This is a genomic window from Terriglobia bacterium, from assembly GCA_020072565.1.
Taxonomy (GTDB): Bacteria; Acidobacteriota; UBA6911; order UBA6911; family UBA6911; genus JAFNAG01.
The window spans coordinates 57672-173014 of sequence record JAIQGI010000018.1 but is presented as its reverse complement, the minus strand read 5'-3'; the positions used below and the strand labels follow the sequence as shown (position 1 = coordinate 173014).

The 115343-nt window shown below is 58.6% G+C and carries 82 protein-coding genes and 2 pseudogenes (2 of these 84 cut by a window edge); 46 read left to right on the top strand and 38 right to left on the bottom strand.

The window, feature by feature from the left end:
• The 4 genes from LAP85_12805 to LAP85_12790 form a co-directional block, all read right to left on the bottom strand.
• On the bottom strand, window positions 1-702 hold the 5' portion of the coding sequence (locus LAP85_12805) for a glycosyltransferase family 4 protein (GenBank protein MBZ5497275.1). It extends 420 nt beyond the left edge of the window; only the first 702 of its 1122 coding nucleotides appear in the window; the start codon lies at window positions 700-702; its stop codon lies beyond the left edge, outside the window.
• A complete protein-coding gene (locus LAP85_12800; protein MBZ5497274.1) occupies window positions 699-2411 on the bottom strand; it encodes an O-antigen ligase family protein in 1713 nt (570 codons plus the stop codon). The genes LAP85_12805 and LAP85_12800 overlap by 4 nt, the downstream gene beginning before the upstream one ends.
• A gap of 31 nt (window positions 2412-2442) precedes the next feature.
• A complete protein-coding gene (locus tag LAP85_12795; protein MBZ5497273.1) occupies window positions 2443-3480 on the bottom strand; it encodes a glycosyltransferase family 9 protein in 1038 nt (345 codons plus the stop codon).
• Window positions 3481-3706: 226 nt separating this feature from the next.
• Window positions 3707-4183 (bottom strand): hypothetical protein, encoded by a 477-nt coding sequence (locus tag LAP85_12790; GenBank protein MBZ5497272.1) that lies wholly within the window; start codon window positions 4181-4183, stop codon window positions 3707-3709.
• 267 nt (window positions 4184-4450) lie between these two features.
• On the opposite strand from LAP85_12790, the gene LAP85_12785 reads away from it, so the two are divergent.
• The 8 genes from LAP85_12785 (at window position 4451) to LAP85_12750 (ending at window position 14040) form a co-directional block, all read left to right on the top strand.
• Window positions 4451-4822: a cupredoxin domain-containing protein gene (locus LAP85_12785; GenBank protein MBZ5497271.1), complete on the top strand. Its 372-nt coding sequence runs from the start codon at window positions 4451-4453 to the stop codon at window positions 4820-4822.
• A gap of 277 nt (window positions 4823-5099) precedes the next feature.
• Window positions 5100-6473, top strand: a complete 1374-nt coding sequence (locus LAP85_12780) for a hypothetical protein (GenBank protein MBZ5497270.1) — start codon at window positions 5100-5102, stop codon at window positions 6471-6473.
• Between the two features lie 128 nt (window positions 6474-6601).
• Window positions 6602-8722, top strand: a complete 2121-nt coding sequence (locus tag LAP85_12775; protein ID MBZ5497269.1) for a prolyl oligopeptidase family serine peptidase — start codon at window positions 6602-6604, stop codon at window positions 8720-8722.
• Between the two features lie 175 nt (window positions 8723-8897).
• Window positions 8898-9617, top strand: coding sequence for a signal peptidase I (gene lepB, locus LAP85_12770; GenBank protein ID MBZ5497268.1), 720 nt, complete (start codon window positions 8898-8900; stop codon window positions 9615-9617).
• 77 nt (window positions 9618-9694) lie between these two features.
• The gene (locus LAP85_12765) at window positions 9695-10273 is read left to right on the top strand and encodes a hypothetical protein (protein ID MBZ5497267.1); all 579 of its coding nucleotides are present in this window, start codon (window positions 9695-9697) and stop codon (window positions 10271-10273) included.
• Between the two features lie 60 nt (window positions 10274-10333).
• A complete protein-coding gene (locus LAP85_12760) occupies window positions 10334-11452 on the top strand; it encodes a tetratricopeptide repeat protein (protein MBZ5497266.1) in 1119 nt (372 codons plus the stop codon).
• 87 nt (window positions 11453-11539) lie between these two features.
• On the top strand, window positions 11540-12853 hold the full coding sequence (locus tag LAP85_12755) for a CCA tRNA nucleotidyltransferase (GenBank protein ID MBZ5497265.1): 1314 nt from the start codon (window positions 11540-11542) through the stop codon (window positions 12851-12853).
• Between the two features lie 2 nt (window positions 12854-12855).
• Window positions 12856-14040 carry a class I SAM-dependent rRNA methyltransferase gene (locus LAP85_12750; GenBank protein MBZ5497264.1) on the top strand — a complete coding sequence of 395 codons (1185 nt, stop codon included), beginning with the start codon at window positions 12856-12858 and terminating at the stop codon, window positions 14038-14040.
• Window positions 14041-14060: 20 nt separating this feature from the next.
• Here the strand turns inward: LAP85_12750 and LAP85_12745 are convergent, their stop codons facing one another.
• On the bottom strand, window positions 14061-14930 hold the full coding sequence (locus LAP85_12745) for a formylglycine-generating enzyme family protein (protein ID MBZ5497263.1): 870 nt from the start codon (window positions 14928-14930) through the stop codon (window positions 14061-14063).
• Between the two features lie 343 nt (window positions 14931-15273).
• Between LAP85_12745 and LAP85_12740 the strand changes: the two genes are divergently transcribed.
• Both LAP85_12740 and LAP85_12735 read left to right on the top strand, forming a co-directional pair.
• Entirely contained in the window at window positions 15274-17700 is a 2427-nt protein-coding gene (locus tag LAP85_12740) for an efflux RND transporter periplasmic adaptor subunit (GenBank protein ID MBZ5497262.1), read from the top strand.
• A gap of 1199 nt (window positions 17701-18899) precedes the next feature.
• The gene (locus LAP85_12735; GenBank protein ID MBZ5497261.1) at window positions 18900-21317 is read left to right on the top strand and encodes a diguanylate cyclase; all 2418 of its coding nucleotides are present in this window, start codon (window positions 18900-18902) and stop codon (window positions 21315-21317) included.
• Window positions 21318-21362: 45 nt separating this feature from the next.
• On the opposite strand, the gene LAP85_12730 is transcribed toward LAP85_12735, so the two are convergent.
• Entirely contained in the window at window positions 21363-26786 is a 5424-nt protein-coding gene (locus tag LAP85_12730) for a sigma 54-interacting transcriptional regulator (GenBank protein ID MBZ5497260.1), read from the bottom strand.
• A 372-nt stretch (window positions 26787-27158) separates the two neighbouring features.
• On the opposite strand from LAP85_12730, the gene LAP85_12725 reads away from it, so the two are divergent.
• Genes LAP85_12725 through LAP85_12715 form a run of 3 tightly spaced genes read left to right on the top strand, consistent with a single transcriptional unit; the run spans window position 27159 to window position 30947 of the window.
• Window positions 27159-28925 carry an ABC transporter substrate-binding protein gene (locus LAP85_12725; protein ID MBZ5497259.1) on the top strand — a complete coding sequence of 589 codons (1767 nt, stop codon included), beginning with the start codon at window positions 27159-27161 and terminating at the stop codon, window positions 28923-28925.
• Window positions 28926-28938: 13 nt separating this feature from the next.
• Window positions 28939-29922: an ABC transporter permease gene (locus tag LAP85_12720; GenBank protein MBZ5497258.1), complete on the top strand. Its 984-nt coding sequence runs from the start codon at window positions 28939-28941 to the stop codon at window positions 29920-29922.
• Window positions 29919-30947 (top strand): ABC transporter permease, encoded by a 1029-nt coding sequence (locus tag LAP85_12715; protein MBZ5497257.1) that lies wholly within the window; start codon window positions 29919-29921, stop codon window positions 30945-30947. Before LAP85_12720 ends, LAP85_12715 begins: the two co-directional genes overlap by 4 nt.
• Window positions 30948-31199: 252 nt before the next feature.
• Here LAP85_12715 and LAP85_12710 read toward each other — a convergent pair whose 3' ends face one another.
• Both LAP85_12710 and LAP85_12705 read right to left on the bottom strand, forming a co-directional pair.
• Window positions 31200-31499, bottom strand: coding sequence for an HU family DNA-binding protein (locus tag LAP85_12710; GenBank protein MBZ5497256.1), 300 nt, complete (start codon window positions 31497-31499; stop codon window positions 31200-31202).
• A 260-nt stretch (window positions 31500-31759) separates the two neighbouring features.
• Window positions 31760-32356, bottom strand: a complete 597-nt coding sequence (locus LAP85_12705; GenBank protein MBZ5497255.1) for a NifU family protein — start codon at window positions 32354-32356, stop codon at window positions 31760-31762.
• Between the two features lie 235 nt (window positions 32357-32591).
• On the opposite strand from LAP85_12705, the gene LAP85_12700 reads away from it, so the two are divergent.
• A complete protein-coding gene (locus tag LAP85_12700; GenBank protein MBZ5497254.1) occupies window positions 32592-34679 on the top strand; it encodes a family 20 glycosylhydrolase in 2088 nt (695 codons plus the stop codon).
• A 156-nt stretch (window positions 34680-34835) separates the two neighbouring features.
• Here LAP85_12700 and LAP85_12695 read toward each other — a convergent pair whose 3' ends face one another.
• Both LAP85_12695 and LAP85_12690 read right to left on the bottom strand, forming a co-directional pair.
• On the bottom strand, window positions 34836-35165 hold the full coding sequence (locus LAP85_12695) for a hypothetical protein (GenBank protein ID MBZ5497253.1): 330 nt from the start codon (window positions 35163-35165) through the stop codon (window positions 34836-34838).
• A 272-nt stretch (window positions 35166-35437) separates the two neighbouring features.
• The gene (locus tag LAP85_12690; protein ID MBZ5497252.1) at window positions 35438-37606 is read right to left on the bottom strand and encodes a M28 family peptidase; all 2169 of its coding nucleotides are present in this window, start codon (window positions 37604-37606) and stop codon (window positions 35438-35440) included.
• A 162-nt stretch (window positions 37607-37768) separates the two neighbouring features.
• Here LAP85_12690 and amrB point away from each other — a divergent pair, with 162 nt between their 5' ends.
• The 5 genes from amrB (at window position 37769) to LAP85_12665 (ending at window position 44097) form a co-directional block, all read left to right on the top strand.
• Window positions 37769-38986 (top strand): AmmeMemoRadiSam system protein B, encoded by a 1218-nt coding sequence (gene amrB, locus LAP85_12685; GenBank protein MBZ5497251.1) that lies wholly within the window; start codon window positions 37769-37771, stop codon window positions 38984-38986.
• A 29-nt stretch (window positions 38987-39015) separates the two neighbouring features.
• Entirely contained in the window at window positions 39016-40182 is a 1167-nt protein-coding gene (locus LAP85_12680) for an ArgE/DapE family deacylase (GenBank protein MBZ5497250.1), read from the top strand.
• A gap of 76 nt (window positions 40183-40258) precedes the next feature.
• The gene (gene gcvPA / locus LAP85_12675; GenBank protein ID MBZ5497249.1) at window positions 40259-41656 is read left to right on the top strand and encodes an aminomethyl-transferring glycine dehydrogenase subunit GcvPA; all 1398 of its coding nucleotides are present in this window, start codon (window positions 40259-40261) and stop codon (window positions 41654-41656) included.
• On the top strand, window positions 41653-43248 hold the full coding sequence (gene gcvPB, locus LAP85_12670) for an aminomethyl-transferring glycine dehydrogenase subunit GcvPB (GenBank protein MBZ5497248.1): 1596 nt from the start codon (window positions 41653-41655) through the stop codon (window positions 43246-43248). The genes gcvPA and gcvPB overlap by 4 nt, the downstream gene beginning before the upstream one ends.
• 84 nt (window positions 43249-43332) lie before the next feature.
• Window positions 43333-44097, top strand: coding sequence for an SDR family oxidoreductase (locus tag LAP85_12665; protein ID MBZ5497247.1), 765 nt, complete (start codon window positions 43333-43335; stop codon window positions 44095-44097).
• A gap of 63 nt (window positions 44098-44160) precedes the next feature.
• On the opposite strand, the gene LAP85_12660 is transcribed toward LAP85_12665, so the two are convergent.
• Window positions 44161-44775, bottom strand: a complete 615-nt coding sequence (locus tag LAP85_12660; GenBank protein ID MBZ5497246.1) for a cation transporter — start codon at window positions 44773-44775, stop codon at window positions 44161-44163.
• Window positions 44776-45050: 275 nt separating this feature from the next.
• On the opposite strand from LAP85_12660, the gene LAP85_12655 reads away from it, so the two are divergent.
• From LAP85_12655 to LAP85_12640, 4 genes are all read left to right on the top strand, one after another.
• On the top strand, window positions 45051-46112 hold the full coding sequence (locus tag LAP85_12655) for a DUF2891 domain-containing protein (protein MBZ5497245.1): 1062 nt from the start codon (window positions 45051-45053) through the stop codon (window positions 46110-46112).
• A gap of 111 nt (window positions 46113-46223) precedes the next feature.
• A complete protein-coding gene (locus tag LAP85_12650; protein MBZ5497244.1) occupies window positions 46224-47795 on the top strand; it encodes an Hsp70 family protein in 1572 nt (523 codons plus the stop codon).
• A gap of 227 nt (window positions 47796-48022) precedes the next feature.
• Window positions 48023-48523, top strand: coding sequence for a TlpA family protein disulfide reductase (locus LAP85_12645; protein ID MBZ5497243.1), 501 nt, complete (start codon window positions 48023-48025; stop codon window positions 48521-48523).
• A gap of 195 nt (window positions 48524-48718) precedes the next feature.
• Window positions 48719-50626, top strand: coding sequence for a VWA domain-containing protein (locus tag LAP85_12640; protein ID MBZ5497242.1), 1908 nt, complete (start codon window positions 48719-48721; stop codon window positions 50624-50626).
• Between the two features lie 59 nt (window positions 50627-50685).
• Here the strand turns inward: LAP85_12640 and nrfD are convergent, their stop codons facing one another.
• The 11 genes from nrfD to cobA all read right to left on the bottom strand — a co-directional run bounded on the left by nrfD (window position 50686) and on the right by cobA (window position 61832).
• Window positions 50686-51843 carry a polysulfide reductase NrfD gene (gene nrfD / locus LAP85_12635; GenBank protein MBZ5497241.1) on the bottom strand — a complete coding sequence of 386 codons (1158 nt, stop codon included), beginning with the start codon at window positions 51841-51843 and terminating at the stop codon, window positions 50686-50688.
• Window positions 51844-51858: 15 nt separating this feature from the next.
• Complete coding sequence (locus LAP85_12630; GenBank protein ID MBZ5497240.1) at window positions 51859-52632, bottom strand: 4Fe-4S dicluster domain-containing protein; 774 nt, start codon at window positions 52630-52632, stop codon at window positions 51859-51861.
• Window positions 52619-53062, bottom strand: coding sequence for a sulfate reduction electron transfer complex DsrMKJOP subunit DsrJ (gene dsrJ, locus LAP85_12625; protein MBZ5497239.1), 444 nt, complete (start codon window positions 53060-53062; stop codon window positions 52619-52621). The genes LAP85_12630 and dsrJ overlap by 14 nt, the downstream gene beginning before the upstream one ends.
• On the bottom strand, window positions 53055-54674 hold the full coding sequence (locus LAP85_12620) for a (Fe-S)-binding protein (GenBank protein ID MBZ5497238.1): 1620 nt from the start codon (window positions 54672-54674) through the stop codon (window positions 53055-53057). Before LAP85_12620 ends, dsrJ begins: the two co-directional genes overlap by 8 nt.
• Before the next feature lie 2 nt (window positions 54675-54676).
• Window positions 54677-55669: a sulfate reduction electron transfer complex DsrMKJOP subunit DsrM gene (dsrM, locus tag LAP85_12615; GenBank protein ID MBZ5497237.1), complete on the bottom strand. Its 993-nt coding sequence runs from the start codon at window positions 55667-55669 to the stop codon at window positions 54677-54679.
• Between the two features lie 53 nt (window positions 55670-55722).
• A complete protein-coding gene (locus tag LAP85_12610; GenBank protein ID MBZ5497236.1) occupies window positions 55723-56256 on the bottom strand; it encodes an RsbRD N-terminal domain-containing protein in 534 nt (177 codons plus the stop codon).
• A gap of 89 nt (window positions 56257-56345) precedes the next feature.
• A complete protein-coding gene (locus LAP85_12605) occupies window positions 56346-56663 on the bottom strand; it encodes a TusE/DsrC/DsvC family sulfur relay protein (protein ID MBZ5497235.1) in 318 nt (105 codons plus the stop codon).
• 117 nt (window positions 56664-56780) lie between these two features.
• A complete protein-coding gene (locus tag LAP85_12600) occupies window positions 56781-58442 on the bottom strand; it encodes an FAD-dependent oxidoreductase (protein MBZ5497234.1) in 1662 nt (553 codons plus the stop codon).
• 103 nt (window positions 58443-58545) lie between these two features.
• Window positions 58546-59628 (bottom strand): dissimilatory-type sulfite reductase subunit beta, encoded by a 1083-nt coding sequence (gene dsrB / locus LAP85_12595; protein ID MBZ5497233.1) that lies wholly within the window; start codon window positions 59626-59628, stop codon window positions 58546-58548.
• A 60-nt stretch (window positions 59629-59688) separates the two neighbouring features.
• On the bottom strand, window positions 59689-60882 hold the full coding sequence (gene dsrA, locus LAP85_12590; protein ID MBZ5497232.1) for a dissimilatory-type sulfite reductase subunit alpha: 1194 nt from the start codon (window positions 60880-60882) through the stop codon (window positions 59689-59691).
• A gap of 188 nt (window positions 60883-61070) precedes the next feature.
• Window positions 61071-61832, bottom strand: a complete 762-nt coding sequence (cobA, locus tag LAP85_12585; GenBank protein ID MBZ5497231.1) for a uroporphyrinogen-III C-methyltransferase — start codon at window positions 61830-61832, stop codon at window positions 61071-61073.
• 299 nt (window positions 61833-62131) lie between these two features.
• On the opposite strand from cobA, the gene LAP85_12580 reads away from it, so the two are divergent.
• The 3 genes from LAP85_12580 to LAP85_12570 all read left to right on the top strand — a co-directional run bounded on the left by LAP85_12580 (window position 62132) and on the right by LAP85_12570 (window position 66702).
• Window positions 62132-63805: a TonB family protein gene (locus tag LAP85_12580; GenBank protein MBZ5497230.1), complete on the top strand. Its 1674-nt coding sequence runs from the start codon at window positions 62132-62134 to the stop codon at window positions 63803-63805.
• A gap of 102 nt (window positions 63806-63907) precedes the next feature.
• The gene (locus LAP85_12575; GenBank protein MBZ5497229.1) at window positions 63908-64150 is read left to right on the top strand and encodes a hypothetical protein; all 243 of its coding nucleotides are present in this window, start codon (window positions 63908-63910) and stop codon (window positions 64148-64150) included.
• 173 nt (window positions 64151-64323) lie between these two features.
• The gene (locus LAP85_12570) at window positions 64324-66702 is read left to right on the top strand and encodes a tetratricopeptide repeat protein (GenBank protein MBZ5497228.1); all 2379 of its coding nucleotides are present in this window, start codon (window positions 64324-64326) and stop codon (window positions 66700-66702) included.
• A 31-nt stretch (window positions 66703-66733) separates the two neighbouring features.
• Here the strand turns inward: LAP85_12570 and LAP85_12565 are convergent, their stop codons facing one another.
• Together LAP85_12565 and LAP85_12560 are read right to left on the bottom strand one after the other, a co-directional pair.
• A complete protein-coding gene (locus LAP85_12565; GenBank protein ID MBZ5497227.1) occupies window positions 66734-67771 on the bottom strand; it encodes an ABC transporter permease in 1038 nt (345 codons plus the stop codon).
• Window positions 67749-68702, bottom strand: a complete 954-nt coding sequence (locus LAP85_12560; protein MBZ5497226.1) for an ABC transporter ATP-binding protein — start codon at window positions 68700-68702, stop codon at window positions 67749-67751. The genes LAP85_12565 and LAP85_12560 overlap by 23 nt, the downstream gene beginning before the upstream one ends.
• A gap of 368 nt (window positions 68703-69070) precedes the next feature.
• Here LAP85_12560 and LAP85_12555 point away from each other — a divergent pair, with 368 nt between their 5' ends.
• The 7 genes from LAP85_12555 to cydB all read left to right on the top strand — a co-directional run bounded on the left by LAP85_12555 (window position 69071) and on the right by cydB (window position 77425).
• Window positions 69071-69322, top strand: a complete 252-nt coding sequence (locus LAP85_12555; GenBank protein ID MBZ5497225.1) for a hypothetical protein — start codon at window positions 69071-69073, stop codon at window positions 69320-69322.
• A 38-nt stretch (window positions 69323-69360) separates the two neighbouring features.
• A complete protein-coding gene (locus LAP85_12550; GenBank protein ID MBZ5497224.1) occupies window positions 69361-70713 on the top strand; it encodes a cobyrinate a,c-diamide synthase in 1353 nt (450 codons plus the stop codon).
• Between the two features lie 171 nt (window positions 70714-70884).
• The gene (locus LAP85_12545) at window positions 70885-71820 is read left to right on the top strand and encodes a respiratory nitrate reductase subunit gamma (protein MBZ5497223.1); all 936 of its coding nucleotides are present in this window, start codon (window positions 70885-70887) and stop codon (window positions 71818-71820) included.
• Window positions 71817-73424 carry a (Fe-S)-binding protein gene (locus tag LAP85_12540; GenBank protein MBZ5497222.1) on the top strand — a complete coding sequence of 536 codons (1608 nt, stop codon included), beginning with the start codon at window positions 71817-71819 and terminating at the stop codon, window positions 73422-73424. Before LAP85_12545 ends, LAP85_12540 begins: the two co-directional genes overlap by 4 nt.
• Window positions 73425-73635: 211 nt before the next feature.
• Window positions 73636-74490: a hypothetical protein gene (locus tag LAP85_12535; protein ID MBZ5497221.1), complete on the top strand. Its 855-nt coding sequence runs from the start codon at window positions 73636-73638 to the stop codon at window positions 74488-74490.
• A 560-nt stretch (window positions 74491-75050) separates the two neighbouring features.
• Window positions 75051-76406 carry a cytochrome ubiquinol oxidase subunit I gene (locus LAP85_12530; protein ID MBZ5497220.1) on the top strand — a complete coding sequence of 452 codons (1356 nt, stop codon included), beginning with the start codon at window positions 75051-75053 and terminating at the stop codon, window positions 76404-76406.
• On the top strand, window positions 76403-77425 hold the full coding sequence (gene cydB / locus LAP85_12525; protein MBZ5497219.1) for a cytochrome d ubiquinol oxidase subunit II: 1023 nt from the start codon (window positions 76403-76405) through the stop codon (window positions 77423-77425). Before LAP85_12530 ends, cydB begins: the two co-directional genes overlap by 4 nt.
• An 11-nt stretch (window positions 77426-77436) precedes the next feature.
• On the opposite strand, the pseudogene LAP85_12520 reads toward cydB, so the two are convergent.
• Window positions 77437-78579 (bottom strand): annotated as a pseudogene (locus LAP85_12520) (putative sulfate/molybdate transporter).
• A gap of 221 nt (window positions 78580-78800) precedes the next feature.
• On the opposite strand from LAP85_12520, the gene LAP85_12515 reads away from it, so the two are divergent.
• From LAP85_12515 to LAP85_12495, 5 genes are all read left to right on the top strand, one after another.
• Window positions 78801-79013, top strand: a complete 213-nt coding sequence (locus LAP85_12515; GenBank protein ID MBZ5497218.1) for a TonB-dependent receptor — start codon at window positions 78801-78803, stop codon at window positions 79011-79013.
• A 377-nt stretch (window positions 79014-79390) separates the two neighbouring features.
• Window positions 79391-79771: a hypothetical protein gene (locus LAP85_12510; GenBank protein MBZ5497217.1), complete on the top strand. Its 381-nt coding sequence runs from the start codon at window positions 79391-79393 to the stop codon at window positions 79769-79771.
• The gene (locus tag LAP85_12505; protein MBZ5497216.1) at window positions 79710-82361 is read left to right on the top strand and encodes a prolyl oligopeptidase family serine peptidase; all 2652 of its coding nucleotides are present in this window, start codon (window positions 79710-79712) and stop codon (window positions 82359-82361) included. Before LAP85_12510 ends, LAP85_12505 begins: the two co-directional genes overlap by 62 nt.
• Before the next feature lie 302 nt (window positions 82362-82663).
• Window positions 82664-83968, top strand: a complete 1305-nt coding sequence (locus LAP85_12500; protein ID MBZ5497215.1) for a diguanylate cyclase — start codon at window positions 82664-82666, stop codon at window positions 83966-83968.
• Window positions 83969-84004: 36 nt separating this feature from the next.
• On the top strand, window positions 84005-84259 hold the full coding sequence (locus LAP85_12495) for a hypothetical protein (protein MBZ5497214.1): 255 nt from the start codon (window positions 84005-84007) through the stop codon (window positions 84257-84259).
• Here the strand turns inward: LAP85_12495 and LAP85_12490 are convergent.
• The 5 genes from LAP85_12490 to LAP85_12470 form a co-directional block, all read right to left on the bottom strand.
• A complete protein-coding gene (locus tag LAP85_12490; GenBank protein ID MBZ5497213.1) occupies window positions 84216-86438 on the bottom strand; it encodes a prolyl oligopeptidase family serine peptidase in 2223 nt (740 codons plus the stop codon). The two genes, LAP85_12495 and LAP85_12490, sit on opposite strands and share 44 nt — an antisense overlap.
• 419 nt (window positions 86439-86857) lie before the next feature.
• Window positions 86858-87670, bottom strand: a complete 813-nt coding sequence (locus LAP85_12485; GenBank protein ID MBZ5497212.1) for an ABC transporter permease subunit — start codon at window positions 87668-87670, stop codon at window positions 86858-86860.
• Complete coding sequence (locus tag LAP85_12480; protein ID MBZ5497211.1) at window positions 87667-87903, bottom strand: hypothetical protein; 237 nt, start codon at window positions 87901-87903, stop codon at window positions 87667-87669. Before LAP85_12480 ends, LAP85_12485 begins: the two co-directional genes overlap by 4 nt.
• 1 nt (window position 87904) lies before the next feature.
• Window positions 87905-88498 carry an ABC transporter ATP-binding protein gene (locus LAP85_12475; protein ID MBZ5497210.1) on the bottom strand — a complete coding sequence of 198 codons (594 nt, stop codon included), beginning with the start codon at window positions 88496-88498 and terminating at the stop codon, window positions 87905-87907.
• A gap of 49 nt (window positions 88499-88547) precedes the next feature.
• Window positions 88548-88943, bottom strand: coding sequence for an SRPBCC family protein (locus LAP85_12470; protein ID MBZ5497209.1), 396 nt, complete (start codon window positions 88941-88943; stop codon window positions 88548-88550).
• A 413-nt stretch (window positions 88944-89356) separates the two neighbouring features.
• On the opposite strand from LAP85_12470, the gene LAP85_12465 reads away from it, so the two are divergent.
• Complete coding sequence (locus LAP85_12465) at window positions 89357-91138, top strand: hypothetical protein (protein MBZ5497208.1); 1782 nt, start codon at window positions 89357-89359, stop codon at window positions 91136-91138.
• A 1948-nt stretch (window positions 91139-93086) separates the two neighbouring features.
• Here LAP85_12465 and LAP85_12460 read toward each other — a convergent pair.
• A complete protein-coding gene (locus LAP85_12460) occupies window positions 93087-93863 on the bottom strand; it encodes a zinc-dependent peptidase (GenBank protein MBZ5497207.1) in 777 nt (258 codons plus the stop codon).
• 222 nt (window positions 93864-94085) lie between these two features.
• Here LAP85_12460 and LAP85_12455 point away from each other — a divergent pair, with 222 nt between their 5' ends.
• Complete coding sequence (locus LAP85_12455; protein MBZ5497206.1) at window positions 94086-95603, top strand: tetratricopeptide repeat protein; 1518 nt, start codon at window positions 94086-94088, stop codon at window positions 95601-95603.
• An 11-nt stretch (window positions 95604-95614) separates the two neighbouring features.
• Window positions 95615-95722, top strand: a pseudogene (locus tag LAP85_12450) (carboxymuconolactone decarboxylase family protein).
• Between the two features lie 282 nt (window positions 95723-96004).
• On the opposite strand, the gene LAP85_12445 reads toward LAP85_12450, so the two are convergent.
• The 3 genes from LAP85_12445 to gatE form a co-directional block, all read right to left on the bottom strand.
• On the bottom strand, window positions 96005-96673 hold the full coding sequence (locus LAP85_12445) for an FAD-dependent oxidoreductase (protein ID MBZ5497205.1): 669 nt from the start codon (window positions 96671-96673) through the stop codon (window positions 96005-96007).
• 346 nt (window positions 96674-97019) lie between these two features.
• Complete coding sequence (gatD, locus tag LAP85_12440) at window positions 97020-98417, bottom strand: Glu-tRNA(Gln) amidotransferase subunit GatD (GenBank protein MBZ5497204.1); 1398 nt, start codon at window positions 98415-98417, stop codon at window positions 97020-97022.
• The gene (gene gatE / locus LAP85_12435) at window positions 98414-100378 is read right to left on the bottom strand and encodes a Glu-tRNA(Gln) amidotransferase subunit GatE (GenBank protein MBZ5497203.1); all 1965 of its coding nucleotides are present in this window, start codon (window positions 100376-100378) and stop codon (window positions 98414-98416) included. Before gatE ends, gatD begins: the two co-directional genes overlap by 4 nt.
• 146 nt (window positions 100379-100524) lie before the next feature.
• On the opposite strand from gatE, the gene LAP85_12430 reads away from it, so the two are divergent.
• Together LAP85_12430 and LAP85_12425 are read left to right on the top strand one after the other, a co-directional pair.
• The gene (locus tag LAP85_12430; GenBank protein MBZ5497202.1) at window positions 100525-101760 is read left to right on the top strand and encodes a PLP-dependent aminotransferase family protein; all 1236 of its coding nucleotides are present in this window, start codon (window positions 100525-100527) and stop codon (window positions 101758-101760) included.
• A 43-nt stretch (window positions 101761-101803) separates the two neighbouring features.
• Window positions 101804-103204 (top strand): aminotransferase class III-fold pyridoxal phosphate-dependent enzyme, encoded by a 1401-nt coding sequence (locus tag LAP85_12425; GenBank protein MBZ5497201.1) that lies wholly within the window; start codon window positions 101804-101806, stop codon window positions 103202-103204.
• Window positions 103205-103369: 165 nt separating this feature from the next.
• On the opposite strand, the gene LAP85_12420 is transcribed toward LAP85_12425, so the two are convergent.
• From LAP85_12420 to LAP85_12410, 3 genes are all read right to left on the bottom strand, one after another.
• On the bottom strand, window positions 103370-104905 hold the full coding sequence (locus LAP85_12420) for an insulinase family protein (protein ID MBZ5497200.1): 1536 nt from the start codon (window positions 104903-104905) through the stop codon (window positions 103370-103372).
• A complete protein-coding gene (locus tag LAP85_12415; GenBank protein MBZ5497199.1) occupies window positions 104902-106245 on the bottom strand; it encodes an insulinase family protein in 1344 nt (447 codons plus the stop codon). Before LAP85_12415 ends, LAP85_12420 begins: the two co-directional genes overlap by 4 nt.
• A 116-nt stretch (window positions 106246-106361) precedes the next feature.
• On the bottom strand, window positions 106362-109250 hold the full coding sequence (locus LAP85_12410; GenBank protein MBZ5497198.1) for a peptidase: 2889 nt from the start codon (window positions 109248-109250) through the stop codon (window positions 106362-106364).
• A gap of 392 nt (window positions 109251-109642) precedes the next feature.
• Here LAP85_12410 and LAP85_12405 point away from each other — a divergent pair, with 392 nt between their 5' ends.
• The 3 genes from LAP85_12405 to LAP85_12395 all read left to right on the top strand — a co-directional run bounded on the left by LAP85_12405 (window position 109643) and on the right by LAP85_12395 (window position 115114).
• Entirely contained in the window at window positions 109643-110329 is a 687-nt protein-coding gene (locus LAP85_12405) for a metal-dependent hydrolase (GenBank protein ID MBZ5497197.1), read from the top strand.
• 78 nt (window positions 110330-110407) lie between these two features.
• Window positions 110408-112738 (top strand): S9 family peptidase, encoded by a 2331-nt coding sequence (locus LAP85_12400; protein MBZ5497196.1) that lies wholly within the window; start codon window positions 110408-110410, stop codon window positions 112736-112738.
• Between the two features lie 321 nt (window positions 112739-113059).
• On the top strand, window positions 113060-115114 hold the full coding sequence (locus LAP85_12395) for a DUF4965 domain-containing protein (protein ID MBZ5497195.1): 2055 nt from the start codon (window positions 113060-113062) through the stop codon (window positions 115112-115114).
• A gap of 133 nt (window positions 115115-115247) precedes the next feature.
• On the opposite strand, the gene LAP85_12390 is transcribed toward LAP85_12395, so the two are convergent.
• Window positions 115248-115343, bottom strand: the final stretch of a protein-coding gene (locus LAP85_12390; GenBank protein ID MBZ5497194.1) for a DNA-3-methyladenine glycosylase I. It continues 495 nt past the right edge of the window; the window shows 96 of its 591 coding nt (coding positions 496-591); its start codon lies beyond the right edge, outside the window; the stop codon is at window positions 115248-115250.

Genomic DNA, 115343 nt, shown 5'->3' with positions numbered 1-115343 from the left:
TCCCGCCAGGATCAACTGCTCCTTTCTCCCGCGTCGCCGCAGTTTTGCCAAGGCCTTGATCAGCCCGGACAGGTTCTTGCGCGGCTCGACCGTGCTTACCGCAAGGAAGAATGGGGTGTCCAACCGGTACTTCCGCCGTGCCCGCTCCAATTCAGCGGCATCTTCGATCATGCGATACTCGTCAGCCGCGGCAGCATACACGACATGCACTTTTTGAGCTGGCACCTTCAGCACACGCAGGATGTCTCGCCGGGCACTGTGAGAGATCGTGATGATGGCGGATGCTTTCCTGGCCACATACGGGAGGATGGAACGTACCGACAAAAGGCTCTTTCGGGGTTGGAGTCGAGGAAAAAGGAAAAGGCACATGTCATACACTGTGACGACGAAAGGACAGGAGAGTGCCAGGGGCGCAACAGAGTTGGTAAAGTGGCACAATCGGGGATGAAGCCGCGCCACGATCCGCGGGAGAACGAGCTGGACCCACAACGACCTGTTCGGGAAGTGCCGCTGGGGTGGGATTACCACGCCTTGAGGAATGCGGCCCGCGGGCGGTCTGCTCGTCAAGAGGGCGTAGCGCCATCCGCCGCGCTGGACGAGGCCTCCCAGCAATTGCGCCGTATAGTGCCCCACACCTGACCTGTTGCGCAATTCCAGCGCTGTTGCCTCAAAACCGACCAATCCTCTCTCACCGGAGATCATCGCGGTCTTTCTCCGCCTTGCCCCAAACCCAATATGATGCCGACCAATATCCAGAACTGCCCGTATGTGGAGCTGAATGCGAGAAAGTAGTCCACCAGGCCGTGGAGGCAATAGGCAGCCAGCGCCGTCCCAATTCCAACAAGTAGTAATCTATCTTCGGGGAGTCTTGACCCGATCCAGGCCTTCCGAATCCAAACGACGAGAGAGAGTAACACGGCCACTAGAGCCAATGTCCCCAGCAGGCCGACGTTTGCGAGTGTCTCGAGATAGAGGTTGCCGGCATAAACGCGATCGTCAGAATGCTTCAGGCCCAGGACGGAGCCGTAAAGGCGGCGGAAGTTATCCGGTCCCACCCCAAGGAAAGGCCTTTGCAGCCACATTTGCAGGGCCGCACGCCACAAATCCATTCGCACCGGCGCTGAGGGCAAGGGCAATGCGAGCGGTGGAGGACGGTCCGGCAACACCCTGGCAATAGGTGAAGGAACGACCTGAACTCTCATCTGTGCTTTGCCCGGTCCGAAAACGCTGAACCAAGCTACGTCTTCCTGCAGCATATCCCATTGCAAGGTGTAGCTGCCCGGCCTCTCGGGAGCTTTGATCCAAGGCTCTACCTTCACCGTAGCGCCCGGCTCTACGTCCGAGGGCAACTCAGAGCGGGCACCTCCCCAGATCAAAATGTTTTCAGCCGCGGGATCCAGCCAGTGGTAACTAACAGCTACCGACTGTCTGCCCCGTGCTCGCCATTTCATTCGGCCGCTGTTTCGGATGGCCAGCGGCACCCTCACCGTGGTTCCCGCCACCAGCGCCAGGCGCTCCGGGAGATCCCGGTAGTCTGCACGATACCAGTCTGAGACGGCGAGAGTTGTCAGACGCAGTACGAGCAGTTCGTTACTCGCCGCGTGGACCATGAGCAGCAAAAACATGGAAACGAGAACGGCGACGGCAAGCGATGGCAAACGAACAGCTGATCTTCTGCAAATAATCAGCAGCGCTGCCAGGGTAAAGATGGCTATGAGGATGCCCGCACGACTGGCAGCGAGAAGGATGCCCTCGATCAGGACGAACGAACAGACCGCCCCAGTCCACCACCATCGTCGAGCAAACCTTCGAGAACCCCACCAAAGCGGGACTGCCAGCGCCAACGGCAGCGAGGCCTCCCAATACATTGAAGCGATATTGGCATACTGAAATGTGCCGCTGGCGCGGAGGAAGCTGCCGATGTGAGAGGATTCTGTCTTAAAATTTCGCAGGAAGACTGCAGCACCTGGCACCCATGTTTCGGCTTGCGCGGCGGCAGCCGACAAGCACGAACCAGCCAAAAGCGCGAGCCCCACGCGGGCTGCAGATCGAGGCGTGCGGACAAAGTCGGCGGCGGCGAGGCATAGGACACAACCTCCCAGGCCCCGGAGCGCGAATTTCAACGCCTCGGCCCTGTGCGATGGGGCCAGTAGAGCGGAGAGGATCAGGACTGCCGCCCAGACTCCCACGGCCGTGTGCGCGGCCGTCCAATGCGGGCGGTGGCCCGCCAGCCAGGCTGCGCCCCATAATCCCATAGTCAGGTAAAGGACGATCTCAACGCTGGTGATCCCGAGCGGCCCGACATGCATGATCGGCGTCTTTAGTTCGAAGGGGAGGATGGCCGCAGACATCAGCAGCAAGGCAAAGCCGGCAGTTCGCACGCGATCGAGTTCTTCGGTCAAGCGGATCATAATTGAGGCCTTCCCGGCGAACTCGAGAGCTTCATGAACCCCTCTCCGCCTCCCGCGCGAGTTGCAGAATCGTAGCAGCCGAGTGGCGGCTGAGGCAATGCACATCGCCGAACCTGCAGGTAGCCTCCATGCAAGCCCCGCAGGGCAGATCCTCAGAGGCGACGTAGCGACTCCACTTGCCCAATGGACGAGTCCAATCACTGCGTGTCGAGCCGAACAGCGCGACGGTGGGAATTCCGGATACCCATGCCATGTGCAGCAGTCCCGAATCCTCGCTGATCACCACCGAAGCATGCTGCAGGACACCCAGCGCTTCTGCAAGGGTCGTCCTGTTTATCAGACTGATGGCGCGGCGTGCCAGTTTGCCCGAAAGGTAGCTGACCCTATCATCAATTCTGCTAGTGCCCAGGAACAGGAATCGAACCGGTTCGATGTCGGACCAGAGGTTCGCAAGCTCTTCCCAGCACGGCAACGGCCAATTCCTCGTCACCCACAAGCCCGCCGGATTCAGTATCACCAGCTTCGTCTTCCCGTCCCATCCGCACTCCTGCAGAATCCGGAGAGCTCGTTCCATTGTCTCTGCCTTCAGGTCCAGCTCAAACACAGGTTCCAGATCAGAAAAACCGGTCTGATGAAAAGTGTCGATGACCCGTTCCAGGGCGTGTCGTGGCGAAAACCGGTCAAATTCTCCCCAGGCACGGGGACGGGCAATGCGACGGATGAATCGGCTGGCCCGATGCCTCTGCAGGTCTATGATGACATCGTAATGCTCGCCGCGCATTCTTGTGCCTTGTGTCAGTACCCGCCAGGCACGTATCCACCGTCTTCTGCTTTGGGCCAGAGAGTGGACGCGGTCAAAGAGCCGGATTGCCCGAGGAATCCCGAGGCAGGCATCGGAGGTCAGAAGGTCAATACGCGCGTCCGGGAACATCTGCCTCAGGGCAAAGCAGGCCGGCAGTGTGACGACTACGTCGCCAATTGCCTGCAGCCTGATCACAAGGATTTTCCCCGGCACGCTTGCGCTGATCCACGGGGAAAACGAGCGGGACTCTTCGATTTCACACTTCATTCCAGGACACGATTCCCAGCCGATAAGTGGGACAGTTCACAGCGTTGCCATCAGAGATTAGCAGCAGGAACCCGGCGCCGCAATCCTCGATATCTGCGTGACGGCTATGGGCAGGATTATCCCTGAGCGGTGCCGCGGCCATACGCCGTTCGCGCCGGCGCTTTTCACGGCAGGTTATCGAAAACCGCTCGTGTCAGCCGGTCTGGATTCGTTGCGCTGCGGGCCGTCAATGAAAGCCGGGGAAGGTATCCGCTCCCCATAGTTCCTTTCCGCCGAGGTGTCCGCCAAGTCCCCAGAGCAGCGCCAGAAGCACTGCCAAAAGCGCAATAACGTACTTGTTCGGATCCCGGCCGCGCAGCCGGGCAAGCGCCAGAATGGCGAGGATGACAGCAACCACGAAACCGGAGATGCCCAGCATTTGATGGAACCAGATGCGTGTGTTTGCCGGTATGTGGTCGACGATGAAACCATTTTGAATATACGGTTTCCCTTCCTCATTGAGTCTTCCCTTGGCCGCGGCAATCCCTGTGACCACGGTAGGGAGGACCGTCAAAAATGCAGTGATTGAAAGGGCAGCCCAAGCCCAGACGATTTCCCTTCTGAAAACAAACAACGCTACGAACGCGGCAATTGCTGCCAGGATGGCAGCAGCGATGGGCAGATGCGTCATTGCCGAGTGATTCTGCGCCAGAAAAAGCAGCATGCGACCCCCTTCCGACTGAGTGTCGAAGTCCTCTGTGGTAATTTCGGCAAAGCACCCTTCTCAACGATCCATGCCAGCTATCATGCCATCTTTCAATGGAAGGTGGAAGTCAACTCCACGCCATCAGCGACTCATGATCACGGACGTCCGGCCATCAGGTGGATTCCGACGAATTGACCCCACGGCGCGTGGTACAATTTCCTGCGATGAGCACTCCAGAAAGTGGTTCGGATGGCCTTTAGGATCAATTCGGAATCGGAGGATGTCGTGAGAAAAGTCTCCATCGTCAGCGCGTTTGCAGTTCTGGCTCTGATTGCACTAGCGTCAGCCATCCGCGCGCAGTCTTCCACTGCAGGTCAAATAACCAAAGAAGTCCAGATGACAGCCAAGAAGTACGAATTCTCGCCCAGCACAGTGGAAGTCAACGTGGGCACGCGGATCATCTTCAAAATAACCGCTCTGGATCGCGAACACGGCTTTGAGATCCAAAACGTCAAAAACAGCTGTGTTCAAATCAAAAAGGGAGAAACCGTCACCGTGGAGTATCTGGCGGAAAAAGCCGGAACAGTGGAATTCAAATGCTGCGTGTTTTGCGGTACCGGTCACCGCGGGATGAAGGGGAAAATCATAATTCATTGACGGGCTCACTCTCGGCTGTCTGGTCTTTTTCGTTCCTCGTTTCCAATGATGTTTGTTTAGAAGCTGACCCTCAGGCCCGAGCGACGCGCACGCGGAATCTCGATATCCGTGGGCCGGCCCCGGGAGAAAAACGGGTCTGACACTTTGATTAGACTTTTTGCATCGATGGGCGTTCTTATATCTTATGAGCATTGTGAACGGCATTCCAACGGGCCGGGCTGAAAAACCTCAGGATGTCCCAGGGAAGCACTGCAAGCCGGCGGTGAGACTTATTGTGGTGGCATTTGGTCTACTGGTCACCCTCCCGGTGAGAGCCCAGACGACGACTGCGCTGGTGATCCATAACCTGGCCCTGGATCACGAAAAGCACACGGTTGATTTCGAAGCCGTGAATCAATCGGACAAACCGGTCCGGTCGTGGCTGATGAGGGTCGCGATCAAGATGGAGATTCCTCCGGGCGAAACCTGGCCTGCCACCCTCGTGTTGACGTCGGAGGCCTGCACGCACGAAGCCGGAGCGCAACTGGCGCCGGGCCAGACCCGTTCCTGCTCGGCACACCTGGAGATCGGTGAACCGGACATCATTCTCCTCGAGGCCGACGCGAAAATCACGGCAGTGCTCTTCGAGGACGGAACCGCAGAGGGGGATCTCCATCTGCTCGATTTCATCATCAACGAAAGACGGATGCGCCTCGGCGCCCTGCAGTATTGGCAGGAGCGTTTTCAGGCGGCTCGCAAAGCCGCCAGTGCGATCGAACAAATAAGAGCCTTCGAGAAGATGCTTTTCAGCGCCGATCCTTTGATCCCTGACGAGCTCCTTTGCGACAGCACGGCGATGCGCGAGCGAAGGAATCTGCAATCCCTGGTTTCGAATCTGATCCAGGGGATCGAGAATCATGGATTCGATGCAACCGCAGCGAGTGCCAACCTTGCCGTAACGTTGCAGCAAAAGATCCAGGAAACACTCGCACAGAGCAGGTCTTTCCCTTCGGGAGAGCGGCCGTATGCTCCGCCCTTGGTCGTCGCACTCAAGCACCCGATTACCAACCTCACATCCGGCTTTCATCTCGTCAGGGCAGAGGAGGAAGGGGACAGCCTCGTGCGACTCGTCCTGCGGAATGGTTATGACAAGGAAATCGTGGAGTACGCCCTGACGCTGCGTCAACCAAACGACCTGATGTTGATTTCCAAGAGCTACCGTGAAGCGGTTGCCGGGCATGCAATCGCGCCCGGGACAGTAGCGGAGTTCAGGTATGATGCGCTCCTCGATACAGATCCCCCACTTGAAATCGCCTGCGTGATCTTCCGCGATGGCACCGCGGATGGCGATCCCGCCGCGATCCAGAAACTCAATGACACCTGGGCTGGCCGGCAGGCCGAGGCGGCGAGAGTTGTTCCATTGCTGCGGGCCATTGGGGTGCTGCCGGAGCCGGAAATGGCTGCGGCCACCGACAGGTTGATCGCCCACCTCGAGGCGCAAAATCCGGAGGAACCCGACGCCGATCGTTCAATTAGCCTTGTCATGGGCATGCAGAAAGAGCGTCAGATGCTCATCCGGGACCTGCAGCAACTCCGAAAGCAGAATCCGTCCCCGTACAAGGCGGAACTGATCGGCTTGACCGAGCGTTTGGCGCAGCGCTTGCGGAAGTAGCGCGAAATCTTCTCAGAATTCAGCGCCTCAAATTCCCGAATTATCCCCCCCCGGTTGCAAAGAATTTCCGGAGCGCCCTTACTTGTGATAGAAGATCTCTTCGCCCCGCATGGCGACAAGGAGGCTTCATGAACAAGAAAATGCTCAGCGTTCTTCTTTCAGCAGCCGCGGTCATGCTCCCATCCTGCAATAAGGCTGACAAGATCACCTACCCGGCTACCATGAAGGTGGCGCAGGTGGATGACTATTTCGGCACCAATGTGGCTGACCCCTACCGATGGCTGGAGGATGACAATTCGCCGGAGACCGCCAAATGGGTCGAAGCGCAAAACGCCGTGACTTTCGGGTATCTCAGCAAAATCCCTTTCCGCGATGCACTTCGCAAGCACCTGACCGAGATCTACAACTATCCGCGGTACACGTCGCCGTCGCGGGCGGGAGAATACTATTTCTTCAACAAAAACGACGGGCTGCAGAATCAATCCGTGATCTATGTCCAGAAGGGTCTGGACGGCGAGCCCGAGGTATTTATCGATCCCAACAAACTCTCGCCCGACGGCACCGTTCGCACAAGCCTCGTCAGCTTTTCAGGCAATAAGAAATATGTTGCCATCTCCCGGGGCGAGGCAGGTTCGGACTGGTCGGAGACCCGGGTCATGGAAATCGCCACCAAGAAGGAGCTTCCCGACCGTATTCAGTGGGTCAAGTTCGGGGGCGCGGCCTGGCTGGGCGATGGTTTTTTCTACAGTGGCTATGACAAGCCCGCCGCAGGCCGGGAGCTGACGGCCAAGAACGAGTTTCAGAAGATTTATTACCACAAGCTCGGCGACCCTCAGGAGAAAGACCGGCTCGTCTATGAGGACAAGCAGCATCCCCTGCGCTACTTCAGCTTGGATACGACCGAGGACGAGAAATATGCCTTCCTGACCATCTCCGAGGGTACGTCCGGCAACGAACTCTACTGGAAGGACTTGAGGAAGACGGGCGGATCGTTTCAGCCTCTGATCCGAGGATTTGACAACGACAGCAGCCCCATCGAGGCCGTGGGTGACAAATATCTCGTCTACACCAACATGGACGCTCCGAATTTCAAGGTCGTCTTGATTGATCCCAGGAAGCCAGCCAAAGAGAACTGGCAGACCGTGATTCCCGAAAAGCCCGAGGTCTTGAGTTGGGCCAACGCTGCGGGGGGCCAGCTCTTCTGCGGTTATCTCAAAGACGCCAATACCAGGATTTATCAGCACAGTTACCAAGGGAAGCTCGTCCGCGAGATCGAACTTCCGGCACTCGGCACCGCAAGCGCATTCGGCGGATGGAGGGACGATAAGACGCTCTTTTACAACTTCACATCGTTCACGTTCCCGCCGACGATCTACAGGTATGAAATTGCAGAAGGCAAGAGCGACGTTTTCCACAAGGCCGAGGTCAAGTTCACGCCTGGGGATTACGAGGTAAAGCAGGTTTTCTATCAGAGCAAGGACAAGACCAGAATCCCGATGTTCATTGTCTACAAAAAGGGCCTGGTCCTTGACGGCGAGAGTCCCTGTTACCTGACCGCGTATGGAGGATTCAATATCAGCGTGCAGCCCAGCTTCAACGCGGCGCTGATCCCGCTCCTCGAAAACGGGTGCGTATTCGCCGAGCCCAACCTTCGCGGCGGCGGGGAGTACGGTGAGACCTGGCACAAGGCGGGGATGTTGCAGAACAAACAGCGTGTTTTCGACGATTTCATCTCGGCGGCCGAGTACCTGATCGAGGCCGGGTATACCACGAAGGACAAGCTGGCCATCGCCGGCGGCTCCAATGGCGGGCTGCTCGTGGGCGCAGCCATGACCCAGCGGCCCGACCTGTTCAAAGTCGCCCTGCCCGCAGTCGGCGTCATGGACATGCTGCGCTTCCACAAATTCACTGTCGGCTGGGGGTGGGTCGTCGAGTACGGCTCGAGTGACAATGAGCGTGACTTCAGGTCCCTCCTCGCGTATTCACCGCTTCACAACATCAAGGACGGAGTCGCATATCCGGCCACGCTCGTGACCACCGCCGACCACGATGATCGGGTGGTTCCGGCCCATTCGTTTAAGTTCATTGCCACCCTCCAGGAGAAGCAAAAAGGGGAAAACCCGGTCCTGATCCGGATCGAAACTCGTTCCGGCCATGGTGCAAGCAACGTCACCAAGAGCATAGAGCGGACGGCTGACAGCTATGCTTTCTTCTTTTACAATGTCAGAGCAAAATTAAAGTACGAATGAGAAAGGTGATCCTCCGCCATAAATTGCACGGCGCGGCACAGCCGCATTCAAAAAATCTCAACGAGAATGCGCTGAGATCGCAGACGCACAAGCGCACAGACGGCCGCCTTGTCGCAAGAGCGTTGGTGTGCTAAACTACGTGTTCCTTTATATCTAGCTGGAGGCTGCAATCGGAGTGGAAGAGTCACAGGGGTCACAGGAAGTACCGGCGTCTGAAGCGCCGCGAGGTTCACAAGCTCAATTCACCAAATCGACGCTGAGGGAGTATTTCGAGTCCATCGTCATCACGGCGATCATTGCACTCTTTGCAACCACTTTTGTGGTGCAGGCATTCAAGATCCCGACGGGCTCGATGGAATCCAATCTTCTGATCGGCGACCACCTGCTGGTCAACAAGTTTGTTTACGGGCTGCATGACGGATGGCTCTGGAAGCTGCTGCCCTACAAGGATCTCAAGCGCGGTGATGTGATCGTTTTCAAGTATCCCAAGAGCCCCGATACGGCATACGTGAAACGGCTGATCGGGTTGCCGGGCGATCGTGTGGAAATGATCGGGCGCACCGTGTACATCAACGGCAAGCCGCTCGAGGAAAAATACACCCAGTACATTGATCCGGCGAGCGTTTACGGACAATATGGTCCCATTGAAGTCCCGCTGGACCAGTACTTTGCTATGGGCGACAACAGGGACAACAGCCAGGACAGCAGGATCTGGGGATTCGTGCCGCGGGATCACTTTATCGGCAAAGCCTTGGTCATCTACTGGTCCTATGAAACCCCGCGGGATGAGTACCTCCAAACCAGCCTCAGAGATCATGTAAGCCAGTTTACGGACGTTTTCCTGAACTTCTTCACTAAGACTCGATGGAGCAGGTCTTTTAAGGTCATTCGATGATCGGGTACTCCGTGAGGCAGGAGAGACCGCGAGGCCGATGCTCCGCTTACGGCTGGGCCGGGATGTTGTGCCTGATTTTGCCAACGATGATCCTGCTCGTGCGCAACCTGCCGGCAATGCGATCCGCTGATCCCGGGATCTCCAAAGCTGCAGCCGACAGCTGCAACGCCAAGATAAGCCGTTTGGAGGCCTTTGACGCCGCTCATGACCCTGTCAAGAAGCAGACGACCCGGTTATCCGAGACCGAGATGAATTCGTATCTCGCCTTTGTTCTCAGCCCGCACTACAACGCCTGCTTAAAAAGCATCCGGCTGAAGTTCGAGGAAGGGCACCTGCAAGGGGTGGCGGCCGTTGATTTTGACCGTCTGCAGCTCAATCCCACCCAGCTTCTGACCAGTCTGCTCCGGAAGATGCTGACCGGAGTGCACACGCTGACAGTAAGGGGAATACTGGTTTCCGGCACAGGCAAGGCGAACTTCCGGCTCGAAGAGGCGCGCTTCGACAGCATGACCCTGCCCAACCTTCTCGTAGCGGAGATCATCACCACGGTGGGCCGCAAGCAGAATCCGCCCTTCGACCCGATGCAGCCGTCCACGCTGCCGTACAGAATCCAGAAGGTCGACGTGCACGCGGGCTATATTGTGGTCTATCAGTAGAGGGTGCGGATTATGTTAGTATAGCTTTTCATTCATTGTTTCTACAGGATGCACATCACGATGGAACTCAAGGAATTCAAAACCAGGCTGGCAAATGCTGCCTCAAAAGAAGACCGGATTTCCCTGCTGGATTCCCATGCCGAAAACCTGTTCGAAAAGGGCCGCTACGGGGAAGCCGGCGAGTTTTACCAGCAGGCCCTGGATCTGGCAAAACAGCCGAATGTGCGCGCCTATTTCACCGGGCAGATCGGAATCTGCCAGTACAACGCAGGAAACGACAAAGAGGCGGTGCATCATCTGCTGAAATCCGCCCGCCTGTTTGATCCTCAAAAGCCCGAGTTCATGCCGGACATGTGCGGGTTCGTTCATTTCTACCTGGGATCGCTCTTTGAATACTACGGCAAGGTCACCAAATCCCTCGAGGCGCGGCAGATCTGCGAGAAGTATGTGGAGGCCCAGGAAAGGGATACGCAGTGGATGCTGTATGCCGGCATCAGCCGCAACTGCGAATTGCTGGGCCGGCACGACGAAGCCATCAAGTACTCTCAAAAAGCGATCCAGGTGTTGAGCGACAACGATCCGGGCTTGGCGTATCTCTACGAAAGCATGGGAAACAACTACATGGGCCTCAAGCAGTATCACGAGGCGATCAAGTATTTCTCCAAGGTCATGGAGCTGGATCCGGCTTTCGAGCGCAGCGATGACATCCATATTAAGGTCGCAAGCTGCTATCAGCAGCTCACTAACGATCATATGGCGCTGGAGACCTACGAGAAGATGCTCGAGCTCAAGCAACTGACCGGCAGGCGCGAAAACCTGATCTGGCTGTATATCAAGATCGCGCAATGCCAGTTCCGCCTCGAGCGCTATGAAAAATCCCTGCTGGTGACGCTGGAGGCGCTGCGGCGGCGGCCGAGAAACAAGCTCGAGAAGGCTGAGGTCCGCAGTTACCTTACCAACAATTATTACGAATTGGGGCGCTACAAGGAAGCCGCAACCGAGGGCGAGAAGACGCTGAAGATTGCCAAGAGGTTTCCGGGCGATAATCTGTTCTATTTCCGCATGGCCCTCAGTCAGTACAAGCTGGGCGACAAGAGAAGCTTCGCCAAGTACCGTTCCTTGTGCCGGAAGAGATTTGGCGGAGACAGTTGGATCGCATATCTGGACAAGCTAAACTAGCCCTTGAGCCGCCTTTTCAGCGGTGCGGCGACCGGGCCGCCCGAAGGGAACAGACTTCACGGCACCTAGGAATTCCCCGGAAAAACGATGCGAAGAGCCGCCCAGCGAATTGTGGAGAAGCTGCGCCTGCACGGCCATGAGGCATTTTTCGCCGGCGGGTGGGTAAGGGATTTTCTGTTGCGGAGAAAGCCGAAAGATATCGACATCGCCACCAGTGCCCTGCCCGAAAATGTGCTCCGCATCTTTCCGCGTGCCATGCCGATCGGCGCCCAGTTCGGAGTCGTTCAGGTGCGCCTGTATGGGCACGCTTACGATGTCGCCACCTTCCGGAGTGAGGGCCCGTACCTGGACGGCAGGCATCCATCCTCTGTGAGCTTCTCGGGGCCGCAGCAGGACGCCCTGCGCAGAGACTTCACCGTGAACGGACTGTTCTATGACCCGATTGCCGACCGAGTCATCGATTATGTCAGCGGGGCGGCCGACATTCGAAGGCGCATCCTCCGCACGATCGGCAAGCCGCAGGAGAGATTCCGCGAGGACAAGCTCCGCATGCTGAGAGCGGTGCGGTTTTCCTGCAGTCTGGACTTCAAGATCGCACCTGAAACCTTCCAAGCCATCCGCCAGCTTGCGCCGTCCATCCTGGAGGTAAGCTGGGAGCGAATCCGGGATGAGCTGCTCAAGATCCTGACCGGCCCGCTACCGGGCCGCGGGCTCGAGCTGTTGCACGAAACCAGGCTGCTGACCCAGATTCTGCCGGAAGTGGAAGCGATGCGCGGTATAACGCAGCCGACGGAATTCCATCCCGAGGGAGATGTGTTCGTTCACACCCGGAATGCGCTCGAACTGCTCCACAACCCGGCCCCCGCTCTCGCTCTTGCGGTATTGCTCCACGACGTCGGCAAGCCGCCGACCTTCGCGGTCAAGGAGCGCATCAGGTTTGACCGGCATGTGGAGGTCGGCGCCCGGATCGCGGAGGAGATTTGCCGGCGCCTGCGCATGTCCAATCAGGATATCGAGCTGGTCGTCGAATTGGTTGAGGATCACTTGCGCTTCATGAATATTCATAAGATGCGCCCGAGTACGCTGAAGAGATTTCTGCGCCGGCCTGACTTCGAGACCCATCTCGAACTGCATCGCGTCGACTGCCTGAGCAGCCACGGCAGCCTTGACAGTTACTTGTTTGCCAGGAAAAAGCACGAAGAGCTGAAACAGGAGCCAGCGCCGCCTCCTCGTCTCATTTCCGGCGACGATCTCATCGACATGGGTTATCTGCCGGGCCCGCTCTTTCGGCAGATCCTGGAGGGTGTCGAGGACCTGCAACTGGAAAACCCGCAGCTGACCCGCGAGCAGGCCCTGCAGCATGTGCGCCAGGCCTTCCCATTGGAGAAGCCCACAGGCTGATAATGACGGAAGCAGATTTGTTTGCAACTCACGGCGAAGTAGAGGTATCCGCTGAAGGCGCCCAGCGTCTGCGCCGGGGACACCTGTGGGTCTACAGGGGCCATGTCGCCGCCGCGCCCCTGTCGCCGGCGCCCATTGTCAGGGTACGGGACGCGGCGCACAACGTTCTTGGGTTTGCGTTCTACAGCCCGCACTCTCAAATCCGGTTGCGCCTTCTGTCACGGGACACTGAGCCGCCCACAGTGGCGTTGATCCGCGATCGCGTCCGCCAGTCGATCGAACGGCGCCACGGGCGCCTGCAGCCGGAAGCGGCATGCCGTCTGATATTCGGCGAGGCGGATTCCCTCCCGTCGGTAGTGGTCGACCGCTACGGGGACTACCTGGTGCTGCAGACCCTGTCCAGCACCGCAGAAGTCCTCAAGAGCCTGTTGGTGGACATCCTGCGCGACTCGCTGAATCCTGTCGGGGTGCTGGAACGGAATGACGTCAAGGCGCGCCGGCTCGAAGGGCTCGAGGAATGCCGCGGCGTCCTGTGGGGGGAGGTGCCGGAGCAGGTGCGGATCTCCGAAGGAGGGGTTCGTTTCTGGGTCGACCTCGCTCACGGCCAGAAGACGGGATTCTTCCTGGATCAGGGGGACAACCGGCTCGCGGCGCGCGGCTATGCATCGGGACGCGGTCTGGACTGCTTCACCAACACTGGAGCTTTTGCTCTCCACTTCGCCCGGCGCTGCGCATCCGTAGTCGGCGTGGATGCTTCGGCTGAGGCGCTGGCACAGGCGCGACGCAATGCCGAACTCAATGGGCTGCAAAACGTCGAGTTTCAGGAGGGCAACGTTTTCGACTACCTGCGGGAGCGGGAGAAGGCCGGCGACAGATTCAACACCATCTGCCTCGATCCTCCTGCGTTCGCCAAGAACCGAAGTGCTCTTCGCGCTGCCCGCGGGGGCTACAAGGAAATCAATCTTCGTGCCATGAAGCTGCTCGCACCGGAAGGGATTCTGGTAACCTCGAGCTGTTCTTACCACCTATCCGAGGCAGATTTCTCGGAATTGCTGCACCAGGCATCCCAGGATGCTCACCGTCGCGTTCAAGTGTTGGAGCGGCGCGCGCAAGGTACAGACCACCCCATCCTTCTCGGAATGCCTGAAACGCATTATCTGAAATGCTTCATCCTCAGAGTGCTCTGAGCCGCGCGACGTGAGCGAGGCTACTTGGCCGGCACAGCCTTGGCCGCCTCTTCCGGAGTGGCGGACTTGGCGCAGCGGCAACCAAAGTCAGCGAGGTAGTTCGGCAGATAGGCCGTTCGCGCCCAGAGACCTGACGACTTGGTACCGGTGTAGCGGGAGCCCAAACCCCGGAGAACCTTGTAGCCGGAATTGAACTCCAGCCCGCCGGCCTTCGGATTTCCTTTGTAGGGCTTGTACGAATCCGATGCCCATTCCTGGACGTTGCCGTACATGTCATGAACGCCAAATGGGCTGACATCGTCGAACTGACCTATGTCCACCGGGACGCGGTAGCCTGCGTCCGCGGTGTTAGCCTTGGTGGCGTCCCATTCGTTGCCCCATGGGTAGCGGTATCCATTGGGTCCACGTGCCGCTGCCTCCCATTCCTCTTCCGTCGGCAGCCGTTTGCCCTGTGCTTTGCAGTATTCGTTGGCATCCTTCCAGGTGATGTACGTGACTGGAACGTTGGGTTTTTCGAGAGAGAAAAACGTTCTCCAGGTCTTACCCTCTTCCTGGCCCTCGACTACGTAAGAAGTCTTGATGGAAAATTCCAGGTACTCCTTGCCCGTTGTTTCGTATTTGTCGATCCAGAATGCAGGCAGCTTCACCTTGTGTTCGGGATAGGCGTTTGTGAAATCTTTCTTTGCAGGGTCGCCGGGATCTTTTTCATTCGTCCCTATCGTGTATTCTCCTGCCGGAATCAGCACCATCTCGCCTGGAATAACTTTCGGTTTTTCTGGGACTGCTGCTGCCTGCTGAGCCTGAGGCTGGGCCTCTTGCTTCTGCCCGCATGCCCCCAGCGCAAGAACCACGAGTATGAGTGCTAGGACGTAAATAGTTTTTCTGATCATGACATCTCCTTGTGAGTTCTCTGCGTGTAGGTGTCAGAACGCGCGATTATATACGCGGTGCCGCAAGGCAGTCAATTCGAGAAAAACGTCATCCGCCGCGATTCAGAGACTGGGGTACGAATTCAACCCTCAAGAACGGGACACCGCGCAGCTGCATCCGGAAAATCTCAATGCAGAGTGCGCTCAGAGCTTAGAGATCAAAGTGCAAGGGGGTGTCTTGAAACCTGGGCCTTCACCGTCTAGGTCCCGGAATTCCCGGCGGTATTCCTCTCAGGGTTCCTGCAACTTTCAATACTGTTGCATTTGCAGCCTCCTGCCGATATCATGCCACTCCGAAGCCGTCATGATCGCCGTGGTCGCCTGTATTGATCCGCTGAGGTTTGATTTGGCCGACACCCGCGCAAAGCTGCGTTCCGATCTCGAGATCCGACCGGAGACCTCCGATCCGCACTCTCCTGTCGTAGTGAAGGATCCGCTTTCGAGACGCTTCTACCGTTTCACCTGGGTGCAAGCGACCGTGCTTGCCCGGCTCGACGGCCTGCATAATGCGGGAGCGGTGGCCGGAGCAGCATCCGAGCAGTGCCAGGTCAAAGTGGAAACGAGTCAGGTTGAGGACTTCATTGACAAGCTCCAGGATTTGCTGTTGCTGGACAATGCGTCCTCGTGGTCCCGCCTCGAAAAGCTGTCAAAACGCAGGCACCGCCTGCTCGACAGCGTACTGTCGATCAAGATCCACGCATCCAATCCAGACCGGTTGCTGACGCGCATGGAGGCCAGGCTGGGCCGCTTCTTCTTCGGTCCGGGGTTCCAGGTGCTGGGATGGGCGTCGATCGCCGCGGGCGCAATCCTTTCCCTCGTGAATTGGGACCAGCTTGTCTTCACCCTGCCGCAGATATTCACGCTCTACTCCATTCCGTTGATTCTGATGGTCGCATTCACCGTGATGACCATCCACGAGTTCGGGCACGCCCTGACGCTCAAGCATTTCGGCGGAAAGGTGGAAGAAATGGGCTTGCTGGTTCTCTACCTCATCCCCGGCTTCTACTGCAATGTAAGTGACGCCTGGTTGCTCAAGAAGAGAGAAAGAATGCTGGTGTCATGCGCAGGCGGATTTATCCAGCTGGTTCTCTGGTCGTGGGCCACGATCGCGTGGCGATTATTGTCGCCTGAGACACTCGGAAGCCGCATCTGCCTGATCACGATTGCCTTTTCCGGAATCCAGACCCTGTTTAATTTCAATCCTCTCTTGCGGTTGGACGGCTATTACCTGCTGAGCGACTATCTGGAAGTGCCCAATCTGAGGCAGAAGTCGTTCGGTTACCTGAAACGCAGGCTGAGCTACCTGTTGATCGGCACGGGGAGACGCAGCCCCTTTTTGACCGCGCGGGAGCGGCGCATTTTCGTTCTCTACGGAGTCTCCTCCTTTGCCTTTTCCGCGGGATTGCTTCTGATCTTACTCGGACGCCTGGGCGCCTGGATGGTGGGTCAATATCAGACATGGGGGATTCTCCTGTTTTCAGTGGTTTGTCTGATGGTGGTCCCGGTAACCAGCAGGGAAAATATCGCGGCCGCGGGCAAGCTGGCGGGCGGGGTGGGCACCAGGATTCGGAAGGCTCCCTACCTGCTGATCGGCGCAGCCATCGTCCTGGCTGCGGGCTTTTTCCCGTGGGAGCTCAAAGTCACAGGAGATTTCGTGATACTGCCAGGCAAGACCGTGGGCATAAACCCGGATGTTGAGGGAACGCTCAGGTCGATTTATGTCGATGAAGGGAGTCAAGTTAAAAAAGGAGACGTGCTCGCCGAGATCCAGAATCTGGTGTTGAGCAACGCATACGAGGAGACCCGGGGACAGCTTGCGTCAAGCAGGGCTTCTCTGAATCTCCTCAAAGCCGGCAAAAGTCCGGAGGAGATCGAACGCGCACAGCGGGCGGTTGAGACCCGAAGAACCGATCTCGAGAATGCCGGGCGGGTGGACGAGGAGCGCAGACTGCTGCTCGACACCGTGGCCAAGAAGGAAGCGGAGCTGCAAAATGCGCAAAGCATTTTTGAGCGCAGCCAGTCACTCTTCTTGGGAGGTCTGATTGCCAAAAACGAACTGGAGCGCAATCAGACTGCTTTTGCGGTGGCACAAAAAGAACTCGCCGAGGCGAAAGGCCAGCTCAAAGTCCTCGAAGAGCGCACAGATAGAGACAGGCTCCTCCGGACGAAGGCGCTTGCAGAAGCGAATAGTGAACTCAAGATCCTTCTGGCCGGCTCGCGAAAAGAGTCGATCCAGGCGGTCGAGGCTGATGTGGCCAGACTCGAGGAAAAACTGAGCATCCTGGAACAGCAGCTCGAACATCTGAAGATCCGAAGCTCCATCGACGGTGTGGTATCGACTCCGTATCTGAAGAACAAGCTCGGCGCATATATCGAAAAGGGGAATCTCTTCTGCCAGGTTGTGGATGTCAGGCTTGTGATCCTCGATATGCCGGTTCCTGAAAAGGAGATCGCCGATGTCGCCGTAGGTTACCCCATCGTGGTCAAGGTGAGCGCTTTTTCGAAACGACCGCTTAATGCTCAGGTGAAGAGCATCTCTCCAATCGCCGTCGAAGGTGCTCAAGAACGCAAGGTCGTGGTTCGGGGGGAGTTGCTGAATGCTGACGGCTCGTTGAAGGCAGGCATGACCGGCGTAGGCAAGATTCTCTGCGGCAAGCGCATGATCGGGGAACTCGTCACCCGCCGGGCCATCAGGTGGTTGCGGACCGAGTTTTGGGAATATCTGCCATGAGGCGTGACTGGAAGGGAAGATTTCCTCGCCGTGTCCAGAAATTCCGATTTCTCATGATCTTCGCAGATTTTTGTTGACATAATTATTCAATCTTCGTATAAATGATTACCTATAAAAGTTGTTGGGACGGAGTTGCGGCTGTTGGGTCGCTTCGTCCGATGTCTTCAGGTGTTGTTTTAGAAGTATCCATTGATCAGTAAGATTAGGCGTATCAATAGTTTGCGCCTTTGTTCGGCAGTCAGTTTCTCGAATGGCTCTCCCACCATGAGGTGGGTCAGGTCACTTGGTCGGGAACCGAACGGACCTGATCACCCCCCAGCGGAAGAGCTAAGCTGATTTGAGCGGAAGGTTTGGAGCGCCAGCATAGCCGCATGCTTTCAGGGTGGCTGGAGCGTGCGGCCAAGGGCGAGTATCGCAAGCAGGATGCTTGTACACGGCGCCCTTTTACGGTACAGGAGGATTCGCTGCTGCCGGCTGGGCTTCTTGGGGACTTGTACCGCCGCCAAATCGGTGCTTCTTTGGGCACAGCCCAGCCATCCCGTGATTTGCATAATCGGCATTAGTACGTCGTAACAAACGGCAGTTCGTTTCTACTTGGACCATTTGTCAGAAAGGAACCAATCATGAATAAGCCAGGCGCTATTCTTTGGCTGTAATCGCTCGACTCGCACACCTTGACTAACAGCACATTCTCTTAAGGAGATGCAGATGCAGACCGAAATCGAAATTCTCGAAACCCGTGAAACACCAAGTGTCTTGTGGATTTAGTGAGATCCCTAATTCGAGCATAACGGGAGAGACGCGAATGCAAACCGAAATCGAAATTCTTGAGACCCGTGAAACGCCGAGCGTTTTGTGGATCTAGTGAAGTCGACAATTCGAGCACGCTAGCACAAGAGGAGAATCGAAAATGCAAACCGAAATCGAAATTCTTGAGACCCGTGAAACGCCGAGCGTTCTGTGGATTTAGCTCAAGCGCTTCTTTAATCACAGAAAAGGAGAGACAAGAATAGCTACCGAGATTCTCAAGCCTTCGGCGTTTAAAGCTGAGAGTAATTTGTTTTGGAAAAGATCTTACCTCAAAGCAATGGTTTTTCTACTATTTTTTGACCTCATCCTGTCCGCGAGACTGAGAACTAATCCTCCGAGAACCGGCTGACGATAATGGACGTGAGAAACTGTGTTCGGAGTAGGCTGCCATGACATGGATGCAGCTTCCACTCAAAGTAAAAACCCTAATAATCCTGGTGACAGGAGCTGCATTCCCTATCTTCTCGTGGGCGATTTGGGATTTACTATATAACCCTCCACAGATAACTTGGATAATCCTTGTTCTCTTGGCAGTTGGCTCTGTGCCCTTCTTTCTTGCCTTGCCTTCTGTAAACACAATGATTGGAATTAGCGATGCGTACATTATGTCTGTCGCGATGCTATATGGGCCAACGCCATGCATAGTTGCTACCTTCTGTCACACTCTCATCGCTCTATTATGTCGACGTAGAGTTCTTCCTTACAAAATTGTTTTCAATACCTCCAGCATGATCTGTGGTGCTTGGTTATACAGCAGCCTATATCGTTTTCTAAATCCTGATCTTAGCAGTGACCTTGGATTAATGGTCCTGCCAGCTGCCGTACTGACAATTACATTTTTCTTATACAATTCTCTTATCACTTCCACAGTTATCGCTTGGACAACGGGGGATGGCATACTACGGTTTTGGTCCAAGAATTATCTTCCTCTCTACATTGACTTCTCTGTATCCGCAGTCTCGGCAGCCATTATAGTTGCTCTGAAGTCTGCGAATGATTATGTTCCTTTCGCTGCGGCTCCGCTCGTGGGTGTTGTATGGGGATGGAACAAGATTAACCAGGCAAAGGCTATGGAAGCAGAGAAGCATTTGAATGAGCAGGAAGGCCTGTATTTGAGAACTGTGGAGACGTTGGCGTTGGCAGTTGATGCAAAAGATCAAACAACCTATGGGCACATTCGCCGTGTCAGGGCCTATGCTTTGGGATTGGCCAAACTCAGCCATATAACTGACGCAAATGAACTCAAGGCAATCGAAACTGGATCCCTGCTTCACGACATCGGCAAGTTGGCCATTGAAGACTACATACTTAACAAACCCGGCAGGCTGAGTAAACAGGAGTTTGAGAAAATGAAATTGCATGCCACTGCCGGCGACGAAATCCTTCAACAAGTCCAATTCCCATTTCCCGTTGCCAGATTCGTCCGCTGCCACCATGAACGATGGGATGGGTCTGGGTATCCCGACGGATTAAGAGGTGAGGAAATTCCCATTGGGGCCAGGATTTTGTCAATTGCCGACGCTTTCGATGCAATCAGGTCCACGCGGCCGTACAAATCGGCGTTCGGCATCGACGATTCGGTTGAGCTGCTGCGGGCACAGGCGGGGAGCAGCTATGATCCCAGGCTCGTTGAGCTCTTTATCAGCCACATCAACGAACTGGAGGCTTCAGCAGACGAGGCAACACGAAACCTTTCAGAACTTTCGTTCCGAAAGTATTTCGAGAATGTAGACAGCGCCATCGCCCAAGCTGAGGCATTACCTGCAGATCAATCGCCGCCGACAACCGCATCGGAAGAACTCGTCCGCGTTTTCGAGTTCTGCGGGGGCATGGGGCGATCTCTTGGACTTGCCGACGCCTTGCCGATTCTGGCCCGCCGTCTGGAGCGGATTGTGCCTTATCACACCTGTGCTTTTTATTTGAATCAGGATGACGGTTCCCTCAAAGCGGCATATGCCTGTGGCGACCTCGCAGAGTCTTTGCAGGGCCTCAGTATAGGGCTCGGCAAAGGAATCAGCGGTTGGGTGGCTGCCTACAAACGGCCTATGCTCAACACCGGTGCCGCCCTGGAATTCCAGGGATTCGCAGGAGATTTCACCGCGTTGAAAGATGCCCTTGCCGTTCCGCTGGTTCAGGATGGAGAATGCCTCGGCACAATCTCTCTTTATGCCCGCGAACATACCTTCTATTCCCCGACTCACCTCTCTCTCCTCCAAACCGTCGCGGAGCAGGTCGCCCCGCTCGTGCGCGAAGCCGGCGCCATCGGCAAGTCTGGGGATGAAGGCCTCCTGGACCCCGTCACAGGAACCTATCGTGTCGCCTACCTTTCAGTTGCAGGCGCGCAGATGCTTGCACATGCTGCGAAGACGGAGACTCCGCTATCCCTTGTTACTCTTGAAATCAAGAACTTCGCGCACAGCGTCGCGCTCTATGGAGCAGGCACGGGTGATCTGATTCTACGCAAGGTGGCAGACGTCCTGCGGTCCGAGCTGCGCCAGACAGATATCCTGGTCCGCTTCGGACACGATGGATTCGTCGCACTGCTCCCGGGGGTGGGCAGCCCGCAGGCGCTTCGCTATGTCCACCGGCTGCAGCAGCTGATCAAGAGCACACCAGTGAATCTGGCACCCGGAAATACCTGGTTTGTTGCGTGCCAGACAGGTGTCGCATCCTATCCAAATGACGGGCCTACCTTGCTGGTTTTGCTCCAGGCCGCTCAGAAAGCGCTCACCGAACATGCAAAGCTTGCCAACCCTCAAGCGTCTGGGTCGGAAGGCAACGTGCTCGAATTTCCTCCTCGAATTTGAGGATCAGCAGCTTGCAGCGCGCTGCAAGGCCTCGCCACAATCAGCCTAACGGGGTGGCTTGCGATAAGGCCGGAAGTCCAGGTAGCAATCGTTCCGCTTTAGAAATTGGATCATGGTGGCATATTCGCGGGCAGGAATGCCGAGGAGCCGGAATGCATCCCGGTATCTGCCGCCGGTTTCGGCGAGGGCCAAATGAATCATTTGGCGGACCTGTGAGGACCCGATCTGGCGTTTGAGAAATGGAGTTTTCACCAAGTCGTCAAAGATCCCCAAGCCGTCACGGATCCGCTTGTAAACCTGCCATGCCGCGGGGGCAGGTTCCCATGGAGCTGCTCCTGCTTCACCGTCCCGGACTTCGGTGGGCAGATGGCCGACCCCGATAATGTCACCTGGGGTGGAGTAGTACGATCCCTCGACTATGTTTTTCAGTTCCCGCACATTACCGGGATAGGAGTAGTGCACGAGGAGCGCATGCGCCTCCCGGGAAAAAGTCTTGACCCTGCCACCTTCATTTTTGCCGACTTTGTCCAGAAACCACTCGAGCAAAAGCGGCACGTCCTCGGTGCGCTCGCGTAAAGGCGCCACTCTGATCTCCATGGCATTCAGGCGGAAATAGAGATCTTCTCTGAACCTCCCCTCGCGCATCTCCTGCCGCAGGTCTCTGTTTGTGGCTACGATAACCTGAACGTTGAATTTGCGGGCAGCGGTTTCTCCGATCCGTCTTACTTCGCGCTCCTGCAGCACGCGCAGAAGTTTCCTCTGCAGTCGTAAGGACAAGTTGGAGATCTCATCAAGGAAGATGACTCCACCTTCGGCGGCTTCGAACAGGCCGGGTCGGTTTTCGACGGCGCCGGTGAATGCCCCCTTGCGATAGCCAAAGAGTTCACCCTCGACGAGGGTATCGGACAGCGAACCGCAGTCAAGAGGGACAAATTTGCCACCGGCGCGGCGTCCGGTGCGATGAAGGGCCCGCGCGACGAGTTCCTTCCCGGTCCCGCTCTCACCCCAAGTCAAAACATCCAGAGGTGAAGCAGCTGCAAGTCCAATCCGTTCCCGGAGTTCTTGCACCGCAGGGCTCTTTCCAATCAATTCGGGGTACTCGCCCCTGGCCTGGCGGAGGTATTGTTCAAGTTCCTTCTTTTCCTGCATCAAGTGGCGATGAGCAAGGGCATTATCAATGGCGACAACAGTAATATTGCAGAATGCGGCAAACAAGTTGATGGTCGATTCGTTAAGCCTTTCCATAGCAAATCGGTGATCGGCGTAAAGAAGCCCAAGAGTACGTCCGCATGCCACCAAGGGAGCGCAAAAAAACGATCCCACAGCGGATTCGTCACGGATTTGGCATGTTAGACGAGGGTCCGAACGTGCATTTGCCGTCACAAATGGTTTACCCGACCGAATAACTTCCTGAATGACCTTCCGGCTCATTACATCCATTGTCTCCAGCGACGCAAAACCTAGATTTCTCTTCCGCGCCATTCGGATTTGACCAGTCTCCCTGTCTTTCAGGGCAATCAGAGCGCGTTCCATACACATAGCCGTGGCCAGCAATCCGAGCACTTCCTCCATTAGATCATCCAAATCTCGAATCGCGTTAATCGTGCTACTCATTCGGAATAGTATGCGAAGCTGTGCTTCTTCCAAGTCACCAATCGACGGAGTTATCTTTCCCCCGTCCGCAAGAGACTTGCGTATGTGGCATTCACACTCGTTCTTACTGCGCTCGCGTTCCTCCATCTTTTTAAAAGCATCTAACTTGTCAATTGGTACTCTTCCTTCAATTACTGAGAGTAACTCCAATGTCTTTTGGGCATGTCTGAGTGCACCATCAGGTTCATAGCCTAGCCTACAAATGCGCATCATCGCGTAGTGCGTACGCCGCGCGGTCTCGATCATGAACGGGTTGTCTGATAGTGCCAGAGCTTTTTCAAATTCCGCATAAGCAGTTTTCAATGAATCCTGATTGTTCAAGGGTTGTATTAGCCTAGGACCACCTTCGGCAGATGCTGACTTTTCCGCCCGTAAGAGTGAGATATTAGCCAAAAGATAGTGGGCTTGAGCTTGAAGGTGCAAGGCTGGCATTGCTCGTGCGAGTCGAAGTGAACCGCGAGCTCGCGCGAATGCCTCTTGCCAATCTTCGGCCATGAGAAACGCTTGGGCCAGCTGCAGCTTAGCGAGGGTCATTTGATAAGCCCACCGCTTTTGAGTTACCGTGATTTCCAGTTCTAGCAACAAATCCTTCGCCTGCTCAATGTGACCCTGCTGGCAATAGATTTTGGCTCTTAGGATTTCGCCCAAGCTGGCTTCATATATCGGGGTTTCAGAAGAGACCAATCGCTGCAAAGAATCCAAGTCTGAGAGCGCGTCCTCAAAACTACCAAGTTCCGTGTGTAGTGAAGCTGAGAAAAACAGTGCCTGGGCCCTTGCATATACTGGCAACGATGCAAGGTCTTGAGATGCTAGAAGCCTCTTCGTGTTACAGGCGAGCGACCATTCAGTTGTCGCAATTTGAGTCCCGAGCACACACAAAAGGCCAGCTGATAAGATGTGGCGGTTTTCGGTTTCCGATGCAGCCTTCAGTGCTTTAGTTGAATTCTCGGTCGCTGCGGCAAATTGGCCCGACCTACAGAAGCACTCGGTCAAATTGCACAGAGCTTGGGCAAGCAAAAAAGGAGATCGTGTTCGCTTCCCCGTCGATACCGCCCGTTGGAACTCGTGCAGGGCTTTCCCCAGCTTGCCCATACCTATCAAACTGTTACCCAGATGTGAATAAGCCATGGGAAGCAAGTGATCGGCACCCAGTGGCTCAAGAATCTCGATTGCCGTCTTGGCGGCTTTTGCTCCTTCAACAAAATCGCATGCGACGCTACATAATGCAGATATCAGAATGTGGAGATGTCCGGCGATAATAGTCTGCTGAGGTTTTGAGGGGAAGCGCGAAGCGCTCCTGATCATGGTCAGACCTTTTCTGGGCTGTGAATGTGCCAACCTGCAAAAAGCAAGTTGTGAAAGCAACGGAATTTCCGCTTCGCTTTTATTCAGATCCAGAATTGGGCGCCCTAGAAGTGTCATTCCATGCTTTGCTGATTGTTCGGACTTTTCCATATCTCCAAGATATTGGAATGACCGTGAAAGCTGAGTATAGAGACGAATCGCAAGCGCCCTCTTGCCCTTCCCTAAATCGTGCAACTGAGCCCCTAGAATTCTGATAGCTCGTTTTGGGTTGCCGAGGGCGCAGCAGCTGTCGGCAGCCTCGATCGAAACGTCGCACTGCTGTTCCATGGACAAGAGCTTCTTATGGTTCAGGAGATATTCGTAGAAGCGCAATGCCGACTCGTTCGCAAACTCGGCTTTGCATGCCCTGGCTGCCCTCAAGGCGTAGCTGATTGCTTTCTCCCCGCACCTCCCCTCCGTGAAATGCATTGCCAATTCCTGCAGGTTTTCCTGAGTACCGTGGTGCTCCTCGAGGATTTCTCCGATCCTCTGATGCATTCGGCGGCGTTTCCCTGCAGGCAGATCCTCCGTGATCACCTCGGAGATCAGCGCATGCCGGAATTCGAAGCATCCTCTTCCGCTCACTTCACCAATGATTTGTCTGGAGATGAGTTCCCTGAGCCTTGTCTCGAGCTCATCCGAGTCCAGCGAGCTCAGCGCCCGCAGTTGGTCCTTGGGAAGCGCCCGCCTGGCCAAGGCGAGCCATTCCGTCACGGCAAACGCACCGGGCGACAACTGGGCCAGCCGGCGCCTGAGCACTACGGCAACACTCGCCGGCACCTCCAGATCTTCAAAACCCTCGGAGGCAAGACGCCAATGGCCCGACTCACGCCACAGCAGCTCCCGGTCGACGAGGTGCTTGAGAATCTCCTCCACAAAAAACGGGTTTCCGCCGCTGGACTTGTGCACCCAGGTTCCGATCTCGCCGGCAAGCGAGGTTTCGCCTGTGATTCCGGCAATCAGATCCTCGATCGCCTGCAGGGGAAGAGCTTCCAGAGCCAGGGTTTCCGCCCTGAGTTGCCGGGCCGACAGTTCCATCAACCGTCTCAGGGGGCCCTGTTCCGCCTCCGCGGGCCGCAGGCTCACACACAAAAAGATGGGGTGCGCGAGAATATCCGAAGTCAAATAGTCCAGAACGGTGACCGTCGCCTCATCCGCCCAATGAAAATCATGCAACAAAAACAGCGTGGGGCGGTCGGCCAGGAGTCTCACCACCTCGCGCGTCAGCTGGTCCCGGAAAGGGCCCGCGGCCGACCCGGACGACAACTCAAAGCGCGGCGATTCCGCTGCCCGGGCTGCATCTTCAAATCGAAAGATCGCATGCTCACGCGTGGCATCTCCCTGCGCGGGTCGCAACTGCGCGGCGCGCGCCAAGATGCGCCGATAAGGACCATACGACCGGTCTTCGCAGGGAAGACAGGCAGCCTCAACCACTCTCCAGCCCTCGAGCAAAGCCCAGGTTCTGAGCTCTTCCAGGCATCGCGACTTGCCCGAGCCGCCCTCACCGGTCAAAAAAATGGTCCAGCCGCGGCCATCCTGCCGCACCCGGATCGCCCGCTCCTGCAAACATGCCATCTCCTTTTCCCGCCCGACAAATCGTCCCGGAGAGAAGTAGGCTTCCATCGACCCCGACACCGTCCCCGAATAATCCCGACCGCTCGCCGCGCTCAGCAGCCTGACCACATCTTCAGCCGAAGACGGCCGCTTATCCGGGTCCTTCTCCAGCAAGCCCAGCAGCACCTGGGCGAGACCGGCGCCGCCCCTCAGGCGTTCGATCGGGCGCGTGTCCACCTTCCCCTGCAGGTGTTTTTGGATCAGATAGCCTTCATCCTCATCATCAAACGGGAGGCGGCGCGCGAGCAGTTGATAGGCAAGGATACCGAGGGAATAAAGATCGGATCTGGGATTGCGCGCATGCCCGAGGAGAATCTCGGGGGCTGTATATGCGATCGTTGCCGGACTGCGCCTGCCCATTTTTGCCCGCCGGTTCAGTCCGAAATCCAATATCTTCGGCTCCGCCTCGCGGCCATCCACGTCGACGAGAATTACGTTGGATGGCTTCAAGTGGTGGTGCAGGATGTTCCGCGAATGCAGGAACTGAAGCACGCGACAGAGCTTTGCCAGGCATGACAGCACCCGATCGATGCTCCAGCCGGCGGATCCGTGAAAGGCATCCGCTCCTTCCACAAACTGACGCACCACGTAAGGAGTTGCGGCATGATCGATCACGCCGAAGTCCAACAGATGGGCCAGGTGGGGATGCTTGAAGCGGCTGAGGAAGGACAGCTCCTGCCGCAGGCTTCCGACTCCCTCCGCTGAGTCCCACTCGGTCAGCGTCCTGAGTACAACCAGGGATTCATCCATCAGGTCCCGGCACAGGTAGGCGCGGCCTAGTTCCCCTTGCCCCAGAAGCCGGTCCACGTGATACCGATCCCCGACAGTTGTCCCTTCCTTCAGACCCGGTGATGTCATCGATGCCTCGCTTCATGAGGGGAGGCTCCGCAGTGGACGGCAGCCTTGCGCCTGCTGTAGCGTGCAGCTTGGTCGCGTGCGAAGATTCTATGCCAAAAACGGGCAATCCCGATCAAGAATCGCATGCCTTCAAATCCGTATCCATGAAAAACTCCAAAGCACAGGGCGCAGTAAATGTGGCGTTATGACTGGCTTCAAGCTCCGGCTTTGGCCCCAACGGTCGGCATATGTTTGGCTTTCGTTTTTTTCTCTGCGCGTTCAGCGTCCTCCGCGTTGGGGTTTTGCTCCGTGCAGTCGCTGATTTCATCTCCGCGGCGTTTCAGAATCCAGCTAGTTCTTGACACCGGAACCGAATTCCCCGAAACTGCGCCCATGTTCGCTAAATGCAGGCTCGTGGCAGCTCTTGTCGTCGGCATGGTGCCTTGCGCGCTTACCTTTTGTCCGGCACATGCGCAGCAAAAAGAAACCATCGACTATCTGGTGCGTTCGGACCTGGGTGGCACACGCGGCGGCAGCCTGATCGCGTCGGTGAGTGAGGATCCGGCGACTTTCAATCTCATGTTCGCCGGCAGAGTGGCGAATGTCATGGTCGCTGAGCCGCTGTCGGCCGACCTGGTTCACATCAACCGGCGTACTTATGAACTCGAGCCCTCTCTGGCCACGGGCTGGGAGGCAGCCAAGGATGGCCGCACTTACACCATCCATCTCCGGCGCGGATTGCGCTTTTCGGATGGGAGGCCCTTCACTGCCGACGATGTCGTTTTTACCCTGAATGCGCTCCAGGATTCGCGGAATCCGTCGACCCGAGCCGATCAATTTCAAGCTGACGGCAAGTTTCCGGCGATCGCCAAGGTCGATGACTTTACGGTACTCTTGTCCTGGCCGAGGGCGGTGGGCACCGGACTCCGATCGCTCGATTCGATCCCCATGCTGCCCAAGAATCGATTGGTGAAAACCTATCAGGAAGGAGCCCTTGCTTCCGCATGGGGCCCCACCGCTTCGCCGCAAGAGGTCGCGGGACTGGGACCCTTTCGCTTGAAGGAGTATCAGCGCGGCGTCCGGATCGTGCTCGAGCGAAATCCCTTCTACTGGAAGAAAGACAAGGCCGGGCAGACGCTGCCGTATCTCGATACCCTGACCTTCCTGATTATTCCGGATCGCAATGCGGAAGCCCTTCGTTTTGAGGCCGGCGAAATCGACGTTCTCGGCTCCATGAATTCCGAGCACTTTGCCCGGCTGCGCCGCCCGGACAGGACGAAGGAATATACCGTACAGGATCTCGGCGCCGGGTTGGGCATGGATTTCATGTGGTTCAATTTGAACCCGGGCAAGAGCCCATCCGGCACTCCGTTTCTCGATCCGGAAAAACAAAGCGTCTTCGAACAGGCCGCGTTCCGGCAGGCGGTTTCCTGCGCGCTGGATCGCGAGGCGGTGGCACGATCCGTATATGGCGGGCTGGCGGTGCCGCAGTATGGCCCGATCAGCTCCGGTAACAGGGTCTGGTACAACACCAGCCTGCGGCCCACACCCTTCGACCCAAAGCGGGCGCGGGCACTGCTCGCACAGATCAGCCTCAAGGACACCAACGGAGACGGCATCGTGGAGTATGGCACTCTGCGCCGCCCTCTCGAAATTGTCCTCCTTACAACCAGGGGGAATGCGACCAGGGAAAAAACGGCCGAGATCATCAGGCAATATCTCGCGCAAGTCGGAATACGGGTGAATGTCCAGCTCCTTCTCATGAACGAGCTCGCGCCCCGCTTCAGCCGCTCCTTCGATTATGAGGCAATTCTCCTGAGTAACACCCCGACCGATGTCGTCCCTGACCTTCAGACCGACCTCTGGTACAGCAGTGGCGGCAACCACTTCTGGTACCCGGAGCAGAGCAAGCCCAATACCCCCTGGGAAGCTGAGGTCGATTCTCTCACAACCCGGCTGGTGCAAAGCCTGGATGATGCGGTGCGCAAAAAAGCATTCTTTCAAGTGCAGGAGATCTGGGCGCGGGAGATGCCGGCCATCGCGACCGTAGCCCCGAATATTCTCACCGGCTGGAGAAACAACCTGGGAAATATCCGGCCGTCGATCCTGGTGCCGTATCTGCTCTGGAATGTCGAGGAACTGACCAAACGGACGCGCTAGCGAGGCGCAGATCTTGAAGGTTTTCGCTGCCATCCTGAAACGGATTCTTCAGCTGGCAGTCCTCTCCCTGCTGGTCGCTTCGGCCACCTTCCTGTTGTCGTCGCTAAATCCGGGGGACTTTTTCTCCGCCCGGGAGCTTGATCCGACGGTGCGCCGGCAGACGATCGATCAGATGCGTCAGCAGTACGGGCTCGACCAGCCGCTCCTGGTGCAGTATGGCCGTTGGCTCAGCCGGTGCGTGCGCCTGGACCTCGGCAATTCCCTTTTTTATCAACAACCGGTGCAAGGCGTCGTGCTCGACGCCCTCACGAAAACGCTGTGGATGGGGGTTCCGGCATTGATGCTGGGCATGATCGGAGGAGTTTTGCTCGGGACGATGCATGCTCTCAACCGTTACACCTTCATCGGTCTCGCGCTCGATCTGCTCTCGACCGTGGCACTCGCCCTGCCCACGTTGGTTCTGGGGCTGGGCGCGCTCCTGATCGCAGCGTCCACGCATTGGTTCCCCCTGGGGAGCATGAGTTCAACCAGCCTGCAGGATCCGCATTTCCTCGTGGGGATTGCCGACAGGATCCATCATCTCGTGCTCCCCGTGGCCTGCCTGACGCTGCCCATTCTGGTATATGTGGAAAGGATCCAGTGTGCCGCGACGCAGGATCTCCTGAATGAGCCCTACGTCCGGGCCGCCCGCGCGCGCGGATTGCCGCAACAGCACATCTTCCTGCATTATTTGCTGCGGCCTTCGTTGAATCCGATCCTATCCACTTCCGGACCGCTGCTCGGCAGCATTCTGAGCGGGAGCCTCGTCCTGGAAGTGATCTTCACCTGGCCCGGACTGGGGCAGGCAACCCTGAACGCACTTTTCAATAAAGATGTGCCACTGGTGGCCGGTTGCGTCATCGGCAGCACCATTCTGCTTGTGGCCGGCAATCTGGCGGCTGATATCCTGCTGCTGATCCTCGATCCGAGAACGCGAGTCGCGGGGGGTGCGCTATGAATATCATCAACCGGCTGGCGCGCCTGTTCGCCGTCCTGCTTCTGCTCCTCTCGCTCCTCAGCGATTTCCTCTCCCCCAGCGCCCCGGATCTGCAAGACCTGAACCAATTCTACGCACCCCCCAGCCGCATCCACCTCCTGGACGCACAAGGGAACTTTCATTGGCGGCCCTTTGTCCATCGCATGAAGCTGACTGATGCTCTGGATGCGCGTTATCAGGTGCAAGGCGATGAGGTTTACCCTCTGGAGTTCTTCTGCCAGGGATACCGGTATCGTTTTCTCGGCCTTATCCCCGCATCCACGCACCTGGTCGGCACCCGGACAGCGGGGATGTTTCACCCTTGGGGCACAGATGCACAAGGGCGGGATGTCCTGGCGCAAACCCTGGCAGGAACGCGCAGCTCGATGCTGGTCCTGCTGTTCGGCATCGCGCTTTATTTCGCGCTGGGAGTGACCATCGGAGCGTGCGCAGGAATGGCAGGCAGCTGGATTGACGTAGTTCTCATGCGGTTTTCTGAGTTCGTGCTTGCGCTGCCGGCGCTCTACCTGGTGGTGGCAGTGCGTGCGTTGCTGCCGCCGCAGATGCCTTTCTGGCAGACAGCTTTGCTCACCGCCGCCACGATCGCAGGTGTAACCTGGCCGCCCATGGCAAGGGGAGTGCGCGGGCTGATCCTGCAGGTTCGGAACGCCGGCTACGTGGAAGCAGCCAGAGCCCTTGGAGCCTCGCCGTGGTACATTTTCCGGCGTCACATGCTTCCCGCCCTGGCACCCTTTGCCATGGCGCAGATCGCAGTAGCCGCGCCTGTATTCATACTTGGCGAGGTGATCCTGTCGTTCCTCAATGTCGGATTTCAGAACTCCTGGGCTTCCTGGGGCGCGATGCTTCGCAATCTCACACAGGATCCGCGTGTTCTTACGGACTTCTGGTGGAACCTGTCACCACTGGGCTTCGTATTCGTCACGCTGTTTTGCCTGAACAGCTTCGGCAGACGGTTGCGCGCAAAAGAACCCACCCAGCTCGCCTGAAAGGCGAGCTCCGAGAACTCGCGTCGGTGCCCCTGTCGACAGGCAATCCGCCGCATTCATGCTTCATGCAGCAGTCGCAGGCGCAGCGTCACAAACCACTGGGCCTCAGGACAGACGCCAAGGGATGGCGCCCCTGCGGGAGTAACACCTGACCCGCAGGGGCAATCCGTGCCAATGGCACCCTCAGTCCTTTGCTTGATCAGAAGATGGCCTCGTCCGGCACCGACCCGCCCGATGCGGAAAGCAGGTTCGCTACTTCTTCGGCGGAACCACCGCGTCCTTGCAGGCCTTGGCCACGCGGAACTTCACCACGGTTTTCGCAGGAATCTTTATCGAAGCACCTGTCTGAGGATTTCGCCCCATCCGCGCCTTGCGATGCGATTTCACCAGCTTGCCGAGTCCGGGAACCACGAACTGGCCGTTCTTCTTGGTTTCAGCGATAGCCGTATCTGCAATCGTCTCGAGAACTGCACCCGCTGCGGCTTTCGTCATTCCATTCTTTTCTGCTATGAGCGAAATGAACTGACTCTTCGTCATCACTTTTCCAGCCATACCTACCTCCTCTGACTTGGTTCTTTCTGAACTGTCTCAACATGTACATTCAAACGAAGACACTGACATTTTGCGGATATTCTCAGAAAAAGCAATCATCAATTTCGTATTTTATGGCCTTTTTTCAAGAAATTTGAGGTTTGGGGCTCGAAAAAGGGAGCATTCTGAATTTCCAGTCCGGCCACGGCGGAGTTCATACGGTCGATGCAATTCCGGAATGTCCCTTTTTGCTCGAACAGCGATGCTTTGATCGAGGCGTTTCACTTGCGGGGCTGATAGTAAGGATTGCGTCCGGCGGCATGATCGGTGGTGTCGAGAATCTCACCCACTTCCGGAAACATCTCCCGGATCGACCTTTCGATTCCCTGCTTCAATGTAACGTCCGCCGCGCCACAACCCTGACAGCCGCCGCCCAGACGCAGATACACCGAGTTCTTCTTCACGTCGATCAATTGCACCCAACCGCCGTGCATGCCCAGAGCCGGATTGATCTCGCGTTCGAGCAGCTGTTGTATCTTCTTGCGTATTTCAGCCTCCGGAGGAATGCCGCGAACAAACTCCTCGCTGACTGCAGGCTCGCCCGATCGGATGTGCTCGCGGATCTTGGCGCCGATCTGTTTGCCGATTGTGGGCCAGGCCTCGAATCCTGATTTCGTGACCGTGATTTGATTCTCGGCGATCAAGACATTCTGCACCACGGGCACTTCAAAAATCCGGGCGGCCAGGGGAGAAAGCTTCGCGACCTCCCGGTTGGCAAAATACGCCGATCCGCCGGCGTAGACCGGACGGTCGACCGTGAATCTACACACAGCCGGATTGACCGTTGGTTCGCCGATGATTCCTATCTCGTTGTCCAAAGCTTTCTCCTTTATGTGAGCTCGCATGAAAGTACCTGACAACCCATTCAAAGTCAATTGGGATGCACCCGCGGTGCGGCAATGCCTGCGCCGTGAAATATGGAACAGACCCGGCGGCAGTGGATTTCTTGAATTCCTCCAAACGACTCGACAACGGGCCCCCGAGTGGTTACATTTACCTTCTTTGACGCCTGAGCGTGGACATGAATGCAAAACCTAGCCGAGGAGTACCTTCATGAGTCTGCCGAGATTTTTCTTATGTCTGGGCCTGGTTGCCCTGCTGCTGGCGCACGTTTCTGCAACGCCACAGAATCAATCGCCCGCCAGGCCATTCCGAATGATGCCCGTTCCGACGGTCCTGACGCCGTCCGAGGGAAGGCTCAAGATCGATGAGAATTTCCGTGCCACACTGACCGGATTTGCGGAGCCGAGACTGACACGCGCCCTGTCAAGGTTCCTCGAGCGGCTGCAGGAGCGCACCGGTTTTCGCTTCGCGTACGGAACGACGCCGGATACGAGTCAAGCGCAGCTCGTAATCGATTGCGCCGGCCCGGGAGAGCGTGTGCAGTCGGTGCGGGCAGATGAGTCGTATCGCCTGGAAATCAGTTCGGTCGGGGCTCGGCTCACGGCGCCTTCGCCGCTGGGTGTACTCCACGGGCTGGAGACAATGCTGCAACTGATTGACATCGATTCGGAATCATTCTTCTTCCCTGCCGTGAGCATTCAGGACCGCCCGCGCTTTCCCTGGAGAGGCCTCATGATCGACGTGGCACGCCACTGGCAGCCGGTCGAGGTCATCAAGCGCAACCTCGATGCGATGGCTGCCGTCAAACTGAACGTCTTCCACTGGCATTTGTCGGAAGACCAGGGGTTCCGCGTCGAGTCGAAGCGGTATCCCAGACTCCAGACGCATGGTTCGGACGGGCTCTATTACACTCAGGCTCAGGTGCGCGAGCTGGTGGCCTATGCGCACGACCGCGGGATCCGCGTTGTCCCCGAGTTTGACATGCCTGGCCACACGACGGCCTGGTTCCCAGGATATCCCAGGCTCGCAAGCGCTCCCGGCCCCTATCAAATTGAGCGCAAATGGGGCGTCTTCGATCCCGTGATGGATCCCACCCGCGAGGAGGTATATGCGTTCCTCGACTCCTTCCTGACCGAGATCGTGCCGCTGTTTCCGGACCAGTTCTGGCACATCGGTGGGGACGAAGTAAACGGTAGGCAGTGGAACGCCAATACCAGAATCGCAGCGTTTAAAAACCGCCGCGGTATGAAAAACAACGAAGATCTGCAGGCCTACTTCAACAAGCGCCTGGTCACTCTCTTAACCAGGCACGGCAAGAAGGCGGTCGGCTGGGACGAAATACTGCACCCTGACCTGCCGAAGAGCGCCGTGATCCAGTCATGGCGTGGTCAGGCCTCCCTCGCGCAGAGTGCGCAGAAAGGGTACTCGGGAATCCTCTCCTACGGTTATTACCTTGACCATTTACGCCCCGCTGCCTACCACTATCAGGTGGACCCTTTGGGCCAACAGGCTGCATCGCTGGCCGTGGAACAGAAGGCCCTGATCCTGGGCGGTGAGGCTTGCATGTGGGGAGAGTACATTACGTCCGCAAACATCGATTCGCGCATCTGGCCCCGCGCGGCAGCCATTGCAGAGCGTTTGTGGTCGCCACCCGAGGTGAAGGACGTGGACGACATGTATGGCCGGTTGGCATACATCAGCCGGCACCTCGAGTCCCTGGGCCTGACGCACAACTCCAGCTATCCGTGTATGCTGCAGCGCATGACTGCAGAACAGGTGCCGGCTGCGCTCAGAACGTTGGGCGACATCGTCGAGTCCGTGAAGCAGCTGCGGCGCGGCAGCTTGCGCCCCTATACGAGCTTCACCCCGATGAATCGCCTTGCCGACGCCGTTCCCCCGGAAAGCGATCTGGCGCGGGATTTCAACCGGCGGGTCGATCTGGCACTGGCATCGCAGTCCGGCTTGCAGGCCCAGTCCGCAGACCTTCGCATGTGGCTGACGCGCTGGCACGATAACCATTCCCTGTTGCAGCCGGCTCTGCGGGAATCCTACCTGCTGCGCGAGTTGGAACCGCTGTCGGAAAACGTGACGGCGCTCGCCAATGCCGGCCTGCAGGCGCTGGAGTGTCTGGAATTCGGCCGAAAACCTCCGGAATCGTGGGGCCGCGAGCAGGCAGCGCTTCTGCAGCGCGCCGACAAGCCCGCAGCGGAGGTGCTGGTGATGATCATCCCGGGTCTGCGCAAGCTGATCGCAGCCGCGAATCAGATCCCGCAGGATCCCAAGCAGCAAAAAAGCTAAGGAGAACGCTAATCCAGGGGAAATCTGCGCTTCCGTGCATCGGCGTCTACCTGCAGTTTGACCCCGGCAGACATCCTCGTGAATTGGGACTGCTGTCAAACTCGCGATGAGGCAAGAAAACGCATCAGGTCGGGGGCTCCCGGGACAGGAACCTCCCTACACAACCTTCTTTCCCAGAGGAAAGGACAACATCCGGTGCGCTGCGGTCCGCAGGGGCTTTGTTGTGGCGACTTCCTGCTCCTCAAAATCCAGGTTGGAGATCCGGTCCCATGGAATGGTGCTCTCGCGGTCGTTGAAGTGAACGACCAAAAACTGCGGGTTTGACAGGTCGAGCACGTCGGTTGGCCTGATGGTCAATTGCCGATCATCCGCCGTGATGCTAATCGTGCTCTTCGAGGTATAGTGTCCCGGACAATTTCCCACCGGAGTAATGTCGGGGCCCTTTATCATCTGCAGAATCCATTCCTGTCTCTTGCTGGTCAACATCTGATCCCTCGCGGTATTCACCTTCTACATGCACAATGTCCCGCCGTGAAGACTGTAGGTTCCACACGGGGACACCAAAACTCAGCCGAAAATTATGTTGCCGACAACAGCACTTAGCTTCAGCACGCGAGGGGGTGTGCGTGCCGTACAGGCGTCAGGGACGCCCGCCGTGGTCCTGTGGTTGCAAAGAACCGAAAAGACTATAGCACGATCGGTTAGCCCTGTGTACAGAATTTGTATCGGACATCGCAGAATCACTCTTTTAGACAGACTCACTGAAACACCACCCATTGGATTGTTCTCAGGAGCTCCAGATACGCGACGACACTCTCGAGCGGCACCTCTTCGTCCAATTCGCCGGCGACGGCGCTGCGGATTTCCGTGATCGATCGTTTCCCATTGATGTAGTTCAGAATCGTGCCTGCCTGCGGCGCAGTCACGCCGATCGATTTCAGCGCATCTGGATGATCCTTCATGTAGTTGCCGTACCGCTCGTTGGCGGATATCTGGAACTCGCGGCCCTTGACGGACGGGGCAAGGGCCGGAATGAGGGATTCGTATTTTTTCTGCATCGCCGATACGCCCGGCTCCACCGGCGCGACCGTGCCCAGCTGTGTAGCCTTGAGCCTTGCATAGCCGAGCATCTGGCTCCTCAGCCCGGTTCGATACAGATTCCACTGTTGTACCCGGTTCGTCACCACTGTCCTGGCGAGAGCCGACCCCGTGTAGATATCCTCGATCGATCGGAGGGCCCCAATTTCGCGCCGGATGCCGGCATCCACGAGATTGAGGGCCCGGCTCGTTTCGGCCGCCAGCGTTTTCGCCTCTGCGCCTTCGATGTGTGCGAGGGCACGCGGGATCTCACGTTCGGCAACCCTGCCGTAACCGAATTCCGACACGGCGTCGACCAGGCCCGAAACCACATCGTCGCTGCAGTTGGCGGCCACCCAGGCCGCGGCCGCGCCGATGAAGGCCACCCGCTTCATTTCCGTCGGGTCGCCTTTGTCCGGAGTGTCGTGATCCGTGTGGTACCACTGGTCGGGCCAGACAAAGAACTCGATGCCCGGGACCGCAACCGATGCGTTGTTAAAACATATGTGATCGCTGCCTCCGGTGGCCCGGTGAATGAAGAACCGAAAGGCATCGTCGGATCCGTTCTTCTCGACCATGGGATTGGAAAAATACTGCCCCCGCGGCCTGCCGCGCGGAGAATCCGGCAGGTAGACGATATCGTTCGTGCGCCAGACGTAGTTCATGATCGATTTTGCCAGGCCGTCGAGATAGCTGGGGAGATGTCCCGGGCACTCGCTCAGGGTGAACACTGCATTGTTCTTGCGCAAACCTTCGCCGACCATGTCCATGTTGATATTGATATCGACCGTGTCGGCGAAGCCCGGGTGCTGCTTGATAAACTCGTAGGTGCCGGAAATCTCGTTCGGCCAAAGGAAGTAGATGGTTCTGCGCGGCTGCGGCAGCTGGCCGGCAGCAATCAGCGCCTGCAAGGCCCGCAGGATCTCCAGTTGCACGACGCAGCCGCTCATGTCGTCATTGGCACCGCGTTTGGTGTAGCCCTCGAACAAATGAGCAGTGAACACCACACCCTTCGCTTCCGGCTGCGTCCCAGGAATCCAGCTGTAAACGGCTTCGAATTTGTTGGGGTATTTTTCAACCAGGGTCTTGGCCCGGACGACGACCTTCTGGCTTCCTTCCAGATCCTCGAGCAGCTCAGACCACTGGCGCCAGGAAATTGTGAGGCCGAGCTTGAGATTGGAGTGCTCGGCATATTGTCCCGAAGAGTAAATCACCTGATCGGGATCCAGAAAGCGTTCCTGCGCGCTGAAGGAGATGACTCCCTGAATCCCGGCAGCATCGAGGGCTCTGGCGACATCTCCGCGGACGTGAGACCACATCAATGCCAGTTTGCCGCGGTACTTGTCCTGGGGCCCGGCGCCGGTCAGGCGCTTGATCTCATCCTGGCTCAAAGGCGGGATATAGACAAGTTCACCGGTCAGGTCCGCGGTAACCGATCCTTGAGCGACCAGCGCGGCGTCGGCTCCCAGCCGGGCGACCAGACGGCGCTCCGGTTCGAGCACCCAGAACTCGCCTTCACGCGCATAGTCGACTGACCCGATTGCCGGGTAACGCTCGATCCTGGCCGTGACGATTCCATAGCTCCTGACCAGGTCATAGATCTGTTGCGATTCAAAAAGAGTCCCGGTGAACTCCTGCGGATCCCTTTGCCAGGGTGCGCCCGCGAGCTTCACTTGGTTGTTGAACGCCATTTGCCCGGACACCTCGTTGGCGAGCAACGCAACGATCTGCGGCGGCAGCGGTGTCTTAAGAACGGCCGGGACCCTGGCTTGAGATTGCGGCCACAGCAGGCACGGAAATGCAGAAAGCAGCAGGATTGGCACGAACTTGGTGCAGGTCGGGATTCTCACGGTTCACCTCACGTTCTGGTTGGAGGAAGCCGCACAGTCGTCCCAACATAGGAGTTCCACGCCGCCAATTCAACGGATTTCAACTGCAGCAAACCGCGAGCATACGAGGTCTGTGAAACGCAAAACCTCGCGTATTGCAAGCATTCCATGGTGGGCGGGCCTTTGCAGCCAATGATCTTGCGGCGCCCGAAGACGTGGGATAAGATCGTCGTGTCTGCATACAACCGGCGAGGTGATTTGATTGTGGTGACCAAAATCCTCTGCTTTGTTTTCGGCCTGATGCTGGTATCCGCCGCGAGATCAATTCCTCAGATCCCCATGGAGAGCGTGTTGAGCCGTGTCGCTGTCCCGTCCGAAGGCGACCTGCGCGGCCTCGTGGACGTCGTCGGTTTTCCCCGGCGCGCCGATCAGATGGATTTCATCGGCAAGACCTGCGAGGATCTCGAAAGGAATGCGATCAAAGCCAATCAGAAGCGATATGCATTGACGGACACTAGCGCTCTGGTCTGTGGCGTTTGTCCGCACGATGATTACATGCTTGCGGGACACGTCTATGCTCACGTGCAGCGTTACATGAAAGCCCGAACCGTCATTCTGATCGGGAACGCACACTGGTCGGAAACGTTCGGGATCCGGAACCAGCTGATTTTCGGCGATTTCAAACGGTGGCGAGGCCCTTACGATCCGGTGAAGGTTTCGTCCGCACAGGATACGATCATCGCGAAGCTGCCGGCAGATAGCTATGGCATCAACCGGAAACTCGTGGAAACGGAGCACTCTCTCGAAGCTGAGATACCCTACCTGCAGTATTACAACCGCAAAGTCGAGATCATCCCCATCCTGATTCCCTTTTCGGACTGGAGCACCCTTGACAGGCTTGGCCGGGATCTCGCCCAGGCGGTCACGGACATAGCCCGGAAAAACAATTGGAGGCTCGGCACCGATCTGGCCGTACTCTGCTCCACCGACGGCCAGCATTACGGCGATTATGGCTGGAGCTATTACGATTACCATCCGTTCGGCTGCGATGCCGACGGCTACAGGAAAGCGCTGGCCTTGGACCGCAGGATGATAAGCGGCTTTCTTGTAGGGCAAGCCAGCTCTGACCGTGTGCATGGTCTGTTCTCCATGCTGGTCGACGAGGGCGATATTTCGCGGTACAAGGTCACCTGGTGCGGCCGGTTTGCTGCGCCCTTCGGAATAAACTTCGCGCTTCACCTGGCTCGCATGATGGAGAACAGAAATCTGACTGGGCACCTGATGCGCACGGGCTCCAGCCTGTCCGATCCCTGGCTGCCGCTCAAGGAATATGATCTTGGAGCCACATCGGATTCCAACCTGCACCATTTCGTGACCTACTTTTCACTGGGCTTCAAGTAAAACCTCTCGCTCGGAGAAAATCGGATCCCATGGACCCAACGATACAGTTGCTCCAAGATCTGGTCGCCGTCGACTCCGTCAATCCGTCGCTCGTAGCCGGCGGCGCCGGGGAAACCCGGATCGCTGCGGTCATCGCGGCGGAGTTGCAAGCCGCGGGGCTCGATGTTGAAATAATGGAGGCCGCTCCCGGACGTCCCAATGTGGTGGGCATCCTCGAAGGACGAAGGCCGGGCCGCTCCCTGTTGCTGTGCGGGCACATGGATACGGTCGGTATCACCGGCATGACGGCCCCGTTTGATCCGGTCGTGGCCGAGGGCCGGCTCTACGGCCGCGGCGCCGAAGACATGAAAGGGGGTGTGGCCGCGATGCTCGGCGCAGCGCGAGCCGTAGCCCAAAGCGGAGGCCTGCCGGCAGGGAGGCTGATCATCGCCGCCGTGGCCGACGAGGAGTATGCCAGCCTGGGGGCGGAGGCGCTGGTTGCCCGCTGGAGTGCCGACGCGGCCGTGGTCACGGAACCCACTGGTCTGATGATAGCGACAGGACACAAGGGATTTACCTGGGTTGAAATTGTCACCGAAGGCGTCGCTGCCCATGGCAGCCGCCCGCGCGAAGGCCGGGACGCGATTTTCCGCATGGCGCGCGTCCTGGCACGCCTTGAGGTGCTTGACCGCGAGCTGCAGTCCAGGGAAGCGCACCCGGTGATGGGAACCGCATCATTGCATGCCTCGCTGATCAGCGGCGGGCGCGAGCTCAGCACCTACCCCGAGAGCTGCGTGCTTCGGATGGAGCGCCGTTCGATCACCGGGGAGCATGGTGATACTGCGCTGGGCGAGGTGGAGGCAATCCTCGCGGCTCTCCGCTCGGAGGATGAAGAGTTTCGGGCATCCGCGAGGCTCCTGTTTGACCGGCTTCCGTACGAGATCCCGGCCCAGCATTTTCTCATCCCTGCCCTCGAGGACGCGCTCGCCGGAACGGGGCGCATTCCGAACCGCGGCGGTGCGTCCTTTTGGACCGATGCGGCGGTTCTCGGGCATGGGGGCATCCCGTCGGTCATTTTCGGACCCGGCGGAGGCGGACTCCACGGACCCGAGGAATACGTCAACATGGATGAAGTGCTGGTTTGTCGCGATGTTCTCACGGAGCTCGCGCGCATCGTTTGTGTTGGAGAGAAAATCAGGCCGAAAGGACCTTCGTAACGACAAAGGGCTTGAGCTGGTCTTCTTCGAGGTGTTTTGGGTCCCAGCGGTTTGACATGACAGCCATGGAGGATATATGAACGACGCACAGCCGACTGTCTACCCCTACATCCCGAACTCCGCACCAGATATAAAGGCGCGGATGCTGAAGGAGGTCGCGGCAACAAGCGCGGAGGACTTCTACGAGGATGTGCCCGAAAAACTCCGGATCCGGGATCGGATGAACCTGCCTGAACCTCTGCTTTCCGAACATGCCCTGAAACGGCACGTGGAAGGCATCCTTGCCAAAAACCAGACCGCAGGGGAGCATCTCAGCTTTCTCGGCGCCGGCTGCTGGCAGCACCAGGTGCCGGCCGTATGCGACGAGGTCAACCAGCGCAGCGAGTTTCTGACCGCCTATGCCGGCGAGCCCTACGACGATCACGGCCGCTTCCAGGCACTTTTCGAGTACACCAGCATGATGGGGGAGCTGTTGAACATGGATGTCGTCAACGTCCCGACCTACGACGGCTACCAGGCGAGTGCGACCGCGCTGCGCATGGCTGCCCGCATCACAGGAAGGAGCGAGGTGCTCGTCTCCCGGGCCATAAGCAGCGGAAAACTCTCGAAAATAAGGGACTACCTCAAGCCCGACCTCGACATCGGGATTATCGACTACGACCGCCTCACCGGCCACATGAACCTCGAGGCGCTCAGGACCGCAATTTCTTCTGAAACCGCTGCCGTCTATTTCGAGAATCCTTCCTACCTCGGAGCCATCGAGGTGGCAGGCGACAGAATATCCAGCGCGGCCCACGATGTCGGAGCTATCTGCGTTGTCGGCGTCAACCCGATCTCGCTGGGAGTGCTGACTCCTCCGGCCGACTATGGCGCGGACATCGTCTGCGGCGACATTCAGCCTCTCGGCATGCACATGCAGTACGGTGGCGGCCAAGCGGGGTTCATCGCCACGCGCGACGAGGAAAAATACGTCATGGAGTATCCGTCACGGCTATTCGGAATTACCTCCACGCGAGTGGAAGGGGAATACGGCTTCGGCGACGTTGCTTATGAAAGGACTTCGTTTGCGCTCAGGGAAAAGGGCAAAGAGTGGGTAGGCACGGCAGCTGCCCTCTGGGGCATCACAGCAGGAGTCTATCTGGCTCTCATGGGCCCCCAGGGCATGGTGGAAATCGGCGAGGGCATCATGGCAAGAGCCAGATATGCGATGTTGGAATTGGCCAGGATAAACGGCATCCAGACTCCCTTTTTCCATTCCCCTCACTTTGGGGAGTTTGTCGTCAACCTTGGCGACACCGGCAGGAAGGTTGCCGATGTCAACCGGGAGCTGTTGAAGCGCGGCATCTTCGGCGGAAAAGATCTGTCGGGCGAATTTCCCGAACTGGGCGAGAGCGCGCTCTACAGTGTGACCGAGATTCACACCAAGGAAGACATAGACCGGCTGGCACAGACCTTGCGGGAGGTGTGCGCATGAAGACCCAGGAACCGACCCAACCATCGCCGGATCAGCGCAAGCGCCGGCTGAGACAGTATCATCAAGCTCAATGGAACGAGCCGGTGATCTTTGAGCTCGACTGCCCCGGTCAACGAGGAATCCTCGTGCCGGAAGTGCAGGAGGGCATCAAAAATGCCGTCGGAGATGTGCGGGTGACCTTGCCTGCAGTCATGCGCAGGACGGTGCCGCCCGCTTTGCCCGAACTCTCGCAGCTTCACGTGCTCAGGCACTACCTGAGGCTCTCCCAGGAGAACCTCGGCGTGGACCTGAACATAGACGTGGGCCAGGGCACGTGCACGATGAAGTACAGCCCCAAGGTCAATGACCAGTTGGCCAGAATGCCGAAGATGGCCGACCTGCACCCGTTGCAGGACGAAAATACCGTCCAGGGGATTCTCGAGATCATGTACCGGTTCGAGCAAATGCTCAAGGAGATCTCGGGAATGGATCAATTCTCACTGCAGCCTGCCGCGGGGTCCGCCGCGATCTACACCAACGCCTCGATGATCAGGGCCTTCCACCACGCCCGTGGCGACTTCGACCGCGACGAAATCATAACCACGATCTTCTCGCACCCTTCCAATGCCGCGTGCGCCCGAACTGCAGGATTCAAAATCACCACTCTCTATCCCGACGCAGACGGCTATCCGGACCTGCCCGCCCTGAAAGCAGCTGTTTCCGAGCGCACCGCCGGCCTGTTGATCACCAATCCGGAAGATACGGGGATCTTCAATCCGAGGATCGAGGAGTTCGTCAAAGCTATCCACGGCGCTGGCGGATTGTGCTCTTACGACCAGGCAAACGCCAACGGCATCCTCGGTATCACCAGGGCCCGTGAAGCGGGTTTCGACCTGTGCCACTTCAACCTTCACAAGACGTTTTCATCGCCTCATGGGTGCGGCGGCCCGGCCGTGGGCGCCACGGGCGTAACGCGTAAGTTGGCCCGGTTTCTGCCGGTCCCCGTCATCGAGTTTGACGGCCGCAGGTATCATCTCAACTATGATCGGCCGGAGAGCATCGGCAAGGTGGGCCCGTTCTACGGCGTCGCGCCTGTTGTCCTGCGTTCCTACGCCTGGGTCATGTCGCTCGGCGCGCGCGGCTTGAGAGAGGTCGCAGAAATCGCTGTTCTCAACAATAATTATCTGCTCAAGAAAATGCTGGAGATCCCGGGCGTGAGCGCCCCTTACGCTCGGGGGAGGCGCCGCATCGAGCAGATGCGTTACAGCTGGGAGAGTTTGTCCAATGAGACGGGCGTGCATTCCGAGGAAATCGGGTTGCGGGCGGCGGACTTCGGGGTCCATTACTGGACCAGCCACCACCCCTACGTAGTGCCGGAACCCTGCACGCTCGAACCGACAGAGTCCTATTCCAAAGATGACCTCGACGAATATGTCGGCATCCTGGCGCATGTCGCTGAAGAGGCGCGGAGCGATCCCGAACGGGTCAAGAGCGCCCCTCACAACAGCACTGTCCACACTATCGATCACTCTCCCCTCGACGACCCGTCTCGCTGGGCGATGACCTGGCGTGCCTATCTGAGAAAGAACCGGGGCAAAAGAGAGAATTCATAAACCGGCCACGGTGCATACGGATTACAGGATACGGATTGTCGCGTGAGTCGTGAGATCCGCGGCTGTTCTTCAAGGGCTGATCGCATGAATGAGCTCGCAGGCAAGTGCGCAATTGTTACTGGAGGGGCATCAGGAATCGGCCGCGCGACGGCATTGCTTTTTGCGCAGGAAGGAGCGGCTGTATCGATTGCGGATATCGATCGGACGGCCGGTACCGTTGTCGCCACACTGATTGAAGACCAGGGTGGTCGGGCGATATTCGTGCCTTGTGATGTAACGCGCGCGATCGACTGTGAACGCGCGGTGCGGCAATCCGTGACGGAACTAGGAGGCCTCGATATTCTCTTCAACAATGCCGGCATCATCCGGCGCGCCACGGTCGTGGAAGCGACCGAAGAGGAATGGGACCGCGTCATGGCGGTCAATTTGAAATCGGTCTTCCTGTTCTCGAAGTTTGCCATTCCTGTCATGGCCCGCGGCGGTGGCGGCGTGATCATCAACACGTCTTCAGGTTGGGGGCTGGCCGGCGGCCGGAAGGCCGCCTCCTACTGCGCCTCGAAGGGGGCCGTCGTGCTTCTGACCAAAGCAATGGCTCTCGATCATGCCCCGCAGAACATTCGCGTCAACTGCATCTGCCCGGGGGATACCGACACACCCATGCTGCGGCAGGAAGCCAACCAGCTCGGCGAAGCTGTCAATGCCTTTCTTGAAGAAGCCGCGCAGCGCCCGCTCGGGCGCATCGGTACTCCCGACGATATCGCGAGAGCGGCGCTATATCTCGCCAGCGGCGCCTCATCTTTCGTCACCGGCACCACCCTGGTCGTCGACGGGGGCGGACTGGCAGGCTGATCCCAGTGTACGGAGAGGGGAGCTTTTTCTCTGCAACCTCTGCGGCCCCTGCGTTGAGATTTGTCAGTCTGCCTTGCTGCGGAGGTTTTCCAGGCCTTCGCGTACGATCAGCGGGATGAGCGCGAGTGCCGCAACCGGATCGGCCCACCACCAGCCGAGCAAGGTATTCAATAGCAGGCCGCAAAGCGTCGTGGCGGAGAGCCAAGCGCATGCTATGGTCTCGTAAGAGTCGGCATGGAGCGCCCTGCTTCCCAGCTTTTCGGCAGTCCTCAGCTTGGCGCGCGCCAGAAGCGGCATGACGACGAGGGAGATGACGGTCAGCGCGATGCCGATCACACTGGGCGCCGGTTCGCGACCAAAACCCAGCAGACGACGGCATGAATCGAGCAGCAGATACACAGCCAACAGCAGCAGGAGTGCGCTGGTCAGCCGCGCCGCCCAGCGCTCCGCTTTTTCCACCTGCTCCTGCAAGCGGCCACTCATCTCGTAAGAGAAGCGCCAACCCACGACGATCCCGCTGGCGGTTTCGACAAACGAGTCGACACCGAATCCGACGAGCGCGACCGACCCGGCGGCAATGCCTGAGGCGATACCCACCACCCCCTCGATCACATTCCAGATAACCGTGAAAATGGACAGATGAAAGCCGCGCCGAATCAGACGATCTCGTTCCGACATAGGCACTCCATACGGTCGATGTTAGCATACGAAACACAAGGATCTCGAAGACCACGACCAATCCAAGTAGAGTATCGATGAGGTCTCTGCGAGGCAAAGCTGCGGATATCTCCTTGTCGGCACAGTCTTCTGCGCGGCTCATGGAGACCACGAAACACACCAAACACGCGACAAAGATTTCATGGATTTCGGATATTTCGTGGTCCGCGTCCTGGATGCTGCTTTGCCGCGCCGCTGCCTTCGTGGTTTAATGGTCTTTGTCAGCGGAGGGCAGTATGTTGAATCCCAGCTCAAATCTCGTATTGACCCGGGGGCAGGCATCGCATTTTGCAGCTCTCGCTCTCAAAGGGATATGCAGGGAATATCCAAACAAACCGGATCATGTGTTGAACGACGCCGCCGACCTGCGCGGTCCTAAGGAACTCCATCCGGCGTTCTACGGGTGCTTCGATTGGCACTCCTCCGTGCACGGGCACTGGATGCTGGTGCGGCTTGTGCGCCTCCTCCCCGGGCTCCCCCAGGAACACGAGTCCCGCACGGTGCTCAACGCACATCTCACCGCCGAGAACCTGCGCGCCGAGGCAGCCTATCTGAACGCGCCTAACCGCCAATCTTTCGAGCGCACCTACGGATGGGCGTGGCTGCTCAAGCTCGCCGAAGAGTTGCACGGCTGGAGAGATGATGACGGCAGGCACTGGTCCGCCAACTTGCAGCCGCTGTCGAACGCCTTCGTCTCCCGGTACCTGGATTTCATGCCTAAGCAGAACTACCCGATCCGCACCGGCGTGCATCCCAACACGGCCTTCGGTCTCGCTTTCGCCCTGGATTATGCACGTGCCCTGGCGGACCGCACGTTGGAGACGCTCATCGCGGAACGATCCCGGACTTATTTCCTGCAAGACTCAGACTACCCGGCATCCTGGGAGCCGGGTGGCGAGGATTTCTTTTCGCCTTCCTTGATGGAGGCGGATCTGATGCGGCGCGTGCTCGTGCCTGCGGAGTTTCGTGCCTGGTTTCAGCGCTTCTTGCCGGTCCTCAGCCGGGGCGAGCCCAAATCCCTGCTCGAACCGGCATTCGTCATCGACCGGAGCGATCCCAAGCTGGTGCATCTCGACGGCCTCAACCTGAGCCGGGCATGGTGCATGCGCCACATCGCCTGTGCTCTGCCCGGAGAGGATCCCACAGGTCGGATTCTGGCGGCCTCGGCCAGCCAACACGCAGCAGCGGCCCTGTCACACGTGGCCAGCGGCGATTATCTCGCTGAACATTGGCTTGCTTCCTTCGCGGTCTACCTGCTGTCAACCTGGGAGCGTCAGGAGATGGCCATCAGTCAATAAGCATCGAGGCAGCAGGCGCGGAGAGCACCAAAAAGGTAATGAGGAATCGATGAATCATGGGAAACAATCTATGGAGTCCGTGGCTGCCTTTTCTTCAGGAGCGGGGGGGATATGCGACTAGGCATTGACTTTGGCACAACACGAACCGTGGTGGCTGCCGTGGATCGTGGCAACTACCCGGTGATCAGTTTTCAGACTGAGGCCGGGGACATGCAGGCATGGTACCCCTCTCTGATCGGCGTGCGAGGCGGCCAGACGGTGTTTGGCCTCGAGGCCCAGGCGCATCAGGGCGAACCAGGGTGGTGTTTCCTCCGATCCTTGAAGAGATCCCTCATCGAGCTCTCCCCCGATGCGACCGTTACGCTCGGCGGCCGGCCCACAGCCATCTTTGATCTCCTGGTCCAATACCTGGCCCGCCTGCGCCGGGATCTGTATGAATGTTCCAACCTGGAGGTAAAATCCAAGGAACCGCTCGAGGCACAGATCGCCATCCCCGCCAACGCCAACAGCAATCAGCGCTTCCTGACCCTGGAAGGTTTCCGGCGCGCCGGCTTCCGGGTCCTGGGCATGATCAACGAGCCTTCGGCCGCGGGCATCGAGTACGCCCACAGCCATATCAAGAACGAATGGACCGCTCGCAAAGAATACCTTGTGGTGTACGACCTTGGGGGCGGAACCTTTGATGCGTCCGTCATCGGGCTGGCAAACCACTATCACGAGGTGGTAACCGACGAGGGAATCGCCTGCCTGGGCGGCGACGACGTCGATGTACTTTTGCTCGACCTGGCTCTGTCGCGCGCTTCGTGCAGGCAGGAGCTCTCCGAGACGGCCCGTTATTACCTGCTCGAGGAATGCCGCCGGCAGAAGGAAGGCCTGCATCCCAACACGCGCAAGATTGCAATCGATCTCGCCAGGGCCATCGAGGGCAGCGGCACCGTGATTGTGACCACGGAAGAGTTGTATGCGCGCTGCGCACCGCTGGTGGAACAGACCATCACGGCCATGGAGGCAGCCATGGGGCGCGCACGCCAGCGGTCAGGTGTGGCCTGGGGTGGTGTCGAAACCATTTACCTGGTCGGCGGCTCCAGCGACCTGCCGATCGTCGGCCGCATGCTGCGCGAACGCTACGGCCGCCGTGTGCGCCGCTCCCCCTATCCGTATTCCGCCACCGCCATCGGCCTGGCCATCGCAGCGGACGCCGAGGCGGGGCACCAGCTCAAGGAGCGGTTCACGCGTCACTTCGGCGTCTGGCGCGAGGCCGAATCAGGCCGCCGTGTCGTCTTCGACCCGATCTTTCCCAAAGACACGCCCCTTCCCGAACGGTCGAAACCATCGCTCGCTCACACACGCATCTACCATCCCGCCCATAACGTCGCCCATTTCCGCTACTTGGAGTGCAGTCGTTTGACCGAGGACGGACAGCCCGCCGGCGACATCACGCCGTGGGACGAGATTGTCTTCCCTGTTGATCCGGCGCTGCGTGCTGCATCCAAACCCGACATCGTCGAAGTGCGCCGGGCTGATGAGTTCGCCTCGCAGCTAATCGAAGAGCGTTATCTGTGCAATCCCCACGGCATTATCGAAGTGACCATCACAGACCAGACGACATTCTATCAACAGAAGTACCGGCTGCGCCAGCCGACCGTCATGAAGCAACAAAAATCAGTTGCTAAAAAGCGGTGATAGGTGCGCAACACGAAACAACCAATGCTCACCTTCATGCCTGAAAGGCACCGATGCGTCAAGGGGCCGCTTTGACTTTTCTCCGGCAAGTGTCAAAATCATGAGTCGAGTGTATGGGAATCGCAGGCGGGCGCCGAGCAGCCACGCCACCGTTACTCGGGGAGGATCAGGATGAAAAGTGTTACAGCCGCAACCATCATTATAGTGTCAGAATGGGAGTCGTGGATATGCGGCGAACCTTCCTGTTGTTGATGTTGGCATCGACCCTGCCGATCTCGAGTGGCAGCCTGGCCCAGCAGAAGCGATCCCTGCCGGAAGTGAACGCCGCGGGGTTGAAAAAGGCAGTGGCTGAACAAAAAGGTAAAGTGCTGTTCGTAAATTTCTGGGCCACGTGGTGTGCACCGTGCGTTGCTGAGTTTCCGGACATCGTGAAGCTCTATAAGAAATACCATGCCAGGGGCCTGGAAGTGATTGCCGTGTCATTTGATACGGAGGCCCCTGTTGCGATTCCCTTCCTCGACAGGCAGAAGGCGGATTTCATCAACCTGCTGAAGAGTCCGAAACAGGACGATGACGCATTCATAAACGGCTTCGACAAGCAATGGCTTGGCGCATTGCCCGCCACCTGGCTCTTCGATCAGAATGGCAAGTTGGTTTTCTACGTCATGGGTAAATTCGATCCGGTCGCTCTTGACAGGCAAATCGCCACCCTGCTCGCACACGGATAGACCTCCAAGCTGCTGGGAACCCCGACCTGCATTTCTTCTGACGACAGTTCGGGCTCGTACCCAGACGCCGGGATTGTCTTAAGCCCATCGGCATTTACCTGCCACATTGGCATTTTCCAAAACAAATTCTGTCTGCGGTATTCTGCAGAGAGTAAAATTGGGGGGGTGCACTCTATCCCGAAAGACAGGATATCTATGAAGTTCCTTAGAAATCTGATATTGATCTCAGTTGTCGCAATGTCAGGTTCACTGACGACCGCCTTTCAAACCACTGTCGCGCAAGGCCAGGGTGTGGTGCAGACACAACAACCCGGCCCCCCGGGAACTTTTCGTGTCCACGTGCGGCTGATCCCGGTGGATGTGATCGTCACCGATCCGCGCGATCACCCGATAACGGATTTGAAGCGGGAGGACTTCCAGATCCTCGAGAACGGTCGTCCCCAGGAGATCCGGCACTTCTCGGTGCAGACCTTCACTGCAGATGCACCGCTACCAGGCCAGCGCCCGTTGCTGCGGAATGTTCCCACTCTTGAACTCGCACCGCAGCTGGCACGCACCTTTCTCTTCTTGATGGGGCGAGGACGTCATCAGACGCCGCTGAAGGCTGTGGACGCATTGATTCAGTTCGTGCGCAAGGATCTTTTGCCCCAGGATCGCGTGGCAGTATTTGCTTACAACAGTGCCACTGACTTCACCACTGATCACGAGCGGATTGCACAGGTGCTTGAGCGCTACAAAAAGGCAAACGACAAGATCGAGTCCTGGCTGGAGTTGCACCTGCGCGGTCTCGCGACCGTTTACGGGATCAAGGATGTTCCCAAGTCCGTTCAACCTGAAATAGACAGGATCTTCGCGACCACTCAAACGCTGGCATCCCGGCAGGTGCCGCCGGGGCGGATTACGGAGAAGGGCACGATCATCAGAGACTGGGACCGTGCCGCGGATGTCTTCCTGAGGGATACGGACAGGGCATCTGAAACAGATGCGCGCAGGGCGGTCGCTGACCAAATAGCCGAGGATGGAGGACCGGGATCGCAGATAATGCAGAACATGATCAGGTTTGACACCATCGACGCGGCGTTTGTCACTTTTTCCCTGCCGTTTGACGAGTTCGCCCCCAAGGCCGGAGGATCCTTCCAGGATCTGCAAAACCTCTTTACCTGCATTGAATATCTGCGGTACATGGAAGGTGAAAAGCACCTGATTTTTTTCAGCGGTGACGGGCTCCTGTTTCCGAACGGCAATGTGGAATACGATAAGGGCCTCGTCGCCATGTCAAACGATGCGCGCGTGGCAATCCACTCATTCCAAACCAGCGGCACTTTTGCGGATCCCGAGATTGTCCCCACAAAAGGAGTCGTACTTCCCACTCAGCCTAGGGGATCGACCTCCCCGGTGTCGCCTCCGCCACCGGTGCTCTCGCAAACAAACTGGAGCAGATCTTTCATGCTCTCCACCCTGGGAAGTTTCTCAGCGCTGACAGGGGGACGCGCAACCATCGGCGTGGACATCGGCAAGGCGCTTGACCGCCTCGACGAAACCACGCGCGTCGAGTACCTGCTCGGCTATTATCCTAAGGATGAGCGTTGGGATGGCCAGTACCGGCAGATTCAGGTGAAACTGAACCGACCCGGCACGAAGGTATCTTTCAGACACGGCTACTACGCCCGCGACACGCTGCGGCCTTACGATCGCGAGGAATTTCTCGCATTCAGCCGGATTTCCGCAGCCGGAGCCTACGAATCCGAAGTCGGGGACATTCCCCTGAAGATCACCGCGGCAAGAGAGGCGGGCAGCCAACCGCAGATTAAAGTCGACCTGCAGATCGATCCCGAGAAGGTCGGATTCAAGATGGTCGACCTGCGCCATGTGGGCAGGCTGCGCATTGCCATCTTCTACGCCGATGCCAACGGCAATAGTCTCGGGGACGACTGGAAAACTGTCGACATGGAGCTGCAGGAAGATAGCTATCAGCAGATCATGCAGTCAGGAATCAAGTACTCCGCGCTTATTCCGCTCAAAGCGCCAAACCAAATCCTCAAAGTGGTTGTCTACGACACGGTGGGCGACCGAGTGGGCAGCAAGCTGGTCAAGTTCAAGTAGATCTCCTCCGCAGCCGGCAACGAGATCATGATGAAGTGATCGAAGGAAGTCTTTTCCGCCTACCCTGCAAGTGTCTCGCGAACGGAGAGTGTGATTTTGTAAAAGACCGTCACCATCAGGAAACCCGCCGCCCAGATGCCAAGCACGATCGCGATCTCCGGCAGTGTCGGAGCATATCCGGTGACAGCTCCGAGCGGCGAGGGAACGAACCCACCCACGATCAAACCGATGCCCTTGTCAATCCACAGCGAGAGAAATATGAGCACACATGTCGGCGCAAGGATTTTTTCGGCCTTCCGCGTACGCGGCACAACCAAAAGGATCACCGAGATCACCGCCAGCATCGTCGATGTCCACATCCACGGCACCAGTGAGGCGTTCCCGTTCAGTCCCAGGAACAGGTATTCAAAATGTTCCATGTGCTCGGGGATCCGGCTGTAGAAAACCGTGAAGAGCTCCATGAGTACAAAAAATACGTTGATGATCATGGCGTAAGTGACGATGAGTGCCAGCTTCTGGATCGGCTCCTTCCCCGCATCGAAACGCGTCAACCTGCGCATTGCCAGACAGAGCAGGATCAGGAGTGCCGGCCCGGCGGCAAAAGCCGATGCGAGGAATCGGGGCGCCAGAATCGCGGTCAGCCAGAAGGATCGCCCGGGCAGACCGTTGTAGAGAAATGCAGTCACCGTGTGAATGCTGATCGCCCAGGGGATGGAGATCAGAATGACCGGCTTGATCCAGCCCGGGGGTGGCACACTTTTGCGCTCGGAACCGAGCGTGACCAGCGCGATTACGGCATTGAGCAAGAGATAGCCGAGAAGCGAGACCATATCCCAGAACATCATCGATCCGGGCGTCGGGTAGAGCAGAACATTGAGGATTCTCATGGGCTGCCCCATGTCGACGAAGATAAACAGCATGCACATGGTGACGGCTGATATGGCCAGGAATTCGCCCAGAATCGTGATCCTGCCGAAGGCTTTGTAGTCGTGCAGATAGTAGGGCAGCACCACCATGACCGCCGAGGCTGCGATCCCGACCAGGAAAGTGAACTGCGCGATATAAAGCCCCCAGGTGACATCACGGCTCAACCCGGTTATTCCCAGGCCGTAGTCCAGTTGCCGCAGGTAGGCAAAGAGGCCCGCGCCCATCACCGCGAGCAGCGCCAGAATCCAGATCCAGTACCTCCGGCTCCCGATGATCGCCTTCTCAAACATGAACATGAGCGCACCTTAGACGATGTAGTAGACTTCCGGGGCGGTCCCCAGTTCGGCCTTGCGCCGGATGGCAAAGTCGGAACGCAGCGCTGCGCGCACGGCGGAAGCCGGATCTTCGAGATCGCCGAACAGCAATGCCTTGGGTTCGCAGGCTTCCACGCAGGCAGGCGGCTTTCCCAGGGCCAGCCGCTCCGCGCAGAACGTGCATTTCTCTACAACCCCTTTGGTTCGAGTCGGAAACTCCACGTTCAGATTCTTGACATAGGGACGCGGATCCACCCAGTTGAAGCTACGCGAGCCATACGGGCATGCCGCCATGCAGTAGCGGCAACCGATGCAGCGGTGCCAGTCCATCATGACGATGCCGTCCTCCCGTTTCCAGGTCGCCTGAGTAGGGCAGACGCGCACGCATGGGGGCCGGTCGCAATGATTGCAGAAGACCACGAACGGCTTGTCCTGAAACATGACATTGGCAAAATCACTTTGCTCGGAAATGAAGGCGTCCTTGAAGCGTTCCTTCCAGATCCATTTAACCTCATGATGCGGGTCGCTGATCTCAGGAACATTGTGGCTCCGGTTGCAGGCCCTGATGCACAGGTCGCAGCCCTCCTTTTTGAGACACTTGCGCGCATCGACAACCATCGCCCAACGCCGCGCAGTCAGGAGGCCCGGTTCGGATGCAGCCTGATCGGGGCCCGGACCGGCAAAGGCACCTGCAGCTTTTCTCGTTACGAGGGCCGCCAGCGACAGTCCTGTGATCCGCAGGAATGATTTTCTATCGACGGCCATCCTGATCTCCTGTGCGCGTCGCGTTCATTTGAATCTGCGCCTGCCGGGCGAGTTGAGGATCAACATGACAATCCCAACAGTATGGGCTCCGGACACCATTATAGGCATGACAGCGATCGCAGAACTCCGCCTTCCCGACATGACACCTCTGCAGACAGGTTCCCGTAAGGCTGATGGCATAGGTTTTGCCGTTGTAGGCGGTGTACGTCCGAATACCGTTGCGCACAACCTGGTCGCGCCACTCATTGAGCAGTTTCATGTGTGAAGTCTTCATGTAAGGGACCGGGGCCACGCACTCCTTTTCATGCTCAGGAAGCCGGAGCTCAGGTCCCTTGGCCGTCTTCCCTGCTCCCAGGTCGTACCAGAACGGAAACGAGATCAGCCCCAGGAAGGCGAGCAGCCCGGCAACTATCACCCCACGGTCACGCATGAGCGCGCACCTCCTTCGGCTGGAACGGCTCGCCGCGAAGATCAGCGGTGCGGCCGCTCTCTCCCGACAGGACCAGGGCGTTGCCGAGGAGTTCATGCACCCCGGCAACCTCCACCCCCGGAACCCAGTATTCCAGCAGCGGCGGCAGTGTCGCCTTGTCAATCGCACAGATACAGGCAACCAGGTTCACGCCGAACTCCTCCTTGACGAACTTCACGGCGCCGGCTCGCGGCAGCCCGCCACGCATTCTCATTTCGAAATTCTCGTCCGTACCCAGCCCCGAGCCGCTTCCGCAGCAGAAGGTCTGCTCGCGGATGGTGTTTTCGGGCATCTCATGGAAGTTGCGGCACACGTTCCTCAGGATGTAGCGCGGCTCCTCGTAGAGCCCCATCGCTCTCGACGGATTGCAGGAATCGTGGAAGGTCACGCGCCAGCGGTCGTTGCGACCCGGATCGAGCTTGATCCTGTGATTGTGGATGAGGTCGGCGGTGAACTCGCAGATGTGAACCATCTTGGTGGACCGGGCATTCTCAAAGCACGTGCCGGTTGCAGGCGATACCGGAACCTCAAGGAAGTCCGCCGGGCCATTCATGGTGTCCATGTACTGGTGGAGGACGCGCCACATATGCCCGCACTCGCCGCCCATGATCCACTTGACGCCGAGGCGCCTGGCCTCCGAGTAGATCTTCGCGTTTAGGCGCTTCACCATCTCGTGCGACGTGAACAGGCCGAAGTTGCCGCCCTCGGAGGCGAATGCGCTGAACGTGTAGTCCAGACCGATTTCGTGAAAGAGCAGCAGGTAGCCGAGCAGTGTGAAGTAGTGAGGCGTGCCGAAATAGTCCGCCGACGGAACAATGAACAGGATCTCAGCCCCTTTCTTGTTGATCGGCGCCTCGACACGGATGCCGGTCATCTCCTCCAGCTCGTCCACCGCGAACTCAATGCTGTCTTTGAAACCGTGGGGCTGGACGCCGAGATGGTTTCCCGTGCGGTAGCAATTGGCCGCAGGCTCCAGCACCCAGTTGATATTGCAGCCCACCAGGTTCAGTAACTCGCGGCCGATCATGGTCACTTCCGCCGTATCAATGCCATAGGGGCAGAAAACCGAGCAGCGGCGGCACTCGGTGCACTGGTAAAAGTAATAGAACCACTCTTTGAGCACGTCCACGGTGAGGTCGCGCGCCCCGGCCAGGCGGCCGAAAGCCCTGCCCGTGGCCGTGAAATACCGGCGATACACGGACCTCATGAGCTCGGCTCGCAGAACCGGCATGTTTTTCGGATCACCAGAACCGATGTAGAAGTGGCACTTGTCGGCGCAGGCGCCGCATCGGACGCAGATATCCATAAAGAGCCGGAAAGAGCGATATTTTTCGAGCCGGTCCCGCATCCCGTCGAGGATCCTCTGCCTCCAGTCGGCAGGGAGCTTCCAATCCTTCTCGAAGGGCTGCCAGTCCCGCGGATTGGGCAGGCCGAGATATTCCAGGTTTTTGGCCAGAGCGCTGTAGCAGAAGGTTCCCTTGCGAAACTCCACCACCGTCTTCAGCCAGCTCTTGCGCGGCGGCCGATATTCGATCTGAGTCAATTGCTCGGGTTTCGGCTTCGGATCAGCCATGGCTATTGCCTCTCGAGCGGCAGTCCCGCGGCCGCGATCTTGTCACGGAATTCGTCTTCCCACTCTTCATAGGTGTGAACCTTGACGGGGTAGTCCCAGGGGTTGACGTGCCTGTTCATTCGGTTATTGTTCGAGAGGTTCCGGGTGGGGCTGAGAAACACTCCGGCCAAATGCATCAATTTACTGAAGGGAAAGTACGCGAGCAGGGTGCACACGAGGAGCAGGTGGGCATTGAAAAGCGGAGCCGCTCCTTCCGGAATCCGCGGGGAAAAGGTCACGAGGCCCACCGCTATCTCTTTGATCGGAAGGATATCCACTTTAGCGAGGTAGCGCATCCAGATGCCGGTGGCCGCCAGGCCCAGGAGCATACACAGCGCAAAATAGTCGGTAAAAAGTGAAATGTAGCGGAGCTGTGGATTGCGTAGCCGCCGCAGCAAGAGATATACCAGAGCAATAATGATGATCACATCCGTCAAGTAGAGGACCGGCGTGCCTACCTGGAAAAAGCCGTCCAGGCTCTGGAGAACAAGTACGAGCCCGGGAACAGGCTCCATGAAGAAGCGCAGATGCCTGAGGAAAATGATCAGGAACGACCAGTGAAAAGCCAGGGCGCCCAACCAGAGGAACTTCTCTTCGCCGTAGACCATTCGCGGCCTGTTGCGCACATCTGCCCTGGTGTTGCGGAAAAGGGAGCGGAAGAGGAGTATCTCCAAAGCCATGCGCGCCGCGACCCCCACCTTGGTAGAAGGGCTTTCAAGCCGGCCGGATTTGATCCAAGGCAGGGATTGTTGCTGGCCGCTGGTGGTGGGGATGCGGAAAGGGACGGCCGAGCGCGCCCACTTCAGGACGCGATAAGCGACTCCGGTCAGGAAAATCGCGATCGCCGCATAAGGGATAATGATGGCGAAAAAGGGGCGCAGCCCGGCAGCATCATCGCCGAAAAGAGCCAGCGCAATGAGCGCCAAAACTGCAATCAGCGCATAAAGAAAGTTCATGAACCATCACCGGAAACACGGCAGTTGCGGACACAGGTGAACGCGGATCGACATCAGCCTTCAGTTGCATCCGGCCGCGGCTTCGTTCTTGTCGCCGACCGCATTCTCTCCCGCAGGTACAGCCTGCGCCGGGCGTCGTCGGCCTTGATCGCACGGATCTGCTCGCGGCACTTCACGAACAGGTCGGAGGCCAGGAGAGCCATGCCGTCAACGCGCGCTTCGAAAGAAGCAAAGTCGTTGCCGTCCGGGTCGATCTGACTGTTGCTCCTCAACTCCTGCCGCACGATTTCCTTGAGGAGCAAGACGAACGAGACCGCTTCCGAGGCACTGAATTCCTGGACCGCACGCATCCTGATAATCGCATCCAGCCTGGATTCGATCGCGACTGCAGCTTCCTTATCGAGGAGCGCATCGAACAGCGCCGGCAAGCTCTCCTTCAAGGTATGCCCTACGGGATTACGGAAGCGGTCCTGCTCGTAAAGCAGGAATCGGGCAGTGCTTTCCTCATACCCCCGAAGGGTGCCCTCGAGCCACTGTGCCACAATGGCTTTCTTCTTGCACGCCAGATATTTCAGCAGGCACTCCACTCACGCTCTCCGGTGCAGACCGCCGAGGCCAAAAAGATCATAGAGAGATGTCTTTCGTGTCCTCGGGTGTCATTGCGGTTGAGGATGTGCTAAACGCATCCCGTCGGCTTGGGCAGGCCTGCAAGCTTGCAGGCGCCTTTGGCCGGTCCGGAAGGGAAAAGTTCATAGATCTGGTTCAACTTGAAGCCGGTCTCCTTACACAGCTTCCGGATCATCGGCGCGATGCCGAATTCAAGGTAGTAGCTTCTGAGGTAGTTGATGACCTTCCAGTGGTCGTCGGTCAACTCGGCGACCCCCTCGCCCGTTGAAAAGTCCCTGGCTACTTCCTCATTCCATATGGTGGGATCCTGCAAAAACCCGTCCTCATCCACTTCATAGGTCTTTCCGTTGACTTTCAATGTCGGCATTCTCCGTCTCCTATTCATCTTCCGGAGCCGGGCAGCAGGATTGGTTGACGAATGACTCAAATCTCATGAGTCACATTTTGTTCGTCATTCAAAATCCGCATACCGGCGTTCCCGTTCCTAAACCATTTCAATATATCCGCACGGGCATTCTTCCGCGCATTTCTTGCAGCCGTTGCACAATTCGAGCTTGACTCTGTAATGTTGGCCTTTGGGAAGCTTTGTGAAGGCGTTTGGGGTACAGTACATCCAGCAGGTTTCGCAGTCCATACACATGCCGCATGAGAGACAGCGCTTGGCTTCCTCGCGCGCCTCTGCGTCGGACAAGCCGGATTCGATCTCCGTGTTCATGCCGCGCTGTTCTACGGGAACGTGAGAGCGTTCGTGGCGCGGCGCCTCCTTGTACCAGGCGAGCTTCATTTTCTCGGGCTTCATTTGCGCCGGCAGGTCCGGCTTCACCAGCCTGGTTCCGCGCAGGCACGCATCGATTGCCTCGGCGGCAAAACGCCCCTGGGCGATCGCGATGGAGACCAGACCGAGCGCGACGTCATCGCCGCCCCCATAAACACCGTCTGTGCCCGTGTTTCCCCACTCATTGATCTTGATCCAGCCATCAGCTTCCCGCAGTTCCGCAAAACCCTGAAACTCAGGTTCCTGGCTGATGGCTGCGATGATGGTGGTCGCCTCGACGGCGAATTCCGAATCCGCGACCGGCACGGGACGCGGCCGGCCCGACGCATCCGCTTCGCCCAACCTCATGCGGATGCACTTCAATCCCACCGCCAGATCTTGTTCGCGGAGGACCTCTACCGGCGCGGCCAGAAACTCGATCCTGACACCTTCCTCGAGAGCCCCTTCGATTTCGGGCTTGATGGCGGGCATCTCGGCACGCGTCCTGCGGTAGAGCAACGTGACGTCGGCACCCAGGCGCCTGCTCACCCTCGCCGCGTCGATGGCCGTGTCTCCTCCGCCGATCACGACGACTTTCCCTCCCAGCGACAACTCCTCGCCGGAGTTGACGTGATTCAGAAACTCAGTCCCCGTGAAGATATTGCTGGATTCCTCGCCGGGCACCCCCAACTTCAATCCCTTATGTGCTCCGATGCCCACAAAGATCGCCCGATGCTCCGTGCGCAACTGTGCGAGGGAAATGTCCCTGCCCACAATGACGTTGCACTTCAATTCAACGCCCAGTTCAAGAATCCGCCCTATTTCTCCATCCAGCACTTCACGAGGAAGACGGTACGCTGGAATCCCATAGCGAAGCATTCCCCCAGGCGCGCTGAACGCCTCGAACACCGTGACCGGATAGCCGCGGCGCGCAAGTTGATAAGCACAGGAGAGCCCCGCGGGGCCTGCGCCGATCACGGCGATCTTCTCCTCATGACGTTCCCCGGTCAGCATGGAGAACTTGAGGTTGTGCGCCAGGCCGATGTCGCCAATGAATCTCTCCAGGGCGTTGATCGCCACGGCCCCATCCTTGGCGCCACGGTTGCAGGCGTCCTCGCAAGGGTGAGGGCACACACGCCCGCAGACGGCGGGAAAGGGATTCCGTTCGGCGATCATTTTCCATGCGAGTTCGTAAGCCTGCTCGTCGCTTCGGCCATACGCTTCGGCCTGGGCAATCGTCGTCAGCCAGCCGCGGATATCCGCGCCACCCGGGCACCGCCCGATGCACGGCGCCGACTTGGGGACATACTTCGGGCGCAGCGGGCTGATCTGAGCACCGACGCTCGCCGTGGCCTTGATGATCGGCTTCTTGACTTCCTTAAACAACCCCATGGCTCGCTTCCTGAAAATGCCGCCACCGACACCGTAAAGGGCGCCCGGAAACGAGGTTTTCCCTTGCGGTCTTCAAGGTCTCTGCGGTTTGCACTGGGGCCCGCTAAAACCTTATATGCGTGGAGCGCGCATACGTCAGGCCGGCGTTCTTGAAATCATCGATGTGGTAGCGAGTAAACGGAATCCCGGTCAGTTGGAAAAATCTCGGCCAGCCGATCCGTTCAATCCACTCACCTACGCGCTCATATCTGCGGGCGTTTTCGGCGTAAACCCGGACGATGTTCACCACCGCCTCGACCACCTCAGGCCAGTGGGGCGGATTGTTCGGGAGGAACGGAATGGCGAGCTTGGTGAACTTCGGAGCGGTGCGCGCATTGCTCACCTTCCCCCCTACCCAGATGGACAGGCCGTCGTTTTCGGGATCGTTCATCGTCATTGCCGGGCATACCGTGTAACAGTTGCCGCAAAACATGCACTGCCCTTCCACCACCTCGACCGACTGCTTTCCATCCACCGTGGCAGGCCGGATCGCCCCTGTCGGACACGAAGCGATCAGGGTTGGGACTTCGCAAATCCTCGGCAGCACATCGTGCTGGATCTTCGGCGGCTTGCGGTGAACGCCCAGGATTGCGATGTCTGAGCAGTGCACTGCGCCGCACATGTTGAGACAGCACGCGAGCGCGATGCGCAGCTTGGCGGGCATATCTTCATGCGTGAAGTGTTGGTAGAGAGCGTCCATGACGTTTTTGACTATGCCCGACGCGTCGGTGGCGGAAGAGTGGCAGTGAATCCACCCCTGGGTGTGGACGATGTTGCTGATGGCGTTGTTGGTGCCGCCCACCGGAAAGCCGGACGCCAACAGATCCTTCTTGAGGGGCTCGATCTTGGCCGGATCGTCAAGAAGGAACTCGACGTTATGGCGGCTGGTGAATCGCAGATACCCTTCGCAGTATTTGTCCGCGAGATCGGCGAAGAGCCTGAGCGTCTGGACGCTCAGCAGGCGCGGCGAACCGGCGCGGACCGTGTAGATCTTCTCGCCAGACTCAGCCACATGGCAGAGCACGCCCGGAGCAATAGATTCGTGATACCTCCACTGCCCGTAGTTCCGCTTGATGATCGGATGAAGAAACTGCTCGTAGTGCGGCGGTCCGATGTCGGTGATTCTCTTGACAGGTTGTGTTGCCATCTTGATGACTCCTGATAATCGCTGGGGCGGCCTGGATGTCGTTGCCATGCCGGATGCAGCCTATTTCTCCTTCTCTTCGCCGGGCTGGATGAAGATGTACGGATTGTCCCTGGGGGCCGTGATCATCTCGGGCACCGGATCCAGACCGATGGCATCAAGGAAGTTGGCCATGCCGACACGCTGGATGAGTTCGCCAATCCGCTCGCGACTTTTTCCATACTCATCCCAGAACTCCCAGACTCGGGAAATAAGCTCCTTAAGAGTCTCCTCGAGTTCATCGGCGGGAACAAAGGGGACCAGAACCGAGGACAGGAGCGCCCCCTGGACTATGGGAGCCTTCGACCCGATCAGGATGGCTGCACCCTGGTCGGTTCCCGGCCGCAGGGCCTTCGGCATCACATTGATGCAGTGCATGCAGCGCACACATTCGCTGCTTTTTATGGCAAGCTCCTTGCCATCCCAATTCATGCACCGGCTCGGGCATCGGTCGCAGACATCGTTTTGAATGTCGAGACCCTGGGCAGCATACTCAGCCACCGCGGCGTCGTCCTGCCGGATGTCGTCCTTCCATATGCCGATAACCGAAAGATCTGCGCGCGCGATTGAAGCGACGCAATCGTTCGGGCAGCCGGAGAATTTGAGTTTGAATTTATAGGGGAATGGAGGCCGGTGCATCTCGTCCTGGTAGGTCTGGGTGATGTTGTAGCAGGCCCTCATCGTGTCGTAGCAGGACCATTCGCAGCGCGCTTTGCCGACGCAGCATGAGGGAGTGCGCATGGAGGAGCCGGACCCGCCCAGGTCGAATCCGGCTGCAGTCAGTTCTTTAAAAGTCGGTTCCAGCTCGTCGGTTCTGGTGCCCAGAAACACGATGTCCCCGGTGGCGCCATGCATATTGGTCAGGCCTGAGCCATGACGTTCCCAGATGTCGCACAACGTCCGCAGTGCAGAACTGCTGTAAAACCAGCCCGAGGGCTGGTTAACGCGCAGAGTGTGGAAATGTGCCACCTTTGGGAACCGGTCCGGCACATCGCTATAGCGCCCGATGACGCCTCCGCCGTAACCGAGCACGCCGACAATGCCGCCGTGCTTCCAGTGCCCCTTTTTTTCTTCATAAGAGAGTTCCAGTTGCCCGAGGAGATCCTCGCACACCTCGCTGCTCTCTGCGGCTTTCTTGATCTCCTTCACGAAGCTGGGCCAGGGCCCTTGCTCGAGCTCGTCCAGCATCCCGGTTTTCCTGTTGTCGTCTTTTGCCATCGGTCATCCCCCATGAAACTGCGGGAAGAATTTAAACGCGATCAATCCGCAATACAAGCTTATTAAGCCATAAACAGATCGGGTATCCGACCCGTACAATCTCGTTTCGCACCTGCATGGCTTTCGAACTGGCCGGAGCCGGGAAAAACGGATTTTCGCCGATTCTGCCTCTGGTTCGGTGTCGGTTTTCATTTCGTGGCGGCCGACGATCGTGCGGCGAGGCAGAGTTTCTCCCGAAGCCTCACCACTTCACCCACAACCAGAGTGGCGGGCGGCTTTATGGCGGCATGCTCGACTTCGTCGGCGATATTGGCCAGTGTCCCGGTGACTACGAACTGGTCCGGCCAGAATGCCATCTGGATCATGGCTGCAGGCGTTTCGGGGCTTCGGCCATGCGCGATCAAGCTCCGGCTGATATTGCGCACGTTGTGCACCCCCATGAGAAATACGAGGGTGTCCAGCTTGCTGAGTGCGTCCCAGTGTATCCGGCTGGTTTCCACACTGGCCTCGTGGCCGGTTACGATCGCTACGGATGAGGCCGCGTTCCGGTGCGTCACGGAGATGCAGGCTGCAAGAGGCGCGGCCAGGGCGGCGGAAACGCCCGGTATCACCTCAAACGGTACGCCGTGCTCGGCAAGAAACTCCACCTCTTCGCCGCCGCGTCCGAACAGGAATGGGTCTCCGCCCTTGAGCCGAACCACCAGCTTTCCTTCCCGAGCCTTTTGCACGAGCAGGGCGTGGATTTCTTCCTGCCGCGATTCATGCCTGCCAACCGGCTGGCCCATGTAAATGCACTCGGCGGAAGGCCTGGAAAGACCGAGCACTTCCTGCTGGATAAGCCGGTCATAGACAACAACATCGGCTCTCTTCAACAGGTCAGCCGCTTTAAGGGTCAACAGCTCCGGACTTCCGGGACCCGCCCCCACGAGGTACACTTTGCCGGGCTTCATGGACAGTCTCCCTGACAGCTTCCCCGCCCGCCGGGCCGTAGGGATGCTGCCGGACCCCCTTGTCTATCACGCGCGCGAAATGACTTCAACATAAGTCTGTCTGATATTTCGCGCCCGTGTGGAAAATGGCGGTCTGTTCTTGCTGTAACTCACACATATTTAATAGTTTGTGCAGATTCTGGCAGGGTAACAAGAGCGATTTTTGTGGTGTGCGTCCTTGCGTCAATGCTAAAATCAGCCAATTAGTCCCCTCATCCCGAACGCAGCCTTACGACTCTATACCGGGCGGAGGCAGTAATATGAACAAGGAGAAGGTGCGCAGAATGGAAATGGACGGAGAACACCTGAACACACAGGCAACTGATCCCAAAAGCAGGGGGACGCGTGCCAAAGCACCGGATGTGGACGCGCTTGTTTTTCAATTCCTGGAAGAGCTGGACGCCGTCTCTGCCGTCTTGGAAGTACCGCCCGAACGATCGGATGCAGCTGCAGTCGAACCCGCATCTCAGCACGGCTCACTGGAAAGCGCCGGCGGCATCCCAAAGCTGCCGGGTTCCCGAAACACGCAGGAACCAGAGTCGGACGATGGTGGAGTTTTTTATGCCGATGTGGATGCGGAACTCGCGCGGACACTCGACGAACTCCAATCGCGACCGAAATCCAATGTCATCCCGCTTACGATACGTGAGGCCACGAGGTTCCAGCCTGCAGGTGCGCCCGAACCCGCGCCTCCACCGGAAGCGCCGGCATCGGGTGCGGCATCTGTCGCCACAGCCATTCCGGCCGAGGCTGCGGATCGCAAGGAGGTTCGATCCGCTCCCCCTGCCACGCTCGCTGCAAAAGCGGTCACTGCCAAAGTACCCGAAGAATCTCCGATGCGAGCAGCGGCGCTGCCGCATCTGCCGCCGGCAGTGCCGGCCGAAGCTCCGCCTGGAGAGAAGGTTAAACTTCCACCCAAGGCATACATTGGTGACAAGCCGGATGTCGTGGCAAGACCTGGCAGGTCCACTGCAATCATTTCGGAAGTGGGGCGCCTTCACAGGGCTCCGCGGCGGGCAGTTGTCGGCTTCGCGGCCGTGACCCTGATCGCGGCTTGCGTTTTTTCCTATCGCTATTTTTTCACGAAGAGCGACTCCTCGAGTCAGGCCAAAGCTCCGTCATCCCAAACGGATGTCGGATCGTCGGTATCGCCCGGAACGCCGCTGGGAGGGTCCTCGCAAACCGTCGGGCCCCAGAGGACTGCCGCCGACCCGGGAAAGACCGCAAGTGATTCGATGCGCCTGAACGCCGCGGGCGCGGCGACTCGTGAGGCATCTCCCGCGTCGTCCCAGGCGGCGCGCAACGCTGCTCGTCCGGATCCCTCCGCTGCTCAATCGGCAGCGGCTCGAACGAAATCGGCAAGTGCTAAAGGAGATGCGTCAGGACAACCGGCAGCCGGGGCAGGCAATTCCCACGGAACTTTCCCCCCTGTGCCGACACCTCCGCCGGCTACTGTTGATGAAACGCGCCCGGCGACGATTGCGCCGCCTCAGTCGTTCGCCACTCAGGGGACCCTACCCAAGACCACCGTTGAGATGCCGCCGGCACGGGTGTCTCAGGTGCCGATTCCCGAGCGGCTTCCCGCTAACGTGCCCGTCGCTCCGTCCGGCCCTCCGCCCAGCACCGAAGTGAAGTCCGCTGCTGAAGCCCCGACGGTAAGCCCTGCGCCCGCGGCAACGGCCCCGCTGCCGCTTTCCAGGGTAGTTCCGGAATATCCTCCGGTGGCCGTCAAGATGAGGATCATGGGCAGGGTGGAGCTTACGGTGGAAGTTGATGAGCAGGGGAGAGTGACCAAGGCAACTGCAGTGCGCGGCCCGTCACTCCTCCGTCCTGCTGCCGAAGCGGCCGTTATGAAATGGCAATTCAAGCCCGCGACGCTTCGGGGTGTGAGTATTAAGAGCGAGACAACCATAACGGTGGATTTCAAGCGCTAGGCTGCGGCCGGCGGTGAAGCCTCTGTTGCAGGATGCGATGAGACTTGAGTTTGCACTGTTGGAAGACACAAGCACTGATCACCGGAAGAGGGCGTAAAACCTATGCTGACGCAAGAACAAAAACGCAGATATGAGGAAACTCTGGAGCTGGCTAAGGACGAGTTGGAGCAACTTGATCTGGAGCTAGCAGCCGAGATAACACGAGCCAAAGAAAGGCTGCATGAACTGCAGGAGGCGAAGAAGGCAGTAAAGCTTATTTACGACGGAGCTTTGGCCCGATTGGGGGTGCAGAGTGATCTGAAGGTGCAGAATTATGACCTTGCAGAGCTTGAGAAGCATGCGTAGTCCCCGCATCTCCGCTTTAGGAATTCGCGGGGCGCCGAGACGAAGCCCTCTTTGAATTGTGCCGGTATATGACCCAGCAGCCCGCTTTTCTCTCCCGTTTCACCCCGAGTTTGATGCCGCAGGAAGCATTGGAGGGTATTTTTGTCCAGAGGCATGATCTCGCACAGGAAATCATGGAGCGGATCCGCACTTGCGCATTCGACCGCAGCCAGCAGCACACCTTCCTTATCGGCCCGAGGGGGATCGGAAAGACCCATCTGATTTCCTTGATCTACTACCGATTGCGTGCCATGGCGGATGTGCGCGAGCGGATGTACCTCGCCTGGTTGCGCGAGGAGGAATGGGAGATCACCACCTTCCTGGATCTGCTGTTGCGCATCCTTCACGCTTTGATTGCTGAAATTGAGAATGATGAAGTGTCGGCTCAGCGCATTAATGCACTGTACAATCTTCCGGCGGAAAAGGCGGAGATCGCCGCCACCGAAATCCTCCAAGAACTGTTGCAGGGGCGGACTCTGCTCATCCTGATGGAAAACCTGGATGAACTCTTGCAAGGGATAGGACCTGACGGGCGCCGGCATTTCGATCGCTTCATGCGGGTGAATCCTCACTTTCTGATGCTGGCCTCCAGTCAGAGTCCCTTGGATGATGCTCTGCTACCGGGCGGGACATCTTTCCCCGGCATCCGCCATTTTCACCAATTGGAGGAGCTTACGCATGAAGACGCTATGCGTCTGCTCGTGAAAATCGCTAACTACCGGGGAGACCGGAAGCTCTCCGACTTTATCACTACCCCTCGAGGGCTGGGGAGGATGCGCGCCTTAAAGTACCTGGCGGGAGGCAACCACCGTGCTTACGTCATCTTCTCGCAGTTTCTCACGCGCGACTCTCTTGACGAGTTGATTGAACCGCTCATGCGCACCATCGACGATCTGACGCCCTACTATCAGGCGCGCATGGCATGGCTTTCACCCCAGCAAAGGAAGATCATTGCCTTCATCTGCGAATGGCGTCACCCGATGCCCGTCAAGGAAATCGCACGGCGCTGTTTCATGAAACCGGAAAACGCTACCACGCATCTCGAGGCTCTGCGCAAGATCGGGCATCTCCACTCCTTCGCTGTGGGAGCGGACAGGTATTATGAGCTGCGCGAGCCGCTCATGAGGCTGTCGATCGAGGTCAAGAAGCACCGGGGCAAACCTGTGCGTCTGCTCGTCGACTTTCTCCGGTTGTGGTATTCCCCCGCAGAATTGCGGCAGCGATTGGCATCTCTTCCTGCCGATGCGGCACTGGAGCGGGCGTATGTCCAACCCGCGCTTGAGGTGCGCGAAGAGGAGGGCGAACATCCCCGCGTCCCCATTTGCTGTGCAGAATATAAGAGCGCCGTCGAAAAGAGCGACTTCCCGCGCGCCCTGCGGGCCGCGGAGGAACTGGTCGCTCTTCGAGGTCGCCCCGAGGATTTGTCGGTTCTCGGCTTTTGCCTGCGGAGCCTTGGACGCCACGAAGAGGCAGTGGCCTGCTATGACAAGATGATCGCATTCAATCCGAAGGATGCGTTGGCCTGGATGCTTCGCGGCTCAGCGCTGTCCAAGCTTGGCAGGTGCGAGGAAGCCCTGGACTCCTGCGACCAGGCTATTGAGCTGAATCCGCAGGAGGCAAGAGCCTGGAGCGACCGGGGCGCGATCCTTCTCAACACCGGGCATCCCGACCAGGCGCTGGCGTCTTTCGAGAAAGCCACCCAGCTCGATCCCGACGACTCATTCGCCTGGATCTACCGGGGCATATCCCTGTCGGACCTCAGTTGTTATGAGGAGGCATCCGCATCCTTTGCCAAGGCAGCAGAGATTGATCCGTTCGACGAGATGCCCTACGTTTACAGGTGCGCAGCTTTGATCGAGCTGAAGCACTTTGAGCAGGCGTTGGAGCATGCCGAACGTGCATTGGAAATTGCGCCGGACCAGCCTCTGGCGTGGGCCGTGCGCGGCACTGCTCAGGCAGCGCTGGAACACTATCGTGATGCTCTGATCTCAACGGAACGCGCAATCGAACTCGGCGAACAATCCGCCTTCGTGTTCTTCAAGCATGCCGAAATCCTCTTTGCCGAGGACAGGTGGCAGGAAGGCAGTACCGCCCTCGGGGAAGCGCTCAATCGCTTCTATCGCTCGGACAATCCCGATGCGGGAAACACGACTGCCCTGATCCGCATTTTGCAGCGCATGCTTCACGACGAAAAGGGACTGCAGTTGCGCATCAAAGTTCTGATTCTTGTCTACTATAAATATGGCGCCCTCGCCGCGTTGGCCCATGCCCTGGTGGAGTGCATCCCCGACCTGTTTTCACCCGTCTTTCAGGAGCTCACTGCCCGCCGCTGGCTCGACCTGTGGCGCAGCCTCGCAGGAAGCCGGCCGGAGTTCAGACTTCCCCTGCGCCTCCTCGATTCCGCCGTTTCTTATCGCCAGACCCGGGACCTTCGCGTCTTGATGGAACTCCCCCTCGAAGAGCGGGTCCTCCTGGAACCTCTGCTGGGCGTAAAGGTGCAGGCGACCGCGTAAGGCCGAGCGACGAGTCCGTCAGTCGTCATTTTCAGGAATTCCACCGAAACCAGCGGAGAGCGCAAAAAAAGGATATGCCGCCCCAGGCGGCCAGGATTACCAGTTTCCAGCCCTGGGACGGAAGCGAAGCCCCTTCCAGGATCACTGCCCGGAGCGCATTGTTGAGCTGGGTCAACGGCAGGGCGCGCACAAAGGGCTGGAGGACCGCGGGAAATCTATCGGAGGAGAAAAAGATCCCCGAGAACAACCACATCGGCAGCTGGACCAGATTCATCAATCCCGACACGGTCTCGATGCGCTGGGCACGGCTCGCAACCAGCAGTCCAAGCCCGGAAAACGAAACCGCCCCCAGGAAACACAAGGTCAGGATGGAGAGAACGCTCCCGCGGATCAGGATGCCGAAGACGAGCACGCCGGCTCCCAACACGATCACGAGCTCGGGAACCATGAACACGAGGCGCGCACCGATCATCGACCAGAGGAAGTCGGCCCGCTTCATGGGCGTCGCCACGAACCGCTTCAGCAGCTTACGCACCCTCATGTCGACAATCACGAAACCGACACCCCACATGCCGCTTCCCATGAGGTTCATCCCCAGAAGACCTGGCACCAAAAAGTCGATGTACCTCGCTCCCGGCTGCGTCAGATGCTCCTCGCGGGTGGCAACCGCATCCTGGCGTCCCGCGGCGCGCTGCAGCGCGTCGTCCACACGCTGCCGTGCCAGAACACTCTCGGACCGAGTGGGATCGAACAGGAATGTGGTCGGATCTCCCGGCAACACCACCAGCGATGACTTGCCCAGGCGCAGACGGTTGCGGCATTCGGCTGGAGCATGAATCTCAACCACCATCTCCGGGCTTTTTTTCAGGCTCTGGGCGATATTCTCCGCCGTGGCGCCCTCCTGCACATCCACGTAAACCTTCGCTGCCGGCTGATTGCGGAATGCGATCCCCAGCCCCAGAGCCAGGAGCAGGGGGAATCCATAGACCCAGAAGATGGCTTCCGGTTCGCGGACGAATTCGCGCACCCGCGCCAGCAGCAGTTCTCTAAGAGGATGATATTTCTTCATCGCGCAACCGTCTTCCGGTCAGGTGAACAAAGACGTCCTCGAGGCTGACGTGGCGCGTGGTCAGCCGGATCAGGTCGAAACCACGGTGCTGCAGGATCTGCAGCAACGCCGGGATGGTGACGTGAGGCTCGGTCACGGTCAAAGCCATGCCAGCCGCCTCTTTCCGCACTTCGCGCACCGCAGGCAGAGACGCGAGTTCTGCCTCGGCGATGACCGATCCATTGGCGAGGGCAAACTCGACCACATGGTCGCCGCCCAGGCCGGCAATGAGTTCGGCCGGTGAACCCAGCGCGATAATCTCGCCGTGATCGACTACGGCCACGCGGCCGCACAGCCGCTCAGCTTCGTCCATGTAGTGGGTGGTGAGAAGCGTTGTCCGGCCCTGTTCTCCGAGCCTGCGAATGATCTCCCACAGCTGTCGCCGGGACTGTGGGTCCAGGCCGGTCGTCGGCTCGTCGAGGAACAGCAGCTCCGGATTGCCGACCAGCGCGCAAGCCACAGCCAGGCGCTGGCGCTGACCTCCGGACAGCTTGCCCACCCAGGACTTCTGTTTCTCGCTGAGCCCGACCTCCTTCATGACCTCCGCAGGATCGTTGCCGTCGCGGTAGAAGCTCCGGAACAGAACCAGCGTTTCGTATACCGTCAGCTTCTCCGGAAAGCGGGTTTCCTGAAGCGAAATGCCGAGGCGCTGGCGCAGCTCATCGTCATGTTCGCCCCAGCGTCGGCCCAGCACGCTGACTTCGCCCGAGCTGGCATCGAGCAGTCCCTCGAGGATCTCGATGGTCGTCGTCTTGCCGGCTCCGTTGGGGCCCAGAAGTCCGAAACATTCGCCCTGGCCGACATCTAGATCCAGACCGTTGACAGCGTCGACGCTGCCATTCCGCGTTTTGTACCGCTTGCGCAGATCCCGGCACCTGATGGCTGATTCCATGTGTCCGTCCCCGCCCCCTAAAATACTGCGGAATTATAGTGGACTGCCGGAGAGCTGGAAAGGGACAAACAGCCGGCAGATTGCGAATCGCCTGACAAGGCAAGAACCTCAACGCTGAGGTCGCGGAGAATGCAGAGAAAAACGGAGGTATCGCACAGGGCGGAGCGCAAGCGCTTCTTTCACATGGCCATGGGCTCAATCTGTGTTTATTTGCGTGCATCAGCAGCCGTCTCTTCTCTGCGGCCTCCGCGCTGAGATTTGTGGTTGCGGCCATACCGCATCGTGTTTTTCTCGGTTTCTTTTGCTAGAATCACACCACGCCCGGCGCCCGACGCGCCCGGGACGTTTCGCTGGTATGGAGGTGCCGTGTGGGGACGGTTTCGATCGAGACTCTGGCTGAGGATATGTTCAGCCTGGTGACGGAATACACCGGTAAAAAGAACCTCAAGGCCGGGGATTTGACCAAAGAAATGATCGCCAGGCATGGAGCCGACGCTTGCACCAAGGAAGACTGCAAGCGAGCGATCCGGCTGCTTATCGACTCGGGCCGCTGCGTGTACAGCTATCTGGGCGGTTCCTATATCCAACTTCCACCCAAAGAAGATTCCACGCCGACGTGAGCACCTCGGATACTTACCCGCGGCTCGTAATTGCAGGCATGTCCGGCGATTCGGGCAAGACTCTGCTCGCTCTCAGTCTCCTCCTGACGCTCCGGGAGCGCGGGATCGAGGTTCGCGCATTTAAGAAAGGCCCCGACTACATCGATGCTGCCTGGCTCGCCTGGGCCTCGGGCCATTCGGCGCGCAATCTCGACAGCTACCTTATGGGATTTCGTGGATGTACTTCTTCGTTTATGCAATCGGCCTCAGCGTCCGGGCTCAACGTCATCGAGGGCAATCGCGGTCTGTACGACGGTTCGGATGCACGAGGAACCCACAGCACGGCTGAACTAGCCAAGTGCTTGAAGGCCCCCATTCTCCTGATAGTCAATGCCGGCAAAACCACCCGCACCGTCGCGGCCTGGGTCCTCGGCTGCCAGAAGCTCGATCCCCAGGCCTACGTTGCGGGCGTGATCCTCAACCGGGTGAGCGGTGCGCGCCACGAGAGCGTGCTTCGGGACGCGATCGCGACGGAGTGCGGCTTACCCGTGCTTGGCGTTCTACCGACTGCAGCGGGCGACGCGTTACTCCCGGCGCGTCACCTGGGACTGGTGATGCCGGACGAGCATCCGCGGGCCGACGAGTTGAAAATGAACCTGATGAACCTCGCTCAGGGCCGGCTTGACCTCGACAGGATTCTCGCCCTGGCCGGAGAGGCTCCTACGCTCGAAAGCGCCGGAGCGATTTCCCCCGATCTACCCGACGCGCGCGGGATCAGGGTGGGATTCCTGATAGATTCAGCCCTCAGCTTCTACTACCCTGAGAACCTCGAGATCCTCGGACAGTCGGGAGCTGCACTCGTGCCCTGTTCTCCTTTGACGGCCACTGAGCTGCCTCATCCCCTAGACGCACTGTATATCGGCGGCGGCTTCCCGGAAACTCACGGCGCCTCACTTGCCGCAAATGCGGATTTTCTTGCAGCGCTGCGGCGGGCAGCCCTGGAAGGCTTGCCGATCTATGCCGAGTGTGGGGGCTTGATGCTCCTGTCCCAGGCTATCCGCTGGAACGAGGCGCGCTACCCCATGGCGGGGGTGTTTCCATTCGAGGTCGAGGTTTTTTCTGCCCCGCAGGGCCACGGATATGTCGAGCTGCTCGTGGATCAGCCCAATCCGTTTTTCCCTGACGGTATTGTTATCAGGGGGCATGAGTTCCACTATTCCCGCATCATCACGGAGAGCGCTGCTGTGACCACCGCATGCCGGGTAAGGCGCGGAACGGGTTGCGGGCAGGGGCGTGACGGATTGTTCCAGGGAAACGTGTGGGCCTCCTACACGCACCTTCATGCCCTTGGAACACCCGAGTGGGCGCCCGGCATGCTAACGGCCGCCAGGCAGTATCGACGTCGGCATTGATCTGCCGCGCAAGGGCATATTGGAGTCCGCCATCAAAACCTCCACAATGCTCAGGAACCGGCACCCTTGCGACCTATTTGAGATCGCTGCCGGGGCGTCGCACTGCATCGATTTCCTTTGCGGTTTTGGAAGCCTTTGTGCTTTGATCTCAGCGTCGCCGGAAGGGTAGTGATGACGGTTCTGTTGTATCTGGTTGTTTACGCCGCTGCTTTGGTGTTTGCGGGCGCCTGCATATTCCGCACTGTCTCTTATGCGCGAACTCCTATCCACCTGCGTTGGGAGCTCTACCCGGTTCCCCACGAGGATCCCGAACGGGTGAAGCACGGCGGCTCGTATTTTGAGACTCTTGACTGGTGGACCCGGCCACGGCAGATCTCGCTCGCCGGCGAACTCAGGTTCATGATTGTCGAGATTTTCTTCCTGAAGGGGCTGTGGGAACACAACCGCAGGATGTGGTACCGCAGCTTCCCGTTCCATTTCGGCCTTTACCTGCTGATCGCGACCCTTACCTTCCTGGCGTTCGGTGGGGCTTTGTCCGTTCTCGCCCCGACGCCGATCGCAGTAGGGGTGAACGGCATCATCCGGCTTCTAATCGGGCTCACGGGAACGGCAGGTTCGGCCCTCGCCACCCTGGGTGCCCTTGGACTGCTGCTGCGCCGCATGACGGACGAAAATCTCAGGATTTACACGACGGTCGGGGACATCTTCAACCTGGTATGCTTTCTGGCCACGCTCGTAGTACTTGCCGCCGGCTATCTCTCGAGGGGATCGTCGTCACCCGACCTGCTGGCAATTTCGAGCGGTCTCCTGACATTCGATGTGAGCCTAGAGATACCCATGCTACTTAGCGCGGGACTTATGCTGTCGGCCTTCCTGGTCGCCTACGTGCCGCTGACGCACATGTCTCACTTCATCGCCAAATTCTTTACTTACCACTCAGTGCGCTGGGACGATCTCCCCAACCGCAGAGGCGGCGAATTGGAACCAAAGATCGCCGAGTCTCTGACCTATCGGCCGACATGGGCGGCTCCACACCTGGGCGCCGATGGACGGAAGACCTGGGCACAGGTGGTTGCCGGCAAGCCGGCGTCAGAGGCAAAAAAATGAGCGGGAAGATCCGGCTGAACGACATGGCGCGCAAAGATGGCCGACCGCTTGCGCACCTGGAAAACGAAGACTTGATGCCACTGCCGGATCCCCTGGGCGACCACGCACTTGACCCTTCCTGGGCACCGCTTTCGGAGCAAGTCCGCAAGAGGAGCGAATGCATCCTCGACGATACCTGTGTGGTGAATGTGCCTCAGCCGAAGTCGAAGCAGGAAGAGGATGAACTGATCAGGAAGTTCGTGTCTGGGCTGGAAAAGCTCTTCACCAAGGAAAACAACTGGACCTTTCTTCAGCCGCTGCTCTTGACGATGGAAAACTGCACCCGCTGTCAAACCTGCTCGGAGGCCTGCCACATCTACGAGGCGAGTGGCAACAACGAACTGTATCGGCCCACGTATCGCTCGGAAGTTTTGCGACGCCTCTATTTCAAATTTGTCAGGAAGGGCGGCCTGCTTTCGGCCTGGCAGCATGGCGATATCGCTCTCAACTGGCCATTGATTGCCAGGCTGATCGAGCTGTCATATCGCTGCAACCTGTGCCGCAGATGTGCGCAGACATGCCCGATCGGCGCTGATAACGGCCTGGTCGCGCACGAGTTGAGGAAACTCTTCAGCCAGGAAATGGGAATCGCCGCGAAAGAGATCCACGACCACGGCTCGATGGTGCAGCTCAAAGTGGGCTCTTCCACGGGCATGAACTCCATTGTGGTCAAGGACAACATCGAGTTCATAGACCAGGAGATGACGGAGAAGACCGGCATCAAGGTGGAAACCCCCTGGGATGTGGAAGGGGCCGAAGTGCTGTTGATCCACAACGCCGGCGAGATCATGGCTTGGCCGGAGAATCCCGGTGCCTTCGCCGTGATACTGAATGCCGCGGGGATCTCCTGGACCCTTTCCTCCGAACTGGCCGGATATGACTCCGTCAACTACGGGCTCTGGTATGACGACGCGCAATTTGCCCGCGTTGCGATCAAGCACGCAGAGGCAGCAAAAAAACTGGGGGTCAAGAAAATCGTGCTGGGCGAATGCGGGCATGCCCACAAGTCGCTCTCCGTCGTCGCCGATCGGCTGCTGACGGGTGATCTCAACATCCCGCGCGAAAGCTCGATGACACTCCTGCGCGACGTCGTGCTGAACGAGCGCATCAAGCTGGATCCCGACCGCAACAATTTCCCCGTGACGCTGCACGACCCATGCAACATGGTGCGTCTCATGGGTGTGGTCGAACCGCAGCGCGAGATTCTGCGCAGGATCTGCCCGCGATTCCGGGAGATGGAGCCGCATGGGGTCGACAATTATTGCTGCGGGGGCGGAAGCGGGTTTGCCGTCATGAGCGGCAACAACTTCGTGGACTGGAGGTTGCACGTATCCGGCCGCAAGAAGCTCGCGCAGATACTGAACGCTTTTGCCGACTGCATGGATCCTTCAATCCCGAAATATCTCTGCGCTCCCTGCAGCAACTGCAAGGGGCAGTTCCGGGATATGCTGGCTTACTATGATCTCTGGGGAAAAAACAGGATTCTCTATGGCGGCCTGGTCGAACTGATCGTTAATGCCATGGTCGGTGTGAATCCTGGTTTCATCGAGTGGGATTGGCATTGATGGCAAAATCCACGTAGTTGGACTCGCAGGACCAGCCGGGAAAGGGTAAACTTCTGGTGATATGTTGAGTGCCTTGCTGGATAGAGCGGCGGCGAGTTGCATAAACCATCGCTGCGAAGAAGCGGTAGTTCTGCTGGAGGAGGCGGTCCGCCTGCAACCGTCAAACTCTGAACTCCACTATCGCCTCGGCATCTGCCACAGCGGGGGCTGCATGCAGAACTCCCTGACCAATCCGGACGTGGCCGTAGAGTATTTGCGCCGTGCTCTGTCTCTCACCGCTTCTTCCAAGGATTCGCTCATCTGTGCCGGCATCCTGGACGCCCTGGGCAACGCGTATGTCTACTCCCGGCAGCTGCCCAAGAAGGCCCGCCTCGAAGCTGCGCTAGAATGTCACCGGACGGCTGCCGAACTCTATCTCAGCCGGAACCAGCTCGACGACTGGGCCCGGGAAGAATACAACCAGGGAAATGCCTGGTGCGAACTACCGGAGGAGGAGTACCCCGACAAGTGGCAGCAGGCCGTCATGCACTACGAGCAGGCGCTGCGTGTGAGGACCCGAGACAAAAATCCCCTGCGCTATGCTGCCACCCTCCAGAACCTTGGCACAGCGTACCGCCAGCTCGACAGCGGGGATAAAACTGCCAACGTGCTGAAGGCTACCGACTGCTATCGCCGCGCCTTGCGAGTCTACAACCTCTCCGCATTCCCGGTGCAGCATGCCGCGCTGCACAATAATTTCGGGAACGCCTATCTTTCTCTCGCCATAGCCAACGAGCGCATCAGGCGCCGCTGTGCCTGCTACGCGCTTGAGCACCTGGACCGTGCCCTCCGGGTGCGCACGCGCGCCGAGTATCCGGTTGATTTCGCGGTGACGCAGTACAATCGCGGCCAGGCATTCTTGCTGCTGGCGGCAGAGGATCCTCAGGATTGTTACGTGAAGGCAGTGGCATGTTTCCAGGAGGCGCACGACTGCTTTCTCCTCTGCGGACATGCGAAATCCGCAAAAGCCGCGCGCCAGCAGGTGCAGCGCGTCCGCCAAATGGCTGCGAACCACCACCACTCCTGATTTTGGATTGCGGATTTTGGATTTCAGATTCAAACGGCATATACGCGAGGAATCCAAAGAACCTAAAGGGACCTTCTTCGACTCTTCGAATCCTGGAGTCTCAAAAGAAATGACTTCCGCCAGACCAGCAAGGTGCCCGTCTTGCGGCTCCGGCCACATCGCCGCAGTCTTGTACGACTTCCCTGCTGCAGACAAGAAGCTGCAGGAGGATTTGCAGAACCGCAGGGCCCTACTCGACAGGCGCGCGCCCACGGGGAACGATCCTCGCTGGGCCTGCCTCACGTGCCGCTTTGAATGGGGACATCCGCGCGGCTTGTCCGGCTCCTCGCCGGGCCAGGACGATCTTGCCTGAACCGCCATCCGGCATCAGACTTTCGGCCTCCTTCACGGCTCAATCCAAAATCCTATTTCAAAAATCCAAAGTGGGAGGCGTTGCCGCTTGCGAATTTGCGCCCGGTGTCGTATAAAGCCCGTCAGTCATAGTACCCACTTTGGCGGGGCCTGGAAGGAGACGCCACTGGCAGACCACGCGCGGCGCAGAGCCCCGAGAGGAGGATCCGATGGACGTCCTGATGCTGGCGCGGCTGCAGTTTGCGCTGACGATAGGATTCCACTATATTTTTCCCCCCTTCTCCATCGGCTTGGGACTGATCCTCGTCGTCATGGAGGGCACCTACCTGGCGACCAGGCGGCAGCTTTATCACGAGATGACGCGCTACTGGGTGAAGATCTTTGGTCTCATGTTTGCCATCGGTGTGGCATCGGGGATCGTGATGGAGTTTCAGTTCGGCACGAACTGGGCGGCGTACTCACGGTTTGTCGGCGACGTTTTCGGCAGCGCCCTAGCGGCCGAGGGCATCTTCGCGTTTTTTCTGGAGTCGGGATTTCTCGCACTCCTGCTCTTCGGTTGGGATCGGGTGAGCCCGAGGATGCACTTTTTCTCCACCTTGATGGTGTCGCTGGGTTCCATTTTCAGTGCGGTCTGGATCATTGTAGCCAACTCCTGGCAGCAGACTCCGGCCGGATTCCATCTTGTCGAAACGACTTCGGGGATAAGGGCGGAGGTTGTCTCCTTTCAGGATGTCATTCTGAATCCCTCCACTCTGGATCGGCTCAGCCATGTCCTGGCAGCTGCTCTCCAGACAGGCGCTTTCCTTGTCATCAGCGTGAGCGCCTTCTACCTGATCAAGAAGCGTCACCTCGAGTTCGCCCGGGCTTCGTTGAGAATCGGTTTGCTGATGGCGCTGGTGGGCTCGCCGCTTCAGCTGATCACGGGTCACTCGAGCGCGGTGGGCGTGGCACGAACGCAGCCCGCTAAACTGGCGGCATTTGAAGGTCACTACGCGGCGAGCGCCCCGGGCGCAATGAATCTGTTCGGCTGGGTTAACCAACGCACCGAGCGGGTTGAGTTTTCGGTTGCCATCCCCGGCATGCTCAGCTGGCTGATCTCGGGAGACTTCCAGAAACCCGTGACCGGCCTCAAGGCCTTCGCACCTGAGGACCGGCCGCCGGTGAACGCTGTGTTTCAGACTTACCATGCCATGGTCACCATCGGCGTGGCACTTATAGTGCTCAGCCTGCTCGGCGGTTTTTGCTGGCTCCGCGGGACCCTGTTCCAAAACCGTGGGCTGCTATGGATCTATGTGTTCGCCGTCGGCCTCCCGCAATTCGCCAACCAGCTTGGATGGTTGTCGGCCGAGGTTGGGCGTCAACCTTGGATCGTCTATGGGCTGCTGCGCACCAGAGATGGCATATCCAGGGTAGTCGGCGCGGGGGAGACGCTTGCGTCCCTGATCCTGTTCTCATTCGTATACCTCCTGCTATTCGCTTTGTTCATCTACCTTCTGGATCACAAGATCAGACAGGGGCCCATCGAGGAGGAAGACGGGTTGCACGGAAAGGCGGTGCTGCAATGACCCTGGACCTCAACACGGTGTGGTTTGTTCTGGTAGGGGTGCTGCTGACCGGCTATGCACTGCTGGACGGGTTTGATCTTGGGGTCGGAGCCCTCCACCTCCTGGCCAAAAAGGACGAGGAGCGCCGGATCATGCTCAATGCCATCGGGCCGGTCTGGGACGGGAACGAGGTATGGCTGGTCACCGGCGGGGGTGCTCTCTTCGCGGCGTTCCCTCATGTCTACGCCACGGTCTTCTCGGGCTTTTATATGGCGCTCATGCTGCTGCTCGTGATGCTTATCTTTCGGGCTGTGGCCATCGAGTTCCGCAGTAAGCAACCCATGGTCTGGTGGCGCAAAACCTGGGACATCAGCTTCAGCGTGACCAGTCTTGCCTCAAGCCTCCTTTTGGGGGTGGCCTTGGGTAACATCGCCTGGGGCGTGCCGCTGCGTCCGGACCACGAGTATGCCGGAACTTTCCTGGGACTGTTGAATCCTTACTCGCTGCTGGTGGGAGTAACCACGGTCGCTCTGTTCATGATGCACGGAGCCATCTATCTGGTGTTGAAAACCGAAGGCACTTTGCATGAGAGGGTCCGCGGCTGGGTCAAAAACGCCATCATCTTCTTCAGTCTCTGCTATACGATCACGACCATGGCGACGCTTCTCTACGTGCCGCACATGGTGGTTGCGATCAAGACCCATCCAGTTTTCTTCGGCATTTCGCTCCTGAACACGCTGGCGATCGCCAACATTCCCCGGGAGATCCACCATGGCCGTGATTTTTATGCATTTCTTTCCTCATGCGCTGCCATGGCAGCGCTGATGACGCTTTTCGGCATCGGCATGTACCCCGATATCGTAACGGCCGCCAACGACCCCGCGAACAGCCTGACGGTCTATAACGCGGCATCTTCTCCGAAAACTCTCGGCATCATGCTGGTAATCGCGATCATCGGAGTGCCTCTGGTTCTCTCGTATACGGCAAGTATATACTGGGTATTCCGAGGTAAGGTCAAACTGGACCGGTTCAGCTATTGAAGGATCTCATATTACTTCTTCTGCGGCCCTCTTTCCGGCATACCGTTATCGTTTTTCCTCCACCCGATCAGCAACGCGAGGATCCAGCCCATGGCAAACCCGGTTGCGGTACTGCCGAGGGCCAGTACCCCCGCAGCAGTCCCGAACATGATCGTCGCGGGCACGCGCTCCCTCTGATCTGTCGCAACGAGGGCCAGCTCCAGCCCACTGATGCTGAGCAGAACTCCCAGGATTGAGGCAGGATAGACGTGAAGCAGCGTAAGCAAAGACCCACCGAAGAACACCGCCAGTAAGAGCTTTACGCTGCCGAGGAATAAAATGCTGGCGCTGCTGCGGGCTCCAAACCGATACTGCCCGGCCAGACCCCCGGCACCGTGACACATGGGCATGGCTCCAAACCAACCGGATACGAGATTCATCAGACCAACACTGACGGCGACACTTCTCGGTCGCGCGGGCCGATTGGGAAACAGGTCGACAGAAAGTGCGCAAACAGCGATCACTGAGTTCAGAGTAGTCAACGGAATCTGAGGCAGAGCGGCGCGAAAAAAGGAGCCGAGGAAGTCATCCCGGGTCAACGGCACCCAGTGAGGAATATGGAAGCCCGGGCGAAGCGACGACACGACTCCCGTGTTGATGACAATGGCCAGGCCCAATCCGGCCACAAACAGAATCAGTGCGGAAGGGACCTTGCTGGACGAAGCAAAAGCGAGCACCAATGCGAAGCCCAGGATTCCAATACTGACACTGTCCAATCCCCAAAGCACATTGGTATCACGCACAAGCTGCACACCCTTTATCAGCAGTTGCAGACCCAGCCCCAACTGAAGCCCCCGAACAACCGGTTTCGGTATGATGCGATCCACGACGGTGATGAGCCCGGTGATACCTAGGATGAGAATAATCAGGCTGGTCCAGATCCCTGCAGCAAGAATCTGCCCCAGAGGGAGGTGTTCAGAAATCGCAACGGCTGCTATGGCCTTCATCGGCTGCACAGCCATCGGGATGGAAAACGTCAAACCTGTGACGATGTTGAATAGACCTGCAAAAAACAGCGCCGATGTGAAATCCAATCCATTAGTAATGCTCATCCCGACCAAGAGGGGGATAAATGTCCCCAGATCACCCAGCGAGCCTGAGATCTCGTGGCGATTCAGTCGGGGGAGCAGGAAGCCAAAGCGCGCCTTCCGCGGCGGCACAGCGCTGGATGTAGAATTCAAGATGACGTTTCCTCACCGCGAAGGTTAACGTAGGCGGGCGAGCGATGGCAAGCGTTTGATGGCTGCGAAGGGACCTTGCCTACTGCCCGGATCTTCTACGAACACTGGTAGTAGTTCGTAAACCCGACTATCATGAGCGCCTCGGGTGATTTCCCCTGTTTCTCAACAAGAGAAACACGACGCTCGCGGGCGGCTATGTAACAGTCGGTGCCAGCTTCGGCTATCGCTTCGGAAAATACGAACTGCGGCTGGACGGCATCAATCTCACCGACAGAAGGCCGCCGGTGTCCGAGAGCGAGCTCGGCGACGCGCAGTACTACTGGCTGCCGGCCAGGCGTCTCGATCTGACCCTGGCCTATCGGTTCTAAGAATGCCCGTGCCGCAAAGTCTCAGCGCCCAGCAACGAGAGCAGTATCACATGCCAGGCGATGCCGGCCTTAGAGGTTTTCCTGAAAATTCTGCTGCCGCAACATCCTTTTGGCGTATGATCCGCAAGATGCCCGGGCTCCGGAGCCGGCACCACAGTTGGAAAAGCTACATGTTCAGGCCTCGGAGCGCTCAGTGCAGCTGACTTTGCTACCTGCCCCCCGTGGAGGGGAGGAATCGTAGCCGGGCCTCGAGGCCCCACCAGGTCTTATTTGCACTTCGAGTCGCAGAAGCACCGCTCCGAATGAACGCCGACGTTGCAATTCTGCCATCGAGGTGAATTTTCGCGATCGAGTCAATCCGTCAGGGAGAGGCGCCAATGAAGAAATTCCAATTTTGCTTGTCCGTTCTTGTGGCCGCGATTTCGCTCACTATCGTTCCGGCAGGGGGATTCCAGGCCGGGCCCCCCGCACAAAACCAGGCTCAGCCGGCGCAACAGGCCGCCGGCGAGAAGAAAGCCCTGACTGTCGCAGACTACGGACGCTGGCGGTCGATCGCCTCAGTCGCCCCCTCTGAGGACGGCCAATGGGCGTGCTCCATCTACCGGCCCCGCGAGGGGGACTCGACTCTCTATGTCAAGCAACTCGATGGCGAAAAGCTGTACACGATTTCGATCGGATCCCAGGGAGCCGGCGGACGTGGCGCCGGCGCCCGGCGGCCCTGCAGCCGGTGGCGGAGGCGGCCCCCAGTTCTCCGATGACTCCCGTTGGATTGCCTATTTCGTGTATCCCCCTGAGCGCACCGGTGCCGCCGGCGCGCGCGGAACTGCTGGACGCGGCGCCGCGCCCGCGACTTCGGGCGGCCGGGGCGGGGCTCAAAGCACAACAGGTGCGGCGCCTGCAGCCGCACCCACGCGCCTGCTGGAACTGCTCAACCTGGCGAGCGGCGAAAAGACGTCCTGGGACAACGTTGCCTCCTTCGCCTTTGCCGAGGGTTCACGGGTCCTGATCATCAAGCGGCCGAAGCTCGATCGCGAAGCCACTCATAACGGCACAGACTTGATCATCCGGCGACTCGACCGCGGGGTGGACGAACTGTTTGGCAGCACCGGAGAATTTGCCGTGAACAAGGGAGGCACGCTGCTGGCCTTTGCCACCGATGCCGCGGACATGACCGGGAACGGCATCTCCGTTTTGTCCCTCGCCACTGGCATGCGCCGGACCCTGGACAGCGGCAAAGCACTCTACGAGCGACTGGTCTGGAACGACGAAGGAACGGCGCTTGCCTTGCTCAAAGGCGCAAAGAAGACTGGTTTTGTCGAGCGAGAAAACAGTCTCCTGGCCTTCAAGGGGATGGACAAGGAGCCCGAAGGTTTCGAATTCAAATCGACCGACGCCGCCGATTTTCCCAAGGACATGGTCATCAGCGAAAAAGCCGCCTTGTCCTGGAGTGAGGATCTGAGCAAGGTCTTCTTCGGCATCAAGGAGCAGGAGAAGGAGCCTGAGAAGAAAAGGGACGACGCGCCGGCGGTCGCCAATGTCGACATCTGGCACTGGAAGGACGACCGCATCCAGGCCGAGCAGATGATCCGCGCCAACACCGACCGGAACTTCACCTTTCGGGCCGTTTCTATCCTCAGCACCAAAAAATTCGTCCGGCTCACGGACGAGAGCATGCGCACGATCCAGCTCACCCAGAACGAGGCCTGGGGTATCGGCCGCGACGATCGCGCCTACATCTCCGACTGGGAGGAGTCCAAGTCCGATTACTATCGCGTCAACACGACAACCGGCGAGCGGACGCCGATGTTCAAGGCGCAGGGCGAGACGCTGGGTTTGTCACCCGACTCCAAACACTTCCTCTACTGGAAGGACGGCCACGTCTGGGATTACGTCATCGAGACCGGCGAAACGAAAAACCTGACGCAGCGCGCCGCGGTCAGCTTTGTCGACAAGGACTATGACCATCCCGGTACCAAACCCTCCTACCGCGTTGCGGGATTCGCAAAAGACGGCCGGGGAGTAGTTCTCAACCACAAATACGACCTTTACCTGCAGCCCTATGACGGTTCGCCCGCAGTGAACCTGACCGGGGGTGTGGGCACCAGGGAAGAGATCCGCTTCCGATACCAGCCCCTTGGAGGCGAAGCAGATCAGGCTGTTACCACCAGGGAGGAAGGCGAGGAGGATCCAGATCTCGACGACCGGCAGGCAGGCGGACCAGGAGGACGCCAGCAGGACCGGACCATCGACCTCTCCAAGCCTGTGCTCCTTACGGCCTTCGGCGAGTGGACAAAGAAAGCGGGTTTCTACGAGCTCAACGGCAAGGATCTGAAAAGACTTATTTACGAAGACAAGGCTTTCGGCGGTGTGACCAAGGCGAAAAAGGCAGACCGACTGCTTTTCACCCAGGGGACGTTCGTCGATTTCCCGAACTATTACGTCACGGACACTAAGTTTTCGAATCCCAGGCAGGTGACGGACGCCAATCCCCAGCAATCGGAATACCAGTGGGGGCACCGCATCCTGTTCGACTTCAAGAACAAGGCAGGCATCCGGATGCAGGGCACGCTGGCCATCCCGGACGACTACAAGCAGGGGCAGAAGCTGCCCATGTTAGTCAATTTTTACGAAAAGAATTCCCAGAACCTCCATGTGTACCAGGCGCCAGCCTACGCCTCGAGTCCGCAGTTCGCAGGATTCGTGAGTCAAGGCTACCTGGTCATGCAGCCTGACATTCATTACAACACGCGCACATCTCACTCGGACATGCTCGAATGCGTCGAGGCGGCGGTTCAGAAGGTCATCGACATGGGTTATGCGGACCCGAAGCGGATCGGCCTCCACGGCCACAGCTACAGCGGCCAGGGCTCCGCTTTCATTTCCACCCAGTCGAAGATGTTTGCCGCGATCGTGGCCGGCGCCGCCGCGACGGACCTGATCAGCGACTTCAACCAGCTCTGGAAGAGCAGCGGCACAAACCAGCATCGATACGACATCTACGGCCAAGGCCGATTCGGCTCGAACCCTTACGACGACCTCCAACTCTTCATCGACCAGTCCGCGGTCTTTCACGCCCGGACGATGAATACGCCGCTCCTGCTCTTGCACGGCACGGATGACGGCTCGGTCGAGTGGTTGCAGGCGGTCGAGTTTTATAATGCCCTGCGCTTTAACAAGAAAAATGTGATTTTGCTGTCGTATCCCGGCGAGGCCCACGGCCTGCGCAATATCGAAAACCAGAAAGACTTCCTGGCCCGTATCCAGCAGTTCTACGACCACTACCTCAAGGACAAGCCTGCGCCCGACTGGATGACCAACAGCGTGCCGTTCTTGAAGAAAGCGAAATAGGAATCCGGGCCGGTGCGTTCCCGCGCGTGATCCTGGTTATCAAGTCTGGCCTGTGACCGCCAGGAAGGTGGGCCTGGATAATCAGTCCGGCCGCACGCTTGCGGATGCAGTGGTTACGGTCCACAGTCGAGGTCCTTGAGCGAAGACCGTTGCAGCAACACGACCGGTTGCTTGTTTTCCGGCCTCTTGCACTTTGCTGTTCAGCATACTTCCTCGAACCAGAAGATCAATGTCCCCTTGTGCTTGCAGCTGACATTAACTCGGGGGGATGCACGGCAGCTGCCTTGTGGTATCCTCGGCGCATGCCCGAACTCAATTACGGCCAGATCGGCCTGCTCGGGGTGCAGGCGACGCTGGTCTCAATCCTGCTGCTGGTCTTGTTTCGCCTGCGAACTCGCTTCCGGCTTTCCCTGCTCTTCATCACGCTGGGTGCCTTTCAACAGATGCAGATGACGCTGGCGCGTTCCTTCTATGTGGAGCTCGCGCCCGGTGTCCTGGTCAGCCCAGGGTCGGTTGTATTGTTCACGTCCGGCCTCTTTGCGGCTCTCCTGATCTACATTCGAGAGGATGCCTCTGAAGCCCGAAAGCTGATCTACGGCTTGGTCATTGCGAACATCTCCATCGAAGTTCTGTCCTTTCTGTTCGGCCGTCAATTCGACGGCCGCGGCATGCAGAACCTCTACCATCTGCCGCGCGAGCTGTTCGTGCACGATCCGCGTATCGCCTTTTCCGGTTCCATCGCTTTGCTCGTAGATGTCATCGTGGTCATCATCGCCTACGAGTGGGTCAGCCGGCACGTTTCCCGCTTTCTGTTTTTGCGGATTTACGTCTCGATGGTGCTCGTTCTTTCAATCGATACCCTGATTTTCACTGCCGGCAGTTTTTGGGGGCAGCCAGTGTTTCTGTCGGTTTTTCTTTCCGGGTGGATGGGCAAGATCCTGATCTCAATTTTCTATGCCGTGGTTCTGTCCCTCTACCTGCGCTTCTTCGAGAAGCCCGAATACGTCGAGCCTCGCGGCGACGTCCGGATCCAGGACATCTTCCAGATGCTCACTTACCGCCAGAAGTACGAATCGCTGCGTGAAAGGGTTGTGCGCGACCCGTTGACGGGGCTCTACAACCGCGGATTTTTCGACGACATGCTGCCCAAGGAACTGGAACGCGCCTCGCGGCTGCGTCGGCCTCTTGCTCTGCTGATGCTGGATGTGGACCATTTCAAAGAGTACAACGACTCGCTGGGGCACCCTGCGGGCGACAAGGTACTGACTCTGATAGGAGCCACATTGAGTGGGAGCCTGCGGTCCAGTGACATGGCATGCCGTTACGGCGGCGAAGAGTTCGCGGCGATTCTCCCTGACGCAGATCCGAGATTTGCGCGCGTCACTGCCGAACGAATTCGGAACAACCTCAGGCAGAAGTGGGGAGAGGCAGAGCCGCGCCTTCCCGGCACCTGCGTGACGATCACCATGGGAGCGTCGTTTTTCCCCGACGAGGCGACCTCGATGCCCTCCCTGGTCATGCTTGCGGACCAGCGGCTCTATCTGGGGAAACGTGGCGGGCGCGATCGCATCGTGCTTCAAGATACTGTTGCGACCGTCGCCGACTAGCCGGGCTTGGGCACGACCAGCTCTTGATGGAGAGAGATCGAGGGGCTCGGTACAGGGGAAACCGCCGAGTGCCTCGGAATCACTCCGGAGAGCGTGAAAGTACGGCTTCATCGGGCCCGTGGACTCATGCGCAGGCGCCTCTACGCCCAATCGGGCGCCGTCATGGGCGAGGCCTTCCAGTTCCATCTGGTCCGTTGCGATCGCAAAGTCGACGCAGTCTTCCGGCGCATTCGTGAAGGCCTCTGCTTTACTTCCTCAGGAAACGATTCAGGAAATCGTCGGCTGCATTGAAAGTCTTCAGCCATCTCTGGAAGACGAGGAAATCGTGCACTTCATCAGGAAAGACGATCAGCTCGTAATGCACATTCTTTGCCCTGAGCAGCTGGACGAGGCCGACGGTCTGTGAGAACTGGACGTTGCGATCGTCATCGCCCTGCACCAGCAGAACCGGAGACGTCCATTTGTCTATGGTTGCAATCGAAGATGCCTTGAAGGCCAGGTTCTCCGGATCCAGGGAATTGCCCCAGAGGTGCACGCCGGCAATGTCGACTCCGGCGGCAAACATGTCGGAGTTCCTGGAAAGGCCCATCGCAGTCATGAGGCCGCCGTAGGACAGCCCGTACAAGCCGATGCGTTGGGCATCGACATCCGGGCGTGATTGCAGATAGCGCCCCGCTGCGACGAGATCCTGATATTCAGCGGACCCTCGTTGGCCGCTGTTCGGCGCCGACCTGAACTCCCGGCCGTAGCCGATCCCGGATCGGTAATTCACGGACATGACCACATACCCCTGGTTCGCGAAGTACTGATTCATCGCATAGGCCATGTGGTAGAAGTACAGGTAGTGATAGCCGAGCAACATCTGACGGCTGGGGCCGCCATGGGTGAAGATGATGGCCGGCCGGCGCTCGCCCGGTTTGATGTCTTTCGGCACGAAAATCTGATTGTGAAATTTCAACCCATCTTCGGCAGTCAGGACTACCTGCTCAGGCACGACCTGCGCATCGTAGGGAAAATCCGCCGGCAGCTTGCGGGAGATAATGTTCGGTTTCCCCCCTTCGGCCGGCACAATTGCAATGCACTTCGGCTGCTTCGCGTCGGCATAAAAACATGCCACTTTGTCCCCGGAGGCCAGCGCAGCCGGATAGTTCTCGATTCCCTCTCCCTTGGTGAGCTGGACAGGAGCGCCGCCGCCTGTCGGAGTTTTCCAGACATGGCGCCGGTCGATGTCACCGACGTTGGTGCCGTAGTAGAGGTAGGCGCCATTGCTGGACACGCCGAGGGTTTCGGCCTCATCTGAGCCGGGCGTTTCCCCCTCGCCAGGCGTGAGATCGACGGGCATCACATTGTCGCCGCCGGAGGTGGGAAGCGAAAAGTAATGCTGCCAGTTGTTGCGCACCAGCTGAAAGATCAGGCTGTTCCCTGCCCATTCGATGCGGTTGTTCGGTGCGAAGGATGGATCCTCCTGCGCAGGATGCCAGATTTCGTGTGCCTCTCCCGACGCCACATCAGCCACGAAGATGGCGAGGGTATGGCCGCCCGGGAGTTCTGCACGCTGGTAGATCGAAGCCCCAGCCCCCCTCTGCCCTCCCTGTGCCGCCCCGCCCCTTCCGGCCTGAGGCGCACCGCCGACTCTGCCGGTACCGACTCCTCTCCCCTGTTGCGCCTGCTGTTGGGCGAGTGTGGTCGTCTGCACAAACGAGGCCCCGGGCCTGCGGAGAAATGCGATCCTTTTGCCGTCGGGCGACCATGTGGGACTGGAGTCCCTGTCGACGGAAGGCGACAGGTAGGCGAGCTGCCGCTTCTCGTGATCATAGATCACGATGAGGCTGTGGTCCGTTCGATTGCTGACAAAAGCGATCTTCTTGCTGTCGGGCGACCACTTGGGGTCGCCGTTTCTCCCCCATGCCTTGATCAGCGGCTCCCCGCTTGATGTTGCGGCAAGCTTGCCGGAAACATTCACCGGAACTTCGAAGATCTGGCCGTCACGGACGAAGAGCACCCACTTGCCGTTGGGAGCAAGGACGGGTCCGTTCGCCTCTGCGAGTCTTGCGGGCTTTCCCTTCCTCGTGCTGACCGACCAGATTTCCTGGTGACCGCCAGCCGCATCGTTCGCTGGATTCGCGATCCAACCGTCACGGTTGGGGCCCTGGCCGCGAACGAAAACGACCACCGAACCATCCTCTGAAATCCTGAGCCCGGTAAGCTCTTTGCCATCGTCCTGCATGAAATCGGTAAGACGGACAGGCTTGAAGCCGGGCCCCACCGCGGTGTAGACATTGCGCAATCCCCGTTCGGCTTCCAACCAGGCGATGCGGTCCGCCTTTTTTGCCGATACCAGCTCGGACGGCCAGGAATAGCTCAGGATCTTTTCGATGGTGAATGATTTTTGCGCAGATAGGAGCGAGACGGAAAGCAGAAGGAAAACAATGACGGCACAACCCGCCGTCAGGATGCGATGATTCTTCATACCATCCTCCAGGAGATTGTTCGAGACCAGCCTGTCAGCAATTTGGCGGTGATCATACTAAGGGCGTTCGCGAAACGCCATCAAAAACGAGTCTCACCGCAACCACGAAAAACAGTTCGCGGCACAGCCGCACCCAAAGATTCCCAACGCAGAGTTCGCTGAGAACGCAGGGACCGCTGAGCGTGTAGTTCGTGACCGCAAGGCCGCTAAACCTGCCGTGCCTTAACCTGAATTATTCATGAAGCAGAACCGCACGCCCGTGAAAAGCAACAAAATTGGTCGCGGATCAACGCCGACCAAAACCGAACGGTCGGCGTTGGTCCGCGTCCAAAACTGCACTTTGGTCACACATTCCTGAATAATCCGGGTTAAGAACGAAAAAAGAACATCGCGATCTTAGCATTCTCAATGGAGCCCTGTCAGAGGTCGCGGCGCTGGAAAAAAAGGTAGGCCAGGAGAAAACCGGTCACAGCGATGGATGCCAGAGTCAAGGTGTCCCCGGTCATATCCGAGGAACCCATGATCAGATTCAATGAGTTGTAGTAATGGAAGGGAGAGTATCGTACCACTGGTTTCAAGGGCTTCCAGATCTGGGCGATCAAGTCGGTCATGTAGCACGCCATCGCCAGCAGGGCCGTGGCGGCAGCCGCCACGCTCCGACGGTGGGCGATCGAGGCCAAGGCCAACGCGATGCTGCCCCAACAGAGCAGCAGCAATCCCAGATTCAATGTAAGTGCGGGAATGACACGAAAGGTTGCCTGCGCCATATCTTCGGGGGCCAGCCAGTAGAGCCCGAGCCGCGTACCTGACATCATCGCGCCCAGCAAGAGGACAATGCATGCGGCCAGCAATGCGATAGTCCGGCTTATCACCCAGTGCCGGGCCAGCGGGTGCGAGAGTATAAGATCGAGGAATCGGGTTTCGGCCTCGCTCACGGGTTCGGTGGCAAGCGCGATCATCAGCCCGATCAGCGTTGCCATGATGGCGACGTGGAAATAGCCCAGACAGGCGATCCCCCGGAACGACATCAGCGTCAGGAGAGACGGCCCCAGTATCTGCCGGAGAAAATCCGGTATCAACGCCGCCAATTGAGGAAAGGTATTGAGTTCCTGCAGCGACCTGGCTGCAAACGCGAGCAGAATCTGGAAGGCCGCCAACAAAGCGGCCATTGCCAGAACCAGCGAGCGCACCCGCCGGACTGAGTGCAGGAGGAGGGCAAGGCAGGCTCTCATGCGCGCTCCTCGCGGTAATATCGCATGAGCACTTCTTCCAGGCGCGCCTCGCTGATATCGACGTCGAGCACGGGCATCCCGGCGAGCAATGCCATGAGCGGCCCCAGCGCGCCTCTCACCCGGAACTGCCATAGACGCGGCTGGACCTCGAGGATCTCGTACTCCGGTGGAAGGCCCTGTGGGCGGGTGGAAACGTCGGAGTTGAAGGTGATGCGCACTTTGCGCTGCGCCATCCTATGCAGGTCCTCGACCGATGCAAGCAGGGCCAGCTCGCCTTTGCGGATCAAGCCGATGCGCCCGCACACGCGCTCCACCTCCGAAAGGACATGCGAGGACATCGGTCGGCTCGTCGAGGATGAGGAGCGGAGGATCGCCCTGAAAGGCCTGGATCAGGCAGAGCTTCCGCTTCATTCCTGTGCTGTACTCGCGCAGCTTGCGGCGCAAATCGACATCCGGCAGATCGAATCTCTCCTGCAACTCCCTGCGATACTCCGGCGAAACCGGCCGTGTCTGCAGGCGGCCGAGCAACTCGAGCACTTCCCTGCCGGTCATGTCACCATAGAAATCCACCTCCCCCGGCAGATAACCGACGAGGGCGCGCACCCGCAGGCCGGCACGCTGGCAGTCGTGACCCAGAACCTTGGCGCTACCTGAGTTCGGTCGCAGCAAATCCAGAAGCATGCGGATGGTGGTGGTTTTGCCGGCACCATTAAGCCCGAGAAATCCGAAGATTTCGCTCTCTGTCACATCGAGCGTGAGATTGCTGACCGCGAGCAGTCGTCCGTACCGCTTGGTGAGCCCTTGCAGGGAAATTGCCGGTATGGACATACGCGTTTCCTCATCAACAGCTTCTTTTTTACGCCGGTCTTGCGTTCCCTCAGGATTCCATCAGTTCCTTGAGCTTCGCGAGTTCCTTGTCAACGAGAGAGATTTGCTTGTCGAACGCATCCTTTGAAAGCGACGGAGGCTGCGAATATGTTACGGAGAATTCGCTGCCTGCACCGTCGGCGACGACGCGCGCCGCGACCGTCCATTTCACCCCGGAGACAGATATGTCGTAGTCAAGAGTTCCCGAGGCCTCGTCGGGTTTGATGCGGAGCCTGCCAAGGCCCGTGCACGTTTCCAGGGCCCACCATTCGTCGGAGCCCGGCTTGACTGCCACCACATTGGCGATGGCCCATTGGGGCCAGTTGGCGAGATTGGCAACGAACGTGAACACTTTCGAGACAGGTGCGTTGATTGAAATTTTCTTAGTGACGGAACTCGAAACCACCGCATACCTCCTTCATAAAATTTTCCGAACCTAAGTTGCCCATGTTACATTCACTTTCTGATCAGGCCACGAAATCTATGTAGATGAAATTGTAACAAGAAAAGCAGGAAAACGCTCCAGAGTCTTACATTGCCCGGCAGTTCCGGCACGCGTTCCAACCACAGCCATGAGTCATACGGCTCGACATCGCTGGATCCGGAAAATCTCAACGCGGGGTCCGCGGAGCTCACAAAGATCACAGAGAATTGAGGTGTTTTTAAAATTTCCCCCAGCGGTCCTGCCGATGAGGTAAAATTTAATTCCATCGCATGATCAGTCCTGCTGTCCTCAGCCGTATGGGGATTATGGTGATTTTAAACTCGGCATCCCCGACAATGGGTTTCATCATCGAACTACTACGCAGGGCATGAAAGATGAGAAGACCGATCTCCAGGATAGCCCTCCTACTCCTTACTGCATACGCTGCGATGCAATTGGCGGGCCTGTTCGGCGCTTCCCGCTGGCTTAAGTTGAAGTCTACAAACTTTGAACTCCTCACCGCCGGCGACGAAAAAAAGGGGCGAAACCTCATCCTTCACTTTGAGAGGGTAAGGAGCTTCTTTGTCTCGACCATGCCCACCCTGCAGGGAACGCTTTTCCCGGTTCGCATCGTCGGTTTCGACTCGGACAAAGAGTACGACGACTATCGCCCGAACGAATCCGCCACGGCCTTCTATGCAGGAGGATCCAATGGCGACTACATCGTGATGAAGGACGTATCTGCCTCCGGGTACCCTGTGGCAATTCACGAATATGTGCACCTGCTCGTCAGGCACACCGGGCTGAACTGGCCACTCTGGTATAAGGAAGGACTCGCGGACTTGTTCTCGAACCTGAAGCCTGTCGGCGATGAGGTCGAGATCGGCGACATGATCGCCGACCGCTACGACCTTCTGAAGCGGCAGCCGTTACTTGACCTCGCGGTCATCATGGGGGCAGATCGCGAATCGCCCCTTTACGATGAAAAGAATAAAGCCGCAATGTTCTATGCGGAAAGCTGGGCCCTGGTGCACATGCTGAACCTATCGGAACTTTACCAGCCGCACCTCAATGACCTAAAGAAAATGCTCCCGGCCGGCGCCAGTCCTGCTGAGCTCTTTGGCAGGGTCTATGCCAAGACCCCGGCACAGGTGCAAAGGGACCTCGAGACTTACCTGCGCAGAACCGCATTCAATGCCGTGCGCTTCTCCATAAGACTGGAGAAGTCGGTCGAAACCCCCGATGTCGCGCCGGCAACCGACCTGGAGGTCCAGGTGGCACTGGCGAATGTGTCCATGGACATCGAGAAGGGCAGCCGCGCACGGCAAATCCTGGAGGGGTTGAGCCTGCAATATCCCGACCGCTGGGAAGTGGAGGAGGCTCTCGGCTACGTTAACTGGTATGCCGGCAAGAGAGAGGAGGCTCGAGTCCATCTCGGACGGGCTGTACAACTGGGGACAACGAATGCCGGTACCTACCTGGATTATGCGGGTCTCATGAGAGATACCGGCGCCTCCGGCTCGACTCTGATGCCAATTGTCGAAAAAGCACTCCAGCTTCGGCCGGAAAGCCGCGATGCTCATCTGACCCTGGCGTCACTATTCTTGGACGAAGGCATGTTCAGTCAGGCGCTCTCGCACCTGATCGCCATCAGAGGCACCGTCAGGGCAGACGATGCCCATCGCATGTTCCGCCTGCTGGCCTACACATACCTTGGCCTTGGTGAGATCGACAACGCTACAAAATCCGCGGAAGGTGCCCGAACCTATGCCCGCACCAAGTCGGAGGTAGCCGAAACCCAGAGTCTTTTCCGTTCCTTGGCCGAACGACAACGGGACGCCACCCCACCGAAGCCCGCACCCGCATTGCCGCCCGCCTCCACGGTGTTCACCCCGCTCCCAGCGGATCCCGAGCCGCAGGTCCTGCAAATCAAAGGCCGGTTGCGGCGCTTCGACTGTCTCGACAAGAAGGCGCGCCTGATCATTGAGGCCGACGGCAAGCAGGTAGCGCTCTTGATCCTCGATCCCGCGCGCGTCACCATCAAGGGTCAGAAGGGAGTCACGGTCGCGTTCGATTGCGGGCCGCAACCCGGCACGCCCGTTGTCGTTACATATATTCCAAAACCGGATGCGCAATCCGGTACGGTAGGCCAGGTTGTCATCATCGATTTTCCATAAGATCCGCTTATGAGGAAGCGTCTCAGCCCATTGAATATGCTGGGCTTGCTCCTGGCATGTGTGACGCTGCAGTCGCCGGAGTTGTCTGGCGCCTCCCGGTGGCTCAGATTGAGATCTTCAAACTTCGATCTTCTCACCTCTGCCGGCGAGAAAAAGGGCCGGAATCTCGTCCTCCACTTCGAACGCGTAAGGAGTTTTTTCGTCGCTTCCATGGGATCCGTAGAAGTGCCGTCTTTTCCAGTGCGCATTATAGGCTTCAATTCTGACAGGGAATTCGAGCCGTTCCAGCCGAATGAAGCCGCCGCCGCTTTCTTTGCGGGAGGACTCAACGGCGACTACATCGTGATGAAGGATGCATCCCCCGACTACTACCCGATGGCGATCCACGAATATGTGCACCTGCTCACCCGCTATTCGGGGCTCCGCGCGCCACCCTGGTGGCAGGAGGGACTTGCCGAGCTGTACTCCACGCTGAGAGCCGCCGGCGACAAGGTGGAAGTCGGCACGGTCCTCCGAGGGCGCTTCAACCGCTTGAAGAAGGAGCCGCTGCTCGATCTCGCAGTACTCTTGAGAGCCGGCCACGATTCACCTCTCTACAACGATAAGGACAAGGCCGAGCTGTTCTATGCGGAGAGCTGGGCACTCGTCCACATGCTGCTCGTTTCGGAAGAGTACGGCCCTCGATCCGACGACTTTTTGAAAATGCTGGCGACTGAGGCAGATCCGGCAGATGTTTTCAACAAGGTCTACGGCAAGACCCTCCCGCAGGTGCAAAAGGATCTCGCGTCATATCTGCACAGAGGCGCATTCAACAGCGTGCTCTTTTCGGTAAAGCTCGGGAAATCCAAGGAACCCCTGGTGGTCGCTCCTGCAACCGATCTGGAAGTGCAAGTGGCACTGGCGAACGTATCTTTGGCCATGGGAAAGAGCATCCAGGCTCGCCAAATACTGGAACGGTTAAGCCGTGTCTATCCTGACAGCCGGGAGGTTGATGAATCTCTCGGCTATGTCTACTGGCTGGCCGCCAGCCATGAAGAAGCCCGGCGCCATTTCAGGCGCGCGGTGGAAAAAGGCACTACCAACGCCAAGACCTATCTCGATTATGCGGGACTCCTCGGAGAAACCGGTGTCGCGAATTCGACCCTGATCCCCCTTTTGGAAAAGGCGCTTGAGCTGCAGCCGACAAACCGGCAAGCCAATCTGAAACTGGCATCCCTATACTTGAGCGATCGCAGGTACGAAATGGCCGTGGCACGCCTTCGCAAACTCAGAGCCGCAGGCATAGCGGAAACCTTTCAGGCATCCTGCCTGTTGGCTTACGCGTATCTCGGTCTCGGTGAAATCGGCGCGGCAAAAAAATCCGTAGAAGATGCGCGAACGTGTGCCCGCACGCCGTCGGAGGTGTCCGAAGTGGAGCGCCTGTCACGTTCGGTGACAGATCAGCAACAGATCGCCGCCCAACCGAAGCCTGAGCCTGCATACCGGCCCTCTAAGACTGCGGAAACTCCGCCCCTCCAGGGCAGTCCGAAATCAGTGCCTGCGTCAGAGGAGGCGCAGCCTCAGGCTGATCGTGCAGCACCGGATCTGCAAATCAGGGGTCAACTGCGACGCATCGACTGTCTCGATAGAAAGCTGCGCTTGATCCTCGATGCCGGCCATAAGCAGGTGGCATTCCTGATCGTCGATCCAACGCGCGTTATCATTAAAGGCAGCAAACAGGCGACGGTTGTATTTTATTGCGGCCCGCAGCCGGACTTGCCTGTCGTTGTTACCTATATCCCGAAGCCGAATGCACAATTCGGCACGGCAGGCCAGATCGTCAGCATCGAGTTTCTGAAGCCGGACACAGCCCTCAAGACCTGTGCCGCGATAGTTTTGGAGGATCAAAAGCGGAACGCAGGCGGTGTCATAATCCGGCCCGTCCTGTGTAACGAGGAGGCGCCGGGCGTCAGACCGCATGCGCCATACGAAGTGCCGGGTCCTGTTGATAGTACAACTTCAGCTGATCGTACAGCTCCGGGTGCTGTGCTCTCACCTCAACCGGCCGTTCAAAGAAGAATTCCGTGGCCACAGCGAAGAACTCCGCGGGACTGACGGCGCCGTAGGCGTCCAGAAGTGCCGGCTGGCCGCGTTCCACGCTGTCGCAAAGCGCCCGGTATTCGGCGCCGAAAACGCGAGCCCAGTCGGTATACATCGAACTCTCCGGCAGCAGAGGAGCTCCCTCGGGGGCCCCGGATTCGTTGTCCAGTTGATGCGCAAATTCGTGGTACACCACATTGCGGCCGTCGTGAATGTCGGCAGCGCCGCGCAGAACATCATTCCACGAAAGCACGACATATCCCTGCATCCAGGACTCGCCAAGACGTCCCTGCCAACCTTCGACAACGGTCCCATCCGGCTGCGGGGCGGTCACATTGGCGACGTAGGCACCGGGGTAGACGAGCACTGACCGTAATTTGGGATAGATGTCGGTCTCGCGGCCGAGTAACAGGATGCAGCCTTGCGCGGCGACGGTCACTCGGATTTCATCGGTGAGTTCGAGGCCGCCGCAGCCCTCGAAACGCTTCTCTGCGAGAAAGACCTGGGTCAACCCCTGAAGCTCACGCTGCTGCTTCCCCGGCAGGAGCCGATAGTAGGGCACATTCCTTTCCATCACCGCCAGCCAAGCGGGCGGCAGCGGCTTTTTCAATAGCCGCTGTCGATGCCACTTCTTGAATCCGAACATCGGGATCTCACCGGTCGCAAGTGAAAAGCCACAGAATAAAAAGCTGCCACAAGTTCACCGATTGCACTAAGTATTTTTCGATTTCTCCTGACCGTCGTCGGTGCTAGCCTGTGCTGTGCCCTCGGGAAACTCCGCGGCATGTTTTGGGTTTTTCGTTGACTCAATCATATATTTAGTACTATTATTTTAGCATATTGTCCGGATTATAAAGTCGGGAGGATCATGAAGCGCCTGGCCTGTTGGATTCTGTCTCTGGTATTGACACTCGCCGTGCTTGCTTGCCACAAGAGACCGCAAGCCATCACCGCACCCATCGGCCCCCCTGTTCCCGAAGCGCTGATCCAGGAGTACGTCTCCCAGGGAGACGATCTGTTCCAGGCAATGCACCTCTATGCCTGGCGCAGGGCCGAAGCAGCCTACACGAAGGCTTACGGCCTCGCAGCCCGGCAGGAGATTCGCGACAAACTCGCTCTGGTCAAGCTTCTCCGCATGACCCGAGAGATCGACGAGGACATTGCCTGCCCGGGCTTGAAGGAAGATGTCCGCTTCATCTGCCAGGATCCGCTCGACGCTCGCGGGCAGGCTCTTTGCGATCTGGCCAGGGGTTACGCTTTGGGCCCGATGGCCGCGGCGGAGCAAATGAAACGAGTCGACCCCGCCGTCCTTCAAGTGGAAACCTCGCCCCTGGACGCCTATTTCTTTGCGCTCCATACCAGAACGTTCGGCCTGGACGCCAAAGATGACAGCGTTAGAAAACAGTTATTTGAGAAGTACAAAGACTCGCCACTATTCATGTATCTGAATATCGGCCCCCTATCTTCCCGTGTGACCCAGCAGTTTCCCGATTTTGCAGAGGCTTGGGAATTCTCCGCCGAAATGAACTTTCAACGGAACCTCATCAAGTCTGCCAGAACCGGCTTTTCCAAGGCACTCACTCTGATTCCCGATTACACCCGGTCGATCAATGGCCTAGCCAACATCTACTTCTTCACACTGGAAGATTACCCGAACGCCCTCAAGACTTACGAAAGCGCGCTCAAGTGGGATCCCCAGAACACGGCGGCTCTCTTCGGCCAGGGAGCGGCGCTGCATCACCTGGATAGATACGAAGATTCCAATGCCGCAATGGACCGGATGCTCGCAAGCGATCTCAGCCGCAACGGACGGGTCACCTCAAACAGCGTCCAGTATTATCGCGGCGAAGCGAATTACTATAAGGCTTACAACTATCACATGATGCAGGATCCCGTGCGGGCTCGGGAACTCATCGAAGTGGCCAAGCGTGATCTGCCCCAAGCCGAGGAGATCAATTACCTGTCGGGTCTCCTCTACTATAATGCCGGTCAACTGGATGCCGCCAAAGCGGATTTTGAAAAGGCGATCAGAACGGGGAAAAACTGCTACGCCTACCATTACCTTGGTCTGATCGAGTTCAAGAGGGGCGGGCCCACCGCAGCCGCCCAGTTCCTCACCTGCAGTACCTGCCTCGAAAGAGGCCTGCGCGCGTTGAAGGAGAACATCCGATCCCTCTCAGGCCTTGACGTCGAGCCGAGCGAGAAAGAGGCTCTTCAGCTGAGGATGGAAATGAAACTTGTCGAGTACAGGGATTCCTCGGCCGACCTGATCGGGCGCATGATCGGATTGATCCGGGATGCAACGATTGATGCCGACTGGAAGCAGATCTTCATGAACTCGATGAACGATCTCCTGGCCAAAGTGCAGGCAATCAGCGCGAAATGAATCCTCAGAAGGAACTGGTCGACCTCACTCTGGCGATCCTGGCCATCAACACCTGGAATCGCCTCGCCATCGGCTTCCGCGAAGAGGTGGGGACTTACCAGCCCAGGAAACGCGAGTAGCGCCAGGGTGGTGCCGATTCGCTGGAGCAGGCGAAGGAGGTTTCAGCTTCTTCCCCATGATCATGCGTTCCCTCCTCCTGCCGGATTCAATTACCGTCCGTACCGGCCTGGCCCGGATCATTCATGAAAATGCGATCAAAAGAAACTTTGGACGCGGAAAAACGCTGACAGACGCTGACCGTTCGGTCTTGGTGGGCGTGCAGGAGGTCCTGCCAGCGTCTGTCCGCGTCCAATTTTGTTGCCTTTCACCGGCGTCCGGTTCTGCTTCACGAATAATTTGGGCTAGTAGCCGGAAAATTCCTCCGTGCGTATATCGTCATCGTCGATCCCCGTGCGATTGAGCAACTGCCGCATCCCCGACACCATCCCGGCCGGCCCGGTGATGTAATAGATCGCTGATCCCAGGTTCTTCAGATACTTGTTGAGCAGGTCCTGATCGATCCGGCCTGTCTCTCCCTGCCAGGGACGCCGGGAATTTGCCATTTCCGTCATAGTCGGAACGAATGTGAAGTTCGGATTCTCCCGCTCCAACATCCTGATGTCATCCAAAAACGGAGCATCTTCAGGTCGCCGGTTGGCATAAAAAAGAAAAAGCCGGTGCGGCAGCCGCTCCCGTGCGGCGCGCACCAGGATGCTTCTCAACGGTGTGATGCCTATGCCGCCGGACAAAAAGACCGCCGGGCGTGACACATTATTGTGCAGCACGAGATCGCCGAACGGCCCCTCGATCCTGACCTGCGTGTTGAGGGCGAGATCACGCAGGACGCGTTTAAATGCGGTGTCGCGCAGGCGGGTTGCGACCATGATCGCAGGCTCGCTCGGGGCGCTGGCAATCGAGAACTCCCTCGTGTCCCCCTCCGCGTCGGTTTCCGGAGGATCGATCAACGTGACGTCGATGAATTGGCCTGCCTTGAAAGTCCAGGTGGGCGGCTTCTCAAACCAAAAGGCCATGGAGCGATCGGCAACTTCAGCACGTTTTGCCAGTTTCGCCATGAAGACCGGTGCATTTTCAGCTGCGCTCATTTTCGATACCTCCCCACAGGTTTTTCCCTGCTGAACCATAGAGTGTTCCGGCTGCAAAGAGGTTACAGCACATTTTGAATCCGGGATGCATTTCCGGAGTGTGATTTGGGTGGAACAACAAACAAATTGCTATTGTATGAAGCCAATTATAATCAGCATATTTAAAGTATTACATTAGCAAAAAAGAGGCGAGGTGAAGCTTCAAACATTAGTTCGGGGATCTCTTTCGCTTCTACGGCCCATTGCGTCCTCACGTTATTGGTGGCAGGGCGAGTTATTTCCAGTGGGACTGGATGTATTCCTCGGTCTCGGGGAGTCCGCCCTGCATGATCAGGTAGCCGTTATGGGGTTCCCGCTCGGTGATTTCATGGTTGATCGGGAGGCGCATCAGGCGCGTCACCTCTTCGTGATCATCCGTGTGGCCGAGCACCCAGGAAAGCTTCATGAGGGCGGTTTCGGGGAGCATGTTGTCGAGCGGAACAATTCCCAGATCGAGCAGATCGCGCCCGGTGTCGTAGACATACATCTGGGCATAGCCCCAGAGTGTCTGGACGGTCATCACCACGTGAACACCCGCGGCAACCGCGCGTTTGAGTGCGGGGTAGAGTGGCTTGTTGACATGGCCGAGTCCGGTGCCCGCAATGACGATCCCGCGGTAGCCTTTTTCGACCAGCGCGTCCACGAGGTCGGGATTCATCCCCGGATAGTAGTAAAGAATGGTGGTGCGGTCGTTATAGGCCGGATCGATCTTCACTTTCCGGCTGCGATCTCGTTTTGCGTAGTCATTGTTGATATAGGTAAAGCTATCGCGGCTGACAATCGCAAGGGGGATGTCGCCGATCGTGCGAAATGTGTTCCGATAGGAACTATGCATCTTGCGTGTGCGCGTGCCCCGGTGAAGCAAGCCGTAGCGGTCGGAGGTCGGGCCGAACATGCAGATCTGCACCTCGGCAATGTCGCCGTAGGCCGCGGAGCGCACGGAGTGGATCAGGTTGAGGGCGGCGTCAGAGGATGGGCGGTCGCTTGATCGTTGGCTGCCGACGATGACGATGGGCACCGGAGAGTTCTGCACCATGAACGACAGGATCGCAGCGGTGTGCCCCATGGTGTCTGTGCCGTGACCGATCACGATGCCGTCGACGCCGGCTTCGATTTCCGAGCCGATCGCCCGTGCCAGCACGACGTACTGTTCCATAGCCATGTTCTCGGAGAAAACGCCGAACAGCTTCTTCGTGGTCAGGTTGCAGATGTCGGCGAGTTCGGGTACGGCTCCGTACAATTCTCCCGGCGTGAAGGCGGGGATCACGGCACCGGTGCGGTAGTCGAGCCTCGATGCGATTGTGCCTCCGGTGCCCAGAAGAGTCACTCGAGGCAGGGCCGGATTGACCGGGAACGCCTTTTCGGGAATCTTGTAGATTGCCTCCTTGTACCCGAGTTCCACCGCAGCGGCCACACGTTCGAAGTGCACGCCCACGTTATACCCGTTCTTCATCTTGATCACGATGTGCTCATCGTCCAGTGTCTCGCTGCGAGGCAGGATCACGCCCTCGAAGATGCTGCCGGCGTCGTTCGTCAGACGCACTTCGCTCCAGACGCGCAGCCCGAGGGCGGCGAGCCTGGCGCGGGCTCTCCCCCTGTACCCTTTGAGTTCGTCCCGCGTCTCTGCGCTCATTGAATTTCCTCCATCCTGCTTCGCAGTGCCGCGGCGACTTCGCGCGCGGGTACCCGGCCCAGCAGACCGGACATCATCCGCCCCATCGCAAGGCGGCGCACTAACTCCGAATCTTTGCGGTAGGCGGCCTGAGCCGACTCGGCGACACGCTGCAGCAGGCTCGCGCGCCAGTCTTCCGGCGTCTGATTGAACCCGTGTTTCTCCAGGATCCCAGGCAGGCTTTCGCCGGGGGTTTCCGCCATGCGCCGCACCAGGATGTCCCTGGCCTCGAACAGCACCGGGCGGGCGACCAGCGCCCGGAAGAACTCGCACCAGCGTTCCGCCGGAATCTGGTGGACGGCAATGCCCGCCCGCCGCAAACCTACGAGCCGCTCGCCGAAAAGGAAACATGCCTGTCGCAGGTCGGCGCCGCACTCCGCGACGACGCGATCGACCATCGCCGCGCCGCCCCGGCGAATCAGGAAGTGGGTGGTCGCGGCCGGCACTCCTACGGCAGCATAGCGTGTCTCGCGCTGCCAGGGCTTCTCGGCCAGGTTCGCCTGCAGCCGTGATACGCGTTCGCGGGTGACTCGCGTCGGCGGGCTGTCGGTGTCCGGATACATGCGGTCCGGTCCGGGCAGAATACGTTCGAAATCCGTACTGCCGTCCTCGAACGGCTGGCGCGTTTCATTGGGTACGCCCGCAGTGGCGTCGGCATAGCGGAGGCGAATCTCGTCGGCCGCGGTACGGCAGTCCTCCTCCGGTCCCCAGACCACGACGATCGCATCCTCGGTTTCACAGTGCAGCCGGGATCGCACCCGGCGCAACTCCTGGAGTGCTCCCCGGTAATCCGGCCATTTTTCCCCGCTCAACAGGATGGGAGGCTGATCCAATCCGGAGATCACGCGTACGCGCCCGGCCAGTTCGTGGGCAAAGGTGAGGTCCGGCTGTGACGGCCAGGAGAGAGTTCCTGTCAGGCCCTTCAGCCGCACAGCCTGGACAACGAATGCTCCCACGCCCAGCTCGAAGCCGGTCCGCCGTTTTTGCTCTTTCACCCACTGCTCCCAAGCCTCGCGGCGGAGAGGCTGGTACTCGGAATTGGCAAACAGATCCGTCACGTCCGCAGAATCCACTGCGATCGTTCCGGGTGCGGTGCAGCCGCGCCGGTGTAATTCTTCCCGCAGCCTGAGCATGTTGACCTGGCGAACCGCTTCGCCGTGAACCAGCCTTGGCGCCCATCCTGCCTTGGGCACTCCCTTGATCTCGACCCGGCGTCCGCCGCGCACCGACACGTTGACATCCTGGCGACTGGCGCCGAGGCCGACGCGAACGTGCGCGGTCGAACGGCACACGCGGCCGACGAGCAGGATCGCCTCTTCCACTTCCTCCGGTGTGTGCAGGTCCGGGCCGGTGACAGTCTCGATCAGAGGCATTCCCAGCCGGTCCGTACGCCAGACAATGAGGTGGCCCTGATCCGAGACCTCGCGACAGGAATCCTCTTCGACGCTGACCTGGATGATGGAGATTTCCCGCCCCCGGAACGGCAATCGCCCGTTGACGCCCACGATCGCGGTACGCTGGAACCCGGTCGGAATGGAGCCATCCAGGTACTGCTTGCGGGCGATATGCACTTCGTCCACAATGTCGCAGCCCAGCATCAGACATTGCTCAATCGCGATATCCACAGCCTGCTGATTGACCAGGAAAGGGGGCGTGTCATCCATCTCGTAGGTGCAGACGTTCCGCTGGTGCAAGAGGTAGATGATGTTCTTCTTGGTCTTGAATTCCATCAGCGCCGTGCCGTCATACTCCCCCAACTCGGACAGTGTGGGGCGCATGTGACGCAGTACCACGCCGTCGTGCGTGTCGGTGTACAGGCCCGCCGGGCAGTGACAGAACATCTTGCGCTCGGTCATCAGCTGTTGATGCACTTCCAGGCCGGCAATGAGGCCGACTTCCGCGTAGTCAATCTTCTGATCCACGTCTCGCTCCCTCGGGGAAGAGGCTGATCATACCTTAGCGCGTCATCTTGTCAAGGACTCCTAACCCCTGACTCCTGCGGTTGTTGCTTTTCGCGTCAAAACCAATAGAATAGCCGGATATCGGAGGACTGAACCAGGAGGTACAAATGTCTCTGCAGCTGGCAAAACGCATGAACGGGTTGAAAGCTTCAGACGTGAGGGAGATGCTGAAGATCACGCAGCGCAGCGAAATCATCTCATTCGCCGGAGGATTGCCGGCACCTGAACTGCTTCCCGTCAAGGAGCTGGAAGAGGCAACCCGGAGAGTTCTCGAAGAACAGGGTCCGCAGGCACTCCAGTACTCGACCTCGGAAGGGTATCTGCCGCTGCGCGAGAGGATCGCCCAGAGGATGCGCTCCAAATACGGCATTCGCGCAACGGCGGACGAAGTGCTGATCACGACCGGCTCGCAGCAGGCTTTGGATCTGACAGGAAAGCTATTTCTCGACGAAGGTGACACAGTTCTGTGCGAGAGCCCGACCTACGTCGGGGCCATGTCCGCGCTCCAGGTGTTCAATCCGCGCTGGGTGGAGGTGCCCACGGATGAGGAAGGAATGGATGTCGATGCACTGGAGAGGCGGCTGGAGAACTGCGACCGGATCAAGCTGATCTATGTCGTTCCCAATTTCCAGAATCCGACCGGGACGACATGGTCGCTGGAACGCCGGCGGCGTTTCTCCGAAGTCGTAATGAAGTATTCGGTCGCCGTCGTGGAGGACAACACCTACGGCGAGCTTCGTTTTGAAGGATTGCCCCTGCCTCCGATCAAGTCGTTCGACACGAAAGGGTACGTCGTCTACATCTCGACCTTCTCCAAGATCCTGAGCCCGGGCATGCGCATCGGATGGCTCACTGCGAGCAGCCCGCTTTATGAGAAATATGTGATCCTCAAACAAGGGAGTGATCTCCACACTTCGACCCTGTGCCAGATGCAGATCGCCGCATATCTGGAGATGTTCGACATTGACACGAGTCTCGCTCGCATGCGCTCCGTCTATCGCGAGCGCCGGGACGCCATGATTCAAGCGCTGGAGAGAGAGATGCCCAAGGGTGTGCGCTTTTCACGCCCTTCAGGAGGCTTGTTTGTCTGGGTTGAGCTGCCGCCCCATCTGGACGCGAGAGAGCTCTTGCGCCGTGCCCTGGAGCGTGACGTCGCCTTTGTCCCGGGCGGGGGATTCTATCCCAAGGGGAACAAGGAGAATACCATGCGGCTCACCTACTCAAACATGCCCGTAGCCCGCATCGAAGAGGGCATCCGCCGCCTGGCGGCTGCCGTGAAAGAAATGCTGGGCGCGGACGCATACCGTGAGCGCTCCGAGGCTTCGAGCCGTTCAAATCTGTAAATTCTGATCACGATGCAGTCCACCGGCACATCAGGAGGAATCGATGGGGAGTGGGGACCACACGAATCTGTTGGCGAACCTGCGGGAAGCCTACGCGAGCTTCTCGCCCAAATCCGGCGCGATCGATGAGATGGCAAGGAGGCACCTCGTGGATGGAGGCAGCCATCAGCTCCGCCTCATGCAGCCCTTTGCACCTCGCATTGTTTCTGCCCGGGGAGCTCACATCCGGGACGAGGATGGCCACAATATCCTGGATTTTTGGCAGGGTCACCTGGGCAATGTGCTGGGCCACAATCCGCCGGTTGTGACTGATGTTCTGGCACGTGCCTTTGCCGACGGCTTCGGCCTGCAGACCGGATTCACCGACCTTCTGCAGGTGGAAACGGCCGAGCTCCTCTGCCGGCAGACCGGCGCCGAGCGCGTGCGCTTCACCACCAGCGGATCGCTCGCAACCATGTACGCCATCATGCTCGCCCGCTCCTTCACAGGTCGAACCATGGTGCTCAAGATCGGTGGCGGCTGGCATGGCGGACAGCCCTGGGGGCTGAAAGGCGTGAGTTTCCATGAGGAGAACGGCAAGGGATTCATGAAGCTCGACAGCGAAGGGCTTTCCTCCTCCGTGGCCGGAGAGGTGGCGATCACGGGCTTCAACGATACCGAGGGGCTGCAAGAGAGCTTCCGCAGGTACGGTGACCGGCTGGCTTGCTTCATCGTCGAGCCGTTCATCGGCGCCGGTGGGCTCATGCCCGCCACACGCGAGTTTCTCCACACCGCCCGCGAGCTGACGCTGAACCGGGGAGCCCTGCTCATTTTTGATGAGGTTATTTGCGGTTTTCGCTTTCGCGCCGGAAATCTGGGAGCTCTGTACGGGATTGCACCGGATTTGAGTGTCTTCGGCAAGATCATCGGCGGCGGTATGCCGGTGGCAGCTGTTGCGGGCCGCGCCGATGTCATGGGGCTGGCAGGACGTTCGGGCGGTGGACGAGTCAAGTTTTCCGGGGGCACATTCTCAGCTCATCCGGCGTCGATGCTCGCAGCCAAGACCATGCTGGAGTACCTGATCAAGCACGAAGCAGAAATCTATCCACGCCTCGCGATCCTCGGCGAGAAGATGCGCCGGGCATTGGAGACCGCCTGCCGGAATGAGGGATTTTATGCGCGCTGCAGCGGCTCCGGCAACGACGCGGTCCCCGGCAGTTCATTGGGTTACCTGCACTTCCCCTACCGGGAAGATACTGTCCTGGACAGGCCCGAAAAGTTGTTTGACCCCTCGATATGCGACGCCGAATTGAGCGCGCACGTGCTTCCGCTCGCACTGCTGCTCGAGAACGTCTACTTCGTACACGGCCATGGCGCAGTCTCCACAGCACACACGGATGAGGACATGGCTTTCCTGGAGCTTGCCTGCCAGCGCGCAGCACGCAGAATCAGGACTGGCAGGTAAAAACCTCACGGGCAGATAGCACGGCGCGGGAAGGCGGTCGCACCCGGCGCCAGAGGCCACGAAACACACGAATCACCCGAAAGGGATTCTCTCGTGTTTCGTGGCTGCCAATCTGGCTGCGCCACAATGCTGTGTTGCGTTCTGCCCGCCGGGATCCATTCTCCGTCACTTCTCGAAGACGTCGTTGATGTTGATGATTGCAATGTTTTCCGGTTTTACCGGGATCGGGAAGGCGGCGATGATCTTGTCCTCATCGAGCACTTCCTGGGGTTGTTTGCCGGCATAGGTGATGTTCGTAGGTGCTCCCGCCAGAAGCTTCTTCTTCATACTCTCCGCGTCCTGGGTGATGAATACCACCCACATGTTCCTGGACTGCAGGTGCCTCTTGATGGAAGCATTCACCTTCTCCAGCGTCAGAGCATCGAGTCCCTGAGGCGTGGAGGCCAGGAAGCCCGGGTCGGGGATGCCGTAGAAAGCATCATCGATTCGGTACTCGAGGCGGCGCCCGACCGTGTTTCCGAAGTTGACGTAATAGTTCTTGAGATATCCGCGCTGGGTGTCGAACGCCTCCGATGTCATGCCGTTATCCACCAGCCTGGCCACCTCGCGCAACGCGGCCCGGAAGGCAAACAACGAGCGGTCGTGCAGGGTGCCGGGCGCCGTCGCCGCGATCGGCCGGATCCATACCTCGAAGATTTGCGACCGGCGGCAGACGTTGGTCGGCGGCACTTGAGTGGCGTACCCTTGAGGGTAGGCCTCGATGTAGGAGTAATCGCCGTAGTTCATGCCGCGCTTCTCCCGGATCACCTGATAGAGATGACTCACGGAGGTCCTGTGTTCGCCCATCCATGAGTTGGCGAGCATCATGGCGTAGAAATCCGGATCTGAGCGCTGCAGCGGGATCGGGAAGCCGAAGGAGATGGGCGTGGAAATCACGTTTTTCTCGACGATCAGGATCTTGACCCCGTCGCCGGCAGCGGGTGACGGCTTCTGCGCGGGCGCAACCTTGCCGGCCGGCAAAGTGTCGAAGTCAGTACGCACCCGGGCGGCAAAATCTTCGGGATAGCCGCCGCCGACGCCGACTACCACGTTGTCGCGAGTGTAGTACCTTGCGTAAAAGGCCTTCACATCGTCAAGGGTGATGGACTCGACAGATGTGACGTACCCTTCCTCGGGGTGCTCATAGGGTGTGCCCTTGAAGATCTGCCAGTACAGCAGTTCCTTGCTCAGTTCCTCGTCATTGGAGAAACGCCGGGCTTGTTTGAGGTAGCTGACAGTCTGAGTCTTGATGCGCTTGAAATCCTCTTCCTTGAAGGCGGGAGAGAGTAGTGCATTCTTAAAGAGGCTGTAGTAGGTCTCCAGGTTGTCCCGGTGAATCCGGCCGCTGAAGGCAGTCATTTCCTTGTCAACATTATAGTCATATCCCGCGGCCATGGGATACAGCTTGGCAAGGATTTGCTCGTAGCTGTCCTGCCGGGTCGAGCTCTCCGACAACAGGTTTGCCGTGAGCGAAGCCAGCCCTTCCTTGCCTTGTGGATCATTTTGAGAGCCGGCCTTCACCCAGATGTTGAAGGCAACAAAAGGGGAGCCAGGTTCGCTGAGAGTGACAATCCCCTCCGGGGCTTTCGCCCTCTCGGGTCCTGCGCAGCCGAGAGTCATACAGCAGCAGACAAGCGCTGTGGAAATAACGATCTTTTTCATTGGGCACCTCCCTTGGCGGGCAGCAGGATTACGGTGGTCCGGCCGTTTTCGACCAGGAACCTGTTGGCAGCTGCTTTGATGTCCTCCGCGGTGATCGCTTCGAGTGTCCTATAATAATCTTCCACGGCTTCGATGCCGCCGGTAAAGACAACGAAGTTTCTAAGCGCGAAATCAATACCCTGGGGAGTCTCGAGCCGCATGAGAAAACCGTATTTCATGCTGCTCTTGGTGTCGGCCAGCAGCTTCGAGTCGCAAGGTTCGGCACGGAACTTCTCGACGGTCTTGCGGATCTCATCTTTGATCATCGGCAGGTCCTGCGGGTTGGTTACCATGGTCGTGATGGTAAGAAGGTTCGGGTCGCGGCTCAGGTTGAATCCGCCCGAAAGGGATTGCACTTTCTGATCCTGAATGACCAATTTTCTGTAGATATCCGAGTTGGGTCCAAAGGCGACCATTCCAAGGACTTCCGTGGCGACCGCCAGCTTATCGTGCGCGCTCCAGGCCGGTCCCTTAAAGGCGACCGTCAGGATCGGAAGGCTGCGGCCGGGAAATTCCACCGTGGCTTCGCGAGGAGTCTTTTGCGCGGGTTCGGGTTTGATCTCAGGCTTCACATAGCCCGGTTTCCACGCCGAGTAATATTTTGTGATCAGCTGTTCGGCGTGATTCACATCGAAGTCCCCCGCCAGCAGCAGCACGCAGTTTTCCGGCCGGTAATAGCGCTGGTGGAAGCTGATGCTGTACTGGTAACCCTCGGGCATGTTGCGGACATCTTTTTCAAAGCCGATGGTGAGGTGCTTGTAAGTGTGAGCGTCAAACGCGGTGTCCATCAGCTTCTCCATCAGGTAGAGCATCGGATTGGAGCGCCCCTGGCTGAATTCTCCCAGTATCGCGCCGGCTTCCGTACGGAAAATCGGCTCGGTGTACTTGAGATTCATGAAGCGGTCCGATTCGAGATCGATGATCTGCTCGAGCGAGCTGCTGGCAGCCAGCAGGTAGTACTGGGTGACATCGATGTTCGTCGAGGCGTTGCGCGCGGCGCCGATGCGGGTCGTGATGGCATCATAGTTGGGATACTTGTCCGTACCGCGGAACATGATGTGCTCAAAAAAGTGAGCAAACCCGGTCTTGCCCGGCTCCCATTCCTCGCGCGCACCCGTGCGTACCACCGTGACATATGCGATCTGTCCCGGCGCGCCGGCTTTGATGAGATAGGCCTTAAAACCGTTGGGAAGCGTTACCAGTTTGTAGTCGAAGGGGAATATCTTTCCTCCCTGCGGCGGCCCGGCCATGGAAGCAGCGGCCAGACTGACGATAAGAATGACAATCAGGAAGATCCTCATTGAGTGTGTTCCTCCCTGGTAGAAAGCAGGAATAACATCTTCATAAAAACATCAACGCAGAGTTCGCCGGGAATGCACTTCTCTCTGCGACCTCTGCGTTGAGATTCTGGAATCCGTTATCGGCCCGCTGCGGCGGCTCCCAGCTTCACCGGTGTCGCGCCTGCGAGGTACATGCTGTTGAAGAGGAACTTGAAAGCGCCGTGCGGCTGCGCGCGGAACGTGATCTCGGGCCCAATCAACACAACCCTGCCCTTGCCCATGGGCGCTTCGAGCGCAGCAACGCCGCCTTCGAGGTAGAACTGCCCCCAGGCCCAGCCGCTCCTCAGAGGCGTCGCGCTGGAGAACCAAGCCAGCGGGCGGACGCCTTTCAGCACTGCGTCGGGATCGAGACGGAACACGGGGCTGTTGTCAAAGAAGACATCCACCTTCTCGGACAAGCCGTAGGCGATGGGATTAGTGTTGTCGACGCTGACCTGGAGGACGGATCCGGGCACGAAGTACTTCGCCGCCGGGAGCCCTTGCTCCGTGCCGTTCGGGAGTTTCTCCGCGAGCGCGTCCGAGACCGGCAGGTTTAGCTGATGTCCGATATTGCTCGCAGAGCCGATGGCAACCAGCGTCCCTCCGTCTTCCACGAACTTCCGCAACTGCGGCAACGTAGTGGCGACGGTCATCGAGCCGATGCGATTTTGGTATTCAGGCGGGACATTGGCAGCGCCGCCGCGGCCTCCGCCACCGCCTCCGCCTCCCCGGCCTCCGCCCCCACTCATCCCTGCCCCATCGGGCAGGATGATGACATCGTACTTGCTGATGAGATTTCCGGCATCGAGGGCCGGGGCGAAAACCAGCTCGTAAGGAGTATCAGGAAATCCCTGCTCGAACATGTACCGGATCCAGCCGGAAGGCATCGACCCGCCGTAGGTGTCATACAAGCCGACGCGCAGCGGCTTCAACTTCAGCGCGTCCGCAGCGGGCGCGGTCGAAGTTGCCTCGAAGCCCAGGCCGATGTCGGCGGCCAGCTTCTCTATAGCGGCGCGCGTCGTGGTCCTGGCCGGAATATAGATAGTGCCGACTGGATATGTCTTGCCGTTTGCAGAGAAGGGCGATTTCAGCCAATACACCTCTTCCCCGGTCTTCAGCAGACGGGTCGTGCCCACGAACGCGTCGTTAACCTGGTGGCTCAACAGGTAGCCTGCTGCAGTTCCTCCCGCCGTCAATTTGAAGGCAGGGGCCTTGATCAAGGCCGGGATTTTCTCAAAGGGCCCGTCAAAGCCTTCGAGAATGCGGTCAAATTGCACTCCCATCTGGAAGGCGAGAGTCCAGCCGGTGATATCGTAAGGCCGCGTGGGCGGCCCGCCGGGATAGGGAATATCGTCGGGATGATCCTGGGGTTCGAACATGTCGAGCAGGTGCGGGCGGAAAGCCTGGGCGGTCTTGATGACATAGGAACCCGCCGGGTAGGTTTTCCCGGCAACCTGAAACGAACTCGTCGCCCGGTGGATCACGACCCCTGTTTTGATGAGGATGTTCATGAACTTCGTCGCGGTCAGGAAATCGGGCTGGTCGGAGGGCACGATGTAGCCCCTGGGATCTCTCCGGGCCGGATCATGCAATACCGCGTTCAGGTACTTGATGTCGGTGCCGCCCCGGCCGAAGCTCGGGGCCGCGCCTCCCCCGCCTGCTGCTCCGCCCGGGCCTGCGCCCCGGCCGCCTCTGCCTCCCGCCGCCGGCTGCGCGCCCTGCTGCGCCCCTTGATCCCTGGCAACCGCCTCCTGGAGCGCAGTCAGGCGCTTCGGGGTGATTGTCCAGGAATCCTGGCTGCCGCGCTGGATCGAGTTCCTCCCCATGACGTAAATCCGGTAGAGGAAGTCCTCGCGCAGCTTCGAGGCGATGTCAAGGATCGCGCGGTCTGCGGTGAGCAGGTAGTCAATCGACTGGCGCTGGTGCCACTCCTGAGGCATGATCGGGAAAGGTTGGTTGCCGTCGGGAACGAAGCGCGAGGGCACGAAGGGAATGTTCGAGGGCGTCGGGTTGCCGATGATCTCCGTCAGAATGCCGATCTGGTTGTGGAATCCGGTGGCTGTGCGCACGCCGCCGTTGAACCAGGTCGAGTAGGAAGCAGCCTTGCGCATCACGGCGCCGGGCTTCCCTTCGGCGATGAATCGGTTGTGCATCGCGGCGCCCACGAGGTCGATGCCGATCGGGACCAATGGATCGTGGTTGTAGTTGAAGGGATCACGGAACGGAGCGCAAAACAAGACCGATCCGGCCGGGCCGCTCTGGTGCTGGTTGTACATTATCTGCGGAATCCACTCGATGTACATCTGGCGCGAGATGGCCTCGGTCTCCGAGAGATTCACCATGAACGAGTCGCGGTTGTCGTCGTGGCCGGCATACTTGCTGTAGAGGACGGGGAGCCCACCCGTGGAGCGCCGCTTCGGATCCGCTTCCCGCATGTACCAGTTCGAGACAAGTTCCATGCCATCCGGATTGACCGGTACAAGCAACAGGATGTCGTCGTTCAGGATCCGCATGGTCTCCGGATCCGACTGGCTGACCATCTGGTAGGCAAACACGAACAGATGCTGCGCGGGGACGCACTCGGTCGCATGAAGACCGCCGTCGATCCAGACTACGGACTTGCCCTCGGCAGCCAACTTCCGGGCTTCATCGTCGGTCAGTCCTTCGGCCCGCGCCAGCCGCTGGGAGATATCCTTGTAGCGGTCGAGCTTTTTAAGGTTTGCCGGCGAGGTAATGATCGCCATGATCATGGTCCTGCCCTCGGAAGTCTTGCCGATCTCGACCACTTTCATCCGGTCGGATTCCTTCGCGAGCTTGCCCCAGTACTCGACAAGCTGGGTATAGTTTCCTAGAAAATAATCATCGCCGGCGGTGTATTGGCCGAATTTGGGCGGCGAAATCGCGGCCTGGGCGAAGAGGCTGCTCGTAGCCGCCAGTGACAAAGCCAGTATCAAGACCAGCGCCAGTCCATTCCTTCTCGTGCTCATGATAACTGTGTCTCCTTCCCGGAACCTGGATGACAATGATTCGCCTGCAGTGCGTCAGATGAGGAAACGCACCGCCACGGCCCGTCGGTAGTGTGAGCAACTATTTATCTCGGAGCGCATCGGAAAGGCAAGCGAAAACGGGAGACTTAGAGGGCGACGGCACGATGCCGCTTTGAACGCCGCGCCCGGGCGGCATCATGCCGGCTCTCCCCGAGCGCCCGGTCGGATTGCATTTGCTGGTTCAGTTCCGGGAAACACGCGCCCAGTCCGACACGCCGACCTGTACTGATGCGCGGAGCCGTTTCCTGTAGAATCTGGTCGAATGGAGGGTTTGATTTGGCAGTTTCCCCGGCCGGCTCCTGGACTATAATCGGCCCAAGGAGGAATCGAATATGTTGACGTTGCGCTATCACGGGCATGATTGCTGGGAGTTCGACGATGGGAGCCATCGCGTGCTGATCGACCCGTTCTTGAGCGGCAATCCGCTTGCCGACGTAAAGGCCGATGCCTTCACAAAACTGGACGCCATCATCGTGACTCACGGTCACGGGGATCACATCGGGGACGCTGTGGCGATCACCAAGTGCAGCGGAGCGCTGATCGTGTCGAATTACGAGATTGTCAACTACCTCGGAAACCTGGGCTGCCAGGGACACCCACTTCATATCGGAGGCGGCCACCAGTTCCCGTTCGGGCATGTCAAACTGACGATCGCGCACCACGGCTCTACCGGTCCCAACGGCGAAGCGCTCGGCAACCCGGCCGGCGTGGTGCTGACCATGGGGGGGAAGAAGGTCTATCACGCGGGAGACACGGGGCTCTTCCTGGACATGCAGCTGATCGGGGATGCGTGGGGTCCGCTCGACGCCGCTCTTCTGCCCATCGGCGACAACTTTACGATGGGCATTGACGACGCCGTGCGCGCCACCGCCTTTCTCAAGGCCAGGATTAACATACCGATGCACTACGGCACCTTCGATGTAATCAAGGCCGACCCGCAGGAGTTTGTACGCAAGGTCGAGGCCGCCGGCCGCAGGGCCGCCCTGGTCAAACCCGGCAGCGAATACAGGATCGACTGAGATTCAGGGAATGTGGGCCGGGCGTTTGCCTATCGATGATATACTACCCGATCTTAACTGCCCTGAGAGGAGACCGTAATGAAAGATCGTAGACCCAGCGCCCGCATCGCAGGCATCCTCATCGCCATCGCCCTACTCGCCGCCGTCACCTTCGGCCTGGCGCAGGATCGACTTCGCGGCATGCCCGGGTACGACCAGTACACCAAAATGCAGCCCCTTATCGGCGCAGCCATCGTGTCGGGTGACGTTAGTGTGACCTGGACGAACGACGGCAAAGCGTTCACCTACACGCACGCCGGCAAGGCATACCAGTTTGATCTCGCAACCATGAAGGCTACGGAAACGGGAGATGCTCCGGCGCCGGCGGCAGGCGGCGGAGCCGGGCGGGGCGGAAGGGGCGCGCCGCCGGCAGGGCAGGGTCAGCAAACCCAAGGCCAGACACCGCCGGCACGCGGCGGCGGCATGCAGCAGGCGCAGTCGGAGATGCCATTGACTCCAGTCGAGGGATGTCCCTCGATGGCGGCGGCGCGCGGTCGCCAGGCTTTCTGCGTGGTCTCGCCGGACGGCAAGCTAAAGGCATTCTACCGCAACCGCAACATGTGGGTCGCCAATTTCGACGGCACCGGGGAGAAGGCAGTGACCACCGATGGCAGCGAAAAGGAACGCATCAAGTACGGCACCGGAAGCTGGGTATACGGCGAGGAGTTGGGACAGACGACGGCCATCTGGTGGGCTCCCGACAGCAAGAAGGTGGGATTCTATCGGTTCGATGAAAGCCAGGTGAAGGACTTCTACCTGCAGATGAACCAGACGGCCGTGCAGGACACGATGGACGTCGAGGCCTATCCGAAACCGGGCGCACCCAATCCGATTGCCGACATCCTGGTCTACGATACCGCGGCCGGCCAGGTCACCAAAATCGACGTCCGCAACGGCAGGCCTTTCACGGATGACTCGATCGGCCACTACGCATATAACGTGCGTTGGTCTCCCGACGGCACCGAGCTGTTCATGAACCGCACCAACCGGCGGCAGCAGATCATGGAGTTCATCGCCTGCAATCCGTCCACCGGCTCCTGCCGGGTGATCGTGCGCGAGGAGTGGCCGACGGGATGGACCGAGAACACACCGACCATGCAGTACTTAAAGGATAACCGCCGCTTCATCTGGGCTTCGGAACGCTACGGCTGGCGCAACTATTACCTGTACGATCTCAGCGGCAAACTGCTGGCGACTCTGACTAACCACACCGGTTTCGAGGCCGGCAATATCGTCAAGGTCGACGAGGCGGCCAACGTCATGTTCTACCTGGCGCGCGACGGCGACAACCCTATGAAGATGCAGCTCCACCGCGTCGGCCTCGACGGCAGGGGCGACGTCCGGTTGACAGATCCCCAGTTTAACCACAGCATCGGCAACTGCAACCAGGGCGCAGGACGAGGCCGCGGCGGCGGCGCACCGGGCGGGCCCGGAGGAGGAGGCGGCGGCTGCGGCATCTCCGCGGACAACAATTTTGTCGTCGACGTCTACCAGACCCACGATCAGCCCCCGGCGACGCAGCTGCTCGACGCCGGCGGGAAGATTCTGGCGCAGGTGGCCAAGCCCGACCTGTCCAAGTTCGACCAGCTGGGCCTCAAGAAGGCGGAGATGTTCACCTACAACGCGGCCGACGGCAAGACGACGCTGTACGGGATGATCTCGTTCCCGTCCAACTTCGATCCGGGCAAGAAATATCCGACGCTCGTGCCGGTGTACGGCGGCCCGGACTCGGGCAGCAATGTACCGAGCGAAAACTTCGTCAGGCCGAACGCGACGGCGGAGTATGGATTCCTGATTGTCAACCTGTCGTCGCGCGCCGCGCCGGGGATGGGCAAACGGACGCTGGATTCCATCTACCTGAAACTGGGCGTCACCGAGATGGACGACATGGCCGAGGGCATTAAGGCGCTCTGGAGCCGGCCGTACTTCGATAAGACGCGCGTCGGCATCTACGGCACGTCCTATGGCGGCTACACCGCGGCCTTGGAGATCCTGCGGCACCCGGACGTTTTCACGGCCGCCTCGGCTTCATCGCCACCCACGTCATGGTACAACTATGACTCGATCTATACCGAGCGGTACATGTGGATCCCGCAGGAGAACAAGCAGGGCTACGAGGCGGGCAACGCCATGAATTTCGCGAAGGACCTGCGGGGACGGCTGCTGCTCTATTACGGAACGGCAGACAACAACGTGCACCCGACTAACTCGATGCAGCTCATCCGCGCCCTGCAGCAGGCCGGAAAGAGCTTCGAAGTGCAAGTGGGTCCGGACCAAGGTCACAGCGGCGTGAACACCCAGCACATGATGGAGTTCTTCATCGAGAACCTCGTCATGCATCCGGAACTGCTGATGGCGCCGCAGAAGTAGCGGCCGCGCGCCGCCTCTCCCCCGGCAACCCCGAAATGCACGGTGCGGAATATCCGCAGCCTAAAGCCTCAACCCAGGGGGGCGCAGAGTATTTTCGCGTGTGCATGACTTTTCTCCGCGACCTTTGCGTTGATCTTTTTTTGCTTCTCTTGCCTGAATGGCAAGAATCTGTAGCTAAGTTGTACGAAACACACGAAACGGTTTCGTGAGTTTCGTGGTTCCGGGAGGCGATTTGTCAACGAGCCCTGCGTTGAGGAATTCAGGTCGCGGTTATCCCGTGACCTGGCTTGTGCGGTTCGCATTGTTCAAAGAGGCGCCAAAATGAAGGAATCGTTTCTCACTTGTATCCTCTTTATCTTCGCCTGCATTGGTAGCGCTCAGGTCCAGACATCGGCGCCCTTCCGGCCGCCCGCGGTTCCGCTGGTCGCTCACGACCCGTATTTCAGCATATGGTCCCCTTACAACCTGTTGACCGAAGGCCCAACCACACACTGGACGGGAACCGCGCAGTCGATGTCGGGCATGGTCAGCATCGACGGCAGGCCGTTTCAGATCATGGGCGCCGCAGGCCGTGGTAATCCGGTGATGAAGCAGACGGAGATGGAGGTGCTGCCGACACGCACGATTTACCAGTTCGACGCCGAAGGGGTCCACATCACCCTGACGTTCATGACGCCGGCACTTCCCGATGACCTGGAGATTCTTTCACGCCCGGTCACTTACCTGATCTGGAATGTGCGCTCAACCGACAGCCGCAATCACAAAGTGTCGCTGTATTTCCACTGCGCGGTTCAGCTCGCCGTCAACATGCCCGACCAGCAGGTGGTCTGGTCGCGTGCCAAGGTGGGCGATCTCGACGTGCTTCGAGCGGGGTCCCGCGAACAACCGGTGCTCGCCAAATCCGGCGACAATCTCCGCATCGACTGGGGCTACCTCTATGTGGCGGGTGCGCGGCAGGAGGTCAGCAGTTCGGCGATCACGAGCGACCGCGCCGCACGCACCGAGTTTATGAAGAGCAGTTCCCTTCCCGGCTCCGACGACCTCGACATGCCCCGGGCCGCCGGTGACCGGACGCCGGTGCTGGCATTTACCTTCAATCTGGGAGAAGTCGGAGCGAACCCGGTATCACGCCACCTGATGGTGGCCTATGACGATCTCTACTCCATCGAGTATTTCAACCGCAGGCTCCGCCCCTACTGGCGCAGGAACGGGATGGACGCGGCGGCCTTGCTGCAAGCGGCGCACCAGGACTATGCCGGCTTGACGGAACGCTGCCGGAAACTCGACGCGCAGCTTGCCGCCGATCTGCGCCAGGCAGGAGGCGAGGAGTACGCCCGCATCGCATCCCTGGCCTACCGGCAAACCGTAGCCGCCCACAAGCTGGTCGCCGATATCGACGGCACGCCGCTGCTTTTTTCCAAGGAGAATTTCAGCAACGGCTGCATCGATACCGTGGATGTCACCTATCCATCCTCGCCGTTCTTCCTTGTGTTTAACCCACAGTTGTTGAAGGGGCAGCTCATACCGATCCTCGAGTACGCGAGCCTTCCTCGCTGGCGCTTCCCCTTCGCGCCCCATGACCTCGGCACTTACCCACTCGCCAATGGCCAGGTGTACGGGGGACGGGAGCAGAGCGAGGACAATCAAATGCCGGTCGAAGAGAGCGGCAACATGCTCTTGATGATCACTGCCCTTGCGAAAAAAGATGGCAATGCGAACTTCGCGATCAAGTATTGGCCCGTGCTTGCCAAGTGGGCCACCTATCTGCGCGAGAAAGGCCTCGACCCGGAAAATCAGCTCTGCACCGACGATTTTGCAGGACATCTTGCCCACAACACCAATCTATCGTTGAAGGCCATTCTTGCCCTCGGAGGTTACGCCACGCTTTGCGATATGGCCGGGCGCAAGGATGAGGCGGTCGCGTTTCGCAAGACCGCTGAGGACATGGCTGCCAGGTGGCAGCAGATGGCAAGCGACGGAGATCACTACCGGCTCACGTTCGACAGGGCCGACACCTGGAGCCAGAAATACAATCTGGTATGGGACCGGCTGTTAGGGCTGAATCTGTTTCCGGCTGAGGTCGCCCGCCGGGAGATTTCCTATTACAAGACCAGACTGAACAAGTTCGGTTTGCCGCTCGACCTGCGCAAGGATTACACCAAGCTGGATTGGGAACTCTGGACCGCTACGCTCGCGGACAACCCGATGGACTTCGCTGCCCTTGTCGGTCCCATCTACCGCTGGGTGATCGAGTCTCCCGATCGGGTTCCTCTGACCGATTGGTATGCAACCTCGGACGGCAAGAAACAGGGATTTCAGGCGCGCTCCGTCGTCGGAGGCATCTTCATCAAACTTCTCGCCGAGAAAACCAGATAATACACAAGATCGGAAATACGCCGGTTCCACAGCTTTCTCGACCTAGGTAGTACCCCCTGACTGACAAGAGTGCTTCCGCATCTCGGGTTCTGCGTCACCGCTGCCTTGATGAAAATCGAGAGTGTCTGATTCTCTACTCGTCATTGAGATGACACAGCTCATCATGACGGAAGCACCCGACGATGTGGTCATTCACCATGCCGGTAGCCTGCATGTGCGCGTAAATAAT

Excerpts from the sequence above, each read along its gene's own strand:
- LAP85_12800 (MBZ5497274.1), bottom strand. The coding sequence starts at position 2,411 with ATGATCCGCTTGACCGAAGAACTCGATCGCGTGCGAACTGCCGGCTTT.
- LAP85_12795 (MBZ5497273.1), bottom strand. The coding sequence starts at position 3,480 with ATGAAGTGTGAAATCGAAGAGTCCCGCTCGTTTTCCCCGTGGATCAGC.
- LAP85_12790 (MBZ5497272.1), bottom strand. The coding sequence starts at position 4,183 with ATGCTGCTTTTTCTGGCGCAGAATCACTCGGCAATGACGCATCTGCCC.
- LAP85_12775 (MBZ5497269.1), top strand. The coding sequence starts at position 6,602 with ATGAACAAGAAAATGCTCAGCGTTCTTCTTTCAGCAGCCGCGGTCATG.
- LAP85_12760 (MBZ5497266.1), top strand. The coding sequence starts at position 10,334 with ATGGAACTCAAGGAATTCAAAACCAGGCTGGCAAATGCTGCCTCAAAA.
- LAP85_12755 (MBZ5497265.1), top strand. The coding sequence starts at position 11,540 with ATGCGAAGAGCCGCCCAGCGAATTGTGGAGAAGCTGCGCCTGCACGGC.
- LAP85_12750 (MBZ5497264.1), top strand. The coding sequence starts at position 12,856 with ATGACGGAAGCAGATTTGTTTGCAACTCACGGCGAAGTAGAGGTATCC.
- LAP85_12745 (MBZ5497263.1), bottom strand. The coding sequence starts at position 14,930 with ATGATCAGAAAAACTATTTACGTCCTAGCACTCATACTCGTGGTTCTT.
- LAP85_12740 (MBZ5497262.1), top strand. The coding sequence starts at position 15,274 with ATGATCGCCGTGGTCGCCTGTATTGATCCGCTGAGGTTTGATTTGGCC.
- LAP85_12735 (MBZ5497261.1), top strand. The coding sequence starts at position 18,900 with ATGACATGGATGCAGCTTCCACTCAAAGTAAAAACCCTAATAATCCTG.
- LAP85_12730 (MBZ5497260.1), bottom strand. The coding sequence starts at position 26,786 with ATGACATCACCGGGTCTGAAGGAAGGGACAACTGTCGGGGATCGGTAT.
- LAP85_12725 (MBZ5497259.1), top strand. The coding sequence starts at position 27,159 with ATGTTCGCTAAATGCAGGCTCGTGGCAGCTCTTGTCGTCGGCATGGTG.
- LAP85_12715 (MBZ5497257.1), top strand. The coding sequence starts at position 29,919 with ATGAATATCATCAACCGGCTGGCGCGCCTGTTCGCCGTCCTGCTTCTG.
- LAP85_12710 (MBZ5497256.1), bottom strand. The coding sequence starts at position 31,499 with ATGGCTGGAAAAGTGATGACGAAGAGTCAGTTCATTTCGCTCATAGCA.
- LAP85_12700 (MBZ5497254.1), top strand. The coding sequence starts at position 32,592 with ATGAGTCTGCCGAGATTTTTCTTATGTCTGGGCCTGGTTGCCCTGCTG.
- LAP85_12695 (MBZ5497253.1), bottom strand. The coding sequence starts at position 35,165 with ATGTTGACCAGCAAGAGACAGGAATGGATTCTGCAGATGATAAAGGGC.
- LAP85_12680 (MBZ5497250.1), top strand. The coding sequence starts at position 39,016 with ATGGACCCAACGATACAGTTGCTCCAAGATCTGGTCGCCGTCGACTCC.
- gcvPA (MBZ5497249.1), top strand. The coding sequence starts at position 40,259 with ATGAACGACGCACAGCCGACTGTCTACCCCTACATCCCGAACTCCGCA.
- gcvPB (MBZ5497248.1), top strand. The coding sequence starts at position 41,653 with ATGAAGACCCAGGAACCGACCCAACCATCGCCGGATCAGCGCAAGCGC.
- LAP85_12665 (MBZ5497247.1), top strand. The coding sequence starts at position 43,333 with ATGAATGAGCTCGCAGGCAAGTGCGCAATTGTTACTGGAGGGGCATCA.
- LAP85_12660 (MBZ5497246.1), bottom strand. The coding sequence starts at position 44,775 with ATGTCGGAACGAGATCGTCTGATTCGGCGCGGCTTTCATCTGTCCATT.
- LAP85_12655 (MBZ5497245.1), top strand. The coding sequence starts at position 45,051 with ATGTTGAATCCCAGCTCAAATCTCGTATTGACCCGGGGGCAGGCATCG.
- LAP85_12650 (MBZ5497244.1), top strand. The coding sequence starts at position 46,224 with ATGCGACTAGGCATTGACTTTGGCACAACACGAACCGTGGTGGCTGCC.
- LAP85_12645 (MBZ5497243.1), top strand. The coding sequence starts at position 48,023 with ATGCGGCGAACCTTCCTGTTGTTGATGTTGGCATCGACCCTGCCGATC.
- LAP85_12640 (MBZ5497242.1), top strand. The coding sequence starts at position 48,719 with ATGAAGTTCCTTAGAAATCTGATATTGATCTCAGTTGTCGCAATGTCA.
- nrfD (MBZ5497241.1), bottom strand. The coding sequence starts at position 51,843 with ATGTTTGAGAAGGCGATCATCGGGAGCCGGAGGTACTGGATCTGGATT.
- LAP85_12630 (MBZ5497240.1), bottom strand. The coding sequence starts at position 52,632 with ATGGCCGTCGATAGAAAATCATTCCTGCGGATCACAGGACTGTCGCTG.
- dsrJ (MBZ5497239.1), bottom strand. The coding sequence starts at position 53,062 with ATGCGTGACCGTGGGGTGATAGTTGCCGGGCTGCTCGCCTTCCTGGGG.
- LAP85_12620 (MBZ5497238.1), bottom strand. The coding sequence starts at position 54,674 with ATGGCTGATCCGAAGCCGAAACCCGAGCAATTGACTCAGATCGAATAT.
- dsrM (MBZ5497237.1), bottom strand. The coding sequence starts at position 55,669 with ATGAACTTTCTTTATGCGCTGATTGCAGTTTTGGCGCTCATTGCGCTG.
- LAP85_12605 (MBZ5497235.1), bottom strand. The coding sequence starts at position 56,663 with ATGCCGACATTGAAAGTCAACGGAAAGACCTATGAAGTGGATGAGGAC.
- LAP85_12600 (MBZ5497234.1), bottom strand. The coding sequence starts at position 58,442 with ATGGGGTTGTTTAAGGAAGTCAAGAAGCCGATCATCAAGGCCACGGCG.
- dsrB (MBZ5497233.1), bottom strand. The coding sequence starts at position 59,628 with ATGGCAACACAACCTGTCAAGAGAATCACCGACATCGGACCGCCGCAC.
- dsrA (MBZ5497232.1), bottom strand. The coding sequence starts at position 60,882 with ATGGCAAAAGACGACAACAGGAAAACCGGGATGCTGGACGAGCTCGAG.
- cobA (MBZ5497231.1), bottom strand. The coding sequence starts at position 61,832 with ATGAAGCCCGGCAAAGTGTACCTCGTGGGGGCGGGTCCCGGAAGTCCG.
- LAP85_12580 (MBZ5497230.1), top strand. The coding sequence starts at position 62,132 with ATGAACAAGGAGAAGGTGCGCAGAATGGAAATGGACGGAGAACACCTG.
- LAP85_12575 (MBZ5497229.1), top strand. The coding sequence starts at position 63,908 with ATGCTGACGCAAGAACAAAAACGCAGATATGAGGAAACTCTGGAGCTG.
- LAP85_12570 (MBZ5497228.1), top strand. The coding sequence starts at position 64,324 with ATGGAGCGGATCCGCACTTGCGCATTCGACCGCAGCCAGCAGCACACC.
- LAP85_12565 (MBZ5497227.1), bottom strand. The coding sequence starts at position 67,771 with ATGAAGAAATATCATCCTCTTAGAGAACTGCTGCTGGCGCGGGTGCGC.
- LAP85_12560 (MBZ5497226.1), bottom strand. The coding sequence starts at position 68,702 with ATGGAATCAGCCATCAGGTGCCGGGATCTGCGCAAGCGGTACAAAACG.
- LAP85_12550 (MBZ5497224.1), top strand. The coding sequence starts at position 69,361 with ATGTCCGGCGATTCGGGCAAGACTCTGCTCGCTCTCAGTCTCCTCCTG.
- LAP85_12545 (MBZ5497223.1), top strand. The coding sequence starts at position 70,885 with ATGACGGTTCTGTTGTATCTGGTTGTTTACGCCGCTGCTTTGGTGTTT.
- LAP85_12540 (MBZ5497222.1), top strand. The coding sequence starts at position 71,817 with ATGAGCGGGAAGATCCGGCTGAACGACATGGCGCGCAAAGATGGCCGA.
- LAP85_12535 (MBZ5497221.1), top strand. The coding sequence starts at position 73,636 with ATGCAGAACTCCCTGACCAATCCGGACGTGGCCGTAGAGTATTTGCGC.
- LAP85_12530 (MBZ5497220.1), top strand. The coding sequence starts at position 75,051 with ATGGACGTCCTGATGCTGGCGCGGCTGCAGTTTGCGCTGACGATAGGA.
- cydB (MBZ5497219.1), top strand. The coding sequence starts at position 76,403 with ATGACCCTGGACCTCAACACGGTGTGGTTTGTTCTGGTAGGGGTGCTG.
- LAP85_12510 (MBZ5497217.1), top strand. The coding sequence starts at position 79,391 with ATGAAGAAATTCCAATTTTGCTTGTCCGTTCTTGTGGCCGCGATTTCG.
- LAP85_12500 (MBZ5497215.1), top strand. The coding sequence starts at position 82,664 with ATGCCCGAACTCAATTACGGCCAGATCGGCCTGCTCGGGGTGCAGGCG.
- LAP85_12490 (MBZ5497213.1), bottom strand. The coding sequence starts at position 86,438 with ATGAAGAATCATCGCATCCTGACGGCGGGTTGTGCCGTCATTGTTTTC.
- LAP85_12485 (MBZ5497212.1), bottom strand. The coding sequence starts at position 87,670 with ATGAGAGCCTGCCTTGCCCTCCTCCTGCACTCAGTCCGGCGGGTGCGC.
- LAP85_12480 (MBZ5497211.1), bottom strand. The coding sequence starts at position 87,903 with ATGGCGCAGCGCAAAGTGCGCATCACCTTCAACTCCGACGTTTCCACC.
- LAP85_12475 (MBZ5497210.1), bottom strand. The coding sequence starts at position 88,498 with ATGTCCATACCGGCAATTTCCCTGCAAGGGCTCACCAAGCGGTACGGA.
- LAP85_12465 (MBZ5497208.1), top strand. The coding sequence starts at position 89,357 with ATGAGAAGACCGATCTCCAGGATAGCCCTCCTACTCCTTACTGCATAC.
- LAP85_12460 (MBZ5497207.1), bottom strand. The coding sequence starts at position 93,863 with ATGTTCGGATTCAAGAAGTGGCATCGACAGCGGCTATTGAAAAAGCCG.
- LAP85_12455 (MBZ5497206.1), top strand. The coding sequence starts at position 94,086 with ATGAAGCGCCTGGCCTGTTGGATTCTGTCTCTGGTATTGACACTCGCC.
- LAP85_12445 (MBZ5497205.1), bottom strand. The coding sequence starts at position 96,673 with ATGGCCTTTTGGTTTGAGAAGCCGCCCACCTGGACTTTCAAGGCAGGC.
- gatD (MBZ5497204.1), bottom strand. The coding sequence starts at position 98,417 with ATGAGCGCAGAGACGCGGGACGAACTCAAAGGGTACAGGGGGAGAGCC.
- LAP85_12430 (MBZ5497202.1), top strand. The coding sequence starts at position 100,525 with ATGTCTCTGCAGCTGGCAAAACGCATGAACGGGTTGAAAGCTTCAGAC.
- LAP85_12425 (MBZ5497201.1), top strand. The coding sequence starts at position 101,804 with ATGGGGAGTGGGGACCACACGAATCTGTTGGCGAACCTGCGGGAAGCC.
- LAP85_12420 (MBZ5497200.1), bottom strand. The coding sequence starts at position 104,905 with ATGAAAAAGATCGTTATTTCCACAGCGCTTGTCTGCTGCTGTATGACT.
- LAP85_12415 (MBZ5497199.1), bottom strand. The coding sequence starts at position 106,245 with ATGAGGATCTTCCTGATTGTCATTCTTATCGTCAGTCTGGCCGCTGCT.
- LAP85_12410 (MBZ5497198.1), bottom strand. The coding sequence starts at position 109,250 with ATGAGCACGAGAAGGAATGGACTGGCGCTGGTCTTGATACTGGCTTTG.
- LAP85_12405 (MBZ5497197.1), top strand. The coding sequence starts at position 109,643 with ATGTTGACGTTGCGCTATCACGGGCATGATTGCTGGGAGTTCGACGAT.
- LAP85_12400 (MBZ5497196.1), top strand. The coding sequence starts at position 110,408 with ATGAAAGATCGTAGACCCAGCGCCCGCATCGCAGGCATCCTCATCGCC.
- LAP85_12395 (MBZ5497195.1), top strand. The coding sequence starts at position 113,060 with ATGAAGGAATCGTTTCTCACTTGTATCCTCTTTATCTTCGCCTGCATT.